Annotated in this window: 82 protein-coding genes and 1 tRNA gene; 41 read left to right on the forward strand and 42 right to left on the reverse strand. The window is 71.0% G+C overall.

What is annotated here, in order from left to right:
• From VGK78_RS13495 to VGK78_RS13515, 5 genes are all read left to right on the forward strand, one after another.
• The coding region (locus tag VGK78_RS13495) for a M24 family metallopeptidase (protein ID WP_331528173.1) at positions 1-216 on the forward strand (216 nt) is incomplete at its 5' end.
• Positions 217-226: 10 nt separating this feature from the next.
• The gene (locus tag VGK78_RS13500) at positions 227-1,684 is read left to right on the forward strand and encodes an NAD-dependent succinate-semialdehyde dehydrogenase (protein ID WP_331528175.1); all 1,458 of its coding nucleotides are present in this window, start codon (positions 227-229) and stop codon (positions 1,682-1,684) included.
• A gap of 75 nt (positions 1,685-1,759) precedes the next feature.
• Positions 1,760-2,764 carry an aldo/keto reductase gene (locus VGK78_RS13505; RefSeq protein WP_331528176.1) on the forward strand — a complete coding sequence of 335 codons (1,005 nt, stop codon included), beginning with the start codon at positions 1,760-1,762 and terminating at the stop codon, positions 2,762-2,764.
• 280 nt (positions 2,765-3,044) lie between these two features.
• Positions 3,045-3,719, forward strand: coding sequence for a GAF and ANTAR domain-containing protein (locus VGK78_RS13510; protein WP_331528177.1), 675 nt, complete (start codon positions 3,045-3,047; stop codon positions 3,717-3,719).
• Positions 3,719-4,234: a hypothetical protein gene (locus VGK78_RS13515; RefSeq protein ID WP_331528178.1), complete on the forward strand. Its 516-nt coding sequence runs from the start codon at positions 3,719-3,721 to the stop codon at positions 4,232-4,234. The genes VGK78_RS13510 and VGK78_RS13515 overlap by 1 nt, the downstream gene beginning before the upstream one ends.
• A gap of 68 nt (positions 4,235-4,302) precedes the next feature.
• On the opposite strand, the gene VGK78_RS13520 is transcribed toward VGK78_RS13515, so the two are convergent.
• From VGK78_RS13520 to VGK78_RS13530, 3 genes are all read right to left on the reverse strand, one after another.
• Entirely contained in the window at positions 4,303-5,394 is a 1,092-nt protein-coding gene (locus VGK78_RS13520; RefSeq protein ID WP_331528179.1) for an ABC transporter substrate-binding protein, read from the reverse strand.
• Between the two features lie 62 nt (positions 5,395-5,456).
• Positions 5,457-6,338, reverse strand: coding sequence for an ABC transporter permease (locus tag VGK78_RS13525; protein WP_331528180.1), 882 nt, complete (start codon positions 6,336-6,338; stop codon positions 5,457-5,459).
• Positions 6,335-7,195, reverse strand: coding sequence for an ABC transporter ATP-binding protein (locus VGK78_RS13530; RefSeq protein ID WP_331528181.1), 861 nt, complete (start codon positions 7,193-7,195; stop codon positions 6,335-6,337). Before VGK78_RS13530 ends, VGK78_RS13525 begins: the two co-directional genes overlap by 4 nt.
• 166 nt (positions 7,196-7,361) lie before the next feature.
• Here VGK78_RS13530 and VGK78_RS13535 point away from each other — a divergent pair, with 166 nt between their 5' ends.
• Together VGK78_RS13535 and VGK78_RS13540 are read left to right on the forward strand one after the other, a co-directional pair.
• Entirely contained in the window at positions 7,362-8,957 is a 1,596-nt protein-coding gene (locus tag VGK78_RS13535) for a sensor histidine kinase (RefSeq protein WP_331528182.1), read from the forward strand.
• Positions 8,954-9,634 (forward strand): response regulator, encoded by a 681-nt coding sequence (locus tag VGK78_RS13540; RefSeq protein WP_331528183.1) that lies wholly within the window; start codon positions 8,954-8,956, stop codon positions 9,632-9,634. The genes VGK78_RS13535 and VGK78_RS13540 overlap by 4 nt, the downstream gene beginning before the upstream one ends.
• 26 nt (positions 9,635-9,660) lie before the next feature.
• Here VGK78_RS13540 and VGK78_RS13545 read toward each other — a convergent pair whose 3' ends face one another.
• From VGK78_RS13545 to VGK78_RS13575, 7 genes are read right to left on the reverse strand one after another with little or no spacing between them, the layout of a single operon-like run.
• A complete protein-coding gene (locus VGK78_RS13545) occupies positions 9,661-10,050 on the reverse strand; it encodes a hypothetical protein (protein ID WP_331528184.1) in 390 nt (129 codons plus the stop codon).
• A gap of 56 nt (positions 10,051-10,106) precedes the next feature.
• Positions 10,107-11,039, reverse strand: coding sequence for an alpha/beta hydrolase family protein (locus tag VGK78_RS13550; RefSeq protein ID WP_331528185.1), 933 nt, complete (start codon positions 11,037-11,039; stop codon positions 10,107-10,109).
• A gap of 13 nt (positions 11,040-11,052) precedes the next feature.
• Positions 11,053-11,679: a carboxymuconolactone decarboxylase family protein gene (locus VGK78_RS13555; RefSeq protein WP_331528186.1), complete on the reverse strand. Its 627-nt coding sequence runs from the start codon at positions 11,677-11,679 to the stop codon at positions 11,053-11,055.
• A gap of 52 nt (positions 11,680-11,731) precedes the next feature.
• Entirely contained in the window at positions 11,732-13,771 is a 2,040-nt protein-coding gene (locus VGK78_RS13560) for a molybdopterin cofactor-binding domain-containing protein (protein ID WP_331528187.1), read from the reverse strand.
• On the reverse strand, positions 13,768-14,223 hold the full coding sequence (locus VGK78_RS13565) for a (2Fe-2S)-binding protein (protein WP_331528188.1): 456 nt from the start codon (positions 14,221-14,223) through the stop codon (positions 13,768-13,770). Before VGK78_RS13565 ends, VGK78_RS13560 begins: the two co-directional genes overlap by 4 nt.
• Entirely contained in the window at positions 14,220-14,894 is a 675-nt protein-coding gene (locus VGK78_RS13570; protein ID WP_331528189.1) for a GntR family transcriptional regulator, read from the reverse strand. Before VGK78_RS13570 ends, VGK78_RS13565 begins: the two co-directional genes overlap by 4 nt.
• Positions 14,891-15,409, reverse strand: coding sequence for a VOC family protein (locus tag VGK78_RS13575; protein ID WP_331528190.1), 519 nt, complete (start codon positions 15,407-15,409; stop codon positions 14,891-14,893). Before VGK78_RS13575 ends, VGK78_RS13570 begins: the two co-directional genes overlap by 4 nt.
• Before the next feature lie 126 nt (positions 15,410-15,535).
• On the opposite strand from VGK78_RS13575, the gene VGK78_RS13580 reads away from it, so the two are divergent.
• Together VGK78_RS13580 and VGK78_RS13585 are read left to right on the forward strand one after the other, a co-directional pair.
• A complete protein-coding gene (locus VGK78_RS13580; RefSeq protein WP_331528191.1) occupies positions 15,536-17,710 on the forward strand; it encodes an alpha-ketoacid dehydrogenase subunit alpha/beta in 2,175 nt (724 codons plus the stop codon).
• A complete protein-coding gene (locus tag VGK78_RS13585; protein WP_331528193.1) occupies positions 17,710-19,008 on the forward strand; it encodes a dihydrolipoamide acetyltransferase family protein in 1,299 nt (432 codons plus the stop codon). The genes VGK78_RS13580 and VGK78_RS13585 overlap by 1 nt, the downstream gene beginning before the upstream one ends.
• A gap of 188 nt (positions 19,009-19,196) precedes the next feature.
• Here the strand turns inward: VGK78_RS13585 and VGK78_RS13590 are convergent, their stop codons facing one another.
• Together VGK78_RS13590 and VGK78_RS13595 are read right to left on the reverse strand one after the other, a co-directional pair.
• Positions 19,197-19,841: a response regulator transcription factor gene (locus tag VGK78_RS13590; RefSeq protein ID WP_331528194.1), complete on the reverse strand. Its 645-nt coding sequence runs from the start codon at positions 19,839-19,841 to the stop codon at positions 19,197-19,199.
• On the reverse strand, positions 19,838-21,220 hold the full coding sequence (locus VGK78_RS13595) for a sensor histidine kinase (protein ID WP_331528195.1): 1,383 nt from the start codon (positions 21,218-21,220) through the stop codon (positions 19,838-19,840). The genes VGK78_RS13590 and VGK78_RS13595 overlap by 4 nt, the downstream gene beginning before the upstream one ends.
• A 261-nt stretch (positions 21,221-21,481) precedes the next feature.
• Here VGK78_RS13595 and VGK78_RS13600 point away from each other — a divergent pair, with 261 nt between their 5' ends.
• Positions 21,482-23,059 (forward strand): PxKF domain-containing protein, encoded by a 1,578-nt coding sequence (locus VGK78_RS13600; RefSeq protein ID WP_331528196.1) that lies wholly within the window; start codon positions 21,482-21,484, stop codon positions 23,057-23,059.
• A 203-nt stretch (positions 23,060-23,262) separates the two neighbouring features.
• Here the strand turns inward: VGK78_RS13600 and VGK78_RS13605 are convergent, their stop codons facing one another.
• Positions 23,263-24,825 carry a phytoene desaturase family protein gene (locus VGK78_RS13605; RefSeq protein ID WP_331528197.1) on the reverse strand — a complete coding sequence of 521 codons (1,563 nt, stop codon included), beginning with the start codon at positions 24,823-24,825 and terminating at the stop codon, positions 23,263-23,265.
• A 192-nt stretch (positions 24,826-25,017) separates the two neighbouring features.
• On the opposite strand from VGK78_RS13605, the gene VGK78_RS13610 reads away from it, so the two are divergent.
• Genes VGK78_RS13610 through VGK78_RS13625 form a run of 4 tightly spaced genes read left to right on the forward strand, consistent with a single transcriptional unit; the run spans position 25,018 to position 29,760 of the window.
• Positions 25,018-26,250 (forward strand): amino acid ABC transporter substrate-binding protein, encoded by a 1,233-nt coding sequence (locus VGK78_RS13610; RefSeq protein WP_331528198.1) that lies wholly within the window; start codon positions 25,018-25,020, stop codon positions 26,248-26,250.
• Positions 26,247-27,131, forward strand: coding sequence for a branched-chain amino acid ABC transporter permease (locus VGK78_RS13615; protein WP_331528199.1), 885 nt, complete (start codon positions 26,247-26,249; stop codon positions 27,129-27,131). The genes VGK78_RS13610 and VGK78_RS13615 overlap by 4 nt, the downstream gene beginning before the upstream one ends.
• Positions 27,128-29,023, forward strand: a complete 1,896-nt coding sequence (locus VGK78_RS13620) for a branched-chain amino acid ABC transporter ATP-binding protein/permease (RefSeq protein ID WP_331528200.1) — start codon at positions 27,128-27,130, stop codon at positions 29,021-29,023. The genes VGK78_RS13615 and VGK78_RS13620 overlap by 4 nt, the downstream gene beginning before the upstream one ends.
• Positions 29,020-29,760, forward strand: coding sequence for an ABC transporter ATP-binding protein (locus tag VGK78_RS13625; protein WP_331528201.1), 741 nt, complete (start codon positions 29,020-29,022; stop codon positions 29,758-29,760). The genes VGK78_RS13620 and VGK78_RS13625 overlap by 4 nt, the downstream gene beginning before the upstream one ends.
• A 43-nt stretch (positions 29,761-29,803) precedes the next feature.
• On the opposite strand, the gene VGK78_RS13630 is transcribed toward VGK78_RS13625, so the two are convergent.
• The gene (locus VGK78_RS13630; RefSeq protein ID WP_331528202.1) at positions 29,804-30,583 is read right to left on the reverse strand and encodes a DinB family protein; all 780 of its coding nucleotides are present in this window, start codon (positions 30,581-30,583) and stop codon (positions 29,804-29,806) included.
• A gap of 122 nt (positions 30,584-30,705) precedes the next feature.
• Here VGK78_RS13630 and VGK78_RS13635 point away from each other — a divergent pair, with 122 nt between their 5' ends.
• Together VGK78_RS13635 and VGK78_RS13640 are read left to right on the forward strand one after the other, a co-directional pair.
• The gene (locus VGK78_RS13635) at positions 30,706-31,116 is read left to right on the forward strand and encodes a nuclear transport factor 2 family protein (RefSeq protein WP_331528203.1); all 411 of its coding nucleotides are present in this window, start codon (positions 30,706-30,708) and stop codon (positions 31,114-31,116) included.
• A gap of 9 nt (positions 31,117-31,125) precedes the next feature.
• Positions 31,126-31,746, forward strand: a complete 621-nt coding sequence (locus tag VGK78_RS13640; protein ID WP_331528204.1) for a CG0192-related protein — start codon at positions 31,126-31,128, stop codon at positions 31,744-31,746.
• Between the two features lie 120 nt (positions 31,747-31,866).
• On the opposite strand, the gene pgm is transcribed toward VGK78_RS13640, so the two are convergent.
• Positions 31,867-33,516: a phosphoglucomutase (alpha-D-glucose-1,6-bisphosphate-dependent) gene (gene pgm / locus VGK78_RS13645; protein ID WP_331528205.1), complete on the reverse strand. Its 1,650-nt coding sequence runs from the start codon at positions 33,514-33,516 to the stop codon at positions 31,867-31,869.
• 305 nt (positions 33,517-33,821) lie between these two features.
• Here pgm and VGK78_RS13650 point away from each other — a divergent pair, with 305 nt between their 5' ends.
• The 7 genes from VGK78_RS13650 (at position 33,822) to VGK78_RS13680 (ending at position 42,220) form a co-directional block, all read left to right on the forward strand.
• Entirely contained in the window at positions 33,822-34,817 is a 996-nt protein-coding gene (locus VGK78_RS13650) for a hypothetical protein (RefSeq protein ID WP_331528206.1), read from the forward strand.
• A gap of 93 nt (positions 34,818-34,910) precedes the next feature.
• Positions 34,911-36,119, forward strand: coding sequence for a hypothetical protein (locus VGK78_RS13655; protein ID WP_331528207.1), 1,209 nt, complete (start codon positions 34,911-34,913; stop codon positions 36,117-36,119).
• Positions 36,120-36,713: 594 nt separating this feature from the next.
• Positions 36,714-37,742, forward strand: coding sequence for an alpha/beta hydrolase (locus VGK78_RS13660; protein WP_331528208.1), 1,029 nt, complete (start codon positions 36,714-36,716; stop codon positions 37,740-37,742).
• Entirely contained in the window at positions 37,742-38,488 is a 747-nt protein-coding gene (locus VGK78_RS13665) for an esterase family protein (RefSeq protein WP_331528209.1), read from the forward strand. Before VGK78_RS13660 ends, VGK78_RS13665 begins: the two co-directional genes overlap by 1 nt.
• Before the next feature lie 28 nt (positions 38,489-38,516).
• On the forward strand, positions 38,517-39,290 hold the full coding sequence (locus tag VGK78_RS13670) for an alanyl-tRNA editing protein (RefSeq protein WP_331528210.1): 774 nt from the start codon (positions 38,517-38,519) through the stop codon (positions 39,288-39,290).
• 114 nt (positions 39,291-39,404) lie between these two features.
• Complete coding sequence (locus VGK78_RS13675; RefSeq protein ID WP_331528211.1) at positions 39,405-40,646, forward strand: ATP-grasp domain-containing protein; 1,242 nt, start codon at positions 39,405-39,407, stop codon at positions 40,644-40,646.
• A gap of 278 nt (positions 40,647-40,924) precedes the next feature.
• Positions 40,925-42,220 (forward strand): DEAD/DEAH box helicase, encoded by a 1,296-nt coding sequence (locus tag VGK78_RS13680; protein ID WP_331528212.1) that lies wholly within the window; start codon positions 40,925-40,927, stop codon positions 42,218-42,220.
• A gap of 56 nt (positions 42,221-42,276) precedes the next feature.
• Here VGK78_RS13680 and VGK78_RS13685 read toward each other — a convergent pair whose 3' ends face one another.
• From VGK78_RS13685 to VGK78_RS13695, 3 genes are read right to left on the reverse strand one after another with little or no spacing between them, the layout of a single operon-like run.
• Complete coding sequence (locus tag VGK78_RS13685; protein ID WP_331528213.1) at positions 42,277-42,879, reverse strand: LysE/ArgO family amino acid transporter; 603 nt, start codon at positions 42,877-42,879, stop codon at positions 42,277-42,279.
• Positions 42,880-42,896: 17 nt separating this feature from the next.
• On the reverse strand, positions 42,897-43,085 hold the full coding sequence (locus tag VGK78_RS13690) for a hypothetical protein (RefSeq protein ID WP_331528214.1): 189 nt from the start codon (positions 43,083-43,085) through the stop codon (positions 42,897-42,899).
• A gap of 60 nt (positions 43,086-43,145) precedes the next feature.
• Complete coding sequence (locus tag VGK78_RS13695) at positions 43,146-43,727, reverse strand: cysteine hydrolase family protein (RefSeq protein WP_331528215.1); 582 nt, start codon at positions 43,725-43,727, stop codon at positions 43,146-43,148.
• Positions 43,728-43,780: 53 nt separating this feature from the next.
• On the opposite strand from VGK78_RS13695, the gene VGK78_RS13700 reads away from it, so the two are divergent.
• Complete coding sequence (locus VGK78_RS13700; RefSeq protein WP_331528216.1) at positions 43,781-44,767, forward strand: helix-turn-helix transcriptional regulator; 987 nt, start codon at positions 43,781-43,783, stop codon at positions 44,765-44,767.
• A 21-nt stretch (positions 44,768-44,788) separates the two neighbouring features.
• Here VGK78_RS13700 and VGK78_RS13705 read toward each other — a convergent pair whose 3' ends face one another.
• Positions 44,789-46,666, reverse strand: coding sequence for an acyl-CoA dehydrogenase (locus VGK78_RS13705; protein ID WP_331528217.1), 1,878 nt, complete (start codon positions 46,664-46,666; stop codon positions 44,789-44,791).
• 205 nt (positions 46,667-46,871) lie between these two features.
• Between VGK78_RS13705 and VGK78_RS13710 the strand changes: the two genes are divergently transcribed.
• Positions 46,872-47,339: an RrF2 family transcriptional regulator gene (locus tag VGK78_RS13710; RefSeq protein ID WP_331528218.1), complete on the forward strand. Its 468-nt coding sequence runs from the start codon at positions 46,872-46,874 to the stop codon at positions 47,337-47,339.
• A gap of 9 nt (positions 47,340-47,348) precedes the next feature.
• On the opposite strand, the gene VGK78_RS13715 is transcribed toward VGK78_RS13710, so the two are convergent.
• The 3 genes from VGK78_RS13715 to VGK78_RS13725 all read right to left on the reverse strand — a co-directional run bounded on the left by VGK78_RS13715 (position 47,349) and on the right by VGK78_RS13725 (position 49,212).
• Positions 47,349-47,984 carry a DUF2461 domain-containing protein gene (locus tag VGK78_RS13715; protein ID WP_331528219.1) on the reverse strand — a complete coding sequence of 212 codons (636 nt, stop codon included), beginning with the start codon at positions 47,982-47,984 and terminating at the stop codon, positions 47,349-47,351.
• A gap of 322 nt (positions 47,985-48,306) precedes the next feature.
• Positions 48,307-48,382, reverse strand: a tRNA-Gly gene (locus tag VGK78_RS13720).
• A 59-nt stretch (positions 48,383-48,441) separates the two neighbouring features.
• Positions 48,442-49,212 carry an SGNH/GDSL hydrolase family protein gene (locus VGK78_RS13725; protein WP_331528220.1) on the reverse strand — a complete coding sequence of 257 codons (771 nt, stop codon included), beginning with the start codon at positions 49,210-49,212 and terminating at the stop codon, positions 48,442-48,444.
• 84 nt (positions 49,213-49,296) lie between these two features.
• Here VGK78_RS13725 and dcd point away from each other — a divergent pair, with 84 nt between their 5' ends.
• A complete protein-coding gene (gene dcd / locus VGK78_RS13730; protein WP_331528221.1) occupies positions 49,297-49,872 on the forward strand; it encodes a dCTP deaminase in 576 nt (191 codons plus the stop codon).
• Positions 49,872-50,555 carry an NADPH-dependent F420 reductase gene (gene npdG, locus VGK78_RS13735; protein WP_331528222.1) on the forward strand — a complete coding sequence of 228 codons (684 nt, stop codon included), beginning with the start codon at positions 49,872-49,874 and terminating at the stop codon, positions 50,553-50,555. Before dcd ends, npdG begins: the two co-directional genes overlap by 1 nt.
• Positions 50,556-50,674: 119 nt before the next feature.
• Here the strand turns inward: npdG and VGK78_RS13740 are convergent, their stop codons facing one another.
• The 8 genes from VGK78_RS13740 to VGK78_RS13775 all read right to left on the reverse strand — a co-directional run bounded on the left by VGK78_RS13740 (position 50,675) and on the right by VGK78_RS13775 (position 59,584).
• Positions 50,675-50,803 carry a hypothetical protein gene (locus VGK78_RS13740; protein ID WP_331528223.1) on the reverse strand — a complete coding sequence of 43 codons (129 nt, stop codon included), beginning with the start codon at positions 50,801-50,803 and terminating at the stop codon, positions 50,675-50,677.
• 34 nt (positions 50,804-50,837) lie between these two features.
• Complete coding sequence (locus VGK78_RS13745) at positions 50,838-51,662, reverse strand: DUF4097 family beta strand repeat-containing protein (protein WP_331528224.1); 825 nt, start codon at positions 51,660-51,662, stop codon at positions 50,838-50,840.
• A 110-nt stretch (positions 51,663-51,772) separates the two neighbouring features.
• Positions 51,773-52,306, reverse strand: a complete 534-nt coding sequence (locus VGK78_RS13750) for a toxin-antitoxin system HicB family antitoxin (RefSeq protein ID WP_331528225.1) — start codon at positions 52,304-52,306, stop codon at positions 51,773-51,775.
• Positions 52,307-52,396: 90 nt separating this feature from the next.
• Positions 52,397-55,372 carry a heterodisulfide reductase-related iron-sulfur binding cluster gene (locus VGK78_RS13755; RefSeq protein ID WP_331528226.1) on the reverse strand — a complete coding sequence of 992 codons (2,976 nt, stop codon included), beginning with the start codon at positions 55,370-55,372 and terminating at the stop codon, positions 52,397-52,399.
• A 174-nt stretch (positions 55,373-55,546) separates the two neighbouring features.
• Positions 55,547-56,314, reverse strand: coding sequence for an IclR family transcriptional regulator (locus VGK78_RS13760; protein WP_331528227.1), 768 nt, complete (start codon positions 56,312-56,314; stop codon positions 55,547-55,549).
• A 22-nt stretch (positions 56,315-56,336) separates the two neighbouring features.
• Positions 56,337-57,581, reverse strand: a complete 1,245-nt coding sequence (locus VGK78_RS13765) for an FG-GAP repeat domain-containing protein (RefSeq protein ID WP_331528228.1) — start codon at positions 57,579-57,581, stop codon at positions 56,337-56,339.
• Positions 57,582-57,617: 36 nt separating this feature from the next.
• Positions 57,618-58,121 carry a hypothetical protein gene (locus VGK78_RS13770; protein ID WP_331528229.1) on the reverse strand — a complete coding sequence of 168 codons (504 nt, stop codon included), beginning with the start codon at positions 58,119-58,121 and terminating at the stop codon, positions 57,618-57,620.
• A gap of 215 nt (positions 58,122-58,336) precedes the next feature.
• On the reverse strand, positions 58,337-59,584 hold the full coding sequence (locus VGK78_RS13775) for a choice-of-anchor P family protein (RefSeq protein ID WP_331528230.1): 1,248 nt from the start codon (positions 59,582-59,584) through the stop codon (positions 58,337-58,339).
• Between the two features lie 187 nt (positions 59,585-59,771).
• On the opposite strand from VGK78_RS13775, the gene hutH reads away from it, so the two are divergent.
• Both hutH and hutU read left to right on the forward strand, forming a co-directional pair.
• Positions 59,772-61,388 (forward strand): histidine ammonia-lyase, encoded by a 1,617-nt coding sequence (hutH, locus tag VGK78_RS13780; RefSeq protein ID WP_331528231.1) that lies wholly within the window; start codon positions 59,772-59,774, stop codon positions 61,386-61,388.
• On the forward strand, positions 61,385-63,043 hold the full coding sequence (gene hutU / locus VGK78_RS13785; protein WP_331528233.1) for a urocanate hydratase: 1,659 nt from the start codon (positions 61,385-61,387) through the stop codon (positions 63,041-63,043). Before hutH ends, hutU begins: the two co-directional genes overlap by 4 nt.
• 65 nt (positions 63,044-63,108) lie before the next feature.
• Here the strand turns inward: hutU and VGK78_RS13790 are convergent, their stop codons facing one another.
• On the reverse strand, positions 63,109-64,854 hold the full coding sequence (locus VGK78_RS13790; RefSeq protein WP_331528234.1) for a sensor histidine kinase: 1,746 nt from the start codon (positions 64,852-64,854) through the stop codon (positions 63,109-63,111).
• Complete coding sequence (locus VGK78_RS13795) at positions 64,851-65,516, reverse strand: response regulator transcription factor (protein ID WP_331528235.1); 666 nt, start codon at positions 65,514-65,516, stop codon at positions 64,851-64,853. Before VGK78_RS13795 ends, VGK78_RS13790 begins: the two co-directional genes overlap by 4 nt.
• 151 nt (positions 65,517-65,667) lie before the next feature.
• On the opposite strand from VGK78_RS13795, the gene VGK78_RS13800 reads away from it, so the two are divergent.
• The 5 genes from VGK78_RS13800 to VGK78_RS13820 all read left to right on the forward strand — a co-directional run bounded on the left by VGK78_RS13800 (position 65,668) and on the right by VGK78_RS13820 (position 69,279).
• Positions 65,668-66,069 (forward strand): hypothetical protein, encoded by a 402-nt coding sequence (locus VGK78_RS13800; protein ID WP_331528236.1) that lies wholly within the window; start codon positions 65,668-65,670, stop codon positions 66,067-66,069.
• A 115-nt stretch (positions 66,070-66,184) separates the two neighbouring features.
• Positions 66,185-67,222 (forward strand): M48 family metallopeptidase, encoded by a 1,038-nt coding sequence (locus VGK78_RS13805; protein WP_331528237.1) that lies wholly within the window; start codon positions 66,185-66,187, stop codon positions 67,220-67,222.
• Between the two features lie 71 nt (positions 67,223-67,293).
• The gene (locus VGK78_RS13810; protein ID WP_331528238.1) at positions 67,294-67,866 is read left to right on the forward strand and encodes a hypothetical protein; all 573 of its coding nucleotides are present in this window, start codon (positions 67,294-67,296) and stop codon (positions 67,864-67,866) included.
• 52 nt (positions 67,867-67,918) lie between these two features.
• Positions 67,919-68,524 carry an RNA polymerase sigma factor gene (locus tag VGK78_RS13815; protein WP_331528239.1) on the forward strand — a complete coding sequence of 202 codons (606 nt, stop codon included), beginning with the start codon at positions 67,919-67,921 and terminating at the stop codon, positions 68,522-68,524.
• A gap of 203 nt (positions 68,525-68,727) precedes the next feature.
• Positions 68,728-69,279, forward strand: a complete 552-nt coding sequence (locus VGK78_RS13820) for a hypothetical protein (protein ID WP_331528241.1) — start codon at positions 68,728-68,730, stop codon at positions 69,277-69,279.
• Between the two features lie 43 nt (positions 69,280-69,322).
• Here the strand turns inward: VGK78_RS13820 and VGK78_RS13825 are convergent, their stop codons facing one another.
• The 5 genes from VGK78_RS13825 to VGK78_RS13845 form a co-directional block, all read right to left on the reverse strand.
• Entirely contained in the window at positions 69,323-70,189 is an 867-nt protein-coding gene (locus VGK78_RS13825) for an HpcH/HpaI aldolase/citrate lyase family protein (protein WP_331528242.1), read from the reverse strand.
• Positions 70,186-71,313 carry an HpcH/HpaI aldolase/citrate lyase family protein gene (locus tag VGK78_RS13830; RefSeq protein ID WP_331528243.1) on the reverse strand — a complete coding sequence of 376 codons (1,128 nt, stop codon included), beginning with the start codon at positions 71,311-71,313 and terminating at the stop codon, positions 70,186-70,188. The genes VGK78_RS13825 and VGK78_RS13830 overlap by 4 nt, the downstream gene beginning before the upstream one ends.
• A gap of 114 nt (positions 71,314-71,427) precedes the next feature.
• Complete coding sequence (gene mctP / locus VGK78_RS13835) at positions 71,428-73,050, reverse strand: monocarboxylate uptake permease MctP (RefSeq protein WP_331528244.1); 1,623 nt, start codon at positions 73,048-73,050, stop codon at positions 71,428-71,430.
• The gene (locus VGK78_RS13840; RefSeq protein ID WP_331528245.1) at positions 73,047-73,301 is read right to left on the reverse strand and encodes a DUF3311 domain-containing protein; all 255 of its coding nucleotides are present in this window, start codon (positions 73,299-73,301) and stop codon (positions 73,047-73,049) included. Before VGK78_RS13840 ends, mctP begins: the two co-directional genes overlap by 4 nt.
• A 93-nt stretch (positions 73,302-73,394) precedes the next feature.
• Entirely contained in the window at positions 73,395-73,685 is a 291-nt protein-coding gene (locus tag VGK78_RS13845; RefSeq protein ID WP_331528246.1) for a YciI family protein, read from the reverse strand.
• 92 nt (positions 73,686-73,777) lie between these two features.
• On the opposite strand from VGK78_RS13845, the gene VGK78_RS13850 reads away from it, so the two are divergent.
• Positions 73,778-74,512, forward strand: a complete 735-nt coding sequence (locus VGK78_RS13850) for a class I SAM-dependent DNA methyltransferase (protein WP_331528247.1) — start codon at positions 73,778-73,780, stop codon at positions 74,510-74,512.
• 12 nt (positions 74,513-74,524) lie between these two features.
• Here VGK78_RS13850 and VGK78_RS13855 read toward each other — a convergent pair whose 3' ends face one another.
• The 5 genes from VGK78_RS13855 to VGK78_RS13875 all read right to left on the reverse strand — a co-directional run bounded on the left by VGK78_RS13855 (position 74,525) and on the right by VGK78_RS13875 (position 79,809).
• Positions 74,525-75,100: a DUF1992 domain-containing protein gene (locus tag VGK78_RS13855; RefSeq protein WP_331528248.1), complete on the reverse strand. Its 576-nt coding sequence runs from the start codon at positions 75,098-75,100 to the stop codon at positions 74,525-74,527.
• A 104-nt stretch (positions 75,101-75,204) separates the two neighbouring features.
• Positions 75,205-75,582 (reverse strand): MFS transporter, encoded by a 378-nt coding sequence (locus VGK78_RS13860; protein ID WP_331528249.1) that lies wholly within the window; start codon positions 75,580-75,582, stop codon positions 75,205-75,207.
• A 31-nt stretch (positions 75,583-75,613) separates the two neighbouring features.
• Positions 75,614-76,951, reverse strand: a complete 1,338-nt coding sequence (locus VGK78_RS13865) for a M20/M25/M40 family metallo-hydrolase (RefSeq protein ID WP_331528250.1) — start codon at positions 76,949-76,951, stop codon at positions 75,614-75,616.
• The gene (locus VGK78_RS13870; RefSeq protein ID WP_331528251.1) at positions 76,948-79,077 is read right to left on the reverse strand and encodes a S9 family peptidase; all 2,130 of its coding nucleotides are present in this window, start codon (positions 79,075-79,077) and stop codon (positions 76,948-76,950) included. Before VGK78_RS13870 ends, VGK78_RS13865 begins: the two co-directional genes overlap by 4 nt.
• A 123-nt stretch (positions 79,078-79,200) precedes the next feature.
• A complete protein-coding gene (locus tag VGK78_RS13875) occupies positions 79,201-79,809 on the reverse strand; it encodes a nitroreductase family protein (RefSeq protein WP_331528252.1) in 609 nt (202 codons plus the stop codon).
• 10 nt (positions 79,810-79,819) lie between these two features.
• Here VGK78_RS13875 and VGK78_RS13880 point away from each other — a divergent pair, with 10 nt between their 5' ends.
• From VGK78_RS13880 to VGK78_RS13905, 6 genes are all read left to right on the forward strand, one after another.
• Positions 79,820-81,028, forward strand: coding sequence for an allantoate amidohydrolase (locus VGK78_RS13880; RefSeq protein ID WP_331528253.1), 1,209 nt, complete (start codon positions 79,820-79,822; stop codon positions 81,026-81,028).
• Entirely contained in the window at positions 81,025-82,374 is a 1,350-nt protein-coding gene (locus tag VGK78_RS13885; protein WP_331528254.1) for a formimidoylglutamate deiminase, read from the forward strand. The genes VGK78_RS13880 and VGK78_RS13885 overlap by 4 nt, the downstream gene beginning before the upstream one ends.
• A complete protein-coding gene (hutI, locus tag VGK78_RS13890) occupies positions 82,371-83,528 on the forward strand; it encodes an imidazolonepropionase (RefSeq protein WP_331528255.1) in 1,158 nt (385 codons plus the stop codon). Before VGK78_RS13885 ends, hutI begins: the two co-directional genes overlap by 4 nt.
• A gap of 187 nt (positions 83,529-83,715) precedes the next feature.
• Positions 83,716-83,868, forward strand: a complete 153-nt coding sequence (locus VGK78_RS13895; protein WP_331528256.1) for a hypothetical protein — start codon at positions 83,716-83,718, stop codon at positions 83,866-83,868.
• Between the two features lie 37 nt (positions 83,869-83,905).
• Positions 83,906-86,842 carry a helix-turn-helix transcriptional regulator gene (locus VGK78_RS13900; protein WP_331528257.1) on the forward strand — a complete coding sequence of 979 codons (2,937 nt, stop codon included), beginning with the start codon at positions 83,906-83,908 and terminating at the stop codon, positions 86,840-86,842.
• A gap of 107 nt (positions 86,843-86,949) precedes the next feature.
• Positions 86,950-87,483: cytochrome P450 (locus VGK78_RS13905; protein ID WP_331528259.1), on the forward strand; the 534-nt coding region annotated here is incomplete at its 3' end.

The following is an 87,483-nucleotide window of genomic DNA, read 5'->3' on the forward strand; positions in this document are numbered from 1 at the left end:
GGGCTGCACGAGCGGCCGATCATCTCGCGGCTGAACTCGATGAAGGAGCCGATCGAGCTCCAGGTCGGGATGGTGTTCGCGCTCGAGACCTACTGCCCGGCGTCCGACGGCTACTCCGCCGCGCGGATCGAGGAGGAGATCGTGCTCACCGAGGACGGTCCCCAGGTGCTGACCCTCTTCCCGGCGCAGGACCTGTTCGTCGCCAACCCGTACTGAGAGGAACACCGTGGCCGACTTCAGCCTCGACAAGATCGCCGACCTCCCGACCGACCTGCTGATCGGCGGCCACGCCGTTGCCGCGTCCGACGGCGGACGCTTCGACGTCGTCGACCCGGCGACGGGTGAGGTGATCACGACCGTCGCGGACGGCACGGTCGAGGACGGGATCCGCGCGGTCGACGCCGCGGCCGCCGCCGCCCCGTGGGCCGCCACCGCTCCGCGCGAGCGCGCGGAGGTGCTGCGCCGCGCGTTCGAGCTGATGACGGCGCGCGCCGACGAGCTCGCCCACCTGATCGCGCTGGAGAACGGGAAGGCGCTGCCCGACGCGCGCGGCGAGACGGCGTACGCCGCGGAGTTCTTCCGGTGGTACGCCGAGGAGGCCGTCCGCGCCTCCGGTGAGCTGGCCACCGCGCCCTCCGGCGCGAACCGGATCATGGTGGTCCGCCAGCCGGTCGGGATCGCCGTGCTCGTGACGCCGTGGAACTTCCCGGCCGCGATGGCCACCCGCAAGATCGGCCCGGCGCTTGCCGCCGGCTGCACCGTCGTACTGAAGCCCGCCTCTGACACGCCGCTGACGGCGCTGCTGATGGCCAAGATCCTCGACGACGCCGGCGTCCCTGCAGGCGTCGTGAACGTCGTACCCGCGCGCCGTTCGGGCGCCGTCGTCTCCGCCATGCTGCACGACCCGCGGGTGCGCAAGCTCTCCTTCACCGGCTCGACCGAGGTCGGCCGGATCCTGCTGAAGGAGGCGGCCGACCAGGTCGTGAACTGCTCGATGGAGCTCGGTGGCAACGCGCCGTTCGTGGTCTTCGAGGACGCCGACCTCGACGCCGCCCTCGAGGGCGCGATGACCGCCAAGATGCGCAACGGCGGCGAGGCGTGTACGGCCGCCAACCGCTTCTTCGTCCACGCCGACGTGGCCGACGAGTTCTCCCGCCGCCTGGCCGAGCGGATGTCCGCCATGCGCGTAGGCCCCGGCATCGCCGACGACACCCAGGTCGGCCCGCTGGTCAACGAGGACGCGGTCACCAAGGTGACCGAGCTGGTCCAGGGCACCATCGACGCCGGCGGTCGCATCGTCGTCGGCGGCACCCGCCCCGACCGACCCGGCTACTACTACGACCCGACCGTCCTCACCGACGTGCCGCCGTCGGCGCCGATCCTGCGCGAGGAGATCTTCGGCCCGGTCGCCCCGATCGTCACGTTCACCGACGAGGCCGAGGCGATCCGCCTCGCCAACGACACGGAGTACGGCCTGGTCTCCTACGTCTACACGCGCGACCTCGCCCGCGGGCTGCGGGTGAGCGAGGCGATGGAGTCCGGCATGGTCGGCCTGAACCGCGGACTGGTCTCCGACCCCGCCGCACCCTTCGGCGGCACCAAGCAGTCCGGCCTCGGCCGCGAGGGCGGTCACGAGGGGATGCTCGACTACCTGGAGTCGAAGTACATCGCCCTCACTTGGTGACGCTCGCGGGTCGAGCGGCTCGACCTTGGTCGGCGAACTAGTGTTCCGGCGGGGGTTGAGCAGGAGGAGCGACACATGCGGGCTCGCTGGCTCGGCTGGACCGGTCTGGAGGTCAGTCCGCTGGGTATGGGCTGCTGGGCCATCGGCGGCCCGACCGAGTTCCGCGGCAGCCAGTTCGGCTGGGGACAGGTGGACGAGAGCGAAGCGATCCGCGCCATCCAGGCCGGCCTCGACGGCGGGATCACCTTCATCGACACCGCCGACATCTACGGCACGGGACACAGCGAGCGGATCGTGGGCCGGGCCCTGGCCGGCCGGCGCGACGGTGTCGTGGTCGCGACCAAGTTCGGGCTGACCTTCGACGAGTACTCCGGCACCATGACCGGCCGCGACGCCAGCCCGGCGTACATCAGACAGGCCTGCGAGGCGAGCCTGCGCCGCCTGGGCACGGACTACATCGACCTCTACCAGTTCCACGTGGGCGGCTACGACCCGGCCGCCGTCGACCCCGTCCTCGACGTCCTGGACGAGCTCGTGGCGGCGGGCAAGATCCGCTACTACGCCTGGGGAACCGGGCTCGAGGGCGCTCTGCGCTTCGTCGAGCGCGGACACTGCCCGTCCGTGCAGTTCGGCCTGAACCTACTGACCATGGTCTTCCCCGAGGCCGACCGGATGCTGGCGTTCTGCGACGCCCACGACCTCGCGGCGATCATCAACGGCCCGTTGGGCAAGGGGCTGCTCACAGGCAAGTTCGACCAGGCGACCCGCTTCGCCGAAGGCGATCTGCGCCGGCAGCGGGGCTGGGACGTCCAGGACGGGCCGCTTGCCGTCGGGCGCCGGGTGGTCGAGCAGCTGCGCGACATCCTCACCAGCGACGGGCGGACCCTCGCGCAGGCAGCCTTGGGCGCCTTGTGGGCGCGCAGCCCGCGCTGCCTCCCCATCCCCGGCTTCAAGACCGTGGCCCAGGTGCACGAGAACGTCGGCGCGCTGGAGTACGGGCCATTGAGCCCCCAGCAGATGCGGGCCGTCGCCGACCTCGTCACCGCGTCGTTCACCGAGGAAGAAGCGCAGAGCCTGTGACGAGCGTGCGTGATCGCGCCGCCTTTCCCGGCAGCCCTTGTCGGCCTTTTCCGACGAAGGCCGACCGCACCGGAGTAGACGCGCGTTTCCGGGGTACCGCGGGCCCAGCCGCTGTCGGCGCGGCGCGCGAGCCCGGCAGGGTCAGGCTCGCCAGCTCGAGCCCTGAGGCTGGCGAGCCGCACGGGGTCGACATCTGGACCCCCGAGGACCAGACTCGCGAGGTGGCTGACTCCTGCCCGCAGACGCATCCCGCCTCGTCGACGCGCGAGGGCAGTCGGCGTTGACACCGGGTAATGCGGACGACTTCGCCGAGATCGCCGCCTCACTCCACGACACCGACACCTTCGAGGAAACACTCGACAAGGTCCTCGAGTTCGCGCTCAAGGCTGTCGGCGGAGACTACGCCGGCGTCCTGTTCGTCCGGAGAGGACGCGTCGAGACCATTGCCGCCACCAGCCCGGTCGTCTCCCGCCTGGACCAGCTCCAGATGCACCTGGACGACGGTCCCGACGTTGCCCTGACCCACGACCGGCGAAGCGTTCTGGTCCGGGACACCAGCTCGGAGTCGAGATGGCCACGGTGGGCGCAAGCCGCCGCGCAGGCCGGGGTTCGCAGCATGATCGGCGCGCGGCTGTACGTCAGCGGCGACGTGATGGGAAGCCTGAATGTCTACGCCGAAAGACCCGGCAACTTCAACGAGGACGACCAAGCAGTGGCGCAGGTCCTGGCTCGCCATGCGGCCATCGCCCTGAGCAACGTCGAGGAACAGTCGGGCCTCCTCCGCGCCCTCGACAGTCGCAAGCTGATCGGCATCGCCGAGGGAATCCTGATGGAACGGTTCGGCTTGAACGACGACCAGGCGTTCGGCGTGCTGCGGCGCTACTCCCAGACCCGCAACATCAAGCTGCGGGATGTCGCGCAGATCGTCGTCGACACCCGGAGGCTCCCCGACTGATGCGCTACGTCGAGCTCTTCCGGCACACCGACAACGAGGGCGACTCCCTCACCGACGAAGGGATCGCTGCCGCGGAGGAGATCGGACGCCAAGGCCTGACTCCGCCGTACGCCTTCTTCGGGACCACCGGCGCGCGGCGCGCCACGCAGACGGTCGAGATCCTGCGACGTGCGGCGGGTCAGGAGGAGGTTCCGGTCACCGAGGTGCCCGGCCTCCGCTCGTCCGTCGAGGACCGGTGGCGCGCCGCCGCCAAGGGTGCAGGCAAGGGCGCCACGGTCGAGGAGATGCGAGAGATCGATCCGGACCTCGTCGAGAAGGAGTCAGCGCTGTTGGGCGCCGCGCTCCGTGGAGTCTTCGACGTACTGCCCGAAGGCGGCCGTGCTCTCATCGTCGGCCACAGTCCGACCAACGAGGCCGCGGTGCTCGGACTCGCCACCACCGTGGTCGGCCCGCTCGGCAAGGGTGAAGCCGTGGTGGTCGTCGAGGACGAGGGTCGCTTCGAAGTCCTGCGCTGACGCGTGGAGAGCACGGTCCCTCCGCCGAGGCGGAGGGACCGTGTGATCTCTTGCTCAGTCCGTGCGCGTCACTCGGTGAGGCCACCGGAGGCGGGGGTGGTGGTGATCTTGTACCCCTCCGTCTTGTTGGCGTTCTCGGCGAAGGTGTTGGTGAAGGTCTTGTCGAGGGTCACCTTCGAGGTGTCCACGCCGATCACCTTCTCCATCGCGTACACCGTCTGCGGGCCGCCGGACGGCATGATGCCGTCGGGGAGGAACTGGTCCTTGTCGCTGGTCAGTCCGGCGATGTACTGCGCCTTGGAGATCGTGCTGTTCGACACGAACTGGGGCGGCATCTTCGCCGCGATCTGCGCCGCGCTGTGCGTCGCGATCCAGTGCATCGTGGCGACCAGGGCATCGACGACCTTCTGCGCGAGCTCCTTGTGGGAGTTGACCCAGTCGGCGGTCGCCAGGACGCCGGCGGCCGGCCAGGCACTGCCCAGGGCGGCGGTCGCACCCTGCGTGCTGGCCAGGTTGATGGCGGTGTAGGCCAGCTTGCGCGCCTCGAGCGCGCCGACGGTCGGCTGCGTGGTCATCACGCACTGCGCAGATCCCCGCTGGATGGCGGCGATGGCGGTGGCCCCGTCGCCGACGGCCAACGTGTGGTAGTCGCTGTGGCTGACGCCGGCCTGGTGGGCGAGGAACTGGGTCAGCTCGTCGGTGCCGGACCCGAGGTCCGTCACGCCCATCGTCTTGGACTTGAAGTCGGCGGGGCTGTGGACGCCGCTGTTGGTGCCGCACATCACCCTCTCGCCGGGGGCACCGGAGAGCTGGACGAGGTTGATCACGTCCTTGCCCTTCGACTGGAAGTCAATCGTGTGGATGTACCACGCACCGGCCAGGTCGACCTGACCGGAGGCCATCGCGTCCTCCGCGCCCACACCGCCGTTGCTCTCGGTCGAAAGCTGCATGTTGATGCCGAACTTCTTGTAGTAGCCCAGGTCCTGGGCCAGCTGGTACGGCAGGTAGATCTGCTTGTCGATGCCGCCGACCATCATGGTGACGGTCGGGAGCGACGAGTCGCCGGTGCCGGCCGCTTCCGTGCTGCTGTGCGAACCGCAGGCCGCGACGCCGAGGACCAGGGCCCCGACCGCTGCCGTGCCGATGACGCGCTTGAACATGACGTACTTCCTTTCAGTGGTGATGGGGTCGATCCAGAGGTGCGGCCGAGATGGCCGCGGGGTCAGAGGTTCGCGGCCAGGTCGGTCTGCGAAGGAGGTCGCCAGGACAGGACGCGTTTCTCGAACAGCGTCAGCAGGTATTCCGCGACGAGGGTGACGACCGACATGATCGCCATGCAGGCGAAGACGGTGTCCATGTCGAACGTGCCCTGGGCCTGGGTGATGATCAGGCCGACGCCGTGCTGGGAGCCGAGGACCTCCGCCACGAGTGCGCCGATGATCGCGAAGCCGAACGCCGTGTGCAGGCTGGCGATGATCCAGGTCAGGGCCGACGGGATCGTGACGTGCCGTGCCACCTGGAGCGGCGAGGCGCCGAGGACGCGCACGTTCGACACCAGGTTGCGGTCCACCTCGCGCACTCCTTGGAACGCGTTGAAGAACACGATGAAGAAGACCAGGACGGCGGCCAGCAGCACCTTCGGGAACGTGCCGAGCCCGAAGGCCACGACGAAGATCGAGCCGAGGATGATCCGCGGCACCGAGTTGAGCGCCTTGATGTAGGGGCCGCACACGTCGGCCAGCAGCGGCGAGGTCCCGAGCAGCAGGCCGAGGAGCACACCGGCGACGGTGCCGAGCGCGAAGCCGTACACCGCCTCCTTGATCGTGATGCCGACGTTCAGCCAGATCGAGCCGAACGCCGTCCCGTGCCGGTAGAGGTTCACCAGCGCGTGCCAGATGCCCGAGGGCTGGCCGAAGAAGAACTTGTCGACCACGCCGGTCTCGGTGGTCCACTGCCACGAGCCGATCACGACCACCGGCAGCAGGATCCGCCCTACCCAGACCAGCGTCCTGCGCCGCCGGCGGGCGCGCCGGGCGCTGCGCTGGATGGTCGCCTCGCTCTCCTCGGACGCGGGGCGCGTGAGGGCGGCCGCCGTCGTACTCATGCCGCACCTGCCGTCTGCGCGTACGCCCGCTCGACCTCGTCCTTGAGGGAGGACCAGATCCGCTCCTGCAGCTCGAGGAAGCGCTGCTCGTGACGGATCTTCTGCACCTCGCCCCGGGGGCGCGGCAGGTCGATGTCGAACACCTCCTTGACCGAGCCTGGGCTGCTGGTCATCACGACGACCCGGTCGGCGAGGGCCACGGCCTCGTCGAGGTCGTGGGTGATGAACAGCACCGAGGGCTGTTGCTGCTCCCACAGGCCGAGCAGCTCGGTCTGCATGATCGCCTTCGTCTGTACGTCGAGGGCGCCGAACGGCTCGTCCATCAGGAGGATCCGCGGTTCGTTGATGAGGGCCGCGGCCATCGCGACACGCTTGCGCATGCCACCCGACAGCTGGTGGGGGTAGCGGTCCTCGAACCCGGCAAGTCCGACCCGCCGCAGCCAGTCCCGGGCGAGAGCCAAGGCGTCCTTCTTGGCGGTGCCGTGGAGGACCGGGCCCATCATCACGTTGGCCAGGACGGTCTTCCACGGGAAGAGCGCATCGCTCTGGAACATCACGCTGACGCCCGCGGTGATGCCGTCGACCGCTTGTCCGCCCACCGTGACGGTGCCCGCGCTCGGACGGTCCAGGCCGGAGACCTGGCTGAGCGTGGTCGACTTGCCGCAGCCCGTGGGACCCACGACGGCGCAGAACTGGCCGGGCTCCACCGCGAACGTGACGTCGCGGATGGCGGTGAACGGCCGTCCGGCCGGTGTGATGAACCGCTTCGTGAGCCCGGTGATCTCGATGCGCGCAGCGTCGGCTGCTCCGGTCAGGGACTGAACCCCGACTCGTCCTTCTCGGTTGCGTCGGCGCATGATCGCTCCTCTCGTCAACGCTGATGCGGGACCGTAGGTTCGGACCCCGGGTCACGTCGCGGTTGTGGAGCAAACGCGGGTACTGCGCGAAAACCCGTGTTTTGCGCGTTCCGCGCACGGCGCCGCGATTTCGCTTTCAGAAGTCGGCGCTCACACTGGGCAGGTCATGTCCTCGCGCCGCCGGCTCTCCAGCCAGATCTTCATCGCCCAGCTCGGCATCCTCTCGGCGACGACGCTGATCGGCTTCGTCCTCTTCGCACACGCGGAGAGGTCTCACCTCGACTCGCAGTTCGAGACGCGAGCGGCGACCATCGCGTCGGCTGCCGCCAGCGACGACCAGATCCGCGAGTGCGTCGCGAACGACCGACCGGGCTGCGCGAACACGATCCAGCGCATCGCCACCCAGATCGCCCACTCCACCGGCGCGTCGTACGTCGTCGTCATCGACCTCAACCGGGTGCGCCTCTCGCACCCGGACCCGTCCCTCATCGGCGAGAAGGTGGCGGAGCCGATCGTCACCCGCGACGGGCAGATCCACACCGGGATCGACAACGGTGCCACCGGGCGCTCGGCGAACGGCAAGGCTCCGTTGTACGGCCCCGACGGAGACATGGTCGGAGAGGTCTCCGCCGGCATCCGGGAGAGCTCCGTCTCGCAGGAGCTGTGGCACGAGCTGCCGTCGTACGCCGTGTGGTTCCTGCTCGCGCTGGCGGTCGGCGCCGTGGCCTCCTGGGAGCTGGCACGGCGGCTCAAGCGCCGGACGTTCGGGCTCGAGCTCGACGAGATCGCCGGGCTCCTGCAGGAGCGCGAGGCGACCCTGCACGGCATCCGCGAGGGCGTGGTCGCCTTCGACCGCTCGGGGCGGGTCAGCATGATGAACGACGAGGCCCACCGCCTGCTGGACATCGGCACAGCGGCACCCGGCTCGAAGCTCGAGGACCTGCTGCCTCCCGGCCGGCTGCGGGACGCGCTGCTGGAGGACCGCAGCACCGGCGACGACCTGGTGCTCACCGACGACTACTGCCTGGTGGTCAACCGGATGCCGGTGAGCATCGGCGGGCAACCGCAGGGTGCCGTGGTCACGCTCCGCGACCGCACCGAGATCAACGCGATCCTGCGCGAGCTCGACGGCGAGCGCGACCTGAGCGGAGCGCTCCGAGCCCAGCAGCACGAGTTCGCCAACCGGCTCCACGCGGTGGCCGGCATGCTCGAGCTCGGCCACGTCGACGAGGCGCTCGACTACGTGTTGGAGGTGCGCGGCACGACCGCGCAGTTCGACGAGACGCTGCGCCACCACATCGCGGCTCCCCAGATCGTCGGACTTCTGCTCGGCAAGGCGGCGGAGGCGGGTGAGCGCGGCATCGAGCTCGTCATCGACCCGGCGACCCGGGTCGGTGTCGCGCCCGGGCGGGTGGTCGCGATGACCACGATCATCGGCAACCTCGTGGACAACGCGTTCGACTCGCTGGTCGACGTACCTCCGCCGCGTCGTGTCGAGCTGTCGGTGGTCGAGGACGACGACGGCGTGACCATCGTCGTCGCGGACAACGGGCCCGGTGTGCCGGTGACTGCGCGCCATCGGATCTTCGAGGACGGCTACACGACCAAGACCGGAGACGGGCCGCGGGGGATCGGGCTGTCGCTGGTGCACCGGCTCGTCACCCGAGCCGGCGGGACGATCGCACTCGCCGACGGGCCCGGGGCGACCTTCACCGTCACCCTCCCGCGGTCGCGTCACGTCGGTCCGGAGGCCGTCGCGTGAACGCGATCCCCGTGCTCGTCGTCGACGACGACTTCCGGGTCGCCGACGTCCACCGGGCGATGGTGGAGCGGGTGAGCGGATTCGAGGTCGTCGGCACCGCCCACACGGCCACCGAGGCACGGACGATGTCCGAGCGGCTGCGACCCGAGCTGGTCCTGATGGACATCTACCTCCCCGACGGGTCCGGGCTCGACGTCGTACGCGACATGCGGGCACAGCCCGACCCCCCGAGCGTCATCGTCATCTCGGCGGCCCGCGACGCCGACTCGATCCGGCAGGCGGTGCAGCTCGGTGCCGTCCACTTCCTGATCAAGCCGTTCGGCTTCCACGCGCTCGCCGAGCGGCTGACCTCGTACCAACAGATGCGCAGCCACCTCACCGGCATCGGAGCCGAGGCCCACCAGGTCGACGTCGATCGGCTGTTCGGGAGCCTCCGGGTCGTGCCCGGCCCCGGGCTGCCACCCAAGGGCCATTCGGCCCCCACCCTCGAGCGGGTCCTCGAGGCCGTCCGGACCAGTGAGGGCGACGTCTCCGGCAGCGAGGTCGCCGAGGCCATCGGGATCAGCCGAGCCACCGCCCAGCGCTACCTCAACTACCTCGAGCAGCAGGGGCTCGTACGGCTCCAGCTCAAGTACGGGACCACCGGGCGACCCGAGCACCGCTACCTGGCGGTGTGAGACACCGACGCGACGGGCACATGGGCTCAGGCGGACGGCAAGTCTGAAGCGAGCACGTGGTCGAGTCGGTCGATGGTGCCCGCGCTCCAGGACCTGATCGACTGTGGGTCGTCCGTGATCGCGTGGATGAAGCCGCCGAGCTTGGGATGGGCGGTCCGGATCCGTTCCTCACGCCGGACGCGACGGCGTTCGAACTCGCGCCGTGCCGACGCGCCCGGGACTCCGGGGTCGATGGCTTCGGGGTGAGGCAGGCGGTTGGCGTCGGACGTCGCGCCGTGCGACAGGCAGCTCACCGTCTTGGACGAACGTTCGTACAACGCATCGGTCCCGGCCGGCAGGTCCGCACCGCAGGACCGGCAGGTGCCGGCGTACCGCAGCCGCATGCGCTTCTCGTCCGCCGCGCCCTTCTCGTCCACGCCACGGACCGTATGCGGAGGTCCGCCCGAGCGCCGGACGTTTCAGGAGATCCGGCTCATCCCCGATGCCGGTCGAGGAAGTCGACGATGACCGACAGCGCCTCGCGCTGGACGTCGTCGACCTGCGGTACGCCGTCGGGGCCGGTCTCGGGGTAGATGTAGCCGTGGATGTCGTGTGTCCACGAGCGCCACTCCGCGTCCGAGCGCTTCTCGGCGAGGAGCTCGTAGGAGAGCCGGAAGATGCCTTGCAGCTCGTCCTGCTCGCGGCCGAGCACGAGCACCGGGATGTCGACGGCGTCGAGGCGGCGCGAGACCTCGGCGGGGTCGGTGATCCGGGCGCGGGCGCGCTCGGTGCTGCGGAGCTCGAGGCTCTCGATGTTGCGGAGGCCGTCGGTGATCTCGACGGTCGGTGCGTCGTCGAGGCCGAGGGTGAGGTACTCGTGGTTCGCCGGCTCGGCCGCGACCCCGGCGCGCAACAGCCCGGGGTAGTGGGAGAGCAGCTTGAAGAGCATCTCGCCGGCGTGGCTGACACCGACGTGGAACAGGTTGTCCGCGTCGATGCCCGGGTGCCCGGCGGCGTGACGGAGGATCGCGACCTCGTCCTCGTACTCCAGCGGGGCACGGTTGAGCAGGCCCATCCCCTGCCGCACGTCGGCGTGCAACGCGCCGCCGTTCTGGTAGCCGAGCTCGACCTCGGTGCGGTAGCGGCTCCACCCGCAGGCGTAGCCGGCATCGAGGAGGACGTCCGTGACGTGCCGGAACCGGTGAACCCGGTCGCGCAGCCACTCCATCCCACCGCCGCCGTTGCCGTAGGCGATCAGGACGAACGGGTGCGGGCCGGGTCCGTCCGGCAGCCTGAGGGCGTACGGCGTGTAGAGGCCGTCGAGGGTCTCGGCGAGGAAGTAGTGGGCCGGCCGGTCCGAGCCGGGCAGCTCCTCGACGAGCACCTCGTCGGCCACGGACCGCCAGCCGATGTCGTGCTCACTCACCGGCTGGGCCCTCTCAGCGCTTCGCCCAGTAGTCGTCCTTGGCCTTCGTCTCCGCCAGCTCCTCGGCGTTCCGGAAGCCCGGCGCCATCGACGCGTCGGTCCCCGCCATGTACTGGTGGTGGTCGATGCCGAGCAGCCGGATCCAGCTCTGTTGACCGAAGGTGAGGGCGATGAAGTTCCCGAGCTCGACCAGCTCCGGCTCGGAGAAGTGGGCACGCAGCCGCGACCAGAGCCCGTCGAGGTCCTCCTCGCCCCAGGCGATCGCCTGGGCGTAGGCCAGCGCGGCCTTCTGCCGGTCGTCGTACTGGTCGGAGCTCTCGAAGTTCAGCAGCTCGTCGTACTGCATCTCCTGCAGCCCGGCGTTGGTCGCCTTGATCGAGCGCTGGTTGCCGCAGAACTCGCACTTCACCGTGCGCGAGATGTAGACGCGGCACAGGTCCTTGATCGCGTGGTCGCAGACCCCGTTGTGGAAGATCGCCTTCCACGAGTCGGCGAACGCCCAGAACGCCGCCGGCACGTGCGCGCGCACCGCCGAGCTCTCCGGACGTGGCGTCCCCTCGCGGGCGCAGCGGTGCATCTCCTCCTGCATCCGCTCGTCCATCTCCTCCAGCGGTACGTAGCTGATGGCTTGCTTGGGCATGTCACTCCTTCCGGTGGTCGAGGAGGTCGCTCTGCGACCGTCTCGAAACCACCTATGTTGTTTCCTCGATGGCCCTGACGATGGCTTCCGAGTTCAGGGGCAGGTCGCGCACCCGTACGCCGAGCGCGGCGTGGACGGCGTTCGCGATCGCCGCGGCGGTGGGGCCTTGCGCGCACTCCCCGGCGCCGAGTGGCAGCTGGTCACTGTCGATGAGATGTACGTCGACCCGCGGAGCTGCCGGGAACCGCAGGATCGGGTAGCTCTCCCAGTCGTTGCTGCTGATCCGCCGGTGGTCGAAGCGGATCCGCTCGATCGTGGTCCAGCTGGTCGCCTGCACGGCGCCGCCCGAGAGCTGGTTGCGGGCGCCGTCGGGGTTGACCACCAGACCGAGGTCGGCCGCGACGACCAGCCGCCGTACCCGCAGCTCGGTGCCGGCCTCGACCTCCGCGACGATCGCGCAGTAGGCGCCCAGGTTCTTGTAGCGGGCGAACCCGATGCCCCGGCCGACCGATTCCGCGAGCGCGGTGCCCCACCCGGACTCGGCCGCCGCCCGTTCGACGACGGCACGCGCACGGGGGTCGGTCAGGTGGGCCAGCCGGAAGTCGACCGGGTCGGCACCTGCGTCGGCGGCCAGCTCGTCGACGAAGGACTCGGTCGCGAACACGTTGAAGAACGCCCCGAGCGACCGCATCGCGGACGTGCGGATCGGCGCCTCGGTGACGCAGTGGCCGGTGATGCGACGCGGGCCGACGTCGTAGAGCGGGTCGGCGTTGCGGAGACTGCCGAACGCGGGCCCCAATGGGTCGAAGGCGGGGGGCAGCGGAGTGCCACCGGCGACGTGGGCGGTCGCGAGCAGGCCCGGGTGGCCGCCGGCGTACCCGGGACGCGAGGCGTGGCCCTGGCTCCACACCTCGTAGGCCCAGCCGTCGATCCGACCGTCGACCAGACGTGCCGAGATGGTGGACGTCATGGCGGGCGAGAGCGGCCCCCAGGTGATCTCGTCGGCGCGGCTCCAGCGCAGCAGCACCGGTCGCGGCGCGACAGCGCGGGCCAGCAGCGTCGCGTCGAACGCCGCGTCGTCGGCGCCGTTGTGCCCGTAGCAGCCGGCGTTCTCGGCGTGCTCGACGCTCACCGCCTCCGGGCCGAGGTCGAGAGCAGCGGCGATGGCGGCCCGCAGGCGGTGGATACCCTGGCTGTGGCTCCAGACGTGGACGGACTCCGCGTTCTCGGTCCACTGCGCCATCGCGCAGCTGGGGGCGATCGAGGCGTGGGCGAGATAGGGCTTGGAGTACGACGCAGTGCGGGTCGACTCGGGCACGTCGTCGGCCCCGACCTCGATCAGGTCGCTCGCGGCCGATCGCAGCCAGTCGGTCAGCGCGTCGTCGTGGGGCAGGGTGTCGTGCTCGTCCCAGACCGCTGCCGACGAGAGAGTGGCCAGGGCCCGGTCGACGTCGTCCTCACGATCGCCGACGACACCGAGGAACGAGCCGTCCCGGACCAGCGTGACCCCCGGCGCCGCCCAGCCGTCCGGGACCCAGCGCAACGTCGCGGCGACAGACGGCGGCCGCAGCACCCGTCCGTACATCAGGCCTGGCCGTCGGAGGTCCGCGACGAACCGCGGCCGGCCGAGCACCTTGTCGGGCAGGTCCAGGCGGGGGAGGTCCGTGCCGACGACGAGGGTCGGCCCGGCGCTGCCGACGACGCCCAGTCCCGTCAGGTTGGTCTCGGGGTCGAGCTCGGCGATGCGGTCGACGTACGTCGTGACCTCGACGACGTCCGTGGCCTCGGCGAGCTGTCGGACGGCGGCTCCGACGTACCGCAGCGCAGGCGCCGACTCCTGCACCGACATGCTGCCGGCGGTGAGCCCCTGGTCGGGTCCGGAGTCGGTGCGGGCCGTCCGGATGCGCACCAGCTCGGGCGACAGCCCCAGCGCGTCGGCCGCGAGCTGCTGGAGGGCGGTGAGGATGCCCTGTCCGAGCTCGACCTTCCCGACGTGCACCTCCACGAGCCCTTCGGCGACGGTGACCCAGGTGCCGAGGCTCGGGTTGGCCTCGACATGCGCGGGGATCGTCTGCTGGCGCATGGTCGTCATGTCGTCACCGCTCTGGCGGCGAGCACGGCCTCGACGATGCGCTGGTGGGTGCCGCACCGGCAGAGGTTCCGCTCGAGGGCCTCGGCCACCTGTTCGGCGTCTGCGTTCGGATGCTCCTCGAGCAGTGCCGTCGCGCGCACGACGATCCCGGAGATGCAGAAGCCGCACTGGGCGGCCTGGTGCCGGATCAGGCTCTGCTGCACGGGATTCGGCCCATCGGCTGCCAGTCCCTCCACGGTCGTCACGATCGAGTCGGCGGCCTGCCAGAGCGGCGTGTCGCACGACGGGACGGCCTTCCCGTCGAGCAGGACGGTGCAGGCACCGCACAGCCCTTGGCCGCAGCCGAAGCGCGAGCCGACCAGTCCGAGCGCGTCGCGGAGCACGGTCAGGAGCGGGGTGTCGTCGGGTCGGTCGACGTCGACCTGCTCGCCGTTGACCGTCAGCGAGGTCACGGCTGCTCCCCGAAGACGGCGGGGTGGTGGCCGAGCTCGATCCGGGTACGCCGGATGTGGCCCTCCAGGAACCGCTCCGCGTCGGCCGCGTCACGACGTACGACGGCGTCGAGCAGGAGCCGGTGCTCGGCGTTGACGACCCACATCCGGGCCTGGCCGCCCATCGCGACGAAGGCGCGGCGGTAGTGCTGGGTGGAGTTCCAGAGCCGGGTGACCATGGCGTTGAGCGGGTCGATGTGGCAGCCGGAGTAGGTCCCGAGGTGGAACTCCCGGTCGAGGTCGAGGAACCGGTCGAGGCTGGCGTTGGCCTCGATCTCGCGCTGCACCTCCTCGAGCCGCGCGTGGTCGTCGTCGCTCAGCAGGGGCAGGCTCTCGGTGAGCGCCAGCGGCTCGAGCCGCTCCCGCATCCGGTAGATCACGTCGACCTCGTGCATCGACAAGCGCGGCACGCGTGCGCCCTTGTTGGTGCGGTGCTCGGTGAGCCCCTCGGCCTCGAGCATCCGCAGCGCCTCGCGCACCGGCAGCCGGCTCGATCCCAGCCGCTCGGCGATCTCTTCCTGCCGGATCCGGTCGCCCGGCTTGAGGACGTCGTGCAGGATCTGGTCACGCAGGTACGCCGCGACGCGGGCCGACGCGGCGCCGACGCCGTCGGTCGGGATGGTCGCCGTCATACGTCGGCCTCCTCGGGCTGCTCCCGCTGCCGGCGGTCCCACGCCTTGCCGTTCGGGTAGGAGACCAGCTCGAACTGCATGCCCCAGGGGCTGAGGAAGTAGATCCAGCGGTTGCCCTCGGCGGGTCCCCGGCTCGCCGTCGGTCCGTCGAGGACGCGTTCGCCGCGCTCGCACAGGTGGCGGATCGCGGCGTCGAGGTCGTCGACGTACAACGCGACGTGATGACCGCCGATGTCGCTGTTGCGCGGCATGGCGTCGGCCTGGTCGGGGGAGGAGTAGGAGAAGACCTCGAACACCGCCTGCTCGCCGAGCCTGAACCAGCGGTTCTCGACCATCTCCGCGCGCGGATGGACGTTGAGGTGGGTCGTCATCCAGTCGCCGTCGTCGTGGCGGAACGGGCCGAGGGAGTAGAGGTACTCGCAGCCGAGCACCTCGACCAGCCAGCGGTGCGCTTCGTCGAGGTCGGGCACCGTGAAGCCGACGTGGTCCAGCCGGCGCAGGCCCGGCATCGGCATACGACGTACCTCCCATTTGGATCCCAAGAGCCAGCGAACCACGCTCGTGTCGGCATTGTCCAGGGGTCGATCTCTGGATTTTGGATCCAATCCTGTGTCATCGTGCAGGGAAACGAAGGAGATCCCATGCCCGAGCACCGCCCGCTCCAGCCTGCCTCGCCGTGGGTGAAGATCGTCGCGACGGACGCCGACTGGGACGCTGCCGACCCCGACCTGCTGCGCACGATCTACGCCCAGCTGGTCTGGATCCGGTCCTTCGAGCAGTACGTCCTCGACCTCGCCGGCGCGGGCCTGATCCACGGGCCGGCCCACAGCAGCATCGGCCAGGAGGGCGGTGCCGTCGGCTCGGTGCTGGCGCTGACCAGCGACGACTCGGTGAACGGCTCGCACCGGGGGCACCACCAGTTCCTGGCCAAGGCCCTGCACCACGTCGAGCCCAAGGGCCTGGACCCGCTCGCGGCGCCGAGTGACGACGTACGCCAGGTGCTGCTGCGCACGCTGGCCGAGATCGCCGGGCTCGACCGCGGGTGGTCGCACGGTCGCGGCGGGTCGATGCACCTGCAGTGGAAGGAGGCCGGCGCGATGGGCACCAACGCCATTGTCGGGGGCGGCGTGCCGCAGGCGGCCGGCTTCGCGTGGGCCCACGAGCGGGCCGGCACCGACGCGGTCTCGGTGACCTACTTCGGCGACGGCGCGACCAACATCGGCTCGACCCTGGAGACGATGAACCTCGCCTCGGCCTGGCACCTCCCGATCTGCTTCTTCATCGAGAACAACCGGTACGCCGTGTCGACCACCGTCGAGGAGGCGACCGGGGAGCCGCGGCTCTCCTCGCGCGGCCCGGGCTTCGGGATCGCCTCCTGGAAGGTGGACGGCATGGACCCGCTCGCCGTCCACCTCGCGATGACGGAAGCGGTCGTCCGGATGCGGCGCGGCGAGGGGCCGACCCTGGTGGAGGCCGACACCTATCGCTTCTTCCACCAGAACGGAGGCTTCGCCGGCAGCGCGTTCGGTTATCGCACCAAGGAGGAGGAGCAGGAGTGGCGCGCGCGCGACCCACTCACCCAGACGGCTGCCCAGCTCGTACGCCGCGGGCTGCTCACCGAGGACGAGACGCGGGAGGCCGGGGCGTCGGCCAAGGCCTTCATGGAGGAGATCGGGTCGGAGCTGCTGGAGCCCGACCCCGACGGCAAGCCGGGCGCTCGGCGGATTCGGCCCTCGGAGTGGCCGGACCCCGCCTGGGTCGACGTCGGGGTGCGTGGTGACCTGTCGGAGCTCTCCGACGTTGCGGTGGTCGATGAGTCCTCGATCGCGGTGACCGAGACGAAGTTCATCGATGCGGTCGCGACCGTGATGGGCCGCCGGATGGAGACCGACCCGGGCATCGTGGTGATGGGCGAGGACGTGCACCGGCTCAACGGTGGGACGAACGGCGCCACGCGTGGGCTGACGGATCGCTTCCCGGGTCGGATCCTCGGCACGCCGATCAGCGAGAACGCCTTCGCCGGTCTGGCCGGAGGCATCGCGCTCGACGGCCGGTTCACGCCGGTCGTGGAGTTCATGTACGCCGACTTCATGTGGGTCGCCGCGGACCAGCTGTTCAACCAGATCGCGAAGGCGCGGCACATGTACGGCGGCACGGGCGGCATGCCGCTGGTGCTGCGCAGCAAGGTGGCGATGGGGACCGGGTACGGGTCGCAGCACTCGATGGACCCGGCCGGGATCTTCGCGACCTCCGCGGGCTGGCGGATCGCCGCGCCCAGCGCGCCGTACGACTATGTGGGGCTGATGAACACCGCGCTCCGGCTCCAGGATCCGGTCGTCGTGCTGGAGCACGTCGACCTCTACACGTCGACCGGCCCGGGGCCGGTCGACGACTGGGACTACTGCCTGCCGGTCGGGAAGGCGGCGGTCCGGCGACCGGGGACGGACGTCACGGTGCTCAGCTACCTCGGCATGACGCCGTACGTGCTCGGCGCGGTGGAGGAGTACGGCGAGGTCGACGCCGAGGTGATCGACCTGCGCTGGCTGGACCGGGCGAGCATCGACTGGGGCACGATCGAGCAGAGCCTGACGAAGACCAACCAGGTGATGATCGCCGAGCAGGGCGCGCTCGGCACGTCGTACGGCGGGTGGCTGGCCGACGAGATCCACCGGCGGTTCTTCGACCTGCTCGACGCGCCGGTCTGGCGGGTGACCGGGGGCGAGGCGTCGCCCTCGATCAGCCGGGTGCTCGAGCGTGCGGCGATCGCGCAGCAGGACGAGGTCGTGGCCGCGCTGGCCGAGATCGCGAGGTACTGATGGCGCGGGTGATGCGGATGCCGGGCGTCGCGGCCGACGCGACCGAGGCGGTGCTGTCGGAGTGGCTGGTGGAGGAGTCCGGCGAGTTCGGCGCGGCCGATGCGATCGCGACGGTCGAGACCGAGAAGGCGGCCGTCGACGTCGAGGCCGACACCGCCGGCCGGGTGCTGAAGACGCTGGTGCCGCCGGGCGCGCAGGTGGCGGTCGGCGACCCGATCGCGGTCCTCGGCGACCCCGGGGAACAGGTCGACGACCTCGACGCGCTGTTGGCGTCGCTCGGGGTCGCGCCGGCGACGGACGTCGTGGTGCCCGAGCGTCGCGACGTACCGAGCGATCCGGAGTCGGCCGCTCCGGTGGCGGAGCCGTTCGGTGGTCGAGCGAAGTCGAGACCACCTCACGACCGAACCTTCGCCAGTCCGCTCGCGCGGAAGCTGGCGAAGGCTGCCGGGCTCGGCATCGAGGAGATCTCCGGGACCGGGCCGCGCGGGCGGATCCTCCGGCGCGACGTCGAGGCCGCGCTCGCCTCGCGATCGGCCCCTCCGCCGGTCGAGGAAGGCGTCGCTTCGGTGGTTGAGGAGCGAGCTCTGCGAGCGTCTCGAAACCACCGCGACCTGCAGGCGTCGTACGACGAGATCCCGCACTCCCGCATCCGGCTGGCGACCGCCCGGCGGCTGACCGAGAGCCAGCAGACCGTGCCCCACTTCTACCTCCGGGCAACGGTGCGGGCCGAGGCGCTGCTTGCCCTGCGCACGGAGATCAACGAGGACGCCGCGACCCGGATCTCGGTCAACGACCTCGTCGTGAAGGCCGTCGCGGCCGCCCATCACCGGGTGCCGGAGATGAACGTGACCTGGACGCCGGACGCCGTGCGCCGGTACCGGACCGCCGACATCGCGATCGCCGTTGCCACCGACCGCGGGCTGCTGACGCCGGTGGTCCGCGACGTCGGATCCCTGACCGTCACCGCGCTCGCGGCCAACGTCCGCGACCTCGTCGAGCGATCCCGCGGCGGCAGGCTCAAGCAGGACGAGCTGGAGGGCGGGTCGATCTCGGTGAGCAACCTGGGGATGTACGGCGTGGAGGAGTTCGCCGCGATCATCAACCCGCCACACGCGGCGATCCTGGCGGTCGGTGCGCTCCGGGAGGAGCCGGTCGTCGCGGCCGGCGCGGTCGTGCCCGCGACCGTGATGTCCCTGACCCTCTCCGTCGACCACCGCCCCGTCGACGGCGTCATCGCCGCCCGCTGGCTCGCCGTACTCGTCGACCTCCTCGAACACCCTGCCCGCGCCCTCGCCTGAGCGCTGACCCGGCTCTTGCCGACGCCCCAGAACGTTGACCCGGCTCTTGCCGACGCCCCAGAACGCTGACCCGGCACAAGTGTGCAGCTGTAGGGCCCCATCCCGGCTGGCCCAGGTGTGGATCCGGGCCGGGTCGGCGTCGTACGGCGTGGCGAAGAGCCGGGTCAGCGTGGAACCTGTTGGCGGGATCACTCGTCGCGCAGGAGCCGGAAGGCGCTGTCCCGGTCCTTGACGCGGAGCTTGCGCAGCACGGTCGACACATGCACGCGGACGGTGGTGGGGGAAAGGAACAGCTGCTGGGCGACTTCCTGGGTCGACCTGCCGTCGGCCAGCAGGCCCATCACCTCCCACTCGCGGGGGCTCAGGCGGGCGGCCGCCGACGGCCGACGAAGCGAGAACCGACCCTTGGGCGTTTGGAACTCGGACAGGATGCGAGCCACGAGCCGCGGCGACATGGGCGCCTCACCCGAGAGGACACCTCGCAGCGCTGCCGGGAGCTCTGCGGGATCGGTGTCTTTCAGCAGGTAGCCCGATGCCCCGGCGCGGACCGAGTCGAAGAGGTCGTCGTCCTCCCCCGACTGGGTCAGCATCACGACCACGGTGTCCGGCAGAGACCCGACGATCTCCCGCGCTGCCTGGATTCCGCTCCCGGGCATGTGGATGTCGAGCAGCGCCACGTCCGGCGCGTGCTGTTGCACCAGGGCGACGGCCTGCTCCGCGGTCGCCGCCTCGCCACGGACGACACAACCGCCGGCCTCCAGCGCTTCGCGGACCTTTCCGCGCATGGGGGCGTGATCGTCGGCGATCACCACCGTGATCGGCTCGGCGTTCACCACATCACCACGACAGTGGTCCCCCTGCCGGGACAGGAGTCGATCTCGAGGGACCCGGGCAGGCCGAGCGCGCGCTCGCGCATGCTGGTCATGCCATATCCGGTCCCTCTCGTGGCCGTCCGTACGTCGAACCCCCGACCGTCATCCCGGACAACGAGCCGGCGTCCGGAGGGGTCACGTTCCAAGGTGACCTCGATCCGCTTGGCCGAGCCGTGCCGGATGGCGTTGGAGACCGCCTCGCGGGTGATCCGCGCCAAGGCATGACGTTGCAGCTGTTCGGCATCGACCGCGTCGTCGAGATCGATCACCACGTGACCGCCCTGCCTCTCCGCGACATCGCGGGCGGCGCGATGCAACAGGGAGCTGAGGGGCTCCTCCGGGCCGCGCCCCAACGCCTCGACCGCGGCCCGGGCTTCGTCGAGAGCGCGGTCGCAGGCGTCGACGATGTGTCGGCGCGGTACGTCGACACCGGGCATCGTGCTCGCCTCCGCCCGGATGTAGCCGAGCTCCTGCAGCACACCGTCATGCAGCTCCCGGGCCAACCGGCGCCTGTCCTCGAGTACGGCGACTCGGGCGCTGGCCGACCAGTACTGGCCGACCTCCCGAGCAGCGCCGACGAGGAGCACGAGGTACGCGGCGGTCCGCAGCAGGTCACCGGTGTAGACCCAGCCGCCGTACAAGGAAGGGAAGAGGCAGTAGTTCACCCGAGCGAAGCCGGACAGAGCACAGGCGGGTCCCAACCACCGGAGGAGCTCGTCCCGTCGCTGCACGGCGCGGATGGTGAAGCCGATCGAGGCGACGAAGAAGCAGAGTGCGGTGAATCCTTGCCCCACCAGCAGGAGCGGATGCCCGGTGATCACGGGCCGCAGCGCGGACGCGGGTGGCGTCTCGCTCACCGCGATCGCGAGGCTGTCGCGCACCACCCACAGCACCGTCAGTCCTACCACCAGCAACGCCGAGGGGAGGACCACGAGTCGAAGCCGCCACCCGGCCGCGACCGGTCGGCTACCCATCAGGCTGGCGACACCGATCAGCACCGCCCCGGTGACGCGCAGGCTCAACGCCGACCACACGCCGTACGAACCCGGGAGCGGGCTGTCGAGCCGGCCGACCAGCACGGTGAGGCCGAGCCCGGCCAGGGCGAGCAGGAGGAGACCCTCCGCCAGCAGCAGGTCGCGCAGCGCGTGGGTGCGGACGAACCGACCGTAGAGGAGGTAGGTCAGCAGGAGCGCCACGCACGCGTCGACGGAGTCGAGCACGAGGTGCAGCGAGGGGCTGTGGTAGGCGAACAGCAGGTACGGCGACCACGCGACCAGCGCGGTCGTGATCAGTCCCGCCGACCAGCCGGCCAGGCTCAGCGCACGGGGGCTCGCGACCATCCCCCACCTCCCGAACCGCCCGGACCCCCTCCAGGCACCGAAATTGTAGGTCTGGCCCGCGGGCCCCGGAGGCCGTTTGACAGACCCGGCGCGACGCCCGTGGACAGGGGCCCATCCCTGCGGCCGTTTAGGAAGTTGAACGCGTTCAGCAGGAGTTTGAACGTCGAACCACTCACCAAGTCCGAGTTCGGTGCTTACCGTCCCTGTGGGGGCTGACTCAATGGGGGTTCGCCATGTGCCTGGGGAGGCATGCGGAAAGTCATGAGCAATTTCAAGAAGTGGGCGGGACGGGCGTCGGTCCTGACCGCGGTCACGGCGATGGGGGCGCTTGCGCTGCCAGGTGCCTCGTTCGCCGACAACATCCAAGACTCGATCACTGGCACCGGGTCGGTGTCTTTGGTTGCCGGATCCGGAGTAAGCGGAAGTGCCTCGATTCTGCTGATCGCGAACAATGCCGGGTCCACGCAGGGTGGAGATCCCATCCAGGGCTGCAACGTTACCCTCGGCTCTCCGCTGGTCCTCACCATCAACACCCCGGCAGGCGTGACAGCAAATCCGAGCCAGGTGACGATCAGCGACTGCGGAGCAGATAAGGGGGCGTCGGTTTCCTTCACTGCCAGCGCGACCGCCGTGAGTGCGGACGTGACCGTGACGTACGTCTCCGGTCCGGGCGGCGCCGACGCATACAAGAACCAGGTCGACATCCCGATCACGGTCACGCAGCCAACGCCGCCGGCCAACACCAAGCCGAGCGTGGTGGTCACCGGATTCACGAGCGGTGACACATTCGAGATCGGCTCGGAACCCACCCCGGGATGTTCTGTCACCGATGCGGAGGACACGAACCCGGTGGGGCTCCTGACGGTCGACCGGAGCGCCCTCTCCCACGGGCTCGGCACGGTGACCGTCACCTGTGACTACACGGACACCGGAGGTCTCGTGGCTGACACCGCGACGGCGACGTACACGATCGTGGACACGGGGGATCCGACCATCAGCCACACGCTGAACCCCGCAGACGCGAACGCCAACGGCTGGTACAACGAGGACGTCACCGTGACGTTCAACTGCGATGACATCGGCTCGGGCATCCAGAGCTGCTACACGGGCACCGACCCCGAGTCGGACTCCTTTGTCACGCTCGGTGAGGGAGCGGACCAGTCGGTAACCGGCACGGCCACGGACTGGGCCGGGAACAGCGCCACCGACACGGTTTCCGGGATCAACATCGACGAGACGGACCCGACGGTCTCGTTCGTGGGTGGACCGTCCGACGGGGTCAGCTACTACTTCGGTGACGTTCCCGCTCCGCCGACCTGTGACGCCTCGGACGCCCTTTCCGGAGTTGATGGGACTTGCAGCGTTGACAGCTCCGCCGGCGGCACGTCAGTCGGTGACCACTCCTACAAAGCGACCGTGACCGATAAGGCTGGCAATACTGCGAGTGTCACGGTGAATTACACGGTGCTGGCCTGGACCATCAAGGGCTTCTACCAGCCGGTCGACATGACCATTGACCCGGCGAACCCTGTCTGGAACACCGTCAAGGGCGGCAGTACCGTTCCGTTGAAGTTCGAGATCTTCGCGGGCTCAACGGAAAAGACCGACATCTCGGCGGTGTCCGGATTCTCAGCGAAGCCAGTCACCTGCCCCAACGGGACGCCGACCACCGACGCGATCGAGTTCACGCTCACCGGCGGCACCAGCCTGCGGTACGACTCGACGGCGGGTCAGTTCGTGCAGAACTGGGCGACGCCGAAGAAGCCGGGTGCCTGCTACGTCACGACTATGACCGCGCGGGACGGGTCGACCATCAGCGCCAACTTCATGCTGAAGTAGCACTGCCTCCTCACGGCAGTGCTGGGCGACGGAAGGCCCCGGGCTCAACCCGGGGCCTTCCGCATGCCTCTGCCGGGTCAGTACGGCGTGCCTCTTCTGCCGGGTCGGCGTTCTCCCAGGTGGGCAAGAGCCGGGTCGGCGTCGTACGGCGTGGCTAAGAGCCGGGTCAGCGTTCTGCGGCGTGGCCAAGGGCCGGGTCAGCGTCAGCCCGGGCCCATCACGGTCAGCGGGTCGAGGCCGAGGGAGCTGAGGACGGTGCGGGCGGCGTTGCGCCCGGGGCGGCCGGAGACGGAGCCGCCGGGGTGGGTCGTGGCGCCGGTGACGAAGAGGCGGGGGATGTCGGTGTCGTAGCGCGCCCACCCCGCGATCACCCGGCCGTCGACCAAGAACTCGCCGCCATGGCAGGACCCGCCGAGGTTGTGGGGGTTGTGGCCGGCGACGTCGACCGGTGACTCGGTCCGCATCGAGAGGATGTCGGCAGCGTCGAGACCGGAGCACCGCGAGGCGACCAGCGACACCAGCCGCTCGCCGTACTCCTCCTTGGCGTCGGCCCAGGAGCGGCCGTCGGCCAGGTCGTACGGCGCGATCGTGAGGATCTTGAACGTCGCGCCGCCGGGCGCGCGCTCGGGGTCGACGACGGTCTGGTTCACCACCAGCAGCCACGGGTCGTCGCTCTCCAAGGCACCCGCGTTGTGCCGGTCGACGTGTCGCGCCATCCCCTCCGTCGTGCCGTAGCCGGCAGCAGTGGACGCGATCGCAGCGGTACCGAAGCCCAGGTCCGACCGCAGGGCGGCGTGCACGGCCAGCACGGAGAGTCCCGGGCGCCAGCAGTCCCGGGCCGTGACCAGATCCGCGGTCGGCTCGGCTCCGGTCACCATCCCGGCCAGCTGCGCCAGGTGACCACCGGCGACCAGGGCCCGCCCGACCTCGACGCGGCGCCCGCCGGCCGTGACCACGGCCTGCGCTCCCGACCCGTCGACCTCGACGGAGGCCACCGGAGCCGAGCAGACGACCCGTCCACCGTGCTCCTCGATCAGCCGGACCAACGCGTCGGGAAGGGTCTGGCTCCCGCCGATCGGCGTCGTCCAGCCGAAGGCCACCCGGCCCGCCGACAGCGACGACGGCAGGAAGCCGGTGCCCGGCCGGCGTGGGTCCTGGATCGTCGCCATCGCCATCCACAGCACGAACGACCGCACCACGGGATGCTCGAAGGTCTCGTGCACGACGTCCCAGGCGCTCCGCTCGCGCAGCCGGAGGTACTCGCCGGTCACCGCGTCGCGCGGCTGCGGCAGGTTGGAGCTCCAGCGGCCGTGCGCCGCCGCGAGTCCGCGCCGCCAGGTCTCGACCATCGACCGGAACGCCGAGGCGTCGCGGTCCGACCAGCGGGCGAGCTCGGCGCACGTCGCCTCGAGGTCGGGGTGCATGACCAGCACGTCGCCGTCGGCCTGGGGGAGGACGACCGCCGGGTCCGTGGTCACGTAGCGCAGCCCGTGGTCAGCGACCAGGCCGAGCTCGTCGTCGCGGATCAGCGGGTTGTTCTGGATCAGCACGTGGGCGCTGCTGCACGAGTCGTGCCGGAAGCCGGGCACCGTCAGCTCCTCGGTCCGGGTGTTCCCGCCGACGGTCGAGCCGGCCTCCAGCACCAGCACCTCGAGACCCGCCTTCGCGAGGTAGGCCGCGCAGACCAGCGAGTTGTGGCCGGCGCCGACCACGACGACCTCGGCGCGTTCCGGCAGCTCAGTCGGCAGCTGATCCGTCTCGTCCATGCCACCCCTCCTTTCGCCGCAGGCTGGCAGAAGACCACAACCGTTTGCAAGCACGGGACCCGAAGACCGAGCCCAGAGCCACCGCCCAGGTCGCGCTCAGACAACGATTTCCCGCACGACGCTTGACACGTGTGGTGGCAGTCACAAGACTGACGACGCCGCAATCGATTGCGGCCTCATCGAGGAGGAAGCATGTCCCACGTCTCGATCCGCCACGGCTGGAAGGCCGTGGCCCTCGTCGGAGTGATGTCCCTGGGGCTGGCCGCATGCGGCAACAGCGACAGCGGTTCCGGTGGCTCCGGCGGCGACGAGCTCTCGATCGGCGCGTCCCTCCCCCTGACAGGTGACTTCTCGGAGCCGGGCTCGGCGGCCAAGCAGGGGTACCAGGTCTGGCAGGCCCTGACCAACGACAACGGCGGGCTGCTCGGCAAGAAGATCAAGCTGGTGATCAAGGACGACGCGTCCAACCAGAACACCATCGTCTCCGACTACAACGCACTGATCAGCCAGGACAAGGTCGACATGCTGCTCGGCACGTTCTCCTCGCTGCTGAACCTCCCGGCCTCGTCTGTCGCCGAGAAGAACCGGATGCTGTACGTCGAGCCCGCCGGCGGGTCGCCCGACATGTTCAACCGTGGGTACAAGTACCTCTTCTTCGCCCAGCAGGCGACCGCCGACAAGCAGGGCCTGGTCTTCGCCGACTGGGTGAAGAACCTGCCGCCGGACCAGCGGCCCAAGACCGCGGCGTACCCGACCCTCGACGACCCGTTCGCGGCGCCGAACGTCGACGGCATCCGGCAGGTGCTCGAGGCAGCCGGCATCAAGACCGTCTACAAGACGACGTACGCGATCGACACCAAGAACTTCGACAGCATCGTCGCGGCGATGAAGGCGGCCAACCCCGACCTGGTCGTGCACGGCGCGACGTTCGAGGACGGCGTCAGCCTGACCCGGGCAATGCTGAAGGCCGGCTGGACTCCCAAGATGTTCTACGAGACCAGCACGCCGTCGTTCGCGGACCAGTACGTCAAGGCGATCGGTGAGCAGAACACCGAGGGCGTCATGTACGCCGTGAGCTACTCGCCCGACGCCGCCACCCCGGGCAACAAGGAGTTCGTCGCCGAGTACAAGAAGATGTTCGGCACCGCGATCCCGCCCGAGGACGCGGCCGACGCCTACGCTGCTGCTCAGGTCATGCAGGCGGCGGTGGAGGCGGTGGGCAGCATCGACGACCAGCTCAAGCTCGCGGACTGGCTGCGCGACCACCCGGTCGACACCATCCTCGGCAAGCTCTCCTGGGACGACACCGGCGCGCCGCAGAGCCAGTTCCTGATCGGCCAGTGGCAGAAGGGCGTCGCCCAGGTGGTGCTCCCGCCGGAGGTCGCCACCGCCAAGCCCGAGGTCGGCTGGCACCCGGGATCGTGACCGAGCTCGTCCAGACCCTCGTCCTCAGCCTGCTGGTCGGAGGCATCTACGCCCTGGTCGCCAGCGGCCTCACCCTGATCTTCGGGGTGATGCGGGTGATCAACATCGCGCACGGTGCCTTCCTGATCCTCGGCGCGTTCATCACCTACACCTTGTGGGACCAGCTCGGGCTGGATCCCCTGGTGGGGGTGCTGGTCACGACGCCGGTGGTCTTCGGGCTCGGCTGGCTGATCTACCGCCTGCTGGTCCGGCCGATCCGGCACGCACCGATGTCGTCGACGGTGCTGCTGACGTTCGGTCTGGCCCTGGTGACGGAGGGGGTCATGGGCGAGATCTGGGGCAACGACTCGACCTCGATCCGACCGTCGTACGTCGACCAGTCGTTCCATCTCGGGGGCGTGTTCCTCCCCAAGGCCCAGGTGTACGGCGGGCTGCTGGCGGTCGTCGTCCTGGTCGCCCTCTGGCTGATCCTCACCAAGACCTGGCTCGGTCGCGCGATCCGGGCCGCGGCCGCCAACCCCGCCTCCGCCGAGCTGGTCGGGATCAAGGTGACCTCGGTGGCCGCCCTGGTCTTCGGACTGGGGCTGGCTGCGGCCGGGGCCGGCGGTGCGATCACCGGGGTGCTCTACCCGTTCCTGCCCGGCTCGCACTACCTGTGGATCGCACGCCTGCTGGCGATCGTGGTGCTCGGCGGACTCGGCAGCCTCGAGGGCGCCGTGCTCTCGGCCCTGGTCTTCGGCATCGCCGAGACCGTCACCGCGGTCTACGTCTCGCCGGCGTGGGCGACCGCGGTGCCCTACGCGATCGTGTTCTTCGTCCTGCTGATCCGCCCGCAGGGCCTGCTCGGCACCCGTCTCCGTGATGACGCGGTCACGGCATGAGCGCAACCACGGCGGAGTCCGCACCCTCCGATCCCCCGAAGTTCGACCTGATCTGGGTCGGCCGCCTGATCGCGCTCGTCGCCGGTGTCCTGCTGGTGCTCTACCCGATCCTCAGCGACAACCTCTACTACCAGAACATGATCATCCTCTCGCTGGTCTTCGCGATCGCGGCCAGCGGGTTGAGCATCATCACCGGCCTGGCCGGCTACGTCTCGCTCGGACAGGGCGCGTTCATCGGACTCGGCGGCTACACCGTCGGCGTCCTGTCCACCCACCATCCCGACACCAACGTCTGGCTGTGGATGCCGTTGGCAGGCGTGGTGGCCGGAGGAGTCGCGCTGATCCTGGGCTTCGTCGCCCTGCGCGCCCGCGGCCCGTCGTTCGTGATCATCACCGTCGCGTTCCTGTTCCTGGTGCAGGTGATCGCGATCAACTGGCGGTCGCTCAGCGGAGGCACCGAAGGGCTGAGCCTCCCGATCCCGACCTGGGACCCGGACATCGCCAACTGGCCCTTCTACTACTCGCTGGTCGGCATCCTGGTCCTGCAGCTGCTGCTCGCCTGGTGGATCCGGCGTACCAAGCTCGGCACCGGCCTGGTCGCGATCCGCGAGGACGAGACCAAGGCCGCCACGATCGGTATCAACCTGCCTGTCGAGAAGATGATCGGCTTCGTCGCGAGCGCCGTCCTGGTCGGCGTCGGGGGCGGTGTCTACGGCTACTACCTGACGTTCATCGACCCCCGCGGCATGTTCAACATCCTGCTCAGCGTCGAGACCATGCTCGCGCTGCTCGTCGGCGGGAAGGCGACGCTCTGGGGACCGGTGCTCGGCGCCTTCATCGTCGAGCCGCTGAACGAGTACGCCAACAACAACCTCGGCGGCGGCAACACGCGCCTGCTGCTGTTCGGCGGGTTGCTGGTGCTGATCGTGCTGTTCCTCCCGCAGGGTGTGCTGCCGGCGATCGAGTCGCTGCTGAACTGGCTCCGCACGCGGGGCCGGGCGGGTCTCGTCGGTGCCCGCATCGGCACCGGCGGCAGTCTCGCGTCGCTCACCGAAAGGCTCTCGCTCGTCGACCGTGAAGCGGCGTCCGATCCGCCACCGCTGCTGGAGGTCACCGACCTCCGGAAGGCGTTCGGCGGGCTCAAGGCGGTCGACGGTGCGTCGCTGGTCGTGCCCGAGGGCTCGATCACCGGTCTGATCGGGCCGAACGGCTCCGGCAAGACGACGCTGTTCAACCTGATCGACAACACCATCCACGCCGACGGCGGCCAGATCCGGCTGGCCGGAGAGCGGATCGACGGGCTGTCGTCCTGGGCGCGTGCCCACCGAGGTCTCGGACGCACCTACCAGATCACCCGCCTCTTCCGTGAGATGACCGTGCTGGAGAACGTCGTCGCCGCGCAGCGCTCGTTCTCGTGGGGTCAGCTCGGCCGGATCGCGGTCAGCGGCTCGGAGGCCAAGGCCGCCGAGGAGCTCCTGGAGTACGTCGGCATGCGGGCTTTCCGCGACCAGCAGGCACGGGCTCTCTCCTTCGGGCAGCAGAAGCTGGTCGAGCTGGCCCAGGTGCTGATGCTGGACCCCCAGCTGATCCTGCTCGACGAGCCGGCCGGTGGCATCAACCCCGTCCTGATCGACCGCATGTCGGAGATGATCCGGGAGCTGAACTCCTACGGGAAGACGTTCCTGATCGTCGAGCACAACATGCCCTTCGTCCTGGGGCTCTGCGATCCGGTGCACGTGCTCGGCCGCGGACGCACCATGGCCAGCGGCACGCCCGCCGAGATCCAGAAGGACCCGGCGGTCGTCGACGCCTACCTCGGTGACGACTTCGTGCTCGAGGCGGCGGAGGCCGGCCAGCCGAACGACGTACCCCAGAAGGCGAGCCAGACATGAGCAGCGACCTGCTCCGACTGACCGGCGTCGTCGCGGGGTACGGCGGTGGCGACGTCCTGCAGGGCGTCGAGATCGGCGTACCGCACGGATCGGTCGCCTGCATCGTGGGGCCGAACGGCGCCGGCAAGTCCACCGTGCTGAAGACGATCAGCGGGCTGCTCAGGCCCCGGCTCGGCGAGATCCACCTGAACGGCGAGCGCATCGACCACCGGTCGGCGGCGGACATCCTGGGCCGCGGCATCGCCCAGGTGCCGCAGGCCGACGCCCTCTTCCCGCACATGACCGTGCGCGAGAACGTCCTGCTCGGCGCCTACATCATCCGGCGGCAGCGCGCGGTGGTGAAGGAGCGCTACGACCGGGTCGCCGAGCTGTTCCCGATCATCGCCGACCGCAGCCACCAGCACGCCGGCAACCTGTCCGGCGGTCAGCGGCGGATGGTCGAGTTCGCCCGGTCGCTGATGCTCGACCCGACCCTGCTGCTCCTGGACGAGCCGTCGCTCGGCCTCGACCCGAAGGCGCTGCGCACGCTCTACGACTCGGTGATGGTGCTCAAGGAGAGCGGCAAGACGATCCTCGTCGTCGAGCAGAACGTGCGCTTCGGGATGCGCCTCGCCACGCACGGGATCGTGATGGAGAGCGGGAAGGTGGTCACCCAGCGCGACGCCGCCTCGATCCTCGACGACCCCGAGCTCGCGGCGATGTACTTCGGCGGCCAGGCTCGGACGCGGGCGCCCTAACACCACCTGGGTCGTCCGCCTCACCGGCAGCCAGGACTTCCGCTCAGGCGGACGACCCGGAGCGGGACTCGAGAGCGGCCAGGTCACGCTCGGCGTACCGCCGGTGGTGCCACTCCTCGTTGACCACGATCCCCAGCGCCTCGCAAACGTCGTAGCTGTCCGGCGGCGGCCACCCGTCACCCTCGACCGCCGAGGTCTTCTCGCCCAGCCGCTCGTCCGTGAGCTCGGCGAGCACCCGGCGTACCGTCGCCTGGCGGTCGGCGCGGAGCGCCAGCACCTCGTCGAGCGACGGCCGGACGTCCATCTCGTAGGGCCAGGGCCAGTCGCGCATGCTGTCGAACGGGAGGTCGAGGGGCGACCAGGGATCGGGGTCGCCGAGGTAGACCCGGCTGACCCAGGCGTCGGTGGCGTAGCAGAGATGGCGCAGGGTCTCGACGAACGACCACTCACCGTCGACCCGCTCGTGCAGCAGGTCGGGGTCCAGGTCGCGAGCCCGGTCGACGGTGTCGGCCCAGCGGCGCTCCAAGATCTCCCACGCCTCGCGAAAGCCCGCGGCGTCCGCCGGCTTCATCTTCGCGTAGTCCGGGTCGCGACGCTCGAGCTCGGCCTCGACCAGGGGAGCCACGTCGACCCCGTTGATCACGACGTTCAGCAGCTCGCCGTCGATCTCGACGTCCTGCAGCTCGACCCCACGCATCCGGACGTCGCGCAGGCCCGCGTGCCGGACCTCCGCGCCGGCCAGGTCGATCCAGGCGAAGGTCGCGCCGCGCAGCCGGAGGTGGTCGTACGCCGCGTCCGACAGGACCTGCAGCTGATCAGCCATGCCGGCCACGCTAGGCCAGGTTCCGGACGTTGTGCGTCCTGATGGCCGAGGGTTGTCATCCATCCGGCCGACGCGATCGATCGGGTCGGCGGCCTAACCTCCCCGGAGAAGGAGGTGGCCGGATGACCGCGGACGAGGAGTTCCTGGCGTGGTTCGAGACCACCTGGCGCGACGCCGAGGTGGCGCTGCACAACGGGAAGCCCGGCGCGAGGGACGACACCTGGTCCGACCGGGAGCCGATCACCCTCTTCGGCGCCTGGATGAACGCGACCAACGCCGACGAGGCGCGAGCGGTCTTCCGGAAGCTGGAGGAGTCGTTCGCCGACGCCCACGACGAGCGCATCCAGCTGCTGGCCCACGGCGTCAGTGCCGATCTCGCCTACACGGTGCACCGCGAGCACACCACGACCTCCGTCCTCGGCGAGCCGCGCGACTACGTGCTCCGGGTGACCCAGGTGTACCGGCGCGAGGACGGCACCTGGAAGGTCGCCCACCGCCATGCCGACAGCGACGAGGCGCAGGCCGGGCCGTAGATTCGGCGCATGGGCCTCGTCCACTTCCGCGCCACACTCGACCCGACCAAGCAGGAGCTCGCCGAGGCGTGGCTTCCGTCCCGGCCCTGGGCACCGGACGGAGCGATCGAGAAGGTCGCGGAGTATCGCTTCGACGACCCCGACGGCGAGGTCGGCGTCGAGACCATACTGTGGCGGGCTTCCGACGGCACGGTCCTCCAGGTCCCCTTCACCTATCGCGCGGCTCCGCTCGACGGCGGGGACGCCCACCTCGTGGGCACCTGTGAGCACAGCGTGCTCGGGAAGCGCTGGGTGTACGACGGTTGCGGCGACCCGGTCTGGGCCTCCACCCTGACCGCGGCGGTGCTGACCGGCGGCACCCAGGCGCAGATGGTGATCGAGCGTGACGGTGAGCTGGTCGACGTACCGGCGCGGATGGAGGTGCACGGCTCCGGCTCTGTCGAGGCCGAGGTTCCCGCGATCACGTCCGTCGGCCCGGTGCAGGATGACGGGACGGTCACGACGGTCGTCGCCGGAGCCCTGACGATCTCGCTGGCGCGGGTGGTCGGTACGCCTGTCGCCGGCGACGCCACACTGTCCGGCTCGATCGGCGACCAGGCTCTCGGCGTGCTGGCGGCTCTGTCGATGTGAGCAGCAGGGGTGGTCGGTTCATCACGCTGAGTGGGTGGACCGGCGCCTGGCTCGATGAATTCCGCCGGCCCAGTGCGGGCTCGACCACCCAGCGTGATGAACCGCCCCGGCGGCCACCCGTCACGACAGCGCGGCGGCGACGACCTCGCGGGCGGCCTCCTGCACCTCGGCGAGGTGGTCGGGGCCGCGGAACGACTCGGCGTAGATCTTGTAGACGTCCTCGGTCCCGCTCGGCCGCGCGGCGAACCAGGCGTTCTCGGTGATCACCTTCAGCCCACCGATGGCGGCGCCGTTGCCCGGCGCCTCGGTCAGCTTCTGCTCGATCTCCTCGCCGGCCAGCTCGGTCGCGGTGACGTCGTCCGGCGAGAGCGCGGCGAGCTTCGCCTTCTGCTCGCGGTCGGCCGGCGCGTCCACGCGGGCGTACGCCGGGTCGCCGTGGCGCGCGACCAGCGCGCCGTACAGCTCGCTCGGTGTCTTCCCGGTGACCGCGAGGATCTCGGAGGCGAGCAGGTCGAGGATGAGGCCGTCCTTGTCGGTCGTCCACACCGATCCGTCGCGACGCAGGAACGACGCGCCCGCCGACTCCTCGCCGCCGAAGCCGAACGACCCGTCGATCAGCCCGGACACGAACCACTTGAACCCGACCGGCACCTCGACCATCTCCGATCCGACGTCGCCGGCGACCCGGTCGATCATCGACGACGACACCAGCGTCTTGCCGATCCGCGCAACGGCCGGCCAGTCCGGCCGATGGCCGCCGAAGAGATAGCCGATCGCGACCGCCAGGTAGTGGTTGGGGTTCATCAGCCCGGCATCGGGCGTGACGATGCCGTGCCGGTCGGCGTCGGCGTCGTTGCCGGTCGCGATCCGGTACTCGTCCTTCCGCCCGATCAGTGACGCCATCGCGCTCGGCGACGAGCAGTCCATCCGGATCTTGCCGTCCCAGTCCAGAGTCATGAACCGCCACGTGGGGTCGACCAGCGGGTTGACCACGGTCAGGTCGAGATCGTGGCGATCGGCGATCTCGCCCCAGTACGCGACACTCGCGCCCCCCAGCGGATCGGCGCCGATCCGCACGCCCGCTCGTCGGATCGCGTCGATGTCGACCACGTTCGGCAGGTCGTCGACGTACGTCCCGAGGAAGTCGTACGCCGTGCACGCGGCGCGGGCGCGGGCGAACGCGACGCGGTGCACGCCCTCGAGATTGGCCCGGATCAGCTCGTTGGCCCGGGCTGCGATCACCTTCGTCGCGTCGGTGTCGGCGGGGCCGCCGTGCGGAGGGTTGTACTTGAAGCCCCCGTCCGACGGCGGGTTGTGGCTCGGTGTCACGACGATGCCGTCGGCCAGGCCGCTGCCCGAGGTACGCCCACCGTTGGCGCGGATGATCGCGTGTGACACCGACGGCGTCGGCGTGTACCCGTCGCGGTCGTCGACCATCACCGCGACGTCGTTGGCGACCAGTACCTCGATCGCGGTCGCCCACGCCGGCTCGGAGAGGCCGTGCGTGTCGCGACCGAGGAACAGCGGGCCGTCGTACCCCTGCTCCTTCCGGTAGTCGCAGATCGCCTGCGTGGTCGCGGCGATGTGCACCTCGTTGAAGGCGGTGTCGAGGCTGCTGCCGCGGTGCCCGCTGGTGCCGAACGCGACCTGCTGGTCGACCCACGTGTCAGAGCCGGGATCGGGCTCGAGGGTGTAGTACGCCGTCACCAGGTGCGCGACGTCCACCAGGTCCGAGGGTTGGGCGGCGGTGCCAGCGCGTGGGTCGGCCATGCCGCCATCCTGCCGCGCCGCCTCAGCACGGGTCGAGTGCCCCCAGCGATCGCGGCGCCACGCCCGCCACGCCGCCTGCCACGCGTCCCCATGCTCCGGGTGGTGGTCGAGACCTGGTCGGGCCATCTGCCCGGCTCTCCTTGACCTGACGCCCGGTGTGCTGCAGTACTTCGGTCCACAACCTTTCTCGGAGGGAGACGGCAGTGGCAGCCGCGGGTCCGGTGTCGTCCCCCGAGCAGTTCGCAGCCCGTCTGGTGGACATCGGAGCCCAGGCAGGTTCTGCATCGGGATACGAAGCTGCGGTCATGGCCTTGGCCGACGACCTGCCCCCGGTGCGCTGGCGGACCGTGCTCAAGATCGCCCGGGCCGGCGTCCCGGACGATGCCGTCGTACCGTCGACGGCTCCGGGCCGTGAGTCGGCCCTGGCCGACGAGCTCTGGGGGTGGCTGGTCGACGCCGGATACGACCAGGACGATCCGGGCGATCTGGGGCTGGCCGTGCCTGCCTATGTGGCCCTGCCTGCGCGGGACGACTTCGACGACGTAGCGGGTCGCGGTTCGAGCCTCGACGCTCACACGCTCTGCATGCTCGTGGTGGAGCGTGCCTTCGAGACGCTGGGCGGAGTCGAGGTGGATGCCCGGACGGAGGCCGCGCTGTTCGGTTGGCTGCACTCTTCGACCCACACAGAACCGTCGGCCGAGCAGCTGAATCAGCTGGGATCCCGGCGTCGGGTTCGGCTCGAGGCCCGGGAACTCCCCGCCGGCGAGGTGGCCGCATCACTGTGCTCGCCCCCGCCGCCCGCCGGTTGGCTCGACGGGGTCCTCGAGGGCATCGTCTCCGGCCCCTATTCGCCCGAGCAGCTCGGGGAGCTGCTGGAGCAGTTCGCGGCCGGCGACGAGGAGGGCTCGACCCGGTGGGAGGACTGCCGCCGTGGCTTCGCTGTCGGCGGCGACCTCGACCTGAGCACGGCTTCACCCGCTGACTCGTGGTACGTGTCCGGGCTGTTGCTGCGCTGGCTGGTCGACCAAGCGGTGCCGGTCACGGTGGACCGGATGAGATGGGCGGAGAGCTATGTGAGGTTCGAGCTGGCCTTCCTCGCGCCGCATCCCTCGCGGGACGTGCGGTCGCCGCTGCAGGCGCACCACCTCGCCCTGGCGGCCATGCGCCGCGAGGGTCTTCCCACTATCCCCTTGGCGGAGGAGCTCGTCCTGGTCTCCTGGCTGTGCAACAAACAGCGGTTCGCGCTCGACGTCGCGGCGTTCCTGAAGAGCCGCGCCGACTTCACCCGCCTGATCGGCTGACCTCGCTCGCCGGTGGATGAGGAGGGTCCCGAAACGACCACAGCGAGGACGCGGGCATGGTCGAATGCGTCTCGACGTCTCGGAGGTGACGACGTGCCCGAATCCTTCGCGAGCCCCGAGGAGCTCGACGCCGAGCTGGAGCGCCTGGCCGGCATAGGTGGTACGCCGGCGGGCTTCGAGGCCGCGGTCACGCAGCTCGCGTCACGGCTGGAGCGGCCGCTGACACATCGCGCGATCCTCCGGATCGCACGCGTCGGCTGGACGTCGTACAACGGGCTCGAGGACGTGCCGGCCGATGAGCCGCCGGAGTTCCTGGGTCGGCCCTGGGCCGACCTCCCGCAGGTGCCTCGCAGGGGCGACTCGGAGGGCACCCGTCGGGAGCAGCTCCCCGACGAGCCCGTCCACCAGTACATCGGATACCTCGGCGAGGACCTGTTCGCCCACCTCGGGCTGGGGGAGGACGAGGCCGCCACGCCGTTCGGGCGCGCGGCCGTCGGATACGTCTCGGTGCTCGCCCTGCCGGAGTTCCGCGACATGGTGGGCTGGGAACGATCCGTCGACGCCCATGCACTCGGCATGCTGGCGGGCGAGCGGGCCCTCAAGCACCTCGGCGAGGTGGGGATGACGGCCGAGCAGGAGGAGGGCTGCTTCCGCTGGCTGCACTTCGCGACGTACGCCGAGGTGGCGCCGGAGCACCTCGAGGAGGTTGCCGCACGGCGAGCGATCCGGCTCGCCCACGAGCGCCGACCGGCGGGAGCGGTAGCCGTGATGACCTGCGAGGTGCCGGGTGCCGGGGCGCTGCGGTTCCAGGAAATGATGTCGGCGATGCCGACCACGGCGATGAGCGCCGACCAGCTCCGCACCATGCTCGACGACCTCGCAGTCCGGGCGGAGGACTCCCGGTCCTGGGCGATCCGTCGCGACGCCTTCGCCCGGATCGGCCGCCTGGACCTGACCCCGTCGGCGGCCGTGCCCGACTACGACGCCGTCGTGCACGGACACCTGATGCGCTGGCTGGTGGAGGAGGAGGTCCCCTTCCGTCCGCACCTGCTCAGCTGGACCAGTGGCTACGCGATCTCGATCGCCCGCAACCTCGTCGAGCGCCCCGCCCGGGACGGCAAGGAGGTCAGTCCGGTCACGGCGCACCTGCGGGCGATGCGGCTGCTCCGGACGGACGGGTCCGTCCCGCTCGCCGACGAGCTCGTGTTCCTGGCGTGGCTGATGGACCAGCGGAGCTTCGGCGTCCGGCTCGGCGCCTACCTCGCCGCCCGGGACAAACAGCTGGCCTCGGAGGGTGCGTGACCTCTCTCGCGCTGCACGCGCACGGCCTGCGCGAGGTGCGGGGTAGATCAGGGTCCGAGTGCGCTCGGCGGACCGCTCCGACAGCAGGGACCGGTCGGTGTGTCACCTCGATGACGTGTCGACCCGGCCGAGGGTCGGTCACGCGTGACCGCCAGCCCGGGATCTCCTTGGCGAGGTTGTGGCCGGGGCACAGTCCCTGGCCGTTGGCAACCCCCGTGGGCCGCCGTCGGTGTAGCGGACGACATGGTCGTGATGGCCGATCGGGGCTTCGCAGCCGGGCCGGCGACACGTGCGGTCGCGCACGTCGATCTCACGCTTCTCGGCTGCGCTGAACGCACGCCACTCGGGGTCGGCGGAGGTGGCGACCCCCCTGATCGGGTCGGTGAAGATGCGGCGTAGCCAGGTCGGGGCGTCGGGCCGGCCGGCCCATTCGCGCGCTCCGGGCCGGGACCGGCGTACGGCGTCTCAATACCGTCGCGTCGACTTCTTCACGCAAGGGCACGGTCGCGGCCATCAATGGACCCGAGAGGTGGTACGAAGAAGACGATCTCCCGTTCAAACGGTCGAAGTGCGCGAATCGACTAGGTTCATCCGGTGCTGGTGACGGAGGTGGACGGCGACGACGTCGTCGTCAGGTACGCCGACCCGGATCATGCCGCCACCCGCGTCTCGGTCTGGGCGCACCTGCGCCTCGGCGACACGACCATGCACGAGGTCGAGGGTGGGTGGGAGATCCGGCTGACCGACCTGCCGGTCGACCGGCTCGAGTACCTCATCGACGTCGAAGAAGTGATGCGTCCGGACCCGTCCAACCCGCGAGTCGTACCCGGACCGTTCGGCGACCACTCCTGGATCCCGCTGCCGGGCTACCGCGAGCCGACATGGCTGGACATCCAGCCGGTCGGCGGCGAGCGCACGTCGCTCACCCTCTCGCGCACCGGGGCCGGGCGGCTCGACGCCGAGATCTGGTCACCGACGGGGCACGCCGCTTCCGATCCCCTGCCGATGCTGATCAGCCACGACGGCCCGGAGATGGACGCCTACGGCGACCTCACGGCGTACGCCGGAGCCATGATCGCCGCGGACATGCTGCCGCCGATGCGGGTCGCGCTGGTGAGCCCGGGGCCGCGACGCAACAAGCGGTACGCCGCCAACCCGAGGTACTCCCGCGCGCTCACCAGTCGTCTCGTGCCGGCCCTGACCGAGGCGGTCGCGACGCGTGGGAAACCGGTGCTGATGGGGCAGAGCCTCGGGGCCCTGGCTGCACTGCACGCCGTGTGGACGGCGCCGGCCGCGTTTGCGGGGCTGCTCCTGCAGAGCGGGTCGTTCTTCACCCGCGACCTCGACCCGCAGGAGTCGGGCTTCGAGTACTGGCGCGAGGTGACCGGCTTCGTGACCAGCCTGGGTGCCGCGACCCAGGCGGCACCGGGCGCGCCGCCGATCACCATGACCTGCGGCACCGCCGAGGAGAACCACGCGAACAACCTCGCGATGCGCGACCACCTGGGGGCCGTCGGCATCGAGACCGCATGGGGCGAGGTGCGCCAAGGTCACACCTGGACCTGCTGGCGCGACACCCTCGACCCGCACCTGACCGACCTGCTGCTGCGGGTGTGGACCTGATGGAGCGGCACCAGGTCGAGCTCGACGCGCCCGGTCTCGGCGGGGCCGGGACAGTGATCCGACACGGCCACTACGGCCGGCCGGTGATCGTGTTCCCGAGCGAGTCCGGCAGGGCCTGGGACTACGAGAACAACGGCATGGTCGGGGCCGTCGCCGACCTGATCGACGGCGGGCGCGTGAAGCTCTACTGCGTCGACAGCTTCGACCACGCGTCGTGGTCGGACCGGTCGCTGCCGATCGAGGAGCGGGCGCGCCGGCACCAGGCGTACCAGGGCTGGATCACCGAGCAGGTCGCGGCGTACGTCGGCTCCGACAGCCCCGGCGCGGGCGATGCGATCGTCACCGGTTGCTCGATGGGCGCCTACCACGCGCTCCAGATCGCGTTGCAGCGCGCGGACCTGTTCCCGGTCGCGATCTGCCAGTCCGGCAACTACGACCCGTCCACCTGGCACGGTTGGGGCGAGCGGGGCGACGCGGCGTACTTCACCAACCCGACCGACTATGTCCCACATCTGCACGGCGAGCACCTGGACTGGCTGCGGTCGCGGCTGCACGTCGTCCTGACTGTGGGGGAGGGCGCCTGGGAGACGCATCCGACCGGGTCGCTCCCGAGTGCGCACCACATGGCGGGGCTGCTGGCCGCCAAGGGGATCCCGCACGAGCTCGACGTGTGGGGGCACGACGTCTCCCACGACTGGCCGTGGTGGCGTAAGCAGATCGCCCACCACCTGCCGCGCTTCTGCTGACTCGTGGTGGCCTGGTAGACACGCGGGCATGGGAGTCCCGGGAAACTTCGCCGACCGCGCCCCGGCCGGTCTGGCCGACACCGAGCTGTTCGCGGTCGACGCCTACCGCACCTCGTTCGATGCTCGCGTTGTCGAGGTCGACCGGGAGGGCGCGCGCCTGCGGCTGGACCGCACGGCGTTCTACCCGACCGGCGGCGGACAGCCGCACGACACCGGCACCCTCGCAACGTCCGACGGCACGCTGGAGGTGACTGGCGTACGACGTCAGGACGGCCTCATCTGGCACTCGGTGGCCGCGGAATCGGAGGCGTTGCCCGATGTCGGCAGCGAGGTGGGCGGGGAGATCGAGTGGTCACGCCGGTTCCAGCTGATGCGGACGCACACCGCGCTCCACATCCTGTGCGGCGTGATCTGGGCCGACCACGGCATCCCCGTCACCGGCGGCAACATGGAGCCGCTCAAGGGGCGCCTCGACTTCCCCTTCCCGGCCATGTCGGCCGACCTCGGCGCCCAGGTCGAGCGCCGTATCAACGAGGAGATCGAGCGCGCCCACGAGATCGTCGTCGACTTCCTGCCTCGCAACGTCGCCGACGCCGACCCGGCCCTGATCCGGACCGCCGCCCACCTGATCCCTGCCGTCATCGACCCGCTCCGCATCATCGACATCGTCGGACTCGACCGCCAGGCCGACGGCGGCACCCACGTGCTCTCGACCGCCGAGGTCGGCCGGGTGCGCGTCACCGGCACCGAGAGCAAGGGCAAGGACAACAAGCGGATCCGTCTCGAGGTCGCCGACGGGTGATGCCCGGCCCTGCTTGTAACGCCCTGTTATCCGATGTCGACCCCCTGCACGCGGGCGCAGATGTGCGGATAACGGAGCGTTACAAGCGGAAGGACCCCTGGCTAGGTTGACCCCATGGCCGACACGAAGGACCACCTGATCGGACTGCTGCTCGGCGCCGAGGAGGACTGGCCGGAGGCGTTCGAGCAGATCCTGCGCTTCGTCGGGCCCCTGAACGTCGACGGGACCGAGCACCGGCTCGCCAGCGAGCGGCTGACCATCGAGCCGTTCGACCTCGGCGACCCGGTCCGCACCGGCCTCGTCATCGACCGCCTCGCCCACTGGTACTTCCACCCGCGCGAATGGCTGAAGAAGGCAGCCCTGGTCAACGGCACCTACCTGCTGAACAGCCCCTTCACATTCCAGTCGATGGAGAAGCACTCGGCGTACTGCGCGATGATCCGTCTCGGTCTCAAGGTGCCGACCACGATCCTGGTGCCCTACAAGAACCCGGTCGACAACCACCGCTGGACCTACACCAGCGAGAAGCACAACAAGCCGTTCGACCTCGACCTGATCGCCACCGAGGTCGGCTACCCGCTGTACATGAAGCCGTTCGACGGCGGCGGGTGGCGCGGCGTCAGCCGGGTGAACGACCAGCGCGACCTGCACACGGCGTACGACGACTCCGGCGAGATGCTGATGCACCTCCAGGCCACCGTCGACTACGACCACTTCGCCCGGGCGCTGTCGATCGGGCCGGAGACGATGGTGATGGACTTCCGCCCCGAGCAGCCGATGCACCAGCGGTACGCCGTCAGCCACGGCTTCCTCAGCGAGTCCGCCGGCAAGCAGGCGGTCGCCATCAGCCGGATCGTCAACGCCTTCTTCCACTGGGAGTTCAACTCCGCGGAGATGCTGGTCAAGGGCGACGAGGTCTACCCGATCGACTACGCCAACGCCTGCCCCGACGTGGCCGTCACCAGCCTCCACTACTACTTCCCGTGGGCGATCACGGCGCTGGTGAAGTGGTCGACGTACTGCCTGGTCACCGGCCGCCGCGCCAACGTCGACCTCGAGATGAGCAAGTACTTCGAGATCGCCGACTCCGACCGTTCCTACGACGAGAAGCTCGACGCCTACCTCGCGCTCGCCGACGAGCACTTCGAGACCGAGCGCTACCACGCCTGGTGCGCCGAGCACCTCGGCCACCTCGACGCAGCAGTCACCCAGTGGGTCGGCGGCGCCGACTTCGACCGGCTTCTCGTCGAGACGGTGCGCACGACCTATCCGGCCCACGAGCAGGAGAAGTTCCTCGCCCACTTCCGCGGCCTGGTCGGGATGTCGGTCGAGGACCGGTCGAAGGCTGCGGGATAGTCGCCGACGAATTGGCTGTCTCCCGTGGGCCGATGGCAGCCAGAACCTCGAGGACAATCGGGCGCGGTGGCGTGGCTCACCCCGCCGAGGATTCGGGTCGGAGTCACCGACGCGGGTAGGATCTGACGTGTCAGCGGCTCGCCGAGGCGGGCCGCATTCTTGATGCCCGGTGTGGTGCGCGACCCGTAGCAACGGAGTCGTGCGAGGCCAGTGATCGGGCGCCGAGCCCGTCGTCACCGTGGTCGCACATGCGCGTCCACCCGCACCGAAGGAACCACATGTCCGTCTTCACCGAGCTCCCCGCCGAGCTCGTCACAACCCTGTCCGAGCAGGGGATCACCGAGCCGACCCCGGTCCAGGCCGCGGTCGTCCCCGACGCCCTTGCGGGGTACGACGTGCTGGGCCGCGCCCGCACCGGCTCCGGCAAGACCCTGGCCTTCGGGCTGCCGATCCTGTCCAGGCTGGCCGGCCGTCGCTCACGTCCGTGCCACCCGCGGGCGCTGGTGGTCGTGCCGACCCGCGAGCTGGCCAACCAGGTCGCCCGCTCGCTCCAGCCCCTGGCCCACGCCCTCGGTCTGAAGCTGACCACGGTCTACGGCGGCACGCCGTACGAGAAGCAGACACGCCAGATCCGGCAGCGCGCCGATCTCGTCGTGGCGACGCCCGGCCGGCTCGAGGACCTCTTCGAGAACGGCTACGTCTTCTTCGACGACGTCGAGGTCACGGTGCTCGACGAGGCGGACCATCTGTGCGATCTCGGCTTCTACCCGGCCGTCGACAAGCTGGTCGGCCTCACCCCGGCCGGCAGCCAGCGCCTGCTGCTCAGCGCCACCCTCGACGGCGACGTCGACCTGCTGGTCCGCACACACCTCCGCGAGCCGCGGGTCCACGAGCTGGACCCGAACGCCGGCGCGGTCACCACGATGACCCACCACACGCTGACCGTCGGCGGGTTCCGCGACAAGATCGGAGCGCTGACCGGGCTCGTCGAGGCCAACGGACGCACCATCGTCTTCACCCGCACCCGCGAGAGCGCGACCCAGGTCGCGGAGGCGCTCACCGACTCCGGCGTACCCGCCGTCGATCTGCAGGGCAGCCTGTCGCAACGCGTCCGGGAGCGGAACCTCGAGCGTTTCTCCACCGGACAGGCGCAGGTGGTCGTCGCGACCGACGTCGCGGCGCGCGGCATCCACGTCGACGACGTCGGCCTGGTCGTGCACTTCGACGCCGCCGGGGACGCCAAGTCCTACCTGCACCGCAGCGGGCGTACGGCGCGCGCCGGCCGCGAGGGCTGCGTGGTCACGCTGACGACTCCGCGGGCCGTCGCCCAGGTGGTGCGGCTCCAGCAGTCCGCCGGCGTCGAGGTGCTCCACCACGACCTGCGCACCGCTCCCCGCCCGATGACCGCCGAGGCCCTGGCCGAGACCGGCCACCCCGGCCCGATCCGCACCCACGACACCTCGCGACCGCACCGCTCGGGTCCCCGCAGCCCCCACCGCGGCCAGACCCGGCGCCCCGCGGGCAGGTCCTACGCCGGCCGGCCCCGGCGCCAGGGGAAGCGCCCCGTCGGATAGTCCCCGACGAAATGGTCGTCCCGGGACCGGTCGACCCGACCACATCGGCGGAACCATCAGCCCCGCGCCAGCTGGTAGGCGATCGTCAGCATCGTCAGCCCGATCAGGACGTCGAGCACGCGCCAGGCCCCCGGCCGCGACAGCAGCGGGGCGGCCAGGCGGGCGCCGTACCCGAGGCCGGTGAACCACACGATGCTGCCCAGGCCCGCGCCGGCTCCGAACCACCACTTGCCGCTCGGCCCGTGGTGCGCGGCGATCGAGCCGATCAGGAGCACGGTGTCGAGGTAGACGTGCGGGTTGAGCCAGGTGAGCGCGACCGTCTGCACCAGCGCCCCGCGCAGGCGCGGTTCAGCCTCCGAGGACGCGGTCAGCGCGTCCGGGTGGCCGGCCCGCCAGAGGGACCGGACGCCGTACGCCGTGAGGAAGGCGACGCCCAGCCAACGCACGACGTCCAGCGCGGTCGGCGCGTGCTGCACGATCTCGCCGATGCCGACCACGCCGGCACCGATCAGCACCAGGTCGGAGACCGCACACACCGCGACCACCGGCCCGACGTGCTGCCGGAGCAGGCCCTGCCGCAGCACGAACGCGTTCTGCGCCCCGATCGCGACGATCAGCGAGAGCCCGGTCAGCAGACCGGCGACCAGGGCGTCGAGCACCCCTGGAGGTTAGTGAGTCACGCGCGCGGCTCGCGGTTGCGTCCCGCCAGCAGAGCCACCGCGAAACCGATGATGGCGACGATGACGCAGATCCAGCCGACCGTGTCGGCGGCGACGTGGTCGGTGACACTCGTGGGCAGGTCCACCGCGTGGGTGAGCAGGACGAGGCCGATGATGAGCAGGACCACCGAGATGCCGATACCCATGGGTTCTCCTTCCGTCGGAGGGTTCGTACCCCGGCCGGCGGAGCCTCAAGCACCCGAGGGCTACACGGAGAACTCCACCTCGTCGGCGTTGACGACCTTCGTCGTGACGCCGGGGTACGCCGTGTCCTCCACGAAGAAGTTCGTGTACGCGATCATCTGCTCGGCACCGATCGGGACCTTCGTGCCGTCGGGGAGCGGCAGCGGCCACGGGCCCACATCCGTCGTGTGCCCGTCCGCGACCAGGGTGACGTCGTACCCCTCGATCTGCGAGCGCTGGGCGGTCGAGCGGATGCACGCGTCGGTCGCGGCGCCGCAGATGACCAGGTGGCCGACGCCGAGCCGGTCCAGCTCCGCGCGTAGCCCGGTCTCGACGAACGAGTCGAGGTACTCCTTCTCGACCACGGTCTCACCGTCGCCCGGTCGGACCTCCTCGACGATCTGCCAGCCCTCGGTGCCGCGTTCCAGCGGCGAGCCGCCCGCGTGGTGTTGCACCCAGATCACCGGCGCGCCGACGTGCTTGGCCCGGTCGATCAGCCCGCGGATGTTCCCGATCACCTCGTCGCGCCGATAGCCGTCGGCGGTGTTGGCGTTCTGGACGTCGATCACCAGCAGGGCCGAGGTGCGGTTCGTGTCGTCAGTCATGGCGTCTACGCTAGGGCCGAAACCGGACAGTTCATGACCGGATGAGGTGAGACGTGACCGGCAGTCCCGCGGGCCGTGTGCTGGCCCTGCTCGAGCGGGTGCAGGAGCACCCGGGCCTGACCGCGCCGCGCCTCGCCGACGAGTTGGGCGTCAGCGAGCGCACCGTCCGCCGGTACGTCACCACGCTCCAGGAGCTGGGCATCCCGGTCGAGGCCGGCCGTGGTCGGTACGGCGGCCACCGGCTGCGCCCCGGGTACCGGATGCCGCCGCTGATGCTGAGCACCGACGAGGCCGTCGCCATCACCCTGGCCCTCGCGCTGTCCGACGGCGCTCCCGGTGACGACGCGCCCGCGACGACGGCCCTGACCAAGCTGCGGCACGTGCTGCCCCGCGGCGTCTCCGACCGGGTCCACGCGGTGCTGGACGCCGTCGTGCCGCCGACCGCGGACACCCGGCGACCGGGCGCCGACCCCGGGTCGGTCGCGGCGTTGGCGGCCGGCGTGGTCGAGCGCCGTCGCTGCCGGGTGCGACACCGCAGCACCGACGGCACCTCGACGGTGCGCGAGCTCAACCCGTACGGCCTGGCGGTCGTCTTCGGCTCGCTGTACGTCCACGGGTGGTGCCACCTCCGGCAGGCACGTCGTACCTTCCGGGTCGACCGCATCGACCGGGTCGACCTGCTGGGCCGGACCTTCCGGATGCCGGCGGGGTTCGACGTCGCCGAGGCGGTCGAGCGGTCACTGGCCCTGGCGCGTCCGGAGTGGTCGGTCTCGCTGCTGATGGAGGCACCGCTCGCCGACGTCGAGCCGTGGATCCCGCGGTTCCTGGGCGTCTGCGAGGCGGTCGACGCCGCGACGACGCGGGTGCGGTCGTCGACCAGCAACCCCGACTACTTCGTGCTCCGGATCAGCGACCACCCGTTCGCGATGACGGTCGAGGAGCCGGACGCCGTACGGGAGGCGTTCGCCCGCGCGGCGGAGCGGTTCGCCCACGCCGCGCGACTCCCCGCGCCCGACGCCGAGCGCGTCGCGTCCGCCTGACGCTCCGCCCGCGAACGGCCGTCAGAAGCTGCTCTCGTCGAGGTCCATCAGGGAGAGGTCGGTGTGCTCGACGATGCTGCGCTCAGCGGAGAGCCGGGGCAGCGTGGTCTGGGCGAAGAACTGCGCCGCCGCGACCTTGCCGTCGTAGAACGCGCGGTCCCCGGCCGAGACCTCGCCGGCCAGCTTGTCCAGCGCCACCTGGGCGCCGCGCAGCAGCAGCCAGGCGCAGACGACGTCACCGAGCACCATCAGCAGGCGACTGGTGTTCAGGCCGACCTTGTAGATGTTGCGTACGTCGCCGCCCTCGGCCGAGGGGTCGGCGCTCATCAGGTCCTCGATCATGTGGCCGACGATCGCCTGGGCGTCCTCGAGCGCGGTGGCGAGCAGACCGCGCTCGACCTTGAGCCGGCCGTTGCCCCCCTCGCCGTCGACGAAGGCCCGGATCTCGTCCGCCAGGTGGCCGAGCGCGCGGCCCTGATCCTTGACGATCTTGCGGAAGAACAGGTCCTGGCCCTGGATCGCGGTCGTGCCCTCGTACAGGGTGTCGATCTTGGCGTCGCGGACGTACTGCTCGATCGGGTAGTCCTGCAGGAAGCCGGACCCGCCGAACGTCTGCAGCGACTCGGTGCCGAGCAGCACCCACGAGCGCTCCGACCCGTAGCCCTTGACGATCGGCAGCAGCAGGTCGTTGACGGCCACCGCGAGGTCATCCGTCTCGCCGTTGTGCTCGGCCACCATCACCCGGTCCTGCCAGGAGGCGGTGTAGAGGACCAGCGACCGCATCGCCTCGGCGAACGACTTCTGCGTCATCAGCGAGCGGCGTACGTCGGGGTGGTGGGTGATCGTCACCCGCGGTGCGGTCTTGTCGGCGGCCTGGGTCAGGTCGGCGCCCTGCACCCGCTCCTTGGCGAACTCCAAGGCGTTCAGGTAGCCGGTCGAAAGAGTGGCGATGGCCTTGGTGCCGACCATCATCCGGGCGTTCTCGATGACCTGGAACATCTGCGCGATGCCGTCGTGCACCTCGCCGAGCAGCCAGCCGCGGGCCGGCTCGCCGCCGCCCACGCCCGGGTCACCGAAGGTGAGCTCGCAGGTGTTGGAGACCTTGATCCCCATCTTGTGCTCGACGCCGGTGACGTAGACGCCGTTGCGCTCACCGGTCAGCTCGCCCGTCTCGACGTCGAAGTGGAACTTCGGGACGACGAACAGGCTCAGCCCCTTGGTGCCGGGACCGCCGGCGCCCTCGACGCCGTGCGGACGGGCGAGCACGAGGTGGATCACGTTGTCGCTGAGGTCGCTCTCGGCGGAGGTGATGAAGCGCTTGACGCCCTCGATGTTCCAGGTGCCGTCGTCGTTCGGCGTGGCCTTGGTGCGCCCGGCGCCGACGTCGGAGCCGGCGTCGGGCTCGGTGAGCACCATGCTCGTGATCCAGCCGCGGTCGACGATCAGGCGGGCGATCTTCTTGTCGCGCCCGTTGCCGTTGCGGTTGAGGACGCCGGCGAACATCGGCCCCGCGCCGTACATCCAGATGGCGGGGTTGGCGCCGAGCACCATCTCGCCGATGGCCCACTCCATGGTCGACGGCGCGGGCGTCCCGCCGAGGTCGGCCTGGGTGGCGATCCGCCAGTACTCGGCGTCCATCCAGGTGCGGTAGCTCTTCTTGAAGGACTCGGGCAGGGGCGCGGTGTGGGTGTCGGGGTCGAACACCGGGGGCGTCCGGTCGGACTCCTCGAAGGACGCCGCGAGGTCCTCGCGAGCGATCCGGTCGACCTCCGCCAGGATCTCGCGCGCCGTCTCGCCGTCCACCTCGGCGAACGGTCCGGTGCCGAGGACCTCGTCCCGGCCGAGCACCTCGAAGAGGTTGAACTCGATGTCGCGGAGGTTGCTCCTGTAGTGCCCCATGTGCCTACCTGTCCGGATCGGTGCGGGTCGTCCCGGGCTGGGAAGCCCGGTCCTGAGTACGGCTACTCATCAGTAACTTGATTCTGCCTCGCGACCGTGGGCAGGGCAACCGGTTCCGGCGTACGCCGGGTCTGACCACGCCGCACGTGTGAGCGAGGCCACGAGCCCTGCCGGGCCCGTCCGGCCGTTCTGGGAGACTGCACGCATGCGAGTCTCCGCGAAGGCTGACTACGCGCTGCGGGCCCTGATCGAGATGGCCGCGCGCGCTGACGGCCCGTCGGTGCGGCCGGTCAGCGCCGAGGAGCTCGGCAAGCTGCAGGAGATCCCGCACAACTTCCTGCAGGCCATCCTGGCCGACCTGCGGAGGGCCGGGATCGTGCACGCACAGCGGGGTCAGTCGGGTGGCTGGCGGCTGGCCAAGGCCGCCGACGGTGTCACGGTGGCCGACGTGATCCGGGCCGTCGACGGTCCGCTGGTCTCGGTCTACGGCCTCCGCCCGGAGGCGGTCTCCTACAACGAGCGTGCGGACGCGCTCCAGCGGGTCTGGATCGCCGCAAGGCACTCGCTGCGTGACGTCTTCGAGGAGGTCAGCGTGGCCGACCTCGCCGCCGGCGAGCTGCCGCCGGGCGTCGCGAAGCTGACCGAGGACGAGGACGCCTGGCAACCGCACTGAGGGTGGGCGTCAGCTCTCGACGTCGGTCACCCACTCCACGAACGGGCGCAGGGTGCGCCAGTCGTCGCGCACCGCCTCCAGCAGCTCGGGGGTGTGGATGATCGGCTCGAACCCGTAGTCGTGACCGATCGTCAGGGACTTGTGGCGGAGCAGGTTGATGCGGGGGTGGCTGAGGTCGTAGCCGCGCGGGGCGGTCTTCAACACGTGCCCGCCGATCACCCAGCCGTTGGCCTCGAGCTTCTTGATCATCTGCGCCAGCTCGTTGCCGCGGCGGTCGTCGTCGATCGCGGTGCGGATGTGCGCGATCCGCTCCCCGGTCGCGTCGTAGAAGCCGGCGCCGGTGCGAATCCCTCGGGCCGAGACCTCGACGTACCAGCCGGTGGCCGGCCCCACCTCGACGAAGGCGCCCTGCGCCGTCTTGTACGGCGTCTTGTCCTTGGCGAAGCGGACGTCGCGGTAGGGGCGGAACACCTTGGCTTCGCCGAACTCCTCGGCGAGCGCCGCGCAGAGGGCCACCATCGGCCTTTTGACGGAGTACTCGTAGGTGCCTTTGTGCTTCTCCCAGAAGCTGCGGGAGTTGTCGACCTCGAGGTCGTCGTAGAAGTCGAGGGCCTGGCTGGGGAATCCGGTGAACTCGGCAGGCATATCTCGAGGGTACGAGCACCGGGCGCCTAGAGGGCGTCCGCTGAGGCCGGTCGTGACCTGCTCGTCACCGGTTCGGAAGTACGTCGTGACCGTCCGGAGCGGGCGGGACTCTCCGAATGGCGGCCCGGGACACAGACGTCCGGGGGGCAGTGGAGCGGATGACGAGGCTCGAACTCGCGACATCGACGATGGGCACTGTGTCGCGCTCGGGCGGGACCTGGGGTCCCGGGGGGCAGTGGAGTGGATGACGAGGCTCGAACTCGCGACATCGGCGATGGGCACTGGGTCGCGCTCGGGCGGGACCCGGGGTCCCGGGGGGCAGTGGAGCGGATGACGAGGCTCGAACTCGCGACATCGACCTTGGGAAGGTCGCGCTCTACCAACTGAGCTACATCCGCGTGCCGGCGGACCGGCGTGGAGGATCGTACCCGAGCACCCGCCCCTGGTCAGATCGGCGTCAGATCGGTGTCAGGGTGGGCCGCTTGGCGGTGACGCTGTCGCCGGAGGACCGCCCGGTGAGTCGGCGCCTGATCCAGGGCGCCGCGTGCTTGACGACCCAGTCCAGGTCCGCCCGCTTGCCGGCCCGGAAGGGAGTGTCGCCCAGGGACCCGGTCGGGTCGGAGAGGTCCAGGTCGTGGGGTACGCCGAGGGTGTCGAGCACCTCGATCGCGACCGCGCGGTGGCCGAGCGGACCCAGATGGAGCCGGTCCTCCGACCACATCAGCGCAGGCTGCTCGGGCCGCATCCGCCACGAGTCGAGCACGACGGCGCCGTGCCGGTCGGCGATCTCACGGACACGTTCGTTGTAGACCGCGAAGCGTCCGCGGAGCCGGGCGAACGGGCCACCGCTTCCGGGGTCGAACGCCGTGAACACTCCCACGGTCGCGCCGGTGGCGGCGAGCTTGCCGACCGCCTCGTCGTACGCCTCGCCGAGGGCGTCGATGTCGACGCGCGGGCGGATCAGGTCGTTGCCGCCGGCGTAGATCGTGACCAGGTCGGGTGACAGGGCGAGCGCCGGCTCGACCTGCTCGTCGAGAACGCGTCGCATCATCCTGCCGCGGACGGCCAGGTTGGCGTAGCCGAAGTCGCCGCTGAGCGTGGCGAGCACCTCGGCCACCCTGTCGGCCCAGCCGCGTACGCCGTTGGGTCGCGACGGGTCCGCGTCGCCGACGCCTTCGGTGAACGAGTCCCCGAGCGCGACGTACCGGTGGAAGACGGGCGCGGTCACGCTGGCATGCTGCCAGAGGGCTGGTTTCGAGACGGTCGCAGGGCGACCTCCTCAACCGGCGAGGACGGCCGGTAGCGTGCGCGTGTGCTGCTCAGCGACCGCGACATCCTCGCCGAGATCGACGCCGGCCGGATCGTGATGGAGCCGTGGGAGCCCGAGATGCTGCAGCCGTCGTCGATCGACGTGCGGCTCGACCGCTTCTTCCGGGTGTTCGAGAACCACCGCTATCCGCACATCGACCCGGCGGCCGACCAGTCCGACCTGACCCGGATGGTCGAGCCGGAGGGGGAGGAGCCGTTCATCCTGCACCCGGGCGAGTTCGTGCTGGGGTCGACGTACGAGGTCTGCACCCTGCCCGACGACGTCGCGGCCCGCGTCGAAGGCAAGTCGTCGCTGGGGCGCCTCGGCCTGCTCACGCACGCCACGGCCGGATTCGTCGACCCGGGCTTCTCCGGTCACGTCACGCTCGAGCTGGCGAACGTCGCGACCCTGCCGATCAAGCTCTACCCGGGCATGAAGATCGGCCAGTTCTGCTTCTTCCGGCTCTCGTCGCCGTCGGAGCACCCGTACGGCTCGGAGAAGTACGGCTCGCGCTACCAGGGCCAGCGCGGCCCGACCCCCTCTCGCTCGTTCCAGAACTTCCACCGGACGCCCATCTGATGACCGAGCTGAACCCCGAGCTCGAGGGCTTGACGGTCGCTGTCCTCGGCGGCACGGGTCCGCAGGGTCGTGGGCTGGTACGCCGGTGGGCCGCGGCCGGCATCTCGACCGTCATCGGCAGTCGCGACGCCGACCGGGCCGCCGGGGTCGCCGCCGAGCTGGCCGGCGCGACCGGAGGCGACGTGCGCGGGCTCGACAACGCCGACGCCGCTGCCGCCGGGGACGTCGTGGTCGTCGCCGTGCCGTACGACGGCCACGCCGACCTGCTTCGGTCGCTGGTGGGCGTGCTCGCCGGCAAGGTCGTCGTCGACTGCGTGAACCCGCTCGGCTTCGACAAGCAGGGCGGCTATGCGCTGCCGGTGCCCGACGGCTCGGCAGCGCAGGAGGCGGCGGCGCTCCTTCCCGACTCGGTCGTCGTCGCTGCGTTCCACCACGTCAGCGCGGTGATCCTGAGCGACCCCGAGATCGACTCGGTCGACACCGACGTGATGGTGCTCGGTGAGGGCGAGCACCGCGACGCGACCGACCTGGTCCGGGCGCTCGCCGAGGCGATCCCCGGCGTCCGCGGGGTGTACGCCGGCCGGCTCCGCAACGCCCACCAGGTCGAGGCGCTGACGGCCAACCTGATCGCGATCAACCGCCGCTACAAGGCTCACGCCGGGCTGCGCGTCACCGACGTCTGAGCGCTGCGGCGCGGCTGCCCTGCGCCAACCGGAAACTGGCCCACAAACGGCGCTGGACAGGCTCGTCCAGCGCCGTTTGTGGGCCAGTTTGTCGCTCAGGTCCGGCTCGGAGGCCTCGCTCACAGCCAGCTGAGGCGGCGGATCCGCCGGTGGCGGCGGCGTACGCCGGTGGGCCGGGCTCGGTGGGTCGGGTGGATGCGGTCCTCGATCAGGTAGCGGGCCTGGGCCTCGATCACGGTCTCGTTCATGGCGGTTCTCCTCTTCGGTGGTATGTGGTGGTGGTCAGACTTCGGTCAGGGTGATGTCGCCGCTGACGGTGCGGGCCTGGAGCTCGACGTGCTCCTGACCCTCCTGCGGGGCGCCGACGCTCTCGATGTGGGAGCGGATGGTGCCGGTCACGGTGTTGATGTCGGCCCAGACCGGGGTGCCGGCCGGGATGCCGATCTCGACGTCGCTGCTGGCGCCCTTGAGGCTGACCCGGCCGCGGCGTGCGGTGCCGACGCTCAGGTCGCCGCTGCCGGTCGACATGGAGAGGTCGGCGTTTGCAGTCACGACCCGCAGGTCGCCGGATCCGGTCTTGACGACCGTCTTCGCGTTGGTGGTGCCGACCTCGACGTCGCCGGAGCCGGTCGAGACGTTGAGGTTGCCGAGGCAGGCGCCCACCGAGATGTCGCCGGAGCCGCTCTTGACCTGCAGCTCGGCGAGGGCCTCGGAGACCTCGACGTCGCCCGACCCGGTCTCGCACCGGCCGGGGCCGGTGAACGTGTCGCAGGTGACGTCGCCGGAGCCGGTCTTCAGGCGGGCCTCGTTCACCTGGCCCTCGATCTCGATGTCGGCGCTGCCGGTCTTGACCGCGACGTTGCTGGACGTGGGCAGCTCGACGGTGACGTCGAGCTCGCGGTCGCGGCCGCTGAACCAGCTGCCGCCGTCCTTGGGCCCGATCACCGAGAGCCGGTTGCCCTCGAAGGTCACCGTGACCTCGTCGGCGTCGCGGCCCTCGATGTCGAGGGTCGTGGTCGTAGTGCCGGTGGCGCGGATCTCGACCTTGCCCTTGCCGATCTCGACGTAGAGCTCGATCGGCTCGGGAGTCTCGAACTGGCGGTTCATCTGGTGCCTCCTGGTGGCGGGTTGATGAAGGGTGTGACGTGCCGGGGGAGCGGCCTCGTGCCGTCCCCTGGGGGAATGGGTGGGGTGGTGTGTCGGTGGTTTTCCTGCGGTCAGAGCCAGCCGGTCATCCGCTTGCCGCCGCGGCGGCCCCGGCCCTCGAACGGATCACCGCCGCCGAAGAACGGAAGGCTCGACAGGTCGATGTCGACGTTGATCGCGCCCTCGCGGGTGGCCGCGCGGACGACGTTGACCAGCCAGGTGTTGAGCGACTGGCCGGCCTCGGCGGCGCGCTCCTCGGCCTTGGCCTTGACGGACTCGGGGATGCGGAGGGTGATCCGGGCCAGGTTGCCGTCCTCGACGTCCTCCGGCGACGGGGGCGGCGGGGGCGCCGGCGGGGTCGGCGTGGCGACGTGCACGAGGAAGTCGAGGTCGCGACCATTGAGGCGTACGTCGACCCCACCGTTCGGCATCTCGGCGGTGATCTCGGCGGCGGCCTGCGAGACCGCCTCCATGATCGCCAGCCGGGCGCTGGACTCGAGGGCGAAGCCGAGTCGCTCGGCGGCGTGGCGGGTCTCCTCGCCGGCGGAGTCGGCGGCGGAGGCGAGCGAGGACCGGAGGCTCTCGACGTACGGGGTGATGTCCATGTGCATCACTATGACATCACGATGATGTCATGTCAAGCATCTGCTGACACCAAATGATGTCATCGCGGTGTCACGCGGTGCTTCCGCTGGTCAGAGGTCGAAGAGCGAGGTGCTTTCGTCGATCGCCACATCCGAACGCGGCTCCCGTCGATCCGACTTCTGGGGCTCGTCCGACTCGCCCGGCTCCTCCGACTCGCCCGGCTCCTCCGATGCCTCCGGCTCGTCCGGTGCCTCCGGCTCGTCGGGCTCGGCCGACGACTCGGGTTCCGCGGGCGCGGCGATGTCGAAGAGCGAGGCGCCTTCGGGGATCTCGTTGGTCGACTCCTGCGGCGCGGCCCGCGGTGCCTCGGGCGACGGTTCGGCCGGCTCCTGGGCCGGCTCCTGGGCCGGCTCCTCGGCCGGCTCCTCGGCCGTCGCCTCGCCGGTCGGTTCCTCAGGAGCCGAGGGGCGAGGCGCCTCGGAGGGCTCGATGTCGAAGAGCGAGCCGCTCGCCGAGGGGGTGCTCGCCTCGACCTCGGGGGCGGCCTCGGGCTCGGTGGTCGAGGCCTCGGACTCCGGCGAGGTGCCCGCGATGTCGAACAGCGAACCGCCGTCGGAGGTCGCGGTCGCGTCCGTCCGCCCCTCGGCGGCCGAGGGGAGATCCGTCGAGTCCTCGGCAGCTCCGAGGTCGAACAGGGAGCCGCCCGTCGCCTCCACGGATTCGGCCGACGGGGCGGGGGCGGTCTCGGGCTTCTCGTCCGCCGGAGCGTCGAAGAGCGAGGAGCCCGATGACGGCGCGGCCTCGGCGGCCGGGCCGACGTCCTCGGTGCCGGTGACGGTGTCCGGGGTCTGCGTGACGTCACCGGGAGCCGGTTCGGCCACGGTCTCGGTCGATCGCCCTGCCGGCGCGGAGACACCGGGGGCTGCGCGGGTGGCAGACTCGCCCCGCACCGACGCCAGCAGCATCTGCGCGACGTCGAGCACCTCGACCTCTTCGCGCGCGTTCCCGTCGGCCTGCTCGGAGGTGAGGCCGTCGGAGAGCATCACCCGACAGAACGGGCAGCCGACGGCGATCTGGTCGGCGCCCGTGCCGACCGCCTCGCGCGTGCGGTTGACGTTGATCCGCTCGCCGATCGTCTCCTCCATCCACATCCGGGCTCCACCGGCGCCGCAGCAGAAGGAGCGTTCCTGCGACCGCTCCATCTCGACGTACGACGCACCCGGGAGCACCTGCAGCAGCTCGCGGGGCGGTGCGTAGACCTGGTTGTGCCGGCCCAGGAAGCACGGGTCGTGGTAGGTGATCGACCGCTTCGCGGCACCGGGTCCGTCGGCGATCGGGGTCAGCCGGCCCTCGCGGACCAGCCGGTTGAGCAGCTGGGTGTGGTGGACGACGTCGAGCTCGAGGCCGAGGTCGCGGTACTCGTTCTTCAGCGTGTTCAGGCAGTGCGGGCAGGTGGTGACGACCTGCTTGACCTTGTACTCGGTGAGCGTCTCGACGTTCTGCGCGGCCAGGCCCTGGTAGACGAACTCGTTGCCGGAGCGGCGGGCCGGGTCGCCGGTGCAGGTCTCGCCGTTGCCGAGCACCCCGAACGAGACGTCGGCGAGGTGCAGCAGCTCGGCCACCGCGCGGACGGTCTTCTTGGCGCGGTCCTCGTAGGCACCTGCGCAGCCGATCCAGAACAGCCAGTCGACCGACTCCAGCGACTCGAGGTCCTCGCCCACGACCGGCACCTCGAAGTCGAGGCCCTTGGCCCAGTCCATCCGCGCCTGGGCGGACATGTTCCACGGGTTGCCCTTGCCCTCGAGACCGCGGAACAGCTGGTTGAGCTCGCTGGGGAAGTTGTTCTCGACGAGCACCTGGTAGCGGCGCATGTCGACGATGTGGTCCACGTGCTCGATGTCGACGGGGCACTGGTTCACGCACGCGCCGCACGAGGTGCACGACCACAGCACGTCCGGGTCGATCACGCCGTAGGCCGACTCGTCCGCGATCAGCGGGCGCTCCAGCTCCTTGAGCGCACCCTCCGGGGCAGCCTTGCCCGAACCGTCGGCCAGGAGGGCAGGTGCGGATGCGAGAGCGTGGTCGCGCAGGTTCATGATCAGCAGCTTCGGCGAGAGCGGCTTCTCGGTGTTCCAGGCCGGGCACTGCGACTGGCAGCGGCCGCACTCGGTGCAGGTGGCGAAGTCGAGGAGGCCCTTCCAGGTGAAGTCCGCGATCGAGCCGACGCCGAGCTTCGCGTCCTCGTCGAGGTCCTCGATGTCCTCCAGGGTGACCGGCTTGCCCTCGGAGATCAGGGGCTTGACGGCACCGAGCGCGACAGGACGACGGCCGAAGAGCACGTTCAGCGGCGCGACGAAGATGTGCAGGTGCTTGGAGTTCAGCACGAAGATCAGGAACACCAGCATCACGCCGATGTGCAGCAGCAGCCCGACGCCTTCGAGGACGTCGAGGGTGTCGTGGGACAGCCCGTCCAGGAGGTTGCCGACCCCGATCGAGACGAACGCGCCGTCGTCGTACGGCAGGTTCTCCAACGCCGACGACGCCCCGCGGAACAGGAACATCGACCAGATGACGTTGAAGATCATGAACAGCGTGATCCACGCCCCCGACAGGTGCGAACCGAAGAACCGCGAACGGCGGCCCAGGTCTTTCGGGGCGTTGCGGAGCCGGATCCAGACGAACGTGAGGATGCCGAGGAACGCCATCGCGGCGATGAAGTCCTGCAGGAAGCCGAGCAGCCACCAGTGCCCGACCAGCGGGATCGCCCAGTCGAGCCTGTCGAGGCCGAACAGGATCCCGATCAGGTTCCCGTACGCCTCGAGGTAGACCGTCGCCAGGATCACGAAGGCCCAGAACACGAAGAAGTGCGCGGCGCCCGGCACCGTCCACTTCAGCAGCTTCTTCTGGCCGAAGACCTCGACCAGCTGTCGCTTGACGGCGAGCCCGATCCTGCTGGTGACTCCCGCGACCCGGTCGGGCGCGGGCTGGCCGCTGGTGATCAGCCGGTAGAGGAACAGCACCCGGCGCCCCGCGATCGGCAGCGCGATCGCGTTGAGCAGCAGCCCCAGGATCAGTACGGCGGTCACAGTCACTCCCAGCGTCGGGACGGTCTCATCGTCGGGTCGTGGTCCGGTCGATCGTCGGGGCGATGGTCCGGATCGGCCCGACCCTACGACCAGCCGGACCCGGGCGTCATCGGGGGACGACCAGCGGATCTTACCGACTGGTAACTTCTGTCGGGCAGATCCGTGGCTGACGTCTCAGGCCGGTCCGCCCAGACGTTGCGTCAGGGCGCCGGCCGAACGGCGTACCTCCGCGGCGAGGGCGTCGGGGTGCACGCTCTCGCCGGTGTCGGGCCCGCTCGCGAACGTGACCGCCAGGCCGGCGACCGGGTGCCGGTTGTGGTCGAGGACGGGCGCGGCGACGCTCGCGAACCCCGGTGTCACCTCTCCCTCTTCCGTCGCGTGCCCGCGCCGGCGCGTCTCGGACAGCACGGACCGCAGCGCGCTCAGGGTCCGCGGACCGGTGCCGTGCCGGTCGACGAACGCTGCCGGGTCCGGGTAGAGGGCGCGCACCTGGGCGGCGGGCAGGGCGGAGAGGATCGCGCGTCCGCTGGCGGTCAGGTGGGCCGGGAGCCGGACCCCGACGTCGGTGACCAGCGGGGGCCGCCCCGGCGCGCGCTCCTCGACGACGTACAGCACGTCCCGGCCGTGCAGCACCGCGAGATGTGCGCTCTGACCGGTGAGGTCGACGAGGTCGGCGAGGGTTCGGCGGCTGATCAGCTGGAGTGGCTCCTGTCGGCTGAACCCGCTGCCCACCTCGAACGCCGCGACGCCCAGCCCGTAGCGGTGCTCCTCGGGGAGGTGCACGACGAAGCCCTCCTCGATCATCGCCGTCACCAGGTGGTACGCCGTGGAGCGAGGCAGGCCGCAGGCCCGGGCGATCCGGTCCAGCGGGACCGGCTCGGGCTGGCCGGCCAGGAACCGAAGCACGCGCAGCGCCCTGGTGGCCGCCGGTACCTGACCCATGGGCGCGATCGTCCCACGGTCGTCAGCCCTGGGGTCCTCGTTCCGGCGCCCAGCCCCATCGGTCGAGGCCGGCGCACCGGGTGCGCGTGAGGGTCTGCAGCCGGAGGTAGCCCGCGGTCCCTCTGCTCACCGTGCGGAGGCCCGCCGACACGGTGACGCCGCGCACGCGGTACCGCGTCCGCGTGAGCCGGTACGACGAGGCGCCGGTCTGCTCCAGGTCGAGCTCGGTCGGACCTCCCGGTTCGCAGACCCAACCCTCGAAGAGGTCACCTTCGCCGTCGTCCCACTGCGGTCGGTCCCCGGGGAAGTGGACCACTCGGAGCTGCCCGTCGGCGAGGGTGAGAACCGATGTACCGGTGGCGCAGAGGCGGTACCCCGCGCCACACCCCAATGCCGTACCACCCACCAGAACGTCGACACGACCGTCGCCGGTGAGGTCGGCGAGGCCCTGAAGCCGCATCGTGGGATCCCTGAGCAGGCGTAGTCGGAGCGTCCGGCTGCCGACGTGAGCCGTGACCAGTCCCGACGGACGTACGACGACGAGGTCCGGGTGCCCGTCCCCGTCGAGATCGGCTCGACCCCAGGTCGGCAGGCCGAAGGGTGAGAACCTCGAGTGCACACTGATGGCCACGTTGCGCGACGGTGGCCGTGCGGAGATCTGCCAGCTCCCGATGGCTCCGACACGGACGCGCTGATCCCCCTCGTCCTGAGGGCAGAAGGCGAGGCGGGCCGCGTCTCGTGGGATCGAACCCGCCAGGGTCCCCGCACCGAGGGGAAGGGTGACCACGATCGACGCGACCCGGGCCGGCTCGAGCGTCGTGTCGCAGCGGAACTTCGCCACCGGGAAGGCCGGGGAGTGTCGGGCGTCGACAAGCACCGGCTCGCGGCGATCGGGTCCGAGCCAGCGATCGGTGACCGAGAACGGAAGAGCCGATCCCCTGGAGTCCAGGAACCTGACGCGGGGCGGTGTGCCCCACAGCGTGCAGGGCGGTCCGGACACCAGGTGGATCGACCAGACCTCGTAGCCCTCTCCGCCGGCGCCGTCCGGCGTGGCAGGGCTGAGCCGGAGCTGGCCCGGGCTGCACCCCGGCGGCAACAGCGTCAGGCCGTGACGGGACCGGCCGCCTACGTCGTGGGTCGATGGCCGGGGCTGAGCGGTCGTCGGCGTCGGAGCCGGAGTCGTGCTCGCGGAAGGATGCCGTCCGGTGCCACATCCGGTCAGCAGAGCGGTGACGGCCAGGGTGGCGACGACGCGTCGTGTGCCCACGGGGATGAGACGCCCGGGGCTGCACGGATGTTGGGATCAGTCGGCGCGCCTCCGCGGCGGAGTCTCCTCGCCGGAGCTGTCGGTGGGCTCGGCCGGTACGCCGGCCTCGGCGGGATCCGTCCGCGGTCCGGTGGTGGCCCGGGGCGCCGGGTCAGCCGGCATTTCCGAGCGTTCGTCGTTCCAGACGTCCGGCTGGTAGTCGCCGGCCCGGGTGTCGACATCGGGGTCGAGCCGGTCGGCCTCGCGGAGTCGGTCCTCGTACCCGGCCTGCTCCATCTGATGGCTCTTCTCCGCGGTGGCGGCTCGTTCCTCGGCGCGCTCTGCCTCGGACCGGGCGAGGTCCGCGCGTGCCCGCAGCTCCTCGGTACGACGCTGCGACTCGGCCAGATCCGAGGCCTGGCCGGAAGCTTCCTGCCGCAACTGTTCGGCGCGGCCACGGCGCTGTCCGGTCCGTCGCTTGCTGCCGAGTGACACGACCACGGCGGCGATCACGACCAGGACGACGACGATCACGATCACCCAGATCAACCAGGCTGGCATGGCACGCTTCCTCTCCCGCTCCTAGCCCGACGCGCTCCACGCGCGATGATCTCGACGCTAGGACCGGCCCGCCCGCCGCACCTCCACCCAAGGGGTGGGCATGTGGACGGGCGGGCCGGTAGGCCTCCCAGCCGCCTCGAGCCGGGATACGGACAGCGGGGTCGGAGTGGGGGGACGGCGACCCCGCTGCCCTGTGGGGAAGGGCTGCGCAGGGGTCAGTGCGTGAGCGAGTGGATCTTCAGCCGCGCCTCGGCCAGGTTGATCACGGCCCCGGACCCGTCCAGGAGCGTGATGCGCAGACCGATCACGGAGATCCCGCTGTGGGTGCGGGTCACCACGGCGCGCTCCAGCTTGGCCACGCCCGGGATCTCCAGGACTCCGGTCTTCGGGAACGTCTGCGCCTGGCCGGACACCGTGACGGAGCCGAGCCGCGTGCCCTTGATGGTCTTCGTGACGCCGCTCGGAGTCCGGTCCACGGTCACCCGCCCGACGATGCCGTCGATCTCGACCTGGCCGCCCAGGCGGATCTGGTTGACCTCGGCGCGCGAGACGCCGTGCGCACGGTGGTCGCCCTGAACGCCGCGCTCGCTGGAGCTGGCACCCTTCACGACGATCTGCCCGCCGAGGTCGAGCGACGCGAGCGACTTCTCGATGGTCTTGCCGTAGGTGCCCTGGCACGGCATGGGGGTGAGTGGGTTGGAGCCGCTCTTGAGAGTGCTGTTGCCCGCGGTGACGACGTGGGTGGCGGCCGAGCGGCCGCTGAAGAGACCGCCGGTGAGCCCGGAGTTGAGGGCCGCGTGCGAGCGCGCGAGCCGGACCGACGTACCGGTGGCCAGGACGTCGACGCGCAAGGCGTAGGCGGTGGCGATGGCTCCGTTGCCCCAGTGGTGTGTTGCGTGCTGCCCGGCGTACACGGTCGCCAGGCCGGGAATCGTGAGCGGTTGGTCGGGCGTCGGCGCCGGGAACGTCTGGGCCGGCCCGACCGGGGGCGTGAAGGTGAGGGCGCCGATCTGCGTGGTCGTCACGGCGTGGAAGCCGGAGCCGTTGTGGTAGGCCTTGGCGCGCGAGTTGATCGTGCTGACCTCCAACGACCCGAGCTGGCTCTGCGCGAGGACGAGTTTGGCGATCGAGTGGCTCGAGTGCGACGCGACCACGCCGTTCCGGGAGGTCGTCCAGACCTGGGTCTTGACGCCCGTCGCCTGGCCGACGCCGGGCAGGGTCGCCTCGTCGATGTTGTTGGTCCGCCACTTGCCGGCCTTGTTCGTGCAGCTGATGCCCTGGTACGCCGTGGTCCCCGAGCCGGCGGGGACCTGGCCGCCGATGACGCGTGTGCCGAATCCCGTGGCCTTGAACGCGAACGTGGTGATCTTCGTGGCCGTCCCGGCATACGTCGGGCCGGCCGTGAGGGCCAGCCCGATGGAGAGTGGGACGATTGCCACCGCGAGAGCGGTGCGGTGCTTCATACAGTGCTCCTATCCCCGTGTTGACCTGCACTCAACGACACCTCGATCGAGCGGGTCACGGGAAACCCGGACTTTTTACCTCCCTCGTCGCCGCGGCAGGTGTCACGTGTGACTTGTCTCGGATCCCAGACAGCAGTACCCGCTCGGCCGGTGGCGTCGCCGTTGCGCCCGGGAGTTGGATGACGTCATGGAGACCGTACGGGTGGGCGTCGGCCCCGTGTCCGTCGATGACGTGCTGGCCGTGGCCCGGAGCGACGCCTCGGTCGAGCTGACCGACGACGCTCTGGCGGCGATCGACCGGGCGCGCGCGGTCGTGGAGGAGCTGGCGGCTGCCCCGATCCCGGCGTACGGGATCTCGACGGGGTTCGGCGCGCTGGCGACGCGGCACATCCCGGCCGAGCTGCGCGAGCAGCTCCAGCGCTCGCTGATCCGCTCGCATGCAGCCGGCTCCGGCCCGGAGGTCGAGCGCGAGGTGGTGCGCGGGCTGATGCTGCTGCGGCTCTCGACGCTGGCGACGGGGCACACCGGCGTACGACGTGAGACCGCGCAGATGATGGCCTCCCTGTTGTCGGCGGGGATCACGCCGGTGGTCCGGGAGTACGGCTCGCTCGGCTGTTCCGGCGACCTGGCCCCGCTGGCGCATTGCGCGCTGGTGCTGATGGGCGAGGGTGACGTCCGCGACGCGGGTGGGACGTTGATGCCCGCTGCCGACGCCCTTGCCGCCGCGGGCCTGTCGCCGGTGCAGCTGGGAGCCAAGGAAGGCCTGGCGCTGATCAACGGCACCGACGGCATGCTGGCGATGCTGGTGCTGGCGATCGCCGACCTGCGCCGGCTGCTGCGGACCGCAGACATCTCGGCCGCGATGAGTGTCGAGGCGCAGATGGGCACCGACCGGGTCTTCGCCGCCGACCTCCAGGAGCTCAGGCCGCAGGTGGGACAAGGGCTCTCGGCGTCCAACCTCACCCGGGTGCTGGCGGGGTCGGGAGTGATGGCGAGCCACCGGGAGGACCGCTTCCATCGGGTGCAGGACGCCTACTCGCTGCGCTGCTCGCCTCAGGTGCACGGCGCCGCGCGTGACACCGTCGACCACGCCGCGAACGTTGCGGGCCGGGAGCTCGCCAGCGCGATCGACAACCCGGTGATCGTCTTCGACGAGGTCGGAGGTCTGGGGGCGGAGCCCCCATCGGGGGTCCCCGGGGGCGGGGCCCCCGGGCGGGTCGAGTCGAACGGCAACTTCCACGGCGCCCCGATCGCCTACGTGCTGGACTTCCTGGCGATCGTGGCGGCCGACGTCGCGTCCATCTCGGAACGCCGCAGCGACCGGTTCCTCGACCGCGCGCGCAACCACGACCTCCCGCCGTTCCTGGCCGACGACCCCGGGGTCGACAGCGGCCTGATGATCGCGCAGTACACACAGGCCGCGATCGTCTCCGAGCTCAAGCGCCTCGCGGTCCCGGCGAGCGTCGACTCGATCCCCTCCAGCGCTATGCAGGAGGACCACGTCTCGATGGGGTGGAACGCCGCGCGCAAGCTACGTCGCTCGGTCGACGGGCTGACCCGCGTCGTGGCGATCGAGCTGATGACCGCGGCCCGCGGGCTCGAACTCCGGACCACCACCGGCGACACCGCGGGCACCACCCCGGCGCCGGCCACCGGTGCCGTCGTACGGCTCCTGCGTGAGCACGGCGTCGGCGCCGCCGGTCCCGACCGTTTCCTGTCTCCCGAGATCGAGACCGCCGTCGCGCTGGTCGCCTCGGGTGCCGTCCTGTCTGCCGTCGAAGATCAGATCGGAGAGCTCTCATGAGCGACAACCCGCGCCTTCCCATCCACGCACCCCACGGCACCGAGCTGTCCGCCAAGAGCTGGCAGACCGAGGCGCCGCTGCGGATGCTGATGAACAACCTCGACCCCGAGGTGGCCGAGCGACCGGAGGACCTGGTCGTGTACGGCGGCACCGGCAAGGCCGCGCGCACCTGGCCGGCGTACGACGCGCTGCTGGCGACGCTGCGCGACCTCGAGGACGACGAGACGATGCTCGTCCAGTCGGGCAAGCCGGTCGGCGTGATGAAGACCCATGAGTGGGCGCCGCGGGTCCTGATCGCGAACTCCAACCTGGTCGGCGACTGGGCCAACTGGGAGGAGTTCCGCAAGCTCGACGAGATGGGCCTGATCATGTACGGGCAGATGACCGCCGGCTCGTGGATCTACATCGGCACCCAGGGCATCCTGCAGGGCACCTTCGAGACCTTCGCGGCGGTCGCGGACAAGCGCTTCGGTGGCACTCTCGCCGGCACCATCACCGTCACGGCCGGCCTCGGCGGCATGGGCGGCGCGCAACCGCTCGCCGTGACCATGAACGACGGCGTCGCGATCTGCATCGAGTGCGACCAGTCCCGGATCACGCGACGGATCGAGCACCGCTACCTCGACGAGCAGGCCGACTCGCTGGAGGACGCGGTACGCCGTGCCGTCGCGGCGCGCGACGAGAGGCGGCCGCTCTCGATCGGCGTGCTCGGGAACGCCGCGGAGCTGCTGCCACAGCTGCTGGAGATGAACGCGCCGATCGACATCGTCACCGACCAGACCTCGGCGCACGACCCCCTCTCGTACCTGCCGACCGGGGTGCCGTTCGAGGACTGGCACGACGCGGCAGCCCGCGACCCGAAGGGCTTCACCAAGGACGCCCAGGCGTCGATGGCCGCGCACGTGCGGGCGATGGTGGAGTTCCAGGACGCCGGCGCCGAGGTCTTCGACTATGGGAACTCGATCCGCGACGAGGCGCGCAAGGGCGGCTACGAGCGGGCATTCGAGTTCCCCGGCTTCGTGCCGGCGTACATCCGCCCCTTGTTCTGCGAGGGCAAGGGCCCCTTCCGGTGGGCGGCGCTGTCCGGAGACCCGGCCGACATCGAGGCGACGGACCGGGCCATCCTGGAGCTGTTCCCCGACAACGATCGGCTGCGCAAGTGGATCACCATGGCCGAGGAGCGGGTGCACTACCAGGGTCTGCCGGCGCGGATCTGCTGGCTGGGGTACGGCGAGCGGCACCTGGCGGGCCTGAAGTTCAACGAGATGGTGCGCAGCGGTGAGCTCATGGCGCCGATCGTGATCGGCCGCGACCACCTCGACTGCGGGTCGGTCGCCTCGCCCTACCGCGAGACCGAGGGCATGCTGGACGGCTCGGACGCCATCGCGGACTGGGCGATCCTGAACGCGCTGGTGAACACGGCGTCCGGCGCCACCTGGGTCTCCTTCCACCACGGCGGCGGCGTCGGGATGGGTCGGTCGCTGCACGCCGGCCAGGTCTGCGTCGCCGACGGCACGGACCTGGCCGCGCAGAAGATCGAGCGGGTCCTCACCAACGACCCGGGGATGGGAGTGATCCGGCACGTCGACGCCGGCTACGACCGGGCGGTCGAGGTGGCCGGGCAGCGCGGCGTACGCATTCCTATGCGGTCCTGATCCAGGTCGTCCGCCTCACAGGAACCTCTGGCTCCCGCTCAGGCGGACGACCCGGAGAAGGGCGGTCAGGAGAGGGGCAGGTGGGCCTCGACCAGGGCGCCGCGGTGGCTGGTCGAGACCTCCAGCGTCCCGCCGACCTCGGCGGCACGCTCGCGCATCGAGCTGATCCCGACGCCGGGGGTCCAGGGGCGGCCGTTCCGGCCGGCGTCACGGACGACGAGCGACAGCCGCCCGTCGTCGACGCCGATCGCCAGGGTCGCGGTGTCGGAGCCGCTGTGCCGGGCGGAGTTGGTGAGCGCCTCCGTCGCGATCCGGTACGCCGCGGCCTCGACCGCCGCGGACAGCCGCGGCAAAGCGTCCGGCGCCTCGATCGTGACCCGCATCGGACGGCCGTCCGAGGTCTGCACCCCGGCGGCACGCTGGCGCAGCGCCGGCACGAGGCCCAGCTCGTCCAGGGCAGGCGGGCGCATGTCGTAGACCAGCCGCCGGATCTCGCCGACCGCGCTCACCGCGTCCGCGCGGAGCCCGCGCAGGAGCTCGTCGGCGGACTCGGGCTGGTCGCGCAGGGTGTTGCGGGCGGCGTCGGCGGTGAACGCGATGCCCGAGAGTGTCGGTCCGAGACCGTCGTGCAGGTCCCGCCGGAGCCGGCGGCGTTCCTCCTCGATGGCGGCGATCGCCTGCCCGCGCGACGTCCGCAGGTCGGTGGCGAGCTCCCGGGCCCGCAGGGTCTGCGCGAGCAGCGGGGCGACGATCCGGAGGACGCGCTCGTCGCCCGCGCTGAGCGAGAGGTCCCCGGGCCGGAGTCCGACCACGATCTCGCCCATCGTGTCGGGCCCGAGTGTCAGCGGGAGCCGTCGCAGCGACGTGACCGGCGTGCCTGACGAGGCGAGCTCGACCCCGCCGACGGTGAGGCTCGCGTAGGGGAGCACCAGCGCCTCGCGGATCGCGCGCAGTGCCAGAACGGGCTCGCCGCCCACCCGGTCGACGACCTGGGTCGCGGCGTCGAGCGGGTCCGGTCTGTCCCCGAACAGCATCTCGTCGACCACGCCCCGCAGCACCACGAGCAACGGATGGAACGTCGTGGCTGCCACCGCGCCGACGACTGCGAGCACGCCGGTCGACGGATGCGGCTGCCCGAGCATGTCGAGCCCCGAGACGATGCCGACGAAGATCGCGACGTACACGATGAGGACGACCCCGAGCACGACGACCTGCACGATCAGAGCCCGGACGTCGACGAGGCGCGGGCGTCGTACGCCGACCACCATCGCGGGCCCGACGGCGGCGAACAGGACGGAGCCGACCACGATGGTCGCCTCGGGCGTGGTCAGGAACGCGCAGTGGCCGAAGACGATCCCGGCCGTGCCCAGCGCCAGCACGATCCAGAGGATCGCCACGCGGTCGTCCTCGTCGGAGTTCTCGAACCGCCACCACACGTGCGCGATCAGGGTCATGGCGAGGGCCAGGGCCATCGAGCCGGCGAACGAGCCTCGGCTGTAGTACGTCGTCCCGAGCACCCCCGCTCCGAGCACCAGGACCAGGGCGCAGAAGTCGACGGCATGGTGCCGGCGTACGCGCGGGTAGAGCACCACGGTCAGGGCACCGGGGAGCTCGAGCGCTGCGACGAACGCCGTACGGCCCGTGGTGTCGTGGCCGGCCCACCAGGCGGCGAGTCCCGCCAGCATGCCGAGCGACGCGACGACGGCCGCGGTGCCGGCGGCCCGGGCGTGGGTGCGGAGCAGGGCCGCCCCACCCGCCCCTAAGGTCAGCACCGGCAGCGTCGTCGCCGAGAGGACGAGGGGCTCGTTCACCCCGGCCCTCCGACACCGCGCTCGTGGGCCCGGATGATCGCCTCGGCCCGGCCGGCGACCTGCAGCTTGGCGAAGATCGTGGTCAGGTTGTTGGCGACGGTCTTGGGAGACAGGTAGAGCTCGCTCGCGATCTCACCGGTCCGGCGACCCCGGGCCAGCAGCTCGAGGATCACCCGCTCGCGTCCGGTCAGCTCCGGGAAGGGGTACGCCGGTGCCGGCGCCGTCGGCGGGTCTGCGAAGTAGCCGAGGACCCGCTCGGCGACACCCGGCCCGAAGATCGCCTCACCTGCGACGACCGCCCGCACCGCACGCACGATGTCGTGCTGCTCGGCCTCCTTGAGGAGGTATCCCTGGGCGCCGGCCTGCATGGCGGTGAAGACCGTCGCGTCGTCGTCGTACATGGTCAGCATCAGCACCCGGGTGGCAGGGACCGCGGCACGGATGCGACGGGTCGCCTCGACGCCGTCGAGGCCCGGCATCCGCACGTCCATCAGGACGACGTCGGGCCGGGTCAGCTGGGCCTCGCGGACCGCGGACTCGCCGTCGGCCGCCTCACCGACGACCTCGAGTCCCGGGATCGTCCGGAGCAGCGCGACCAGGCCTCCGCGAACCACCGGGTGGTCGTCGGCGACGAGGATCCGGATCGGCGCACCGTCCTCCATGTGGTCATGATGACGGCGCGGCGGCCCTTCTGGCCCGGGAAGTTCCTCCCGACTGCGGGAACGCCACGGGACGGTCCCGGGACGGCGGGCCCTGTCGACGGGCACCCACTCGAGGAGACGGTGGCGACACCGACCACCGTCAGGAGACACCATGTCCACCATGTCCACCACCGCCGGGACCGCGCGCATCTCGCCGCGGCTCCACGCCGGCCTCGCGATCTCGGCGTTCCTCGGGCTGGGCAGCATCCCGTTCGTGTTCGCGCCCACGCCCTCGGGCGACGACGGTCCGCCGGCTGGGGTCCTCGCACTCAGCGTGCTGCTGGGACTGGTCTCGGTCGTCTGCGCGGCCGTGGCCTGGCGGTCCGGCAACCGGCTGGCGATCCGGATCAACGCGGCCGCGCTGCTGATCAACGCGCTCACCTCGCTGCCCGCGTTCTTCATCGACGTCGAGTCGTGGATCAAGCTGACCTCCGCGGTCTCGGTCGTGCTGACCGTGACGGCGCTGGTGCTCACCCTGCGCCGCGAGCACACGCCGTTCACCGTCACCGACTGACCGGCCCTGCTCGGTTCGTCCGCCTCAGCGGAACCCTTGGCTGCCTCTGGGGCGGACGACCCCGGGGGACCCGCGACACGCCGCGGTCTCACCGGATCTGATGCACACTGCAGGCATGTCGGAGTCGAACGAGTCGCGGCCCGTGCGTTCCCGGGTCGTCCTGCGAAACATCAGCTCCCGCAGCTGGGAGCATCCCGCCGACCGCGGCGCTCTCGTGGCGCTCCGCAAGCTCAAGGGCTTCGACACGGTCGTCAAGCTGCTGTCGAGCCTGATCAACGAGCGGTCGGTCCGGCTCCTCTTCCTCGGGTCGGCGGTGCGCGTCGACGAACGGCAGTTCCCCGCGCTCCACCGGGCGCTCAACGACGCGGCCTCCACGCTGGACGCGCCGCTGGTCCCCGAGCTGTACGTCCAGGCCGACCCCGGCTTCAACGCGGTGACGATCGGGCTGGACCGGCCGATCATCGTGATCAACTCGGGCATGGTCGACCTGCTCGACGAGGAGGAGCTGCGCTGGATCCTGGCCCACGAGCTCGGTCACGCCCTGAGCGGTCATGCGGTGTACCGGACGATCCTGCTCCGGCTGATGAGCATGAGCGGTGTCTTCTACTCCGTCCCGCTCGGCGGCATCGGCCTGCGGATGATCGTCGCCGGGCTGATGGAGTGGCACCGCAAGTCGGAGCTCTCCGCCGACCGGGCCGGACTGCTCGCCACCCAGGACCCCGCCGTCGCCTACCGCGCACTGATGAAGCTGGCCAGCGGGGGACATCTCGACGACCTCGACCAGACGTCGTTCTTCGCGCAGGGCGGGGAGTACGACGCGGCCGTCGACCTGCGCGACTCCGTGCTCAAGCTGCTGCTGCTCGAGCGGCGTACCCACCCGATGACGGTCTCGCGGGCCAGCGAGCTGCGCCGGTGGGTCGACAGCGGTGACTACACCTCGATCCTCGCCGGCGACTACCCGACCCGCGACACCGACGACGACGCCAAGGTCAGCGCGGCGGCGCAGGAGGCTGCCCGCAGCTACTCCGACGCCTTCCGCGACACCCAGGACACCCTCGGCCGTCTCGTCCACGACACCGCCGGCTGGCTCGGAAGCGCCCGGCTCTGGCTCGACGAGCAGTGGCGGCGTCGTGGCGACGAGGACGCGTCGTAACGCCTGCACGGGCTCGCGTCCTCGACCTCCTCGCCGCGCGCGTTGCGTGTACGGACCGCCCGGCGCTGGTCGTGGTCGACGGGCCCGACGGTGCCGGGAAGACCGTGCTCGCCGATGAGCTGGCGGCCGTGCTCGGCCCGCCGACGGTCCGAGCGAGCCTGGACGACTTCCACCGTCCGCGTGCCTACCGGCATGCGAGCGGCAGGACGGCAGACACGGTCTGGGAGCGCAGCTTCGACTACGTCGCGGTACGCCGCGAGCTGCTCGACCCGTGGCGACGCGGTGCGGGCACGCCGTACCGCCGCCGGTGGCACGACCTCCTCTCCGACTCCTACGTCGACGAACCGGCCGAGCAGGTCCCGGTCGAGGGCCTGCTCGTGGTGGACGGGGTCTTCGCCCAGCGACCCGAGCTCGCGGCGTACTGGGACCTGGTCGTGTACGTCGATGCCGACGCCGACGTGCGTGTCGCTCGGATGGCGGGCCGCGACGGCGTAGCCACCGACCCGGAGCACCCGGACCAGCGGCGGTACCTCGACGCGCAGCTCATCTACCGCAAGACCTGCCGGCCGCTGGCGTCGGCGGACGTCGTCCTCGACAACACCGACCCCGGCAGTCCAGTGGTCGTCGGCCCCGATGAGTCGTGACGCGATACGTCGAGATCTCCCGGCCCGGCCGTCCGCGTGGAACCATGGTCCGGTGACCGATGAGGGGGCGCTCGACGAGACCGTCCGGCGCATGTGCGCGGGCGACGGCGAGGCCTTCCGCGTCGTGTACCGCGCGGTCCAGGCGCCTCTGCTGCGCTACCTCGAGGTGCTCGTCGGCCGGGAGGATGCCGAGGACGTCGCCTCCGAGACGTGGGGCCAGGCAGTGCGCGACCTGGACCGCTTCTCGGGAGACGCCGACGGCTTCCGCGGCTGGATCACGACCATCGGCCGCCACCGTGCGCTCGACCTTTTGCGCCACCGGTCCCGCCGGATCCGTGCCGACCAGGACCTGACCGGCGTAGACGTCGCCGACCCGGTCGACCTCGAGGTCCGGGTCGCCGAGGTGCTCACGACCGAGGCTGCACTGGAGCTGATCCGCCGCCTTCCGCGCGACCAGGCAGAGGCCGTGATGCTGCGCGCGGTGATGGGGCTGGACGCCAGGAGCGCAGGCGCGGTCCTCGGCAAGCGGGCCGGTGCCGTCCGCTCCGCGACGCAGCGCGGACTGCGCTCGCTCGAGCGCACCCTCGACGTACGACCCGAGTCGCTGCTCGAGGTGCGTGACACTTTCCGGCGCTTCGGCGCTGAAGGAGTGAGATGAGCATGGTGCGAAGAGACGTCGGAGCAGGCGATCGTCGGCGGAAGTCCCGCGACGCCCTCACGTCGCGTCCCGAAGTCGAACGTCTGCTGGATGCCGCGAGCGCGCCCGCCAGCCCCCGTGAGCTGGCCGGCGAGCCCGCTGCACTCGACGCCTTCCACCGTGCTCGTCTCGTCCTCATGCCGACGACCCCCCGGAGAGAAGAGATGAGTCCGACCCGTCCCGCCCTCAAGGCAGCCATCGCCGCTGCCGGCGCAGTAGGCCTCCTGTCGACCGGTGTCGCCTTCGCGGCTTCCGACCACGCTCCGTGGTCGAACGCCACCGCGGGCGCGGCGTCGACCCACGCGGCCGACCCCACGCTTCCGACGCACCCGACTCACGCCACGGGCGCACCGAGTGACGACTCCTCGGAGAGCACCGGCCCGAACGTGCGCGCCCTCGGTGGCCTCTGCCGCGCCTACGCCTCCGGCAACAAGACCGAGAAGGGCAAGGCGCTCGAGAGCCCGGCGTTCGTGGCCCTGGTGACCGCGGCCGGCGGTGCGAACAACGTCGCGACGTTCTGCAGCACGGTGACGACCGGCCCGTCCGGCACGCACCCGACCCACCCGGGGCACCCCACGCAGGCCGCATCGCCCTCGCATCCCGCGCAGCCGACGCGCCCCGCGCACCCGACGCACCCGACCGAGGGCTCCACGCCGTCGCACCCGGCGCCCGTGCAGCCGTCGCAGCGCGTGAACCCGACGCCTCCGTCGCACTGACCGGTCGACTCCTGTCTCCGTCGGAGCGCGCCGGAGACAGGAGTCAGCCCAGCGCGCTGATCGCGTCCGCGATCGCGAGCGTGCGCTGCGCGCTCTCGACGTGGAGGCTCTCCACCATCCGTCCTCGGTAGGTGACCACGCCGGATCCGCGTCCGTCCTCCCAGGCCTGCAGCACGCCACGGGCGTCCTCGACCTCCTGCGCGCTGGGTGCGTACGCCGTGTTGGCGCCGTCGACCTGGCCGGGGTGGATCAGGGTCTTCCCGTCGAACCCCATCTCCCGGCCCTGCCGGCACTCCGCGAGGAACCCGTCGGCGTCCTGCACGTCGTTGTACACGCCGTCCAGGATCGACGTGCCTGTCGCGCGGGCGGCGAGCACGGCCATGCCCAGGCCGGTCAGCAGTGGGTGACGGCCCGGCACGTGTGCGGCGTACAGCTCCTTCGCGAGGTCGTTGGTGCCCATCACCAAGACGGTGAGCCGCTCGCTGGCAGCCGCGATCTCCTCCGCATGGAGCATCGCAGCCGGCGTCTCGACCATCGCCCAGAGCTCGGTGTGCTCGGGCGCGTCGAAGCCGGCCATCGCCTCGACCAGCGCGAGGACGGCGTCCGCGCTGTTCACCTTCGGGACCACGATCGCGTCGGGGCCGGCGGCGCACGCCGCGGCGAGGTCGTCACGATGCCACGCGGTGTCGGCGCCGTTGACGCGGATGGTGACCTCGCGAGCGCCGTACTCACCCCCGGCAGCGGCCGCGCAGGCTGCGTCGCGGGCGGCGTGCTTCGCGTCCGGGGCGACGGCGTCCTCGAGGTCGAGGATCAGCCCGTCGCACGGGATGGACCGCGCCTTCTCCAGGGCCCGCGCGTTGGACGCCGGCATGTAGAGCACCGAACGCCGGGGCCGCAGGCTCTCGGTCACGCCTCGCCCTGCTCGTCCGATGCGCCGGCACCCGGGATGGCGTCGTACAGCTTCTTCAGCTCGGGGTCGCGCTCGGCGAGCTGCTCGGCGAGCTCGACCAGGACCAGGCACTGCTTGAGGGAGGCGTCGTCCTCCATCTTCCCGTCGAGCATGACCGCCGCCGTCCCGTCCCCCATCGCCGCGACCACCCGTCGCGCATGGGCGATGTCCTCGACCGTGGGCGAGAACACCCGGTGGGCGATCTCGATCTGTTCGGGGTGCAGGCTCCAGGCGCCGACGCACCCGAGCAGGTAGGCGTTGCGGAACTGGTCCTCGCACGCCACGACGTCGGCGATGTCGCCGAAGGGTCCGTAGTAGGGGAAGATCCCGTGGGCGGCGCAGGCGTCGACCATCCGCGAGATCGTGTAGTGCCACAGGTCCTGCTGGTACGTCGCGCGGTCGCCCTCGACGTCCACTCCGTCGGAGGTACGCCGCGGATCGGCCCGCACCAGGTAGCCCGGATGTCCGCCGCCGACGCGGGTCGTCTTCATCCGCCGGTCCGCGGCGAGGTCGGCCGGTCCCAGGCTCAGCCCCTGCATCCGCGGGCTGGCGCCGCAGATCTCCTCGATGTTCACGACCCCTCGTGCGGTCTCCAGGATCGCGTGCACGAGCAGCGGCCGGGTCAGTCCGGCTCGGGCCTCGAGCTGGGCGAGCAGCCGGTCGACGTACGCGATGTCCTCGGCGCCCTGCACCTTGGGGATCATCACCACGTCGAGCCGGTCGCCGATCTCGGTGACCAGCGCGGTGAGGTCGTCGAGGACCCAGGGGCTGTCGAGGGCGTTCACGCGGGTCCAGAGCTGGGTCGAGGCGTCCTCCCCTCCCAGGCCGGCCGTCCCGCGGGCGATCTTCACCAGCCCGTCGCGAGCGGCCTCCTTGCGGTCGGCGCGCACGGCGTCCTCGAGGTTGCCGAGCAGGACGTCGACGGTGCCGACGAGCTGCGGGACCTTGGCCGCCATCTTCTCGTTCGAGGGGTCGAAGAAGTGGATCGCCCTGCTCGGCCTGGCCGGGATCTCACGCAGGGGCTCGGGCGCGCCGACCGCGAGCGGCCGGAAGAAGTCCTTGGGGCTGCGCACACTACTGGGCATGACCGGGACGCTATCGCCGCGAGCAGGTGGCCCGGTATGACCCACTCCACTCGCCCGGACGTCATACGGACGGAGCCCTAGAAGGCTCCGTCCGTGTGACGTTGCGGGGTGGAGCTAGGCGTGGGCCGGCCGGTGCGGGTCGATCTCTGGCTCGACGCCCACGTCGCCGACGTCGGCGGAGTAGTCGTCCGCAGTGGTCTCGTCGACACCGTCGGCCACCTTCAGCGCGCGCAGGACGAACGTGAGCACGATCGCGATCAGGACGTTGATGATGAACGCCGTGGCAGCGATGTAGACCTTCGTGTCCGTCCACGGGAACACCGCCAGCGGGCTGCCGAAGTGGGACTGCGTCGGCGACGCCTGGTCGTAGGCGACCCAGGTGCCGTAGATCATGCCTCCGGCCCAGCCGAGCAGCACCGCCCATCGGTGGAACCATCTCGTGTAGAGCCCGATCACGATCGCCGGGAACGTCTGCAGGATCCAGACACCGCCGAGCAGCTGCAGGTTGATCGCGAACGACTTCGACAGCGCCAGCACGAACAGCAGCGCGCCGAGCTTGACCACCAGCGACACCAGCTTGCTGACCCGGGCCTCCTCGGCCGGCGTCGCACCGGGCCGGAAGTAGGCCCGGTAGATGTTGCGGGTGAACAGGTTGGCGGCCGCGATCGACATGATCGCCGCCGGCACGAGCGCGCCGATCGCGATGGCGGCGTACCCGACGCCCGCGAACCAGCTGGGGAACTCGTTCTCGAACAGCTGCGGCACCGACTGCTGCGGGTTGTCGACCTTGACGCCCGCGGCGACCGCGACGAAGCCCAGGAGCGCGATCAGCCCGAGCAGGAAGGAGTACGCCGGCAGCAGCGCGGCGTTGCGACGGATCACGCCGCGGTTCTTCGTCGACAGCACGCCGGTCACCGAGTGCGGGTACATGAACAGCGCCAGCGCGGAGCCGATGGCCAGGGACATGTAGGCCCATTGCGCCGCCGGCGGCGTGATCTGTGCCTTGGGCAGCGCCTGGCCCGCGGCGATCGCCTTGCTGTTGTCGCTGTTGAACGAGTCGAACGACGTCTTCACGGCGCTGAACACGTGGTCCCAGCCGCCGATCTTGTGGGGCAGGTAGATCACCGCGACGATGATCACGATGTAGATCAGGGTGTCCTTGACGAACGCGATCACCGCCGGCGCGCGCAGGCCCGAGGAGTACGTGTACGCCGCGAGCACGATGAACGCGATGATCAGCGGCAGGTCCTTGACGAACCCGTTGCTCCCACCGAACCCGGCCACCTGCAGCACGACCTGGATGCCCACCAGCTGCAGCGCGATGTAGGGCATCGTCGCCAGGATGCCGGTCAGCGCGACGGCGAGGCCGAGGGTCCTGGAGCCGTAGCGGCCCTCGACGAAGTCTGCCGGGGTGACGTAGGCGTGCCGGTGCGAGACCGACCACAGGCGGGGCAGGAACAGGAAGATCAGCGGGTAGATCACGATCGTGTAGGGCACGGCGAAGAAGCCGACCGCGCTGCCGGCGTACATGGTCGCCGGTACGGCGATGAACGTGTAGGCCGTGTAGAGGTCGCCGCCGATCAGGAACCACGCGATGAACGAGCCGAAGCCGCGACCGCCGAGACCCCACTCGTCGAGGCTGGCGAGGTCTGCTCGCCGCCAGCGCGCGGCGGCGAAGCCGAGCACCGTGACGACGAGGAACAGGAAGATGAGTACGCCGACTGCCACGCCGTTCATCGCTCACCCTCCCGGTCCTTGCGGTCCGCGACGAGGGACAGCAGGTAGGCGATGACCGTGATGATCGCCGCGCAGATGATCAACAGGAACTGGAACCAGTAGAAGAACGGGAAGCCCCACAGGGTGGGGTCCGTCTTGTCGTAGAGCGGGACCCAGAGCGGGATGACAACGGGTGGGATGAGGATGATGACGATGACCACCCAGAGGCCGGTCGAGCGGCGGCGGGTGGGTCTGACTGACTCCTGTGACATGACAACCTCCGGCAGGTCCGTTCCCCCGTGGCTCGACCGTGACACTAGTCACTTTCGGCCACGGGAGGGAAGAGGGCCTGGGGTGGCTGGGGGTCAGAGCCCGTCGAGCGCGCGGTGCCGCGTGACCGGGCTCCACTCCTTCACCGACGTGACGGTGACGCCAGGCGCCGAGTAGTAGGGGTCGGCCGCCATGATCGCGTCGAGCTCCTCGCGGTCCGCCACGATGAAGACGAGGAGCGCGCCGCTGTCGTCGGGCCAGGGGCCGCCCGCGAGGAGCTTCCCCTCGGCGGCGAGCCCGGCCAGCCGCTCCCGGTGTCCCGGCCGGAGGCCGAGCCGAGTCGTGTCGTCCGGGTCGTCGGAGTAGGCCAGCTGGACGGCGTACATGGCCGTCATCGTAGGACTCGTCCGTCTGCGAGCTCGGGCCACCCGGACGGAATCCGGTCGACGTCGCGTGGCCGCACTGCCAGGGTCGGGGCATGGTCGAGAACTGGTTCGTTGAAGACGTCGCGGCGACGTACGACGAGGAGTCGGCCGACCGGTTCGACCCGGCGGTGCTCGACGCGACCGTGGACTTCCTGGCGGGTCTGGCCGGCGACGGCCGTGCCCTCGAGCTGGCCATCGGGACGGGTCGGGTCGCCGTGCCCCTGGCCCGACGCGGTGTGCCGGTGGCGGGGATCGAGCTGTCGCCGGCGATGGTCGCGCGCCTGCGTGCCAAGCCCGGCGGCTCGGACCTCGAGGTCGTCGAGGGTGACATGAGCCGCGCGCGGGTCGACGGGGACTTCTCGCTGGTGTACCTCGTGTACAACACGATCGCGAACCTGACCTCGCAGGACGCGCAGGTCGCCTGCTTCGAGAACGCCGCCCGGCACCTCGCGCCGGGTGGGTGCTTCGTCGTCGAGCTGTACGTGCCCGCCCTGCAGAGGATCCGACCAGGCGAGCGCTTCCTCGTGTTCGCCGAGGAGCCGGGCTACCACGGTTTCGACGAGTACGACGTGGCGACGCAGGCGCAGTGGTCGCACCATCTGCACCTGCGCGACGACGGCACGTACCGACGGAACTCGCTGCCCTTCCGCTACGCCTGGCCGGCCGAGCTGGACCTGATGGCACGGATCGCCGGGCTGCGGCTGAGGGAGCGGTGGGCCGACTGGGACCGCATGCCGTACACGGCCGAGAGCGAGCAGCACGTGTCGGTGTGGGAGAAGCCCGCCTGATCGTCTGTGCGGTCAGTCCCCGCGGCGCCTGAACCAGCGGCGACGACGCTCGTTCCCTGCTTCGGCCGCCGACGGTGCCGGCGCGTTGTGTGCCGCTGCTTCGCGTCGCCGTGCCAGGCGGCGTCGCCGCCAGGCGTCGATCTCGGCGTCGACGTCGCGGGGCATCGTGATCAGCGGCGGGCCGTCGACCGGCGTGTAGCGCGCCTTCATCACCCGCGCGTTGAAGTCCTCGAGCTCGCGGCGTACCTCCGACTCGGCGGTGTGCCGGTCGAGCTTCGCGTCGAGCTCGGAGTCGTCCTTGCGAAGCTGGAGGGCGGCCGGAAGGACGCCCGTGATCTTCTCGCGCTCGATGAGCTGCCTTACCCACCAGTTCGGGTCGTGCTGGAGGCCGAGGTTCTTGATCGGCTTGCCGGCGCCGGGGAGGTTGTCGAAGTCGCCGCGCTCCATCGCCTGCTTGATCTGCAGGTCGACGTACTCGTGCTGGCGTGCGATGCGCTGGTGCGCCGCTGCCCGGCCCGTGCGCTCGTCGCGCTCGGGGGAACGGTCCGGCGTGCCCGGGTCGCGACCGGGCGTCTCCGAGGTGCCCATGCGACATCCTCCCATGGGGCCCGGACGACCATTTCGTCGGGGACTATCGGGTTGGGGTGGTCCGGGGCAGGAGCAGGAGTGCGAGCGCGGCGAGGAGGGCTTGCTCACGAGTTCCCGCGGTGCGCCGGTAGACGATCGCCACCTCGATCGGCAACCACACGACGTACCCCCTGGATCGCGAAGCCGACCAGGAACGTGGTGAACCCCGGTGCCAGCGCGAGGGCCCACGAGCCCAGTGCCGTGATGGCCGTCGAGAGCAGCAGCACGGTGCGCGCGCCCAGGAGGTCACCGAGCCGTGCGAGGAGCGGGACGGCGAGAGCGGAGACGATGAGCTGCGCCGCCTCGAACCAGTTCACGCTGGCGTCGCGGATGTCGAGGTGGCCGGCGATGTCCTTGTAGATCGGGGTGTAGTACCCCTGCAGCACGCCACTGGCGAGCTCGACGCACACCAGGAAGCCGACGACCGAGGTGAGAGAGCGCACGGCCGCCCGCCCGTCAGTTGCGAGCCGCCCCTCAGTCGCCACCCGGCAGCCTCTCGATGAGTGCCCGGTACCAGTCGATGCCGGCCAGGAAGGCGTCGACGTCGAGGTGCTCGTCGTAGGAGTGGACAGCCCGGCGCTGGGCCTTGCTCATCCGGAACGGCGCGAACCGGTAGACGTGCTCGCAGATCCGGGTGAAGTACCGGGAGTCTGTCGCACCGCTCGGGACGTACGGCGCGACGACGGCGTCCGGGAAGTGCTCGGCGACCAGACTCGCGAGATGGTCGAAGACCTCGTCGACCGGTGAGACCCGACTCGCCTCGCCGCGCTCGACGACCGCGATCCGGACACCCGGGTCGTCGATCACCTTCCGGAGGTGTGCGAGCACCTCGTCGACGGTGTCCCCGGGCATCACGCGGACATTGACGCCTGCGGTCGCCGAGGAGGCGATCACGTTGAGGGCGGGGCTGCCCTCAAGCGTCGTCGTCGCGAACGTCGAGCGCGCCATCGCCGCGGACTCGGGGCCCGCCGAGGTGAGGGCCTTCGCCAGCAGTGGCCGGATGCGGTCCGCGCGGGCCATGAGAGGTCGCGCGGGAGCCGGCAGGTGCGGCGCGAGCCGGCGCATCAGGTCGACGGTGGTGTCGGGGACGCGGGCGGGCATCGGTGAGCGGTCGATGCGCAGGATCGCCCGCGCCAGGCGCGCGGCCGGGCCGTTGCGGGCCGGCGTCGAGGCGTGTCCGCCGCGGCCCTCGACCCGCAGCTCGACACTGGTGGTGCCCTTCTCGGCCACACCGATGGCGGCGACCGGTCGTCTCACGCCGGGGAACGCCTCGTGGGCCACGGCCCCGCCCTCATCGAGCACGAGCCACGGCCGTACGCCGCGGCGTACCAGCTCGTCGACGGTGGCCACGGCAGAGGTGCCGGACACCTCCTCGTCGCAGCCGAAGGAGAGCCAGACGTCCTGGGCCGGCTCGTGCCCGGCCCCGAGCAGCCGCTCGACGGCCTCGCAGACCGCCGCGACGCACCCCTTGTCGTCGAGGGTGCCGCGGCCCCAGACCGCGCCGTCGGCGATCTCGGCCGCGAAGGGAGGATGCTGCCAGGGGGCGGACTCGTCGACCGGTACGACGTCGAGGTGCGCCATCAGCACGACCGGCTGCTCGGTGGTCCGGCCGGGCCATCGGAACAGGAGGCCGTGGCTGCCGACGCGGGTGAGCTCGAGCCGCCCGTGGAGCAACGGGAACTGCGTGCGCAGCTCGTCGTGGAGCCGGTCGAAGGCCGTGGTGTCGACGCGGGAGGTGTCGCGGTCGGAGACCGTCGGGATGCGGACCAGCGCCTGGAGCTTCGCCACGGCCGGATCCGGCGTGCCGGTCATGCGGGCGTGCCGGGCGGGTCCTGGGGGTCGGCCAGTGCGGAACGCAGGAACTCGACCTGGAGCAGCAGGAGGTTCTCGGCCACGGCCTCCTGCGTGGCCATGTGGGTCACGCCCGAGAGCGGGAGGACGGTGTGCGGACGGCCCGCGGCCAGCAGGGCCGACGAGAGGCCGAGAGTGTGCGCCACGGCCACGTTGTCGTCGGCGAGTCCGTGGATCAGCATCAGCGGTCGGCGCAGGCCGGGCGCGTCGTCGAGCAGCGAGCTGCGGCGGTAGACGTCGGGATCTGCAGTGGGGTCGCCGAGGTAGCGCTCGGTGTAGTGGGTGTCGTAGAGCGTCCAGTCGGTGACCGGCGCCCCGGCCACGGCGGCGTGGAAGACGTCGGGACGACGGAGCACCGCCAGGGCTGCCAGGTAGCCCCCGAAGGACCAGCCCGAGATGCCGACGCGACCGAGGTCGAGCTCCCCCGGGAGCTGCTCGGCCGCCGCACGGAGGGCGTCGACCTGGTCCTCGAGGACGGGTCCGGCGAGGTCGAGATGGACGGCGCGGTCCCACGCGGGCCCGCGTCCACCGGTCCCTCGTCCGTCCGCGATCACGACGGCGAACCCCTGGTCGGCGAACCACTGCGGCTCGAGGTAGAGGTTGTGCGCCGTCGTCACCATCCGGAAGTGGGGCCCGCCGTACGGTGCCATCAGCACCGGCAGCGGACCGTCGGGTCGCACGTCGTCTCGGGGCAGGACGACGGCTGTGCGGAGCTCGCGCGACCCGGTCCTGATCAGTCGGGGAGTGGCTCGGATCGACGGGGTGTCGGCGTACGACGTGAGGCGCGCGACCTCGGTGCCGCCGCGGGAGATCGTCCAGGTCGTGCCGGGCGCGTCGAGGGTCGCGGTCTCGACGGCGACCACGTCGCCGCCGATGGTGCCGCGGTACATCCCGGGCGCGGTGGTGAGCCGTTCCAGGCCGGCGGAGGCGGACCAGCGGTAGAGGTGGCGCTCGGTCGGCTCCTCGGAGGCCTCGAGCAGCACCCAGTCGTCGCCGACCCCGGACACCGCGGTCACCTGGAGGCCGGTCGGCGTCGCGGCCTCGCCGTCGACGGTCAGGGTCGTCGTGTCCTCGTGTTCGGCGAGCCCGACCAGCCGGCCGTCCGCCAGCCACGCGGGAAGCCTGGGATGCAGGTCGACCCAGGTCGTGCTGGTCTCCTCGGCGATCGCGCGGGTCGCGCCGGACCCGGGGTCGACCTCGAGCAGGCACACGGTGCGCTGGTCGCGGCTCTGGGCGACGACGTACGGCGGCCGATCGGCCGGCCAGCCGGCGGTGGCGAGGTAGGGAAGGGCGTCGGCGTCCCACGCGACGTCGACGCGAGCTCCGTCGAGCCCGACGATCGCTACCGTGACGACGGCGTTGGGCGTGCCCGCGGTGGGGTAGCGCGTCTCCGTGGCCGGCTGCTCGGGATGGGCGGGGTCGGCGATGTGCCAGCGGCGCACGGGCGACTCGTCCACGCGCGCGACCAGGAGCTGCTGCCCGTCGGGCGCCCACCAGTAGCCGCGGGAGCGGTCCATCTCCTCGGCCGCGACGAACTCGGCCACGCCCCACGTGACGTCGTCGGAGTCCTCGCCGATGACGGGGCGACCCTGGGAGCCGTCGCTCTCCACGACATGCAGCGCGCTGCCGGTGACGTAGCCCACCCGGGACCCGGTCGGGTCGAGCCGTGGGTCGATCACGGGGCCGGCGACGGGCAGCTCGACAGCATCCCCGGTCACCAGATCGGCCCGGAAGAGACGGCCGCCGAGTGCGAACACGGCCTGGGTCGCGCCGGTGTCCACGTCGTACCCGACGATGCCGCCGGCGATCTCGCGCATCCGCTCGCGGCGGGCGCGCTCCTCGGGAGGTACGTCGTCATCCCCGGTCGTGAGGAGGGTGGCGGGTTCGGCGACCTGCCGTTCCTTCCCGTGCTCGACGTCGAGCACCCACAGGGCGTTGACGGGGTCGGTGCCGGAGACCGAGCGAAGGAAGACCACGCGCGAGCCGTCGTCGGCGACGGTGACGTTGCGCGGCCGGCCCAGCGTGAAGTTGCGGGTGCGGGCGCGGTGGCGCGGGAAGGAGAGGGGCTGGCCGGGGCTGTCGCTCATCGGGCGAGCATCCCATCCGCCGGCCTCGGCGCGGACGGTGTGGCGCGGTCTCTCGGATCCGAGACGGTGCCCGCCGGATGGCGCGTTGACCCGGTGTCGTCGTACCGATGGACTGGGGTCGTGTCAGGACGACCAGCGGCCGTGGTGCACGACGTCGGCCAGGTCCTTGCGCCGCCGCTTGGTCGGCGACCCGCTGGGCGCTTCGTCCGGGAGCCGGTGACCGAGCGAGATGACGCCGACGGGGTCGAAGTCATCGGGGATGCCGAACGCGTCCCGCGTAGCGCGCTCGTAGTCCGGCTCGATGCCGAAGAAGCATGCTCCGAGCCCCTCGTCGACGGCGGTGAGCAGGATCAGCAGGCTCGCCATCGCGGCGTCCATGTGCCAGAAGGGCACCGGCCAGCGCGCCTCGTCGAGGTCGGTCCAGCCCTTGTCGGGCTCGGCGTACCGGTTGAGGTACGTCGCCTTGCTCGAGCACGGGATGATCAGCACCGGCGCGGTCTGCATGCCGCGGAGCCAGCTGTCCGGCAGCTCGCCGGGCGACGTGGACACCTGCCAGAACGTCTCGACGTCCGCCGGCTGGTCGAGCACCAGGAACGCCCAGCCCTGGCTGAAGCCGGCGCTGGGCGCCCGCACGGCGTTGGCCAGGGCACGGTCGATGAAGGCCGGGTCCACCGGGGTGTCGGCGTACTCCCTGATCATGCGGCGACGGCGGACGACGTCCTGGAACTCCATGGGAGTGAGTGTGCCTGATCACTTCGAGGACATGTGGCGCACCATAGCGCCGATCGGGCGTGCGGAGCGGAGTGGCGGCTACTTCCGGCAGCCCTTCGGGAGCGCCGAGCGCGAGCTGGACGCCTGGTTCGTCGAGCAGGCGGTGGCGCGCGGGCTGCGGCTCGAGACCGACGGCTTCGGAAACCGGATCGCCTGGTGGGACGGAGGCTCCGGGCCGGGGGTGGTGACGGGCTCGCACCTCGACTCGGTGCTGGACGGCGGGGCGTACGACGGGCCGCTGGGCGTGGTGTCGGCGCTCGCCGCCCTCGAGGTGCTGCGCGAGCGCGGCTTCCGGCCGGCCCGGCCGATCGGGGTGTCGGTGTTCGTCGAGGAGGAGGGGTCACGCTTCGGGCTGGCCTGCCTCGGGTCGCGGCTGGCGACCGGTGCCACGACCTGGGAGAGGGCCAGCGGTTTGCGCGACCGGGACGGCGTACGGCTCGATGAGGCGCTGGCCTCTGCTGGTCACGAGTCCGAGAATCCCCAGCCCTGGCTGGGATCCGAGCGCATCGCCTGCTTCGTCGAGCTGCACGTGGAGCAGGGTCGCGACCTGGTCGACCGCGGCGACGCGATCGGTGTGGTGAGCCGGATCTGGCCGCACGGGCGCTACCGGTTCGAGATCTCCGGCGAGCCCAACCACGCCGGGACGACGCGGATGGAGGACCGCCGTGACCCGATGTTGACCTACGCGATGACCGCGCTCGCCGCCAACAAGCAGGCGCGGGTCGCGGGTCAACGGGCGACGTTCGGGCGGGTCGACACACAGCCCAACTCCACCAACTCCGTGCCGTCGTCGGTGACCGCCTGGATGGACGCGCGGGCCGAGACCGACGAGGCGCTGGCCGAGCTGGTCGCCACCATCGCGCGGCAGGCGGAGGAGCGGGCCGAGCGGGACGGGACGACCCTCGCCGTGACCGCCGAGTCGGTCTCAGGCGCGGTCGACTTCGACGCCGAGCTGGCGCGGCGGATCGCCTCCGACCACGAGACCGGCGACTGGCCGGTCCTGCCGACCCAGGCCGGCCATGACGCCGGAATCCTCTCTGCGGCGGCCATCCCGAGCGCCATGCTCTTCGTCCGCAACCCGACCGGCGTCTCCCACTCGCCGGACGAGCACGCCGAGATGCCCGACTGCCTGGCGGGCGTCGACGCGCTGGCCGAGACCTTGGCGAGGCTCGCGTCGTGAGCGACCCCACGGCGTACCTCCTGGAACGGGCCTGGGTCGAGGGCGCGGTCCACGACGACGTGTTGGTCGAGATCGAGGGCGGGCGGTTCTCCCGGGTGGAGGTTCGCGGCCCATCCATGACGTTCGCGGGTGATATTTCGGCCCAGAACGTCAGGGATCCCCGGTCCACCGGGGAAGCCGCCGCTCTCCCCGGCCTCACCATCCCCGGGCTCGCGAACTGCCACAGCCACGCGTTCCACCGGGCGCTCCGGGGGAGGACCCAGCGGGGGCGGGGGACGTTCTGGACCTGGCGCGACCAGATGTACGACGTGGCGGCCCGGCTCGACCCCGAGACCTACCTGGAGCTGGCGACGGTGAGCTACCGCGAGATGGTGGCGGCCGGGATCACCAGCGTGGGGGAGTTCCACTACCTCCACCACCAGCCCGACGGCACGCCGTACGACGACCCGAACGAGATGGGCCACGCTCTGGTCGAGGCCGCGCGGCGGGCCGGCCTGCGGATCACCCTGCTCGACACCTGCTATCTGAGTGCAGGTTTCGGGAGGCCGCCGGAGGGACCGCAGGTGCGGTTCAGCGACGGCGACGTCGACGCGTGGGTCGACCGCGTCAGCGAGCTGGACCCGACGGACCACTGCCGGATCGGGGGCGCCTACCACTCGGTGCGGGCGGTGCCGCTGGACCAGATGCGGCGGTACACGTCCGCACCGCTCCACATCCACCTCTCCGAGCAGAGGGCCGAGAACGAGCAGTGCCTGGCGGCCTATGGCATGACGCCGACCCGGGTGTTCGCCGAGGCCGGACACCTCACGGAGCACAACACCCTGGTCCACGCCACGCACCTCACCGACGAGGACGTCCGGCTGATCGGCCAGGCGCGGGCCCACGCATGCTTCTGCCCGACCACCGAGCGCGACCTCGGCGACGGCATCGGGCCGAGCCGGGCGCTGGACGCTGCGGGGGGTCGGCTCACCCTGGGCAGCGACAGTCACGCCGTGATCGACCTGTTCGAGGAGATGCGCGCCGTCGAGCTCGACGAACGGCTCGCGACCCAGCAGCGCGGGCACTGGGCGGCCGCCGAGCTGCTGGCCGCCGCGACCCGGCACGACTCGCTGCACTGGGAGGACGCGGGCGAGATCGCCGTCGGGCGTCGCGCCGACCTGGTCACGATCGGCACCGACCGGGTGCGTACGGCGGGCACCGGCGCCGACGAGCAGACCGCGGTGTTCGCCGCGACCGCCGAGGACGTCACCCAGGTCGTCGTCGACGGTCGGGTCGTCTTCCGCGAGGGTGACCGCGACCAGCTCGGCCGCGACCTGGACGACGTGATCGGGAAGGCCTGGACGTGACGAGCACGGTCATCACCAACATCGGCGAGCTGGTCACCAACGACCCCGACGCCGACGACCTTCTCGGTCTCGTCCCGGACGCAGCGCTGGTCGTCGAGGGTTCGACGGTGGCCTGGGTCGGGTCTGCCGCGGAAGCGCCGGCGGCCGACCAGCAGGTCGATGCCGGCGGCCGCGCGGTCATCCCGGGGTTCGTCGACTCCCACTCCCACCTGGTCTTCGCCGGCGACCGCGCCGCGGAGTTCGCAGCGCGGATGGCGGGGGAGCCGTACGCCGCCGGCGGCATCCGCACGACGGTCGCCGCCACCCGCTCCGCCACCGACGAGCAGCTGACCAGCCAGGTGGCCCGGCTGGTCGGCGAGATGCGGCGCCAGGGCACCACGACCGTCGAGATCAAGAGCGGGTACGGCCTCAGCGTCCACGACGAGGCGCGCAGCCTCGCGGTGGCGCGGCAGTTCACCGAGGAGACGACGTACCTCGGCGCCCACGTCGTCCCCGAGGGCACCACACCCGAGGAGTACGTCGCCCTCGTCACCGGTCCGATGCTCGAGGCCTGCGCGCCCCACGCTCGCTGGATCGACGCGTTCTGCGAGACCGGCGCCTTCGACGCCGACCAGTCCCGGACCGTCCTCGAGGCCGGGATCGCGGCCGGGCTCCGGGGACGGCTCCACGCCAACCAGCTCGGGCCCGGTCCCGGCGTACGGCTGGCCTGCGAGCTCGGCCTCACCGCCGTCGACCACTGCACGTACCTGACCGACGACGACGTCGCCGCGCTCACCGGCTCGGGCACCATCGCCACCCTGCTGCCCGGGGTGGAGTTTTCGACCCGGCAGCCCTACCCGGACGCGCGGCTGCTCCTCGACGCCGGCGTCCGGGTCGCACTCGCCTCCGACTGCAACCCGGGCTCGTGCTTCACCAGCTCGATGGCGCTGTGCGTCGCGCTCGCCGTACGGGAGATGCGGATGACGCCGCCCGAGGCGGTGTACGCCGCCACGGCGGGCGGCGCGGCGGCCCTGGACCGCGACGATGTCGGGGTCCTGACGCCCGGCAGGCAGGCCGATCTGGTGCTCCTCGACGCGCCCACACACGTCCATCTCGCCTACCGGCCGGGGGTACCGCTCGTCTCCGCGGTCTGGATCGCCGGCCGCCCGGTCTGATTCGCCCGTCGGTCTACCCGCCCAGGCGGGTAGACCGCGGCCCGTCTGAGGTAGGCAGAACGCGCCCGGCGGGCCCTTCTGAGGTAGGGCCGCCGCAGAGATAGGGAACGGTGCCGATGTCCCGATCTACCTCAGGGAGCGAGTCTCTTCATGTCAGCCAGACACAAGACACGAAGGGATCGCAGAGATGAACGACTTGTTCCTCCTCGAGCCGGAGTACCAGTACCGCGCCAAGCGTGCGCGGGCTGAGCTCAAGCCGGTCCGGTACCGCAAGTGGCGTCGTCGCCTCGAGACGGACGGGCCGAGCGCGGCCACCAACGAGAACAACTGGATCAACTGAGATGTCGATGTCGGTGGTCCTCGACAGAATGGACCACATGCCATCGGAGTTGGTCGGACGAGATGCCGAGCTGGAGCAGCTGTGCTCCACGCTCGGCATCTCTGTTCCCGAGGCCGGGGCTGCCACCGACCGCTCCGCCGTCCTCCTCGCCGGCGACGCCGGCGTCGGCAAGACCCGCCTGTTGACCGAGCTCCGCGACCGGAGTGTCGCCGAGGGCTGGCTGGTCCAGGCCGGGCACTGTCTCGACTTCGCCGACAGCGCCCTCCCCTATCTCCCGTTCTCAGAGATCACCGGCCGCGTCGCGCGTGAGCTGCCCGACCTCTTCGACGCGGTCGCCGAGCGCCACCCCGCGCTGCTCCGTCTGCTGCCCGGTCAGCGGATGTTGAGCCAGGCAACCGACCCCGAGTCCCTCCCGGCCGACCAAGCCGCCCTGTTCGACGCCGTCCACGCCCTCGCCGAGACCGCGGGGGCTCGCCGACCCGTCCTGCTCGTGGTCGAGGACCTCCACTGGGCCGACCAGTCGACCCGAGACCTGATGAACTTCCTGTTCGGCCGCGGCTTCGAGGCTCCGGTCGCCCTGATCGCCTCCTACCGCTCCGACGACCTCCACCGGCGTCACCCGCTCCGCCGCCAGGTCACGGTGTGGGCACGGATGAGCGGCGTCGAGCGCATCCAGCTGGGGCCTCTCGGCAAGGCCGACGTACGCCGCCTCGTCCAGCAGCTGCACCCCGACCCGCTCCCCGCGGAGCGGGTGCGCGACATCATCAGCAGGTCCGAGGGCAACGCGTTCTTCGTCGAGGAGCTCGTCGGCGCCGCCCGCACCCGCACCGGCCGCATCCCGGAGGATCTCGCCGAGCTCCTCCTGGTCCGCCTGGAGAACCTCGACGACTCGGCGGTCACCGTGGTCCGCGCCGCCGCGGTGGCCGGCCGCCGGGTCTCGCACGCCGCGCTCAGCGCGGTGGTCGGGCTCGAGCCGGCCGAGCTCGACGCAGCCGTTCGCGAGGCCGTCGAGGGGCACGTGCTCGTGCCGAGCAGCGACGACTTCTACCAGTTCCGCCACGCCCTGCTCGCCGAGGCGGTGTACGACGACCTCCTGCCCGGTGAGCGCACCGGGCTCCACGCGGCGTACGCCAAGGCCCTGGAGGACGGCCGGGCCAACGGCACCGCGGCCGAGCTGGCGCGTCATGCCCGCCTGGCCAAGGACTACGCGACCGCGCTCACCGCCAGCCTGCGCGCCGGCGACGACGCCCGCGCGGTGGGTGGCGCGGAAGAGGCCGCCCAGCACTACCTCCAGGCGCTCGACCTGTGGCACGACACCCGGCTGCCCGACGACGCCGACCTCGACTACCCGCGGCTCGTCGGCCTGGTGTCCGACGCCCTGATCGCGGCTGGCCACCCGGCGCGCGCGCTCGGCGTCGTCCGCGAGCAGCTCGACCACCTGCCGTCCGACGCCGACGACGAGGTGCGCGGCCAGCTGCTCGGTGTCCTCGCGGGCTCGCTGGCGATGACCGAGACCCGGGAGGACCCGCTCGATCTGACCACCAACGCGGTGGCGCTTGTCGCCGACCACCCGACGCCGGCCCGGGCCAAGGTGCTCGCCGTCCACGCGCGCATGCTGTCGCGCGCCGGTCGCTACAAGGAGGGGAAGGAGGCCGCCATGACCGGCCTCGCCCTCGCCGAGCGCCTCGACATGCCCCGCCTGGCCAGCGACATCCGGACCACCCTGGTGGGCCTGGAGAAGAAGGGCGGCCCGTCCGAGTCTCTCGTCCAGGCTCTCCGCTCCGCGATCGCCGGTGCCGTCGACGCCGGCGCCGCGACCACCGAGCTGCGCGCCCTGCTCCTGCTCGGGATGCACCATCTCGACAACGCCGAGTTCGACGAGGCCGACGCCGCGTTCGAGCGCGCGACCACGCGTGGCCGGGCCGAGGGCACCCCGTGGGTCCCCTACGCCGCCGAGGCTCGCTGGATGAACGGCGTCTCGCTGCGGTTGCAGGCACGCTGGGACGACGCACTCGCCGTGCTCGACCTCTCCAAGGAGGTCGCCCCGCCGATCTACGACGCACTCCTGACCGGCACCCGCGCCCAGATCCTGGTCGCCCGCGGCGACCCCGAGGGCGAGCGGCTGGCCCGAGAGCTGAGGCCCTTCTGGCGCGAGGAGGGGCTGGTCGCCACCACCGCCGGGGCGGCCGAGCTCGAGGCCGCCGAGCTGACGGGTGACCAGGCCGCCGCGGCCGAGATCTACCGTCTGATCACCGACACCCTGACCAGCATCTGGCACCCGCTGTTCCAGGCCCGGGTCCGGCTCGCCGCGACCACCCTGTCCGCGTTCGCCCAGGGAGCGGCACGGCGGAGCGCGACCGAGCGCGCCGCCGACGCCGCGGTGGTCGCGGGCCTGGTCGACGACGCCCACGCAGTGCTCCAGCGCCGCAACGAGAAGACCGGCACCTCCTGGGGGCCCGAGAGCCGGGCCTGGGAGTCCCGCGTCGAGGCGGAGCTTCTCCGCTGGCGCTGGGTGGCCGACGTCGACCCGCCCACCCAGCAGGAGCTGGTCGATGCGTGGCGCGACACCGAGTCCCGGTTCGAGGCGTTCGCGGCGCCGTACGAGCTGGCCACCGTCCGGGCCACGCTGGCCGAGATCCTGACCGCCACCGGCGACCCGGCTGCCGCCGAGGCGGCCACCAAGGCGGCCCTCGACATGGCCGAGCAGCTGGGCACCCGGCCGCTCCTCCGACGGTTGGGCCGCACCTCGGCGCCGGCCGGAGCGCCGGCCCGGGCTCGGGTGACCCTGACCCGGCGCGAGTCCGAGATCCTCGCCCTGGTTGCGGAGGGCCGGAGCAACGGCGAGATCGGCCGCCAGCTGTTCATCACCACCAAGACGGTCTCGGTACACGTGTCCAACATCCTGGGAAAGCTCGGCGCGGCCGGTCGGACCGAGGCGGCCGCCATCGCCCGTCGCGACGGACTCCTGGGCTGACTTCTGGGCTGACTTTCTGGGCTGACCGACAGCGCCGGTCGTGAGGGCTCTCACACCCGCCGCCCCGTTCACGTACTCGTAGTATGGCGAGCGGAACGGAGGCGCCCATGACCTCGCTCGACCACCACCAATCCCCCAGCCGCGTCGACCTCACCGCCCGGCGCTTCGAGCGGATGAGACCGTTCGGAGGCGGGCCGGCTCCGCGGTTCGACACCCGCGGCCTGCCGCCGGGGCCGCGCTGGCCGGTCTGGTTCCAGTCGGCGGCCCTGCTGCGGTTCCGGCACTGGTTCGTGCCTCGGATGTGGCGCCGGTACGGCGACGTGTTCACCGTCCGCATCCTCCCGGGCGGCCGTCCTCTGGTGCTGTTCACCCGACCCGAGCAGGCCAAGGAGATCTTCGCCGGCGACCCCGAGGTCTTCCATGCCGGCAAGGGCAACGCCATCCTCGGTCCGATCATGGGCGAGCACTCCCTGCTCCTCCAGGACTCCGCGGAGCACCAGCGGGCTCGGGCGCTGCTGATGCCGGCGTTCAACGGCCAGGCCCTGCGCGGCTACCGCTCGCTGGTCGAGGGCGTCGCAGCCGAGGAGGTCGGCCGCTGGCGCAGGGGTGAGGAGTTCCGCAGCCTCGACCGGATGAACGCG

The organism is Nocardioides sp. (assembly GCF_036503465.1).
In the GTDB taxonomy this organism is placed as follows: Bacteria; Actinomycetota; Actinomycetes; order Propionibacteriales; family Nocardioidaceae; genus Nocardioides.

Coding starts and splice junctions, on each gene's coding strand:
- VGK78_RS13505 (WP_331528176.1), top strand. CDS start 1,760: ATGCGGGCTCGCTGGCTCGGCTGGACCGGTCTGGAGGTCAGTCCGCTG.
- VGK78_RS13515 (WP_331528178.1), top strand. CDS start 3,719: ATGCGCTACGTCGAGCTCTTCCGGCACACCGACAACGAGGGCGACTCC.
- VGK78_RS13520 (WP_331528179.1), bottom strand. CDS start 5,394: ATGTTCAAGCGCGTCATCGGCACGGCAGCGGTCGGGGCCCTGGTCCTC.
- VGK78_RS13525 (WP_331528180.1), bottom strand. CDS start 6,338: ATGAGTACGACGGCGGCCGCCCTCACGCGCCCCGCGTCCGAGGAGAGC.
- VGK78_RS13530 (WP_331528181.1), bottom strand. CDS start 7,195: ATGCGCCGACGCAACCGAGAAGGACGAGTCGGGGTTCAGTCCCTGACC.
- VGK78_RS13535 (WP_331528182.1), top strand. CDS start 7,362: ATGTCCTCGCGCCGCCGGCTCTCCAGCCAGATCTTCATCGCCCAGCTC.
- VGK78_RS13555 (WP_331528186.1), bottom strand. CDS start 11,679: ATGCCCAAGCAAGCCATCAGCTACGTACCGCTGGAGGAGATGGACGAG.
- VGK78_RS13560 (WP_331528187.1), bottom strand. CDS start 13,771: ATGACGACCATGCGCCAGCAGACGATCCCCGCGCATGTCGAGGCCAAC.
- VGK78_RS13570 (WP_331528189.1), bottom strand. CDS start 14,894: ATGACGGCGACCATCCCGACCGACGGCGTCGGCGCCGCGTCGGCCCGC.
- VGK78_RS13575 (WP_331528190.1), bottom strand. CDS start 15,409: ATGCCGATGCCGGGCCTGCGCCGGCTGGACCACGTCGGCTTCACGGTG.
- VGK78_RS13580 (WP_331528191.1), top strand. CDS start 15,536: ATGCCCGAGCACCGCCCGCTCCAGCCTGCCTCGCCGTGGGTGAAGATC.
- VGK78_RS13585 (WP_331528193.1), top strand. CDS start 17,710: ATGGCGCGGGTGATGCGGATGCCGGGCGTCGCGGCCGACGCGACCGAG.
- VGK78_RS13595 (WP_331528195.1), bottom strand. CDS start 21,220: ATGGTCGCGAGCCCCCGTGCGCTGAGCCTGGCCGGCTGGTCGGCGGGA.
- VGK78_RS13600 (WP_331528196.1), top strand. CDS start 21,482: ATGAGCAATTTCAAGAAGTGGGCGGGACGGGCGTCGGTCCTGACCGCG.
- VGK78_RS13605 (WP_331528197.1), bottom strand. CDS start 24,825: ATGGACGAGACGGATCAGCTGCCGACTGAGCTGCCGGAACGCGCCGAG.
- VGK78_RS13610 (WP_331528198.1), top strand. CDS start 25,018: ATGTCCCACGTCTCGATCCGCCACGGCTGGAAGGCCGTGGCCCTCGTC.
- VGK78_RS13620 (WP_331528200.1), top strand. CDS start 27,128: ATGAGCGCAACCACGGCGGAGTCCGCACCCTCCGATCCCCCGAAGTTC.
- VGK78_RS13625 (WP_331528201.1), top strand. CDS start 29,020: ATGAGCAGCGACCTGCTCCGACTGACCGGCGTCGTCGCGGGGTACGGC.
- VGK78_RS13630 (WP_331528202.1), bottom strand. CDS start 30,583: ATGGCTGATCAGCTGCAGGTCCTGTCGGACGCGGCGTACGACCACCTC.
- VGK78_RS13635 (WP_331528203.1), top strand. CDS start 30,706: ATGACCGCGGACGAGGAGTTCCTGGCGTGGTTCGAGACCACCTGGCGC.
- VGK78_RS13640 (WP_331528204.1), top strand. CDS start 31,126: ATGGGCCTCGTCCACTTCCGCGCCACACTCGACCCGACCAAGCAGGAG.
- pgm (WP_331528205.1), bottom strand. CDS start 33,516: ATGGCCGACCCACGCGCTGGCACCGCCGCCCAACCCTCGGACCTGGTG.
- VGK78_RS13650 (WP_331528206.1), top strand. CDS start 33,822: ATGGCCTTGGCCGACGACCTGCCCCCGGTGCGCTGGCGGACCGTGCTC.
- VGK78_RS13665 (WP_331528209.1), top strand. CDS start 37,742: ATGGAGCGGCACCAGGTCGAGCTCGACGCGCCCGGTCTCGGCGGGGCC.
- VGK78_RS13670 (WP_331528210.1), top strand. CDS start 38,517: ATGGGAGTCCCGGGAAACTTCGCCGACCGCGCCCCGGCCGGTCTGGCC.
- VGK78_RS13675 (WP_331528211.1), top strand. CDS start 39,405: ATGGCCGACACGAAGGACCACCTGATCGGACTGCTGCTCGGCGCCGAG.
- VGK78_RS13680 (WP_331528212.1), top strand. CDS start 40,925: ATGTCCGTCTTCACCGAGCTCCCCGCCGAGCTCGTCACAACCCTGTCC.
- VGK78_RS13690 (WP_331528214.1), bottom strand. CDS start 43,085: ATGGGTATCGGCATCTCGGTGGTCCTGCTCATCATCGGCCTCGTCCTG.
- VGK78_RS13695 (WP_331528215.1), bottom strand. CDS start 43,727: ATGACTGACGACACGAACCGCACCTCGGCCCTGCTGGTGATCGACGTC.
- VGK78_RS13705 (WP_331528217.1), bottom strand. CDS start 46,666: ATGGGGCACTACAGGAGCAACCTCCGCGACATCGAGTTCAACCTCTTC.
- VGK78_RS13710 (WP_331528218.1), top strand. CDS start 46,872: ATGCGAGTCTCCGCGAAGGCTGACTACGCGCTGCGGGCCCTGATCGAG.
- VGK78_RS13715 (WP_331528219.1), bottom strand. CDS start 47,984: ATGCCTGCCGAGTTCACCGGATTCCCCAGCCAGGCCCTCGACTTCTAC.
- npdG (WP_331528222.1), top strand. CDS start 49,872: ATGACCGAGCTGAACCCCGAGCTCGAGGGCTTGACGGTCGCTGTCCTC.
- VGK78_RS13740 (WP_331528223.1), bottom strand. CDS start 50,803: ATGAACGAGACCGTGATCGAGGCCCAGGCCCGCTACCTGATCGAGGAC.
- VGK78_RS13745 (WP_331528224.1), bottom strand. CDS start 51,662: ATGAACCGCCAGTTCGAGACTCCCGAGCCGATCGAGCTCTACGTCGAG.
- VGK78_RS13750 (WP_331528225.1), bottom strand. CDS start 52,306: ATGGACATCACCCCGTACGTCGAGAGCCTCCGGTCCTCGCTCGCCTCC.
- VGK78_RS13760 (WP_331528227.1), bottom strand. CDS start 56,314: ATGGGTCAGGTACCGGCGGCCACCAGGGCGCTGCGCGTGCTTCGGTTC.
- VGK78_RS13770 (WP_331528229.1), bottom strand. CDS start 58,121: ATGCCAGCCTGGTTGATCTGGGTGATCGTGATCGTCGTCGTCCTGGTC.
- VGK78_RS13775 (WP_331528230.1), bottom strand. CDS start 59,584: ATGAAGCACCGCACCGCTCTCGCGGTGGCAATCGTCCCACTCTCCATC.
- hutH (WP_331528231.1), top strand. CDS start 59,772: ATGGAGACCGTACGGGTGGGCGTCGGCCCCGTGTCCGTCGATGACGTG.
- hutU (WP_331528233.1), top strand. CDS start 61,385: ATGAGCGACAACCCGCGCCTTCCCATCCACGCACCCCACGGCACCGAG.
- VGK78_RS13795 (WP_331528235.1), bottom strand. CDS start 65,516: ATGGAGGACGGTGCGCCGATCCGGATCCTCGTCGCCGACGACCACCCG.
- VGK78_RS13800 (WP_331528236.1), top strand. CDS start 65,668: ATGTCCACCATGTCCACCACCGCCGGGACCGCGCGCATCTCGCCGCGG.
- VGK78_RS13805 (WP_331528237.1), top strand. CDS start 66,185: ATGTCGGAGTCGAACGAGTCGCGGCCCGTGCGTTCCCGGGTCGTCCTG.
- VGK78_RS13820 (WP_331528241.1), top strand. CDS start 68,728: ATGAGTCCGACCCGTCCCGCCCTCAAGGCAGCCATCGCCGCTGCCGGC.
- VGK78_RS13830 (WP_331528243.1), bottom strand. CDS start 71,313: ATGCCCAGTAGTGTGCGCAGCCCCAAGGACTTCTTCCGGCCGCTCGCG.
- mctP (WP_331528244.1), bottom strand. CDS start 73,050: ATGAACGGCGTGGCAGTCGGCGTACTCATCTTCCTGTTCCTCGTCGTC.
- VGK78_RS13840 (WP_331528245.1), bottom strand. CDS start 73,301: ATGTCACAGGAGTCAGTCAGACCCACCCGCCGCCGCTCGACCGGCCTC.
- VGK78_RS13845 (WP_331528246.1), bottom strand. CDS start 73,685: ATGTACGCCGTCCAGCTGGCCTACTCCGACGACCCGGACGACACGACT.
- VGK78_RS13850 (WP_331528247.1), top strand. CDS start 73,778: ATGGTCGAGAACTGGTTCGTTGAAGACGTCGCGGCGACGTACGACGAG.
- VGK78_RS13855 (WP_331528248.1), bottom strand. CDS start 75,100: ATGGGCACCTCGGAGACGCCCGGTCGCGACCCGGGCACGCCGGACCGT.
- VGK78_RS13865 (WP_331528250.1), bottom strand. CDS start 76,951: ATGACCGGCACGCCGGATCCGGCCGTGGCGAAGCTCCAGGCGCTGGTC.
- VGK78_RS13870 (WP_331528251.1), bottom strand. CDS start 79,077: ATGAGCGACAGCCCCGGCCAGCCCCTCTCCTTCCCGCGCCACCGCGCC.
- VGK78_RS13875 (WP_331528252.1), bottom strand. CDS start 79,809: ATGGAGTTCCAGGACGTCGTCCGCCGTCGCCGCATGATCAGGGAGTAC.
- VGK78_RS13895 (WP_331528256.1), top strand. CDS start 83,716: ATGAACGACTTGTTCCTCCTCGAGCCGGAGTACCAGTACCGCGCCAAG.
- VGK78_RS13900 (WP_331528257.1), top strand. CDS start 83,906: ATGCCATCGGAGTTGGTCGGACGAGATGCCGAGCTGGAGCAGCTGTGC.